The sequence below is a fragment of the Nocardioides guangzhouensis genome (assembly GCF_004519545.1).
GTDB lineage: Bacteria > Actinomycetota > Actinomycetes > Propionibacteriales > Nocardioidaceae > Nocardioides > Nocardioides guangzhouensis.
This window is the reverse complement of record NZ_SDKM01000007.1, coordinates 55,526-154,441: the sequence shown is the minus strand read 5'-3', so window position 1 is coordinate 154,441 and position 98,916 is coordinate 55,526. Positions and strand designations below refer to the sequence as shown.

Annotated in this window: 90 protein-coding genes, 3 tRNA genes and 1 other RNA gene (1 of these 94 running past the window's edge); 37 read left to right on the top strand and 57 right to left on the bottom strand. The window is 72.8% G+C overall.

The genetic code is table 11. The annotated features are described in order from the left end of the window. From EKO23_RS06820 to EKO23_RS06810, 3 genes are all read right to left on the bottom strand, one after another. Window positions 1-1,591, bottom strand: a 1,591-nt coding sequence (locus tag EKO23_RS06820; protein ID WP_217702508.1) for a hypothetical protein, incomplete at its 3' end; no start/stop codon positions are given. Then, the gene (locus EKO23_RS06815; RefSeq protein ID WP_134715508.1) at window positions 1,588-2,715 is read right to left on the bottom strand and encodes a caspase family protein; all 1,128 of its coding nucleotides are present in this window, start codon (window positions 2,713-2,715) and stop codon (window positions 1,588-1,590) included. The genes EKO23_RS06820 and EKO23_RS06815, both read right to left, overlap by 4 nt. Then, window positions 2,712-3,821 (bottom strand): alpha/beta fold hydrolase, encoded by a 1,110-nt coding sequence (locus EKO23_RS06810; protein ID WP_134715506.1) that lies wholly within the window; start codon window positions 3,819-3,821, stop codon window positions 2,712-2,714. Before EKO23_RS06810 ends, EKO23_RS06815 begins: the two co-directional genes overlap by 4 nt. 696 nt (window positions 3,822-4,517) lie before the next feature. Between EKO23_RS06810 and EKO23_RS06805 the strand changes: the two genes are divergently transcribed. From EKO23_RS06805 to EKO23_RS06785, 5 genes are all read left to right on the top strand, one after another. Continuing rightward, window positions 4,518-5,207 (top strand): SMODS-associated NUDIX domain-containing protein, encoded by a 690-nt coding sequence (locus EKO23_RS06805; RefSeq protein WP_167880353.1) that lies wholly within the window; start codon window positions 4,518-4,520, stop codon window positions 5,205-5,207. A gap of 278 nt (window positions 5,208-5,485) precedes the next feature. Then, entirely contained in the window at window positions 5,486-6,826 is a 1,341-nt protein-coding gene (locus EKO23_RS06800; protein WP_134715502.1) for an SMODS domain-containing nucleotidyltransferase, read from the top strand. Window positions 6,827-7,108: 282 nt separating this feature from the next. Beyond that, entirely contained in the window at window positions 7,109-8,731 is a 1,623-nt protein-coding gene (locus EKO23_RS06795; RefSeq protein ID WP_175582669.1) for a replication initiator, read from the top strand. Window positions 8,732-8,816: 85 nt separating this feature from the next. Continuing rightward, on the top strand, window positions 8,817-9,002 hold the full coding sequence (locus tag EKO23_RS06790) for a helix-turn-helix transcriptional regulator (RefSeq protein ID WP_134715500.1): 186 nt from the start codon (window positions 8,817-8,819) through the stop codon (window positions 9,000-9,002). Next, window positions 8,999-10,138, top strand: coding sequence for a tyrosine-type recombinase/integrase (locus EKO23_RS06785; protein ID WP_167880352.1), 1,140 nt, complete (start codon window positions 8,999-9,001; stop codon window positions 10,136-10,138). The genes EKO23_RS06790 and EKO23_RS06785 overlap by 4 nt, the downstream gene beginning before the upstream one ends. Window positions 10,139-10,152: 14 nt before the next feature. Here EKO23_RS06785 and EKO23_RS06780 read toward each other — a convergent pair. The 6 genes from EKO23_RS06780 to topA form a co-directional block, all read right to left on the bottom strand. Beyond that, window positions 10,153-10,228 (bottom strand) — tRNA-Thr (locus tag EKO23_RS06780). 55 nt (window positions 10,229-10,283) lie between these two features. After that, window positions 10,284-11,858 (bottom strand): alpha/beta hydrolase, encoded by a 1,575-nt coding sequence (locus EKO23_RS06775; RefSeq protein ID WP_246050940.1) that lies wholly within the window; start codon window positions 11,856-11,858, stop codon window positions 10,284-10,286. Further along, window positions 11,855-13,021, bottom strand: a complete 1,167-nt coding sequence (locus tag EKO23_RS06770) for a DNA polymerase III subunit delta' (protein WP_134715495.1) — start codon at window positions 13,019-13,021, stop codon at window positions 11,855-11,857. Before EKO23_RS06770 ends, EKO23_RS06775 begins: the two co-directional genes overlap by 4 nt. After that, the gene (tmk, locus tag EKO23_RS06765) at window positions 13,018-13,719 is read right to left on the bottom strand and encodes a dTMP kinase (protein ID WP_134715493.1); all 702 of its coding nucleotides are present in this window, start codon (window positions 13,717-13,719) and stop codon (window positions 13,018-13,020) included. Before tmk ends, EKO23_RS06770 begins: the two co-directional genes overlap by 4 nt. Window positions 13,720-13,770: 51 nt before the next feature. Further along, entirely contained in the window at window positions 13,771-14,181 is a 411-nt protein-coding gene (locus tag EKO23_RS06760; protein WP_134715490.1) for a hypothetical protein, read from the bottom strand. Window positions 14,182-14,279: 98 nt separating this feature from the next. Further along, window positions 14,280-16,970, bottom strand: coding sequence for a type I DNA topoisomerase (topA, locus tag EKO23_RS06755; protein WP_134715488.1), 2,691 nt, complete (start codon window positions 16,968-16,970; stop codon window positions 14,280-14,282). A 139-nt stretch (window positions 16,971-17,109) separates the two neighbouring features. On the opposite strand from topA, the gene EKO23_RS06750 reads away from it, so the two are divergent. Continuing rightward, entirely contained in the window at window positions 17,110-17,889 is a 780-nt protein-coding gene (locus EKO23_RS06750; protein WP_134715486.1) for a hypothetical protein, read from the top strand. Here the strand turns inward: EKO23_RS06750 and EKO23_RS06745 are convergent. The 4 genes from EKO23_RS06745 to EKO23_RS06730 all read right to left on the bottom strand — a co-directional run bounded on the left by EKO23_RS06745 (window position 17,874) and on the right by EKO23_RS06730 (window position 23,354). Beyond that, window positions 17,874-19,355 carry a DUF7059 domain-containing protein gene (locus EKO23_RS06745; protein ID WP_134715484.1) on the bottom strand — a complete coding sequence of 494 codons (1,482 nt, stop codon included), beginning with the start codon at window positions 19,353-19,355 and terminating at the stop codon, window positions 17,874-17,876. The genes EKO23_RS06750 and EKO23_RS06745 overlap by 16 nt on opposite strands. Continuing rightward, the gene (locus EKO23_RS06740) at window positions 19,352-20,167 is read right to left on the bottom strand and encodes a metallophosphoesterase family protein (RefSeq protein ID WP_134715482.1); all 816 of its coding nucleotides are present in this window, start codon (window positions 20,165-20,167) and stop codon (window positions 19,352-19,354) included. The genes EKO23_RS06745 and EKO23_RS06740 overlap by 4 nt, the downstream gene beginning before the upstream one ends. A gap of 304 nt (window positions 20,168-20,471) precedes the next feature. Then, the gene (locus EKO23_RS06735) at window positions 20,472-22,802 is read right to left on the bottom strand and encodes a sodium-translocating pyrophosphatase (RefSeq protein ID WP_134715480.1); all 2,331 of its coding nucleotides are present in this window, start codon (window positions 22,800-22,802) and stop codon (window positions 20,472-20,474) included. A 216-nt stretch (window positions 22,803-23,018) separates the two neighbouring features. Then, window positions 23,019-23,354 (bottom strand): anti-sigma factor antagonist, encoded by a 336-nt coding sequence (locus EKO23_RS06730; protein ID WP_134715478.1) that lies wholly within the window; start codon window positions 23,352-23,354, stop codon window positions 23,019-23,021. Window positions 23,355-23,502: 148 nt separating this feature from the next. On the opposite strand from EKO23_RS06730, the gene EKO23_RS06725 reads away from it, so the two are divergent. Together EKO23_RS06725 and EKO23_RS25115 are read left to right on the top strand one after the other, a co-directional pair. After that, window positions 23,503-25,827: a DEAD/DEAH box helicase gene (locus tag EKO23_RS06725; protein ID WP_246050939.1), complete on the top strand. Its 2,325-nt coding sequence runs from the start codon at window positions 23,503-23,505 to the stop codon at window positions 25,825-25,827. Between the two features lie 5 nt (window positions 25,828-25,832). After that, window positions 25,833-26,378, top strand: a complete 546-nt coding sequence (locus EKO23_RS25115; protein ID WP_167880351.1) for a hypothetical protein — start codon at window positions 25,833-25,835, stop codon at window positions 26,376-26,378. 111 nt (window positions 26,379-26,489) lie between these two features. Here EKO23_RS25115 and EKO23_RS06715 read toward each other — a convergent pair whose 3' ends face one another. The 11 genes from EKO23_RS06715 to EKO23_RS06665 all read right to left on the bottom strand — a co-directional run bounded on the left by EKO23_RS06715 (window position 26,490) and on the right by EKO23_RS06665 (window position 36,949). Next, on the bottom strand, window positions 26,490-26,885 hold the full coding sequence (locus tag EKO23_RS06715) for an Rv3654c family TadE-like protein (RefSeq protein WP_134715472.1): 396 nt from the start codon (window positions 26,883-26,885) through the stop codon (window positions 26,490-26,492). Then, window positions 26,882-27,334 (bottom strand): TadE family type IV pilus minor pilin, encoded by a 453-nt coding sequence (locus EKO23_RS06710; protein ID WP_246050938.1) that lies wholly within the window; start codon window positions 27,332-27,334, stop codon window positions 26,882-26,884. Before EKO23_RS06710 ends, EKO23_RS06715 begins: the two co-directional genes overlap by 4 nt. 8 nt (window positions 27,335-27,342) lie before the next feature. Then, window positions 27,343-27,522: a DUF4244 domain-containing protein gene (locus EKO23_RS06705; protein WP_175582668.1), complete on the bottom strand. Its 180-nt coding sequence runs from the start codon at window positions 27,520-27,522 to the stop codon at window positions 27,343-27,345. Between the two features lie 153 nt (window positions 27,523-27,675). Beyond that, window positions 27,676-28,392, bottom strand: a complete 717-nt coding sequence (locus EKO23_RS06700; protein WP_134715466.1) for a type II secretion system F family protein — start codon at window positions 28,390-28,392, stop codon at window positions 27,676-27,678. Beyond that, the gene (locus tag EKO23_RS06695) at window positions 28,389-29,135 is read right to left on the bottom strand and encodes a type II secretion system F family protein (protein ID WP_167880350.1); all 747 of its coding nucleotides are present in this window, start codon (window positions 29,133-29,135) and stop codon (window positions 28,389-28,391) included. Before EKO23_RS06695 ends, EKO23_RS06700 begins: the two co-directional genes overlap by 4 nt. A gap of 158 nt (window positions 29,136-29,293) precedes the next feature. Then, a complete protein-coding gene (locus EKO23_RS06690) occupies window positions 29,294-30,454 on the bottom strand; it encodes a TadA family conjugal transfer-associated ATPase (RefSeq protein WP_134715462.1) in 1,161 nt (386 codons plus the stop codon). Continuing rightward, window positions 30,451-31,512, bottom strand: coding sequence for a septum site-determining protein Ssd (ssd, locus tag EKO23_RS06685; RefSeq protein WP_134715460.1), 1,062 nt, complete (start codon window positions 31,510-31,512; stop codon window positions 30,451-30,453). The genes EKO23_RS06690 and ssd overlap by 4 nt, the downstream gene beginning before the upstream one ends. Before the next feature lie 130 nt (window positions 31,513-31,642). Beyond that, window positions 31,643-32,305, bottom strand: a complete 663-nt coding sequence (locus tag EKO23_RS06680; protein ID WP_134715458.1) for a response regulator transcription factor — start codon at window positions 32,303-32,305, stop codon at window positions 31,643-31,645. A 15-nt stretch (window positions 32,306-32,320) separates the two neighbouring features. After that, entirely contained in the window at window positions 32,321-33,046 is a 726-nt protein-coding gene (locus tag EKO23_RS06675) for a response regulator (RefSeq protein WP_134715456.1), read from the bottom strand. After that, window positions 33,043-33,663 (bottom strand): sensor histidine kinase, encoded by a 621-nt coding sequence (locus EKO23_RS06670; protein WP_134715454.1) that lies wholly within the window; start codon window positions 33,661-33,663, stop codon window positions 33,043-33,045. Before EKO23_RS06670 ends, EKO23_RS06675 begins: the two co-directional genes overlap by 4 nt. A gap of 157 nt (window positions 33,664-33,820) precedes the next feature. After that, window positions 33,821-36,949: an MDR family MFS transporter/patatin-like phospholipase family protein gene (locus tag EKO23_RS06665; RefSeq protein ID WP_217702507.1), complete on the bottom strand. Its 3,129-nt coding sequence runs from the start codon at window positions 36,947-36,949 to the stop codon at window positions 33,821-33,823. A 187-nt stretch (window positions 36,950-37,136) separates the two neighbouring features. Between EKO23_RS06665 and EKO23_RS06660 the strand changes: the two genes are divergently transcribed. Continuing rightward, window positions 37,137-38,105, top strand: coding sequence for a hypothetical protein (locus tag EKO23_RS06660; RefSeq protein WP_134715450.1), 969 nt, complete (start codon window positions 37,137-37,139; stop codon window positions 38,103-38,105). Here EKO23_RS06660 and EKO23_RS06655 read toward each other — a convergent pair. Together EKO23_RS06655 and EKO23_RS06650 are read right to left on the bottom strand one after the other, a co-directional pair. Next, window positions 38,096-41,953, bottom strand: coding sequence for an AAA family ATPase (locus EKO23_RS06655; RefSeq protein WP_134715448.1), 3,858 nt, complete (start codon window positions 41,951-41,953; stop codon window positions 38,096-38,098). The genes EKO23_RS06660 and EKO23_RS06655 overlap by 10 nt on opposite strands. 12 nt (window positions 41,954-41,965) lie before the next feature. Continuing rightward, the gene (locus EKO23_RS06650; RefSeq protein ID WP_134715446.1) at window positions 41,966-43,630 is read right to left on the bottom strand and encodes an MFS transporter; all 1,665 of its coding nucleotides are present in this window, start codon (window positions 43,628-43,630) and stop codon (window positions 41,966-41,968) included. Window positions 43,631-43,826: 196 nt separating this feature from the next. Here EKO23_RS06650 and EKO23_RS06645 point away from each other — a divergent pair, with 196 nt between their 5' ends. Beyond that, window positions 43,827-44,642, top strand: coding sequence for an HAD family hydrolase (locus EKO23_RS06645; protein WP_134715444.1), 816 nt, complete (start codon window positions 43,827-43,829; stop codon window positions 44,640-44,642). A gap of 397 nt (window positions 44,643-45,039) precedes the next feature. Here EKO23_RS06645 and EKO23_RS06640 read toward each other — a convergent pair whose 3' ends face one another. After that, entirely contained in the window at window positions 45,040-45,789 is a 750-nt protein-coding gene (locus tag EKO23_RS06640; protein WP_134715442.1) for a Fic family protein, read from the bottom strand. A 66-nt stretch (window positions 45,790-45,855) separates the two neighbouring features. On the opposite strand from EKO23_RS06640, the gene EKO23_RS06635 reads away from it, so the two are divergent. From EKO23_RS06635 to EKO23_RS06590, 10 genes are all read left to right on the top strand, one after another. Then, window positions 45,856-46,644 (top strand): class I SAM-dependent methyltransferase, encoded by a 789-nt coding sequence (locus EKO23_RS06635; protein ID WP_134715440.1) that lies wholly within the window; start codon window positions 45,856-45,858, stop codon window positions 46,642-46,644. A 95-nt stretch (window positions 46,645-46,739) separates the two neighbouring features. Further along, window positions 46,740-47,450 carry a hypothetical protein gene (locus tag EKO23_RS06630; protein ID WP_134715438.1) on the top strand — a complete coding sequence of 237 codons (711 nt, stop codon included), beginning with the start codon at window positions 46,740-46,742 and terminating at the stop codon, window positions 47,448-47,450. Window positions 47,451-47,514: 64 nt separating this feature from the next. After that, window positions 47,515-48,645, top strand: coding sequence for a sensor histidine kinase (locus EKO23_RS06625; protein ID WP_134715436.1), 1,131 nt, complete (start codon window positions 47,515-47,517; stop codon window positions 48,643-48,645). Between the two features lie 49 nt (window positions 48,646-48,694). Then, window positions 48,695-49,435, top strand: a complete 741-nt coding sequence (locus EKO23_RS06620; protein WP_134715434.1) for a LytR/AlgR family response regulator transcription factor — start codon at window positions 48,695-48,697, stop codon at window positions 49,433-49,435. 29 nt (window positions 49,436-49,464) lie between these two features. Next, complete coding sequence (locus tag EKO23_RS06615) at window positions 49,465-49,860, top strand: hypothetical protein (protein WP_167880349.1); 396 nt, start codon at window positions 49,465-49,467, stop codon at window positions 49,858-49,860. Beyond that, on the top strand, window positions 49,857-51,362 hold the full coding sequence (locus tag EKO23_RS06610) for a sodium/solute symporter (protein ID WP_167880348.1): 1,506 nt from the start codon (window positions 49,857-49,859) through the stop codon (window positions 51,360-51,362). The genes EKO23_RS06615 and EKO23_RS06610 overlap by 4 nt, the downstream gene beginning before the upstream one ends. A 177-nt stretch (window positions 51,363-51,539) precedes the next feature. Next, on the top strand, window positions 51,540-51,887 hold the full coding sequence (locus EKO23_RS06605; protein ID WP_134715430.1) for a DUF485 domain-containing protein: 348 nt from the start codon (window positions 51,540-51,542) through the stop codon (window positions 51,885-51,887). A gap of 29 nt (window positions 51,888-51,916) precedes the next feature. After that, a complete protein-coding gene (locus EKO23_RS06600; protein ID WP_134715532.1) occupies window positions 51,917-53,548 on the top strand; it encodes a solute symporter family protein in 1,632 nt (543 codons plus the stop codon). A gap of 272 nt (window positions 53,549-53,820) precedes the next feature. Next, entirely contained in the window at window positions 53,821-55,758 is a 1,938-nt protein-coding gene (gene acs / locus EKO23_RS06595; protein ID WP_134715530.1) for an acetate--CoA ligase, read from the top strand. Between the two features lie 97 nt (window positions 55,759-55,855). Continuing rightward, entirely contained in the window at window positions 55,856-56,977 is a 1,122-nt protein-coding gene (locus tag EKO23_RS06590) for a DUF559 domain-containing protein (RefSeq protein WP_134715428.1), read from the top strand. Window positions 56,978-57,206: 229 nt separating this feature from the next. Here EKO23_RS06590 and EKO23_RS06585 read toward each other — a convergent pair whose 3' ends face one another. Beyond that, the gene (locus EKO23_RS06585; RefSeq protein WP_134715426.1) at window positions 57,207-57,884 is read right to left on the bottom strand and encodes a Crp/Fnr family transcriptional regulator; all 678 of its coding nucleotides are present in this window, start codon (window positions 57,882-57,884) and stop codon (window positions 57,207-57,209) included. A 141-nt stretch (window positions 57,885-58,025) separates the two neighbouring features. Here EKO23_RS06585 and nth point away from each other — a divergent pair, with 141 nt between their 5' ends. Genes nth through EKO23_RS06565 form a run of 4 tightly spaced genes read left to right on the top strand, consistent with a single transcriptional unit; the run spans window position 58,026 to window position 61,255 of the window. Further along, a complete protein-coding gene (nth, locus tag EKO23_RS06580) occupies window positions 58,026-58,718 on the top strand; it encodes an endonuclease III (RefSeq protein WP_217702506.1) in 693 nt (230 codons plus the stop codon). Between the two features lie 10 nt (window positions 58,719-58,728). Further along, a complete protein-coding gene (locus tag EKO23_RS06575; protein WP_134715422.1) occupies window positions 58,729-59,352 on the top strand; it encodes a TlpA family protein disulfide reductase in 624 nt (207 codons plus the stop codon). Beyond that, window positions 59,349-60,083: an NUDIX hydrolase gene (locus EKO23_RS06570; protein ID WP_246050937.1), complete on the top strand. Its 735-nt coding sequence runs from the start codon at window positions 59,349-59,351 to the stop codon at window positions 60,081-60,083. Before EKO23_RS06575 ends, EKO23_RS06570 begins: the two co-directional genes overlap by 4 nt. After that, window positions 60,080-61,255, top strand: a complete 1,176-nt coding sequence (locus tag EKO23_RS06565; RefSeq protein WP_134715420.1) for a MarP family serine protease — start codon at window positions 60,080-60,082, stop codon at window positions 61,253-61,255. The genes EKO23_RS06570 and EKO23_RS06565 overlap by 4 nt, the downstream gene beginning before the upstream one ends. An 81-nt stretch (window positions 61,256-61,336) precedes the next feature. Here EKO23_RS06565 and EKO23_RS06560 read toward each other — a convergent pair whose 3' ends face one another. The 7 genes from EKO23_RS06560 to EKO23_RS06535 form a co-directional block, all read right to left on the bottom strand. Next, window positions 61,337-61,744, bottom strand: coding sequence for a phage holin family protein (locus EKO23_RS06560; protein ID WP_134715417.1), 408 nt, complete (start codon window positions 61,742-61,744; stop codon window positions 61,337-61,339). 42 nt (window positions 61,745-61,786) lie between these two features. Continuing rightward, complete coding sequence (gene nhaA, locus EKO23_RS06555) at window positions 61,787-62,995, bottom strand: Na+/H+ antiporter NhaA (RefSeq protein WP_134715414.1); 1,209 nt, start codon at window positions 62,993-62,995, stop codon at window positions 61,787-61,789. A gap of 84 nt (window positions 62,996-63,079) precedes the next feature. Next, the gene (locus tag EKO23_RS06550; protein WP_134715411.1) at window positions 63,080-63,934 is read right to left on the bottom strand and encodes an MBL fold metallo-hydrolase; all 855 of its coding nucleotides are present in this window, start codon (window positions 63,932-63,934) and stop codon (window positions 63,080-63,082) included. Beyond that, the gene (locus tag EKO23_RS06545) at window positions 63,931-64,791 is read right to left on the bottom strand and encodes an NUDIX hydrolase (RefSeq protein WP_134715408.1); all 861 of its coding nucleotides are present in this window, start codon (window positions 64,789-64,791) and stop codon (window positions 63,931-63,933) included. The genes EKO23_RS06550 and EKO23_RS06545 overlap by 4 nt, the downstream gene beginning before the upstream one ends. Then, entirely contained in the window at window positions 64,791-65,249 is a 459-nt protein-coding gene (locus EKO23_RS06540) for a RidA family protein (protein WP_134715405.1), read from the bottom strand. Before EKO23_RS06540 ends, EKO23_RS06545 begins: the two co-directional genes overlap by 1 nt. 3 nt (window positions 65,250-65,252) lie before the next feature. Next, window positions 65,253-65,411, bottom strand: a complete 159-nt coding sequence (gene sp36 / locus EKO23_RS25110) for a Sp36 family protein (protein WP_167880347.1) — start codon at window positions 65,409-65,411, stop codon at window positions 65,253-65,255. Between the two features lie 140 nt (window positions 65,412-65,551). Further along, window positions 65,552-66,160 (bottom strand): dihydrofolate reductase family protein, encoded by a 609-nt coding sequence (locus EKO23_RS06535; protein WP_134715402.1) that lies wholly within the window; start codon window positions 66,158-66,160, stop codon window positions 65,552-65,554. A gap of 126 nt (window positions 66,161-66,286) precedes the next feature. On the opposite strand from EKO23_RS06535, the gene EKO23_RS06530 reads away from it, so the two are divergent. After that, window positions 66,287-67,669, top strand: coding sequence for an MFS transporter (locus EKO23_RS06530; RefSeq protein ID WP_246050941.1), 1,383 nt, complete (start codon window positions 66,287-66,289; stop codon window positions 67,667-67,669). On the opposite strand, the gene EKO23_RS06525 is transcribed toward EKO23_RS06530, so the two are convergent. Together EKO23_RS06525 and EKO23_RS06520 are read right to left on the bottom strand one after the other, a co-directional pair. Beyond that, window positions 67,662-68,333, bottom strand: a complete 672-nt coding sequence (locus EKO23_RS06525) for a 3-oxoacid CoA-transferase subunit B (protein ID WP_134715395.1) — start codon at window positions 68,331-68,333, stop codon at window positions 67,662-67,664. The genes EKO23_RS06530 and EKO23_RS06525 overlap by 8 nt on opposite strands. A 1-nt stretch (window position 68,334) precedes the next feature. Then, the gene (locus EKO23_RS06520; RefSeq protein WP_134715392.1) at window positions 68,335-69,132 is read right to left on the bottom strand and encodes a CoA transferase subunit A; all 798 of its coding nucleotides are present in this window, start codon (window positions 69,130-69,132) and stop codon (window positions 68,335-68,337) included. Between the two features lie 122 nt (window positions 69,133-69,254). Here EKO23_RS06520 and bagA point away from each other — a divergent pair, with 122 nt between their 5' ends. Both bagA and bagB read left to right on the top strand, forming a co-directional pair. Further along, window positions 69,255-70,280: an ATPase BagA gene (gene bagA / locus EKO23_RS06515; RefSeq protein ID WP_167880346.1), complete on the top strand. Its 1,026-nt coding sequence runs from the start codon at window positions 69,255-69,257 to the stop codon at window positions 70,278-70,280. Window positions 70,281-70,329: 49 nt separating this feature from the next. After that, window positions 70,330-71,550 (top strand): ArsA family ATPase, encoded by a 1,221-nt coding sequence (gene bagB / locus EKO23_RS06510; RefSeq protein WP_134715389.1) that lies wholly within the window; start codon window positions 70,330-70,332, stop codon window positions 71,548-71,550. A gap of 67 nt (window positions 71,551-71,617) precedes the next feature. Here bagB and EKO23_RS06505 read toward each other — a convergent pair whose 3' ends face one another. After that, complete coding sequence (locus EKO23_RS06505; protein WP_425464386.1) at window positions 71,618-71,911, bottom strand: WhiB family transcriptional regulator; 294 nt, start codon at window positions 71,909-71,911, stop codon at window positions 71,618-71,620. 160 nt (window positions 71,912-72,071) lie between these two features. On the opposite strand from EKO23_RS06505, the gene EKO23_RS06500 reads away from it, so the two are divergent. Then, window positions 72,072-74,441, top strand: a complete 2,370-nt coding sequence (locus EKO23_RS06500) for a transglycosylase domain-containing protein (protein ID WP_134715383.1) — start codon at window positions 72,072-72,074, stop codon at window positions 74,439-74,441. A 42-nt stretch (window positions 74,442-74,483) separates the two neighbouring features. Here EKO23_RS06500 and EKO23_RS06495 read toward each other — a convergent pair whose 3' ends face one another. Next, complete coding sequence (locus EKO23_RS06495; protein WP_134715380.1) at window positions 74,484-74,900, bottom strand: hypothetical protein; 417 nt, start codon at window positions 74,898-74,900, stop codon at window positions 74,484-74,486. Window positions 74,901-75,011: 111 nt separating this feature from the next. Further along, on the bottom strand, window positions 75,012-75,473 hold the full coding sequence (locus EKO23_RS06490) for a GatB/YqeY domain-containing protein (RefSeq protein WP_134715376.1): 462 nt from the start codon (window positions 75,471-75,473) through the stop codon (window positions 75,012-75,014). Window positions 75,474-75,499: 26 nt separating this feature from the next. Between EKO23_RS06490 and EKO23_RS06485 the strand changes: the two genes are divergently transcribed. The 3 genes from EKO23_RS06485 to EKO23_RS06475 all read left to right on the top strand — a co-directional run bounded on the left by EKO23_RS06485 (window position 75,500) and on the right by EKO23_RS06475 (window position 77,901). Continuing rightward, a complete protein-coding gene (locus EKO23_RS06485) occupies window positions 75,500-76,408 on the top strand; it encodes a metallophosphoesterase (RefSeq protein ID WP_217702505.1) in 909 nt (302 codons plus the stop codon). 357 nt (window positions 76,409-76,765) lie between these two features. Then, window positions 76,766-76,839 (top strand) — tRNA-Pro (locus tag EKO23_RS06480). A 192-nt stretch (window positions 76,840-77,031) separates the two neighbouring features. Next, window positions 77,032-77,901 carry an MATE family efflux transporter gene (locus EKO23_RS06475; RefSeq protein ID WP_134715373.1) on the top strand — a complete coding sequence of 290 codons (870 nt, stop codon included), beginning with the start codon at window positions 77,032-77,034 and terminating at the stop codon, window positions 77,899-77,901. 18 nt (window positions 77,902-77,919) lie between these two features. Here EKO23_RS06475 and EKO23_RS06470 read toward each other — a convergent pair whose 3' ends face one another. The 7 genes from EKO23_RS06470 to ffs all read right to left on the bottom strand — a co-directional run bounded on the left by EKO23_RS06470 (window position 77,920) and on the right by ffs (window position 84,256). Next, entirely contained in the window at window positions 77,920-78,972 is a 1,053-nt protein-coding gene (locus tag EKO23_RS06470; RefSeq protein ID WP_167880345.1) for an aspartate-semialdehyde dehydrogenase, read from the bottom strand. Continuing rightward, window positions 78,969-80,261, bottom strand: coding sequence for an aspartate kinase (locus EKO23_RS06465; RefSeq protein ID WP_134715370.1), 1,293 nt, complete (start codon window positions 80,259-80,261; stop codon window positions 78,969-78,971). The genes EKO23_RS06470 and EKO23_RS06465 overlap by 4 nt, the downstream gene beginning before the upstream one ends. A 108-nt stretch (window positions 80,262-80,369) precedes the next feature. After that, window positions 80,370-80,963 (bottom strand): DUF5063 domain-containing protein, encoded by a 594-nt coding sequence (locus EKO23_RS06460; protein WP_134715367.1) that lies wholly within the window; start codon window positions 80,961-80,963, stop codon window positions 80,370-80,372. Next, window positions 80,956-81,555, bottom strand: a complete 600-nt coding sequence (gene recR, locus EKO23_RS06455; RefSeq protein WP_134715364.1) for a recombination mediator RecR — start codon at window positions 81,553-81,555, stop codon at window positions 80,956-80,958. Before recR ends, EKO23_RS06460 begins: the two co-directional genes overlap by 8 nt. Before the next feature lie 6 nt (window positions 81,556-81,561). Then, window positions 81,562-81,957 carry a YbaB/EbfC family nucleoid-associated protein gene (locus EKO23_RS06450; protein ID WP_134715362.1) on the bottom strand — a complete coding sequence of 132 codons (396 nt, stop codon included), beginning with the start codon at window positions 81,955-81,957 and terminating at the stop codon, window positions 81,562-81,564. Window positions 81,958-81,988: 31 nt separating this feature from the next. Further along, on the bottom strand, window positions 81,989-84,115 hold the full coding sequence (locus EKO23_RS06445) for a DNA polymerase III subunit gamma and tau (protein WP_134715359.1): 2,127 nt from the start codon (window positions 84,113-84,115) through the stop codon (window positions 81,989-81,991). Window positions 84,116-84,163: 48 nt separating this feature from the next. Further along, an RNA gene (gene ffs, locus EKO23_RS06440) (signal recognition particle sRNA small type) lies at window positions 84,164-84,256 on the bottom strand. A 118-nt stretch (window positions 84,257-84,374) separates the two neighbouring features. Between ffs and EKO23_RS06435 the strand changes: the two genes are divergently transcribed. The 4 genes from EKO23_RS06435 to EKO23_RS06420 all read left to right on the top strand — a co-directional run bounded on the left by EKO23_RS06435 (window position 84,375) and on the right by EKO23_RS06420 (window position 86,681). Beyond that, window positions 84,375-84,463, top strand: a tRNA-Ser gene (locus EKO23_RS06435). A 169-nt stretch (window positions 84,464-84,632) separates the two neighbouring features. After that, window positions 84,633-85,238 carry an RNA polymerase sigma factor gene (locus EKO23_RS06430; protein WP_217702503.1) on the top strand — a complete coding sequence of 202 codons (606 nt, stop codon included), beginning with the start codon at window positions 84,633-84,635 and terminating at the stop codon, window positions 85,236-85,238. Beyond that, the gene (locus tag EKO23_RS06425) at window positions 85,235-86,005 is read left to right on the top strand and encodes a hypothetical protein (RefSeq protein WP_134715353.1); all 771 of its coding nucleotides are present in this window, start codon (window positions 85,235-85,237) and stop codon (window positions 86,003-86,005) included. The genes EKO23_RS06430 and EKO23_RS06425 overlap by 4 nt, the downstream gene beginning before the upstream one ends. Window positions 86,006-86,129: 124 nt before the next feature. Beyond that, window positions 86,130-86,681 (top strand): maltokinase N-terminal cap-like domain-containing protein, encoded by a 552-nt coding sequence (locus EKO23_RS06420; protein ID WP_134715351.1) that lies wholly within the window; start codon window positions 86,130-86,132, stop codon window positions 86,679-86,681. A gap of 16 nt (window positions 86,682-86,697) precedes the next feature. Here EKO23_RS06420 and EKO23_RS06415 read toward each other — a convergent pair whose 3' ends face one another. The 4 genes from EKO23_RS06415 to EKO23_RS06400 all read right to left on the bottom strand — a co-directional run bounded on the left by EKO23_RS06415 (window position 86,698) and on the right by EKO23_RS06400 (window position 90,821). Further along, a complete protein-coding gene (locus EKO23_RS06415; RefSeq protein WP_134715348.1) occupies window positions 86,698-86,952 on the bottom strand; it encodes a DivIVA domain-containing protein in 255 nt (84 codons plus the stop codon). A 99-nt stretch (window positions 86,953-87,051) separates the two neighbouring features. Further along, window positions 87,052-88,434: a sensor histidine kinase gene (locus EKO23_RS06410; protein WP_134715345.1), complete on the bottom strand. Its 1,383-nt coding sequence runs from the start codon at window positions 88,432-88,434 to the stop codon at window positions 87,052-87,054. A gap of 10 nt (window positions 88,435-88,444) precedes the next feature. Continuing rightward, entirely contained in the window at window positions 88,445-90,097 is a 1,653-nt protein-coding gene (locus EKO23_RS06405) for an FAD-dependent oxidoreductase (protein WP_134715342.1), read from the bottom strand. Between the two features lie 64 nt (window positions 90,098-90,161). Then, a complete protein-coding gene (locus tag EKO23_RS06400; RefSeq protein WP_175582666.1) occupies window positions 90,162-90,821 on the bottom strand; it encodes a class I SAM-dependent methyltransferase in 660 nt (219 codons plus the stop codon). 62 nt (window positions 90,822-90,883) lie between these two features. Between EKO23_RS06400 and EKO23_RS06395 the strand changes: the two genes are divergently transcribed. Further along, window positions 90,884-91,663, top strand: coding sequence for an ABC transporter permease (locus tag EKO23_RS06395; RefSeq protein ID WP_246050936.1), 780 nt, complete (start codon window positions 90,884-90,886; stop codon window positions 91,661-91,663). Here the strand turns inward: EKO23_RS06395 and EKO23_RS06390 are convergent. Beyond that, window positions 91,652-93,334 carry a helix-turn-helix transcriptional regulator gene (locus EKO23_RS06390; RefSeq protein WP_134715339.1) on the bottom strand — a complete coding sequence of 561 codons (1,683 nt, stop codon included), beginning with the start codon at window positions 93,332-93,334 and terminating at the stop codon, window positions 91,652-91,654. The genes EKO23_RS06395 and EKO23_RS06390 overlap by 12 nt on opposite strands. A 103-nt stretch (window positions 93,335-93,437) precedes the next feature. Here EKO23_RS06390 and EKO23_RS06385 point away from each other — a divergent pair, with 103 nt between their 5' ends. Continuing rightward, entirely contained in the window at window positions 93,438-94,232 is a 795-nt protein-coding gene (locus tag EKO23_RS06385) for a class I SAM-dependent methyltransferase (protein WP_134715336.1), read from the top strand. 12 nt (window positions 94,233-94,244) lie between these two features. Here the strand turns inward: EKO23_RS06385 and EKO23_RS06380 are convergent, their stop codons facing one another. The 5 genes from EKO23_RS06380 to EKO23_RS06360 form a co-directional block, all read right to left on the bottom strand. Continuing rightward, window positions 94,245-95,498 carry a S8 family serine peptidase gene (locus EKO23_RS06380; protein ID WP_134715333.1) on the bottom strand — a complete coding sequence of 418 codons (1,254 nt, stop codon included), beginning with the start codon at window positions 95,496-95,498 and terminating at the stop codon, window positions 94,245-94,247. After that, window positions 95,486-96,865, bottom strand: a complete 1,380-nt coding sequence (gene eccB, locus EKO23_RS06375) for a type VII secretion protein EccB (RefSeq protein ID WP_167880344.1) — start codon at window positions 96,863-96,865, stop codon at window positions 95,486-95,488. Before eccB ends, EKO23_RS06380 begins: the two co-directional genes overlap by 13 nt. 6 nt (window positions 96,866-96,871) lie before the next feature. Continuing rightward, entirely contained in the window at window positions 96,872-98,230 is a 1,359-nt protein-coding gene (eccD, locus tag EKO23_RS06370) for a type VII secretion integral membrane protein EccD (RefSeq protein ID WP_134715327.1), read from the bottom strand. A gap of 95 nt (window positions 98,231-98,325) precedes the next feature. Continuing rightward, window positions 98,326-98,787 carry a hypothetical protein gene (locus EKO23_RS06365; protein WP_134715324.1) on the bottom strand — a complete coding sequence of 154 codons (462 nt, stop codon included), beginning with the start codon at window positions 98,785-98,787 and terminating at the stop codon, window positions 98,326-98,328. A 10-nt stretch (window positions 98,788-98,797) separates the two neighbouring features. Then, window positions 98,798-98,916 carry the final stretch of a hypothetical protein gene (locus tag EKO23_RS06360; RefSeq protein ID WP_134715320.1) on the bottom strand. Its footprint extends 1,225 nt past the window's final position, so only the last 119 of its 1,344 coding nucleotides appear in the window; the start codon falls outside the window, past its right edge; its stop codon occupies window positions 98,798-98,800.

The following is a 98,916-nucleotide window of genomic DNA, read 5'->3' as shown; positions in this document are numbered from 1 at the left end:
CGTGGTCGACGAACTGGCCGAGGTAGGTGTAGCCGGCGGGGATCGTGCTCTGGGTCATCGGGGCGCTCGTCATCGCGACCGCGACCTTCCTGCGGATGGGACCGCCGACCTTCTTGCCGACGGGCCCCATGCGCGAGAAGCGGAAGTCCGGCACCGGCGCCGCGGCCGCCGCGCGCGCCGTCGTACCAGGCGGTGGCGTGGTCGGGGGTGCCGGCGCGGCACCGAGGTCGGAGGCCTCGTCGCCGACCACCCCCTCCCCCTCGATGAAGAAGGTCTCGCGGCCGTGGCGCGGCTCCGGTGCCTCCGTGATCCGGATGCGCGGGCCACGTAGGGACGGGGCGGCGTCGACGAGGTCCTTGGCCTCCCTAAGCTCGAGGGAGGTCAGCTCGCTCTCAAGGAGGTCCAGGGTGTTGTCCGCGACGGCTGCGCGGGGTTGCTGTGGGCCAATGCCGAAGTAGGTCGTCTCGGACTTATCCCAGGCCAACGCCTGCGCGAAGGCCTCAACCCGACGTGCAGCTTCGTGGACGTGCCAGTCGCGCTCGTCCGTGTCGAACACGTCCAAGCCATCCTTTAGGAGCCGTACACCCTCGGTGTAGACGGGGATTCCTCGTGTCTCGGCCTCCAGTAGCAGGGCACACGCCTCCTCGTAGTCGGGTTCAGGAGAGCGCAGCCGCTGCCACGCCGCGATGACCGGGCCATCGGGGAGCCACGGCTTCCACCGCGTCAGGTTGTCGGGCCAGTTATGCAGGCGTTCCAGGTCCCCCAACCGGAGAAGTGCGTATGCCCCGAGGGCGGCGATGCGGGGGGCCGCGACCTTGGCCTGCAACAGGCGTTCGGCCAGCGCGCCCGCGGCAAGAGCTCGGGCCACTTCGATCTCCCCGCGGGCGAGGAAGCCCCGCAACGCCTCGACCTCGGGGTCGGCCGTGCGGGCATCGACCCGAATCGTGGGCGTCCCACCGTCCGAGGACCAGCGGATGCCGACGACCGACCGCTCCGACGGCAGAGAGACGAACTGGTGCACTCCCTGCCCGCCAGCCTTGATGACGTGCAGCCCTTCGCCGACCGCAAGCTCGAACTCAACTCCTGCGTCAATAGGCCGGGCCAAGGAATCCAGGGGCACCGGCACCCAGGACCGGTCGGACTCGCGACGCCAGAGTTCCAGGGTCTCGGGCAAAGAGGGTGCGTGGTCGGCGGTGGGCAACGCCTCTTGCATGCGAACGGCGAAGTCCCTGGATGGCTTGGTGGCAGGCTCGAGCCGCAACTCGAAGTCCGCGGCATCCCCAATATTCCAAGGTGCGGGTGGACGAACGGTGACCTCGATCGGATCGCCGAGCTGCAGAAGTCCTGGGATCACCGAGTCGGGTTGCTCGAGGATCCACTCTTCCGGTTCGTCTCCGACAGACATGACCTGTTGATCGGTGCGTCCGTTTGACCAATGCGTGCGCACGAGGTTTTCGCCGGGGACGACCTCGATCGACGCCGACTCCGCAGACGTGAGCCGCATCTTCCGGGTGTCGAGGTCCGGCCCCACGAGTTCGACGAATGCGTGCAGATCGGGGAGCCCTTCGAGGCGCATCTCGATGCGGGTCACGTGAGCTCCCGCTCGTAGACCGGGGGCAGGATCCAGTCCTCTCCGAGGTCGGCGATCGTCGCCGCTCCGTCCCGGGCCACGATGGTGTACGTTCCCGCCGGCACGTCGTGCCGCCACGGCGGAGGCCCGACCAGCGTGGTGCCCGATACCGTCTCGCCGCTCCGCCGGAACTCGAGGGAGGTGGTGGGCGGTGCAGTGGCCGCCCTCACATGTACGGGTATCTGCGGGTTGCCGTTGAGGCTGTGCAGGGTCACTGGCCCTGCGGACTCGCCGTCGACGACACACAGTTGTTCAGGGATACCGGGCAGGTTGCCGAGCTGGATCCTCGCGAGGACAGCTCGACCAAGGATCTCGCTCGATACCCGCCAGATTCCCCCGCGTCGCTCCGTGCCGTTGGAGGACAATGCCGCGAGCAACGCCTCCGTGAATCGGGAGACACCGTCCGTCTGAGCGAAGGCCCGTGACTCCCGCGCCGACGCGTAAAGGATGGGGGCGCTTCTTAAGTTGCTGCCTCGCAGCTTGGGTGCGACCAGGACCTGGAGGTCTCGGCCGTCGAAAGAGAGGACGTCGGCCGATACCTGGCGGCAGGCGTCGATGAAGTAAAACTGCCCGCGGGCCTTGCACTGCGCCATACCTCTGTAGGTGCGGTGGAAGTTGTACGCGAACTCCCAGGGCCTGATGGGGGCGCCACCCGGAGCCCCGAAGTCCTGTGCCAGCAAGGCCAGGTCCGCGCTCTCAAGGCCATGGCCGCAGTGGTAGAAGACGGCGACGTTCTCCGCGTGCGCGTCGGCACGGGCGAACCACCGGGATGCCGCATTGGCGATGTTGGTCATCGTGGCAGGTTCGATGGTCATGGGCCCGTTGGGCGTTGCCACGACCGCTGGCGTGGGGGCCGAGATCAGCAATTCAAGGGATGCCAGTGGCGCCGCCGGGTTGTAGAGCTCGTTGAGCAGCCATTCCGCGACGCTCAAAGCAGAGATCGAGGGCGAGCCGAGCTGGCCCAGCCCATACGGGTTGTCCAGCAACGTGTGGGAACCGCCGAGGAGATGGTCGTACGAGCCGACCCCGATCACCAGGGCGTGGGTGCCCGGCCCGGCACCCGCAACCTCATGGACGGTCGTCATGGCACCAGTGCCGCGTGCAGGCGCTCGTTGAGGCGGCGGTGGAACGAGGGCCGTTCCAGGTACGTCGTGTGGGCACCAAGGACGCTGGCGCCGGTGGAATAGTCGAGGTCCTCGATCCGATCGAAAATTGCCCGACCCGAGAAACTGAGGATGTCTTGGCGGTCGAAAATGTTGAGCCAGTGCCGAATTCCTGACCGGAGTGCCTGTTTCACGATGGTGGGCGACGGGATGCTGGCATCGCTCGATTGGAAGAGCTTGAGCTCCTCGAAGAACGGTACCTGGGAGCCGACGGTGACGAGGGCGTCGACGCTGAGGTTGGGTCGGTAGTGCGTCAGGATGTCGTAGAGGATGTTGCCCCCCATCGAGTGCCCCATGAGCACGAGGTGTGGGTCGGCGGGGGTCACCGCGTCGAGCGCCTGGTCCACGGCGTCGATGACGACCTGGGTGATCGGGCCGGGCCTGCCGGCGTTGTCATCCCGCCGGTCGAGGTAGATCAACACATCTCCAAGGAATAGTGCGACCGCGCTCTGGGCCTTGGCCCGCCCGGCGGCTACTGCCGCGGATCCCACCACCCGGGAGGGGGTCGACACCAGCCTGCTGGCGCCCTCTCGAACACGATCCCACACGTCGGCCACGCCGAAGGACTCCCATTCGGTGGCGGCGACAGGCGAGGTAGCCTGCGGCTGCCATGCATCTACCTCCACGGCGAGGCGGGTGAGGAACTGCTGATCATTGGTGACCTCGTCCAGCCAGCCGGGTCGACCTTTCGCCTCCGCGTATGTACCGGCTTTCGCGCCGAGTTCGGCGACCTCCGCGTTCGAGCGGTCGGGCGGGACGAGCACCCACAGCAGGTCGACCGCGATGATCAGGTCCCTACGTGCCAAGGTGAGCAGCGGGTTCGGTCCCTCCAGTCCTGGAGCGACCTCTTCCACGAGCGCGGCCACTTGGTCGCCGGCCCCGAACGACTCGTAGCTGCCGTCCGGCAACGAGGCGCCGCCCCACGCCGGCTTGGCTCCCTCGCCTCCCCAGTATGGGTGAAGGATCGTGGGGGTGGATGCCAGGCCCCGCAGCCCGAGTCCGGCGAGCATGTCGCGCTGCTTGTTCACCCCGCTCCGATAGGCAGGCGAGTCCCTGGTACTGACGCCATGAACCATAACGAGCGGCACTCCGAGCCCCTTCCGCCCCTCAATCGTGCCGCCAGCCAGGGCCCCTGTCCACAATCGACCTGCACGCCGAGTCGATCGTTCGGATTGTGCGACCGACGATTGACCTCGAGTCCCTCGCTTGGGCCGCCCTGTCTCTGCCATGTTTGCGAAGAATGGCCAGCCGAAGACTGACCGGCCGAGGGGTCGGCGACGCGGACGCATCTGGAGGGTGCACCAGCGACGGGTGGCGCATCACGCCCGCAGCTCAACCTCATTGCGGAGGACTCGACCTAGTCGACAGGGGGCTCTGATCGACGGGCCGGGGGCGGTCACCCATGAGACGCCGCGACAGGCGGTGGCCCAGGATTCGGTTGTGGTGCAGGACGACGACAGGCGGTCAGCTACGACACTGTGAATATGCATAGTGGGAGTCCAGTGCGGCGCCCGGTACGAGCCGATGCTTGAATACGCACGCCACGCCGCTTCATTCCTTTAGAAGCAACGGACGCTCGGCCGGCGCTCCGTAATGCGAAAACCATCGCTGAGGAAGTTATGTCCCGACTATTGGTCTACTCAACAGGGCTGCTGCTGTCGATTGTTGCGATGCTGCTATCGGACCCCGACGGCGGAGCATTTGCTGTGGCGAGCGGCCTAGCCGTGGGCTTCGCGATCCCCTTGATTGACACCGCCCTCGTGCATGGCCAGCACTTGAGGATCGCGTGGTATTCATTGCTCACCTGGCGGGCGCGGGTCCGAGTCTCGGCGTCGTACCTGTATCGGATTCGCGTCGACAACCAGTACCTGCTCGTCAAGGGGAAGCGATTCGATCAGTACCAGCCCGTGGGGGGTGTCTATAAGGCACATGCGTCGTCGTCTGGCCGTCGCAACGAACTCAAGGTGCTCGACGACGACCTTTTGGTCCCCGACGAAGTAAGCGAAGGGGACCTTCGAATCCGTGTGCCCGGCCGGAACTTGATGGCGTTCGTGCGTTGGTTCGAAGAGGGGCGCGGGCGCGAGGCTGATGGCTGGCGCGAGTTCTTCGAGGAGCTGGTCGCGACCGGGATCCTGCCTGGGAAAGCGTTCCGTTTCGTCAAGTATGACGTCGTGAGGCGCTATTACCACCCGCTCCGTTATTCTCCGTGGGCCGAGAGCAAGGAACTGCTCGTGGCGGACATCCTTGAACTGCTGCCGACGCCCGAACAGCTCACCCACTTGCGGAACCTGAAGTCCCAACCTGATCCGCGCTACCTATGGGCGACCGAGGATCAGATTCGGCGACGAGGAGCCACATCTGGCTCGGCAGACCAGCCAATTCGGATTGCAGAGACAGCAGAGTGGACGATCTAAGCCGAGTTGTGCCCCATCGTCACCTATTCGCTCGGGTCAATTGAGGACAAGCGACTCAGTGGCCGCTCCGCAATGGACGCATCCCCGCGGTCGGGTGTCGCCATTCTCTGACACGCGTTACGGGACTGATGTCAGTGGATCGACGGCGGGCGCCGATCGATCGATCTGTGTCGCGGCATCGCTAGAGTGGTAGCGGTTCGAACGCCTTCGGACCGCTACTGGAATCGAATCGGATCCAGTGGGGTCCGCAAGGAATGATGTGGGGGTTCTGACGAAAGGTGAGCCGAGCCAACGATTTCAAGGCGTTCCTGAAAGACAAGGTCAACCTCAACCAGACCCGACTGAACCTGCTCTCCCAGCGGGTCGCCGCCATCGAGAACTTCCTGATCGGCGATGAACTGTTTGGTGAGTACGTAACCGAACTGGTGCCGCAGGGTTCGTTTGCGCATGGAACGATCATCAAGCCCGTCGGCAACAAGGAGTTCGACGCGGACGTTCTCATCCCGATGGAACAGGTCGATGGGTGGGCAGCAAAGGACTACGTCCAGACGCTGTACGAGGCCTTCGGTCGCAGCGCGACATACAAGACCATGCGTAGGCGCGGGGGGCGATGCGTAACCATCGACTACTCCGGAGACTTCCATGTCGACGTGGTCCCCTTCGTCACTCGGTCTGGTTTCACGTACGTAACCCACAGGATCACCGACGAGTTTGAACTGGCTGCCCCAGACGACTTCACCGAGTGGCTGGAGGAGAAGAACCGGATCACAGGCGGGAACCTGGTCAAGGTTGTTCGGCTCCTCAAATACTTGAGAGACCACAAGACTCGCTACACGATCCCCTCAGTCACACTGACCGCCGCGATCGCGTACCACGTGAGCGAAAGTGCAAAGATTCTCGACCCTGACGCCTACAGGAACGTCGCCAATACCCTGCGAACTCTCTCGGAAGAGTTGGCAGTCCAGATCGCCGCCCACCCGTTCACGGCCCCGTACATCAAGGACCCTGGTACCGGTCGGGACCTGGCTGACCGTTGGAAGGACGAGAACTACAGGACTTTCAGGACGGTGTTCACTTCCTACGCCGCCAAGATTGGGGAGGCGTGCGACGAGACCGATTACAGCAACGCCGTGAAGCTCTGGCGCGACCTGCTTGGGGACGACTTCGGCACTCTCGCCGAGTCCGCCAGCCTGACGGCCGCATCGTCCACGAAGTCGCTTGTTCCGATGTCGGAACGCTTCCTCGATCGCGACTTCAACATTCCGGAGCGGCTCAATCCAGATTACCGGTTCAAGACCGTGGGATATGTCGCGCCGCGGAAGGGCTTCCGCGACGGTGCGTTGCCGAAACGTGGCGATCGGGTCGGCAAACACCGGAGTCTGAAGTTCAAGCTCGAGCAATCGAACATCCCTGAGCCTTACGACGTGTACTGGAAGATCCGCAACTACGGCGAGGAAGCTGAGCAGGCAAATTCACTACGCGGTGACATCCATAAGGACACTGGCTCGCGCAGCTGGGTCGAGTCCACGTCATACGTCGGCCATCATTATGTCGAAGCCATGATCGTGAAGAACGGCGTCTGCGTCGCTAGAAGTCGCCAAGACGTCATCGTCATCTGATGGCGTCATTCTGGGTATGACGCGGCGGAGAACTTCGGCCGCGACCGCCGAAGCGGGGCACCGGTGAGTCGAGCAGTCTCGGATACGAGAATTTCAGTGACTTTCTTGAATCGCTGACTGCAACGGCAATGCACGGCCTTGCACCGCGCTGCACGGGGCGCCGCTGATCCCCTTCCGGCCTGCACCGGCCTGCACCGACTTGCCCTCCATGCTTCTGACTGGCGGCGCTTGTGTCCTCTCCGTTGGAGGGTCACGGTGAATGTCATGGCGTCTCGGGAGCGGATGACGGCGGCCGGGTTGGGACGGGTTCTCACGGCCGAGGCGGTCGGTGAGGCAGCGGCCAAGCTTGGGGTGTGCGTTCGGCCGATTCTTCGCAGGGTCACAGACCGGCAGACCGGCGCGATCGAGCAGGTGACGCTGCCGTGCGGCTCGACGCGGGAGTCGGTGTGCTCGCCTTGCGCGGACAAGGCTCGGCGGTTGCGGATGCAACAGTGTGCCGAGGGTTGGCACCTCGCGGAGGATCCGCTCGACGACGACCGGGGCAGCGGCGACGATGCCGATAGCGACGACACCGACCCGGATGTTCGCGAACGCCGGGTGCGGTCGACCCGGCGTCGCCAGGATGTCGCGGACCTGCCTCGTGTGCCGGGCGAGGATCGCAGCGTGGGCCGGACGTTCACGGCTCCGGACGGGAGGACCTACCGGCCGTCGATGTTCGTCACACTGACCCTGGGTTCCTACGGTCGCATCGTCCCGGGCACCGGTACGCCGGCGCGGCCGGCTGCGTACGACTACCGGCGGGCGGCTCTGGAGGCCCTGCACTTCCCGAAGCTGTTCGACCGGTGGATGCAGAACCTGCGGCGGTGCGCCGCGTTCCGGGTGCAGTACTTCGGGGCGATCGAGCCGCAGCGTCGGCTGGCGCCGCACATGCACCTGGCGATCCGGGGCGCCATCCCGCGACGGGTGCTCCGGACGGTGACCAGGGCGACGTACCTGCAGCTGTGGTGGCCGCCGTTCGACACGCCCGTGTTCGCCGACCCAGAGTCGCTGCCGGCATGGAACCCGCGGACCAGCCGAGTCGAGGACGACGCCGGGGTGCCACTGATGTCGTGGGAGGAGGCGCTCGACCAGCTCGAGGCGGATCCCGATGCGGAGCCGGCGATGGTAATGCGGTTCGGGAGCCAGCTCGACATCAAGGGCATCGTCGCTCCGAGCCGGGACGCTGACCGGACGATCCGGTACCTCACCAAGTATCTCGCCAAGGCCGTCGCGGAGGCCTACGCAAATCCCGACCTCGAGGCGGTGAACCCCGCGTACGAGGCCCACATCGATCGGCTGCACCGCGAGGTGCGTTGGCTGCCGTGCTCTCCGGAGTGCAGCAACTGGATCCGCTACGGCATCGAGCCGAGGAATCCGGGCACGGGTCTGGTGCCGGGCATGTGCGGCAACAAGGCGCACGATCGCGAGCACCTCGGCATCGGCGGCCGCCGTGTCCAGGTCTCCCGCGCGTGGTCGGGCAAGACGCTGGCCGAGCACAAGGCCGACCGTGCCACCGTGGTCCGTGAGGTGCTGGCGGCGGCCGGCATCGAGGCTCCGTCCACGGATCGCATCGGGGCTGACGTGCTCGCTGAGGACGGGCTTCCTCGCTACGTGTGGAAGCCGGTGCCGGCCGGTGATGCGTCGTACGCGACGACGGTGCTGCTCTCGATCGCCCAGGCGAAACGGTGGCGAGCCGAGTACGAGGAGGCACGCCGGCGACTCGACGACCCGGCCCGCGCCGGGCCTGTGGACAACCGTTCGGCAACCACTCCCCCGCGGCCTCCCGATAGCCAGCCCGCATCGGTCGCCTGTCTGGCGGTCAAGGGTGAGCGAAGCGAATCACGCAGTGACACGAAGTGCCCTTGACGGGCAGGCAGGCGACCGGACCCTCGGGTGGCGGGAGGCCGCGGGCCCGGTGACAACGGCGGAAGGCACGACGGAAGGAGAAGCGATGACGAACGAGCTGATGAACCTGCAGGAGGTAGCCCGGTACCTGCGAGTGCCGGTGCCGACGATCCGCTGGCTGCGGCAGGAGGGCCGCTTCGCGCCGGCGATGAAGGTGGGCCGCCGGCTGGTGTGGGACGCCGCCGACGTCCGGGCCTGGGCGGAGGACCAGCGTGAGAGATCGCTGAGGTGAGCGTCCAGCGGTATGTCAAGGCCGGTCGGGTGCGCTACCGGGCTCGGGTGAAGCACCACGGCCGTGAGGTCGCGACCCAGGTGTTCGACCGCAAGAACGACGCGCTGATCTGGGAGCAGGAGCAGACCCGCCGATTGCGGCTCGGGGAGTGGATCGACCCGCGGCGCGGCCGGGTGCCACTGCGGACAGTGGCTGACGACTGGTTCGCCTCTCGCCACTCGGTGAAACGGAAGACCCGGGAGGCCGACCGGGCGGCGTGGGGAAGCCGCATCGAGGCCCGCTTCGGAGACGCTCCGGTCGCCTCGATCACGCCGGCCGAGATCGCGAACTGGGTTGGCGGGCTGGTCTCCGGCGGCATCTCCCCCTCGACCGCCAGCCGCTACCTCGCGACGCTCCGTTCGATCCTGGCCTATGCCGTGGCGGATGGACGGGTCAGCCAAAACGCGGCCGCGTCCGTGCGGGCTCCGACGGCTGGCCATGTGCGCCGTGAGGGGCAGTTCCTCACACGAGACGAGCTCGACGCGCTGTCCACGGCTTGTCGCGGCGTCTACGCCGACGTCGTTCGGGTGCTCGGGCTGGCCGGGCTGCGCTGGGGTGAGCTGGCGGGCCTCCAGGTCGGCGACCGGATCGCCGTGCCCGGGCCGGGCTTCCGGCTGCAACGGTCGGTGCTCGCGAGCAGCAAGGGTGGCGAGCTGTTCGTCGACACCCTGAAGGGCAAGCGGTCACGAACCGTCCCTTTGGTCGCGGAGCTCGTCCCGCTGGTCGACGCCTGGACCCATGACAAGCAGGGCAGCGACTGGCTGTTCGGCGCTCCGCGGGGCGGTCCGCTCGGCGAGGCAAACTGGAAGCGCGCGGTCGGGTGGACAGCCGCGTGCCAGGCGATCGGACGGCCGACGTTCCGAGTGCACGACCTGCGGCACACGTGCGCCTCGCTCTGGCTGGGCGCCGGCGCGGACCCGAAGGTGGTGCAGCGGATCCTGGGGCACGCCTCGGCGGCGATGACCATGGATCTCTACGGGCACCTGATCGACCACAACCTGTGGGCGGCGGCCGAGAAGCTCGGGGGCACCACGGGGGCACCGACGCCGGTGAAGGGCGAGAATGACAAGAACGCGGACGAGGCATCTGGCCTCTGACCTGCGGAAATGGGTGGAGCCGCCTGTCGGAATCGAACCGACGACCTATTCATTACGAGTGAATCGCTCTACCGACTGAGCTAAGGCGGCGCGTGCCCGTGGGCACGAGGGAAGAGTGTAGGGCCCCGGTCGGGCGGGCCGGAAATCAGGACCCGCAGTCCTTGTCGCCGGCGGGGGCGGTGCCGTCGATCAGGAAGGTCTCGATGGTGTCGTCGACGCACTGGTTGCCCATGTTGTAGCCGGTGTGGCCGTCGCCGTCGCGGGTGACGAGGACGCCGGACTTCAGCTGGGCGGCGAGCGCCTGGGCCCATTCGTACGGCGTGGCGGGGTCGCGGGTGGTGCCGACGACGAGGATCGGCGGGGCGCCGGCGGCGTCGATGGGGCCGACGCCCGTCGACTCGGGCGCCTCGGAGCCGGCGCAGCCGGCCAGGCCCCAGGCGAAGACCTTGCCGAACGTCGGCGAGGCCTTCTCGAACGCCGGGAACTGGGCCGGCACCTTCGACAGCGGGACCGAGGTGGAGTCGTCGAGGCAGCTGATCGCGTAGAACGCCTCGGAGGAGTTGTTCTCGTAGGACCCGTCGCCGCCGCGCGAGGCGTAGACGTCGGACAGCGCCAGCAGCATGGTGCCGTTGCCCTCGAAGCCCTGCTTCAGCGCCGGGGTGAGGTAGGAGTCCCAGTAGTCCTGGTTGTAGAGCGGGGTGACGATCCCGTAGAACGCGTTGCCGACGGTCAGCTCGCGCGAGCCGACCTTGATCGGCTGGCGGTCGACGTCGTCGAGGAAGCCGGAGATCCGGTCCAGCCCCTCCTGCCGGGTGTGGCCGAGGAAGCAGTCGGAGCCCTCGAGGCAGTCGTCGACGTACGCGTCGAGCGCCCGCTGGAACCCGCGGGCCTGGCCGAGGCTCGACTCGCGGCTCGACAGCGAGGGGTCCACGGCGCCGTCGAGGACCAGGCGGCCGGCACGCTTCGGGAACAGCTCGGCGTACGTCGCCCCGAGCTTCGTGCCGTACGACGCCCCGAGGTAGGTCAGCGTCTCGTCGCCCAGAGCCGCGCGCAGCACGTCCATGTCGCGGGCCGCCTCGGCGGTCGAGATGTGCGCGGCGAGCGCCCCCGACTTGTCGGTGCAGCCCTGGCCGATCGCGTCGATCCAGCCCTGGAGGTCGGAGGCCTCGGCCGGGGTGTCGGGGTCGGGGTCGACCGCGAGGTAGCCGTCGAGGTCACGGTCGCTCAGGCAGTCGACCGGGTCGCTGCCGCCGGTGCCGCGCGGGTCGAACCCGATCACGTCGAAGGCGTCGCGCAGCGGAGCGCCGAACGCGAAGCCGGCGTTCCTGGCGTAGTCGGTGCCCGGCGCGCCCGGGCCGCCCGGGTTCACCACCAGGTTGCCGGCCCGCTTGCCCTCGGCCGGGTTCTTCAGCAGGGTCAGCTCGATGGTCTTGCCACCGGGGTCGGCGTAGTCGAGCGGCACCTCGAGCGAGCCGCACTGGTTGCCGTCGTCGCACGGCTTCCAGGAGATCTTCTGGTCGTAGAAGCTCTGGAGGGCCGGGTCCGGCGCCTTCCGGGCATCACCGGTGGGCGCCTCCGAGGTCGGCGCCCCGGCGCTGGGCGTGGCAGCGGGGCCGAGCGCGGCCGAGTCGTCGCCCAGGAAGGAGCAGCCGGTGAGGGCGAGCAGCAGCGTCATCAGGGCGGCGACGAGCAGGGCGACCGGGTTGGTCGGACGCGTCACGGACGACTCCCCTCGGGCAGACGCAGGGTCACCATCATGGCTTCCAGTGCCAAAGGCGCCGGGACGTTGAACTCCAGCATCTGCTCGCGGGCGGTGAAGACCGCCTCGATCCGGCGGAGGTTCTCCTCCGGTGTGGTCACCTTGACCAAGCGCTCGAGGTCGCGCCGCAGCTCCTCGTTGACCAGGCCGGTGCCGGCGCCGGTCCCGAGCGCGATCGCGTCCCGGTAGACCGAGACCAGGTCCATCAGCCCGCGGTCGACCACGTCGAGCACCCGCCGCTTGGCGCGGATCTTCTGGCCGCGCTCGAGGGCGGCCAGGGCGGGGGCGTACTCGCGCGGGCGACGGCCCCGCTCCACCACGCCGTACGACGCGTCGAGGTCGGCCTTCTCTGCGGCGTCGAGCTCGCCGGTGATCTGCTCGGCCTCCTCCTTGGCGCCGTCGTGCAGGTTGGCGGCCGCGGTCATGCACGCCCCCAGCGAGGTCAGGCCGACCGGGATCGCCACCACGTCGCGCCTCCGGCGCAGGGTGGCCTCGTCCCGGGCCAGGGCCCGGGCCCGGCCGATGTGGCCCTGGCTGGCACGGGCGGCCAGCCAGGCCAGCGGCTCGGCCACGCCGTCGGAGCGGACCAGGAAGTCCGCCACCTCGGCCGCGGTGGGCGTGCTGAGCGTGACCAGCCGGCAGCGGGAACGGATGGTCTGGAGCACGTCCTCGACGGTGGGCGCGCAGAGGATCCAGACGGTGCGGTCGGTGGGCTCCTCGATCGCCTTGAGCAGTGCGTTGCAGGCCTGGTCGGTGAGCCGGTCGGCGTCCTCGACGATGAGGATCTGCCACTTGCGGCCGACCGGCGCCAGCGCGGCGCTGCGGACCAGGGCCCGGACCTCGTCGACGCCGATGGAGAGCTTCTCGGTGCGGACCAGGGAGACGTCGGCGTGGGATCCGGCCAGCACGGTGTGGCAGGCGTGGCAGACGCCGCAGCCGGTGCCCACCTCGCACTGCAGGGCGGCCGCGAACGCGACCGCAGCATTGGAGCGCCCCGAGCCGGGCGGCCCGGTGAACAGCCAGGCGTGGCTCATGCCGTGGCCACCGACCGCGGCCGAGAGCGCCTGCACGACCGGCTTCTGGCCGACCAGGCCGCCCCACACGCTGCTCGTCGCCGCGGTCATGCGTGCACCTCTCGCCGTGCGGCTCGCTCCAGCAGCGGGGCGACCCGCGCCCGGACGGCGTCGGCGATCTCCGCCACCGGGGCGCGGGCGTCGAGCACGAGGTAGTGGTCGGGATCGGCGCCGGCCATCTCGAGGAACTTCGCGCGCACCCGCTGGTGGAACTCCACCGACTCCCCCTCGATCCGGTCGCGCTCGTCGAAGCGGCCCAGCCCATGCTCGGGCTCGAGGTCCAGCACCACGGTCAGGTGCGGGCGCAGGTCGGCGGTGGCCCACCGGTTGACCCACACGACGTCGTCGAAGGCGAGGTCGCGGCCGGCGCCCTGGTAGGCCAGCGCGGAGTCGACGTAGCGGTCGGTCACCACGACCTCCCGGCGGTCCAGCGCCGGACGCACCACGGTCTCGACGTGCTCGGCCTTGTCGGCGGCGTAGAGCAGGGCCTCGGTGCGGTGCGCGAGGTCGCCGGTGGCCGGGTCGAGCACGATCTGCCGGACCTTGCGGCCGACCTCGGTGTCGCCCGGCTCGAAGGTGAGCAGCACGGTGTAGCCCTCGGCCTCCAGCCACTCCCGGAGCAGCCGGGACTGGGTCGACTTGCCGGCACCCTCGCCGCCCTCGAAGCAGACGAAGACCCCGTCGTCGGACCAGCGGCCGGGCCACGCGTGGTCGTGCGGGCCGGGAGGTACGTCGAGGGGCGGGGTCACGGCGTACACCCTAAGGTGCGTCACCCACGTCGGGTGTCGGCAACCGCCCGCTCACTCCTGCCCGCTGGACGCGCAGTCGCCGCCGACGCGCTGCTGGGCCGCCGCGCACTCCGTGGGTGCCGCCAGCATCACGACGAGCGCGGCCACCGGCGTGGCCACGCACAGGGCGCCCACGAGCAGCAGGCCGAGCCAGCGCCGCGAGCGCAGCAGCAGGGCCACGAGGAACGACCCGACGAGCAGCGAGACCACGGTGATCAGCACGTCCCCGGGGTTGGTGGCGCCGGTGGCCTGGGCGCAGAGCTCACGTTGCGGCGTGGCCGGGTCGGCAGCGGCACCGCCGCCGCTCGGGCAGTGCGAACCGAACTCGAAGACGCTGGCGAAGGTGAGCACCACGGTCAGCGGCACCACCACGGCGGCCGCGGACCAGCGCGCGAGGGCGGGCAGCCGCGGCCGGTCGCTCATGACCCCACCGTGCCGCACGCGACGACCGGGCAACCACGGCAGGATCCGGTGATCTGGACCGGTGCTCCGGAGCGGTTCCCCCGAACCCGACCGACGGGTCAGGACTTCTTGGCCGCCGCCTTCTTCGTGGTCTTCCTGGCGGCCGACTTCTTGGTCGTCTTCTTGGCGGTCGCCTTCTTCGCGCCACGCTTCGACGCCTTCTTGGCCGGGCCCTTGGCGCGCCGCTCGGCGAGCAGCTCGGCGGCCCGCTCGAGGGTGATGTCCTCGACGGAGTCGTCCTTGCGCAGGGTCGCGTTGTACTCGCCGTCGGTGACGTACTCGCCGAACCGGCCCGCCTTGACCACGACCGGCTGCCCGGAGACCGGGTCGTTGCCCAGCTCCTTGAGCGGCGCCGCCCCGGCCGCCCGGCCCCGCTGCTTCGGCTGCGCGTAGATCCGCTGCGCCTCCTCCAGCGTGATCGTCAGCAGCCGCTCCTCGGCGTCGATGGAGCGGGAGTCGGTGCCCTTTTTGAGGTACGGACCGTAGCGGCCGTTCTGGGCCGTGATCTCCTGGCCGTCCTCGTCGACACCGACCACGCGCGGCAGCGACAGCAGCTTCACGGCGTCGTCGAGGGTGACCGTGTCCAGCGACATCGACTTGAACAGCGAGCCGGTGCGGGGCTTCGCCGACTTCGGCGCGTCCTCGGGCAGCTGCTCCGTGACGAACGGGCCGAACCGGCCGTTCTTCGCGACCACCCGCAGCCCGGTGTCGGGATGCACGCCGAGCTCGATCTCCTCGCCAGCCGGGTTCGCGAGCAGCTCCTTCGCCTTGGCCAGGGTGAGCTCGTCGGGCGGCAGGTCGTCGGGCACGTTGGCGCGCTTGCCGGCCGGCGCGCCGTCGTCGCCGGGGCCTTCGAGGTACGGGCCGTACTTGCCGACCCGCAGCGCGATCCCGGAGTCGTCCCCGCCGATCGGGAACGTCGCGAGCTCCTTGGCGTCGATCTCCCCGAGCCCGTTGACCAGCGGGTGCAGGCCCTCGACCGTGTCGGAGCCGTAGTAGAACTCCGCGAGCTCGGTGTTGCGGTCGCGGCGGCCGCCCGCGATGTCGTCGAGCACGTCCTCCATGCCCGCGGTGAACTCGTAGGAGATCAGCCGGGTGAAGTGGTCCTCGAGCAGCCGGACCACCGAGAACGCCAGCCAGGCCGGCACCAGCGCGGTGCCCTTCTTGTAGACGTAGCCGCGGTTGAGGATGGTGCCGATGATGGAGGCGTACGTCGACGGGCGGCCGATCTCGCGGTCCTCGAGCTCCTTGATCAGCGTCGCCTCCGTGAACCGGGCGGGCGGCTTGGTCTCGTGCCCGTCGGCCGCGAGCGAGGCGGCGGTCACGCGGTCGCCCTCGGAGAGGTTCGGCAGCCGGGTCTCCTGGTCGTCACGCGCGGCGGCGGAGTCGTCGGTGCCCTCGACGTAGGCCTTGAGGAAGCCGTGGAAGGTGATCACCCGGCCGGACGCGGCGAACACGACATCCTCCCCGGCGGCCGCGGCCCCGCCGAACCGGATCGAGACCGACTGGCCCAGGGCGTCCTTCATCTGGGAGGCCACGGTGCGCATCCAGATCAGCTCGTAGAGACGGAACTGCTCGCCGGTCAGCCCGGTCTGCGCCGGGGTCCGGAAGTTGTCGCCGGCCGGCCGGATCGCCTCGTGCGCCTCCTGGGCGTTCTTCACCTTGGAGGTGTAGGTCCGCGGGCTGTCGGGGAGGTACTCCGCGCCGTACAGCTCGCGCACCTGGTCGCGCGCCGCGCCGATCGCCGCGCCGGAGAGCGTGGTCGAGTCGGTACGCATGTACGTGATGAAGCCGTTCTCGTAGAGGCGCTGCGCGACCGACATGGTCACCGACGCGCTCATGCCGAGCTTGCGGCTGGCCTCCTGCTGGAGGGTGGTGGTCCGGAACGGGGCGTACGGCGACCGCTTGTAGGGCTTCGACTCCACCGACCGGACGTCGTACGTCGTGTCGCGGAGGCCGGCGACGAGCTCCTCGGCCCGCCGGCGGTCCAGGTGGACGATGCCCCCGGTCTTCTTGAGCGCGCCGTCCTGGCCGAAGTCGGAGCCGCGGGCGACGCGGGCGCCGTCGACGGAGTGCAGCCGGGCCGGGAACATCCGCTGGTCGTGGCCGGAGCCGGCGTCGAAGGTGCCCTCGAGGTCCCAGTAGGACGCGGCCACGAACCGCATCCGCTCGCGCTCCCGGTCCACCACCAGGCGGGTGGCGACCGACTGGACGCGGCCGGCGGACAGGCCGCTCATCACCTTGCGCCACAGGACCGGGCTGACCTCGTAGCCGTAGAGGCGGTCGAGGATCCGGCGCGCCTCCTGCGCCTCGACCAGGTCCATGTCGAGCTCGCGCGGGTTCTCGACCGCGGCGGTGATCGCGGGCTTGGTGATCTCGTGGAAGACCATGCGGCGCACCGGGACCGACGGCTTCAGCTCGTCGAGCAGGTGCCAGGCGATCGCCTCCCCCTCGCGGTCCTCATCAGTGGCGAGGAAGAGCTCGTCGGCTTCCTTGAGGTGCCCCTTGAGCTTCTTGATGTGGTCACGCTTGTCGCGCGGCACCACGTAGTAGGGGGTGAACTCGTTCTCGACGTCGACCGCGAGCCGGCCCCACGGCTTGTCCTTGATCTTCGCCGGGGTGTCGGCCGCGTTGTTGGGCAGGTCGCGGATGTGGCCGATCGAGGACTCGACGACATAGCCCTGGCCGAGGTACCCCGCGATGGTGCGGGCCTTGGCGGGCGACTCGACGATGACCAGCTTGTGTGCCACTGAAACTCCTGCTCCCCTGCTCTCACCCGTCCCAGCGGGTGGTTACGGCGGCTTACGGTAGCGCGTCCCGGCAACGATCCCTGCCGGGGAAGCCTTTCCGGGCCCGGCGCAGACCCCACGGTGTGGTCCACTGGGGCCCATGATGATCCGTCCCGCGGAGCTGGCCGCGATCCGCCGCGGGGACGTGGATCTCGCCTTCAGGCGGTGGGATCGACCCCGCGTGCGGGTGGGCACGCGGATGCGCACGGGCGTCGGTCTGGTCGAGGTCACCGGTGTGGACCAGGTCGACCTCGACGGCCTCACCGAGGACGATGCGCGCCGGGCCGGGGCAGCCTCCCGGGACGCCCTGGTCGACGCGCTGGCGCACCGACCGGACACCCCGGTCTGGCGGGTCGGGCTGCGGTTCGCGGGCGCCGACCCGCGCGAGGCGCTGCGCGACGCGGTGCCCGACGACGAGGAGCTGGCCCGGCTGCGGGCGTGGCTGGACCGCCTCGACGCGGCCGCGCCGTACGGGCCGTGGACGCGGGAGACGCTGGCGGTCATCGGCGACAACCCCGGGCGCCGTGCTCCGGAGCTGGCCGCCGGGCTGGGTCGGGAGACCGCGGAGTTCAAGCGCGACGTGCGCAAGCTGAAGGAGAAGGGGCTCACCCAGTCGCTCGACATCGGCTACCTGCTGTCCGCGCGCGGCGCCGCGGTGCTCGGCGGCGAGGCGGTCGCGGGCACCCGCAGCGGTACGCCGCTCCCCCGGGTCGGCGCTCCGGCGTCGCGGGCGCTCACCGCCGCCGGGATCACGTCGCTGGAGTCGCTGCGCGGACACACCGAGACCTCGGTGGCGGCGCTGCACGGGGTGGGGCCGTTCGCGCTGGCCCGGCTGCGGGAGGCGCTCGACGCGTCCGGCCTCGACTACGCGCCGGCCTGACCGGTCTCGAGGAAGCCCTCGACGACCAGCTCGCGCACCACCGGCAGACGGGTCTCGCGGACCTCCGCCGGGTCGAGCCCGAGCAGCTCGGCGAGCGCGGCCAGGATGGCGTCCACCGACAGGTCGCCGTCGCAGGCGCCAACCAGGGCCGCCTCGACGGTGTCGGCCTTGCGGGCCCGGCGCAGTCCGCGCTGCTGGCGCAGCACGATCGTCTCCGGGTCCTCGGCGCCGGGCCGGCCGTCGGTCTCCTGGCGCACGTCGGCGCGCGCGACCAGGTGCCGGGCCGCGAGCGCGTCGTCGTCAACGTCGCGGAGGTGGGCCACGGCCGCGCCCCAGGCCGCGATCGCCGGCGCGACCGGCTGCTCCACGTCGTACGGCCACTCCTCGAGGCGGACCACCGGCTCCGCGTCGGTGCGGCGCAGGTTGACCCACCCGAAGCCGACCGCCTCGATCCGCTGGTCCTCGAACCAGGAGAGCCAGGTGTCGTAGCGGCGGAGGTAGTCGGGGCCACCGTGGTGGCCGGCATCCTTGAGCCACATCTCGACGTACGTCGCGGGGTCGACCACCTCGCGCTGCACCACCCAGGCGTCGCAGTGCTCGACCCACCCGGCCAGCCGCTCGTCCCACGGGCGGCCCTTCCCGACGACCCAGTTGCCGAGCACCTGGCACCAGCCGCCCACCGTGAGGTGGGCCGGCGCACCACGGACGATGTCCTCGACCACCCGGTCGCCGGGGAGCCCGGAGTCGCGATAGACCAGCCGCTCGCCGGTGGCCGGCGAGATCACGAACGGCGGGTTGGTGGCGATCAGGTCGAACGTCTCGCCGCGGACCGGCTCGAAGAACGACCCCTCGCGGACCTGGATGTTGTCGAGGCCGTTCAGGCGGGCGTTGAGGTCTGCGATGCGCAGCGCCCGCACGTTCACGTCGGTGGCGACCACCGCGCCGGCGTGCCCGGCGAGGTGCAGCGCCTGGACGCCGCAACCCGTGCCGAGGTCGAGCGCCCGGTGCACCGGCTCGCGGATCGTCAGCCGGGCCAGGGACGTGGACGCCGAGGAGATGCCCAGCACGTGGTCGGCGCCGACCCGGTTCGGCGCGCCGTCGAGACCCGGCGTCAGGTCGCTGACCACCCAGAGGTCGGTGTCGTCCTCGGAGTAGGGCCGACAGTCCAGGCGGGCGGCGACCTCGCCGACCGAGCGCTCGAGCAGGCCCTCTGCGCACAGCGGGTCGACCAGCCCGGGCAGCGCCGCCTCGGCCCGGTCCAGCCCGACCGGACCCTGCAGCAGGAACAGCCGGGTGAGGGTCTCCAGCGGCGACCCGCCCGACGTACGTCGCAGGCCGGGGACGGTCTCGTTGCGCGACAGCGCCGCGTGCGCCTCGGGCCCGAGCGCGGCCGCCACCCCGTCGTAGGTGTAGCCCGCCGCGACCAGCGCGTCGCGGAACCGGTCGACGACGTCCGGGGCGGTCATGCCGGCGCCCCGACCAGCTGGCGGCGGTGGTACTCCGGCTCCTCGCCGGACTCGAGGTTGCGGCGGTAGATGCCGTGCCGGAGCTCGAGCTCGTAGCCCTCCAGCTCGGGCATGCCCATCTCGCGCGCGACCGTGAGCTCGTGCTCGACGTCGTACGGGACGCGGACGAACTGGATCGTGAACGGCGCCTGGTCGCTGCTGTCGAGCAGGCCCTCGATGATCACGTAGACCGGCGTGGGGTCGCCCATGCAGTTGCCGACGCTGCCGGTGTTGAACACGGTGCGGCGGCCACGGTCGGTCTCGTAGTAGGGGTCGTGGGTGTCGGCGTACCCGACGACGTCGGGGACCGGGCCGCCTCCGGTGGCGGCGGTGTTGGTGAACAGGCCGAGGAACTCGCCCTCGTCGTGGTCGAAGCGGACCCGCCGGTGCACGGTCTCCTCGGAGGCGTGGAAGAGCCGGATCCGGCGCCCGCTCATCAGCAGGTCGTGGGAGAACGGGAGTCCGCGCAGCCACTCCCCCTGCCCGGGACCGAGCTGGTCGAGCCACCAGCGCAGGCTGTCGGTGTCGAACGACCGGGTCGGGTCGGGGAGGAAGTCGTCCCAGTTGCCGAGCATGTTGACCTCGCAGCGCTCACGGCAGAGATCGACCACCTCGCGGCCGCGCGGACCCTTGCCCACGTAGTCGCCGAGGTTGATGATCCGCTCGATGCCGCGGGCGTCGATGTCGGCGAGCACCGCCTCGAGGGCCGTGAGGTTGCCGTGCACGTCCGAGATCAGGGCGAGCCGGTCCAGCCGGCGGTTCCGAGTGGCCATGGCCGCATCCTCGCGCATGGCCCGCAGTGACCATCCGCATGGTCCGGCCCGCTGACCATCCGGGCGCATTCCGGGCGCATCGACCGCGGATCGCGCCGATCGCACCTACGCTCCCGGTGGGGGATGGAAGAGGGCGTCCCGCTCGCGGGACGCCACGGGGGTGCTCGGCCCGGGCCCACTTCACCGCCCGTGGCGATCGGGCCCGGGCCGGTACTCACCGCCTCGAGGTCCTCCCATACGCCGAATCGGCGCCCGCGGGTGACCGCGAGCGCCGATTCGGTGCAATCGGACGGGTGGGGTGCCGTCAGGCGGCGGCCTCCACCTGGGCCGGCTCGTCGTCGCCGATGACCGCGGAACGCCGCTTGGAGTTCCACACCGCGACCACGATGATCGCCGCGGCCACGACCGCGATGACGATCGACAGGGTGCGGTTGGCGTCGTCGCCCACGGTCATGCTGATCACCGCGCCCACGATGAGCAGCGAGACCAGGTTCATCACCTTGATCAGCGGGTTGATCGCCGGGCCGGCGGTGTCCTTGAACGGATCACCCACGGTGTCGCCGATGACGGTGGCGGCGTGCGCCTCCGAGCCCTTGCCGCCGTGGTGGCCGTCCTCGACCAGCTTCTTGGCGTTGTCCCAGGCACCGCCGGCGTTCGCGAGGAACACCGCCATCAGGGTGCCGGCGCCGATCGCACCGGCCAGGAAGCCGGCCAGCGGGCCGACGCCGAGGCCGAAGCCGACCGCGATCGGGGCCATGATCGCCAGGATGCCCGGCGTGGCCAGCTCGCGGAGCGAGTCGCGGGTCACGATGTCGACCACGCGGCCGTACTCCGGACGACCGGTGCCCTCCATGATCCCGGGGATGTCGCGGAACTGGCGACGTACCTCCATGACCACGGCACCCGCGGCCCGGCCGACCGCGTTGATCGCGAGGCCGGAGAAGAGGAACACCACGGAGACGCCGAGCAGCAGGCCGACCATGACGGACGGGCTGAACACGAAGAACGAGCCGAACACGTCGACGGCGTCGTTGTCGTTGAGGTCGGCGTCGGCCACCGCGACGATCGCGGAGCCGATGTAGGAGCCGAACAGCGCGCTCGCCGCGAGCACCGCGGTCGCGATCGCGATGCCCTTGGTGATCGCCTTGGTGGTGTTGCCGACCGCGTCGAGCTCGGTGAGGATCTGCGCCCCCTCCTCGCTGACGTCGCCCGACATCTCCGCGATGCCCTGGGCGTTGTCGGAGACCGGGCCGAAGGTGTCCATGGCCACGATCACGCCGACCGTGGTCAGCAGGCCGCAGCCGGTGAGGGCGACGGCGAACAGCGCGACCGACAGCGAGCCGGTGCCGAGCGCGAACGCGCCGAACACCGCCGCGCCGATGACGATCGTCGTGTAGACGGCGGACTCCAGGCCGACAGCCAGGCCCGACAGGATGACCGTCGCCGGGCCGGTGAGCGAGGTGCGGCCGACGTCCTTGACCGGGCGGTGCTCGGTGCCGGTGAAGTAGCCGGTGAGCGCGAGGATGACCGCGGCCAGCACGATGCCGATGATCACCGCGGCCGCGGCGATCAGGGCCGGGCTGCCGGAGGCCGGGTCGAAGCCGAAGGTGGTGTCGAGCTGGTTGACCACGTCGCGGCCCTCGAGGTCGGAGAAGGACCCGGGCAGGTAGGCGAAGGACAGGATCGTGCAGCCGACCGCCGCGATCGCGGCCGAGAGGTAGAACGCGCGGTTGATCGTGGTCAGGCCGTTCTCGCCGGCGCGGGGCTTGCAGAGGTAGACGCCCGCGACCGCGGTGAGAGCGCCGATGGCCGGCACCAGCAGCGGGAACACGAGGCCCTTGTCGCCGAACGCGGCGGCACCGAGGATCAGCGCGGCGACCAGGGTCACGGCGTACGACTCGAAGAGGTCGGCGGCCATGCCGGCGCAGTCGCCGACGTTGTCGCCCACGTTGTCCGCGATCGTGGCCGCGTTGCGCGGGTCGTCCTCGGGGATGTTCTGCTCGACCTTGCCGACCAGGTCGGCGCCGACGTCGGCGGCCTTGGTGAAGATGCCGCCGCCGACACGCATGAACATCGCGAGCAGCGCGGCGCCGAAGCCGAAGCCCTCGAGCACGTGCGGGGCCTCGTCCTTGAACAGCAGCACGACGACGCTGGCGCCGAGCAGGCCCAAGCCGACGGTGGCCATGCCGACGAACGCGCCGGTGCGGAAGCCGACCTTCATGGCCGGGTCGCGGCCGGTGTCGTTGGCGGCGGCCGCCACGCGGAGGTTCGCGCGGACCGCGAGGGACATGCCGAGGTAGCCGATGGCCGCCGAGAACGCGGCACCCACCAGGAAGAAGACCGACCGACCGATCCTTGTCGCGGCGTCGTCGGCGGGCAGGGCCAGCAGCAGGAAGAACGCGACCACCGCGAAGATGGCGAGCGTGCGGAACTGGCGGGTGAGGTACGCGTTCGCTCCTTCCTGGACCGCCTGGGCGATGCGCTTCATGTTGTCGGTGCCCTCGCCGGCGGCCATGACCTCGTTGCGGAACATCGCCGCCATGCCCAACGCGCCGAGCGCGATCAGGCCGACGACGAGCACCAGAACGAGATTGCCCCCGGAGACGTCCACGACGGCGGGGTGGATCCCGGTCATGTCTCTCCTCAGGAAGATGTGATGCGTCTAACAGATTGCGTGGCGGAGTCTACGCATGGCCCAGTCCCGTTCGGCAGGAGGGTGTGACCGGAACCACAGGCATGTCTCGCGGACCGGTCGGGGGCCGGGCGGGGCCGTTCGGACTCGCGTGAGCGACCGGGGAACGGGCGAGGTGGACGGGCGGGTGAGACGCCGGCGGCGGCGGCGTACGGCCGGTCAGCCGGCGGTGGCGGCGTCGGCCGACTCGTGGATCGTGAAGACCTTCGCGAGGCCGGTGATCCGGAAGATCTTGAGCAGCCGCTCCTGGTTGCAGATCAGCTGGAGCGAGCCGTCGTGGGCCCGGACCTTCTTCAGACCGCCCACGAGCACGCCGAGGCCGGTCGAGTCGAGGAACTCCACCTGCTCCATGTCGATGATGAGGTGGTAGACGCCGTCGGCCACGAGCTCGGTGATCTTGTCGCGGAGCTTGGGCGCGGTGTAGACGTCGATCTCGCCCCCGACGGCGACGATGGTGACACCGTCAGCATCGCGCGTCTCAAGAGTCAGGTCCACAAGTCTCCTCCAGGCGCCCGAGGGGCGCCTCCGTACGTCGGAGCCCCCGTTTCGCCCCGAATGCGTCACCCAATCAAACCACGGGGGGTGCGGAGTTCGCAGCGGTCCAGTCCAAACCTGTGTCGGCGCCGGTTGCGAGACTGGGGTCGTGCCCCCCGCAGCCGTGCCGTCGTCGACCCCGGTCCGCGGCGTCCTCGACCGGCTCGCGACCGCCGACCGGGTCGACCGACTGACCCACGTCGAGGTGCTCGCCCCGCGCGCCGCCGGGCATGCGCCGTGGCCGGACTGGGTGCACCCCGAGGTGCGCGACGCGCTGGCCGGGCGCGGCGCCGACCGGCTGTGGCGCCACCAGGTCGCGGCCGCCGACCTCGCGCACGCCGGGCGGCACGTCGTGGTCGCCACCGGCACCGCGTCGGGGAAGTCGCTGGCCTACCAGCTGCCCGCCCTGTCGGCGAGCCTCGCCTCGCGGGGTGCCCGCGGCGAGCGGGGAGCGACCACCCTGTACGTCGCCCCGACCAAGGCGCTCGCCCAGGACCAGCTGACCTCGTTGCAGGGGCTCGGGCTCGGCGTGCGCGCCACCACCCACGACGGCGACAGCTCGCGCGAACAGCGGGACTGGTCCCGCGACCACGGCGAGTACCTCCTCACCAACCCCGACATGCTGCACCGCTCCCTGCTGCCCGGCCACGCGCGCTGGTCGAGGTTCTTCGGAGCACTGCGCTACGTCGTCGTCGACGAGTGCCACCACTACCGCGGTGTGTTCGGCGCGCACGTCTCGCACGTGCTGCGACGCCTGCGCCGGGTGTGCGCGCTCTACGGCTCCGACCCGACGTTCGTGCTCGCCTCGGCCACCGTTGCCGAGCCCGACGTGCTGGCCGGGCGGCTGACCGGGCACGAGGTCACCGCGGTCACCGACGACGCGTCCCCGCGCGGCGAGGTGGTGCTCGGCCTGTGGGAGCCGCCGTTCACCGGGCACCTCGGCGAGAACGGCGCCCCCGTGCGCCGAGCAGCCACCTCCGAGGTCGCGGACCTGCTCGCCGACCTCGTCGTCGACGGCGTGCACACGCTGGCGTTCGTGCGCTCGCGGCGGGGGGCCGAGTCGGTGGCCGCGACCGCCTCGTCGCTGCTCGCCGAGGTGGCGCCGGAGCTGGCGTCCCGGGTCGCGCCGTACCGCGGTGGCTACCTCCCCGAGGAGCGCCGCGCCCTGGAGCAGGCGCTGCGGTCCGGGCGGCTGGTCGGGCTGGCGGCGACCAACGCGCTCGAGCTCGGCATCGACGTGAGCGGTCTCGACGCCGTCCTGCTGGCCGGGTTCCCGGGCACCCGGGCCGCGCTGTGGCAGCAGGTCGGCCGGGCCGGTCGCGGCGGCCAGGACGCCCTCGGGGTGATGGTCGCGCGCGACGACCCGCTCGACACCTACCTGGTGACCCACCCGGAGATGCTGCTCGGGCGGCCGGTCGAGGCGTCGGTGTTCGACCCGTCCAACCACTACGTCCTCGGCCCGCACCTGTGCGCCGCAGCAGAGGAGTCGCCGCTCACCGAGGCCGACCTGCCGCTGTTCGGGCCGACCGCCCGCGAGGCCGTCGACCACCTGACGACGGCCGGCCTGCTGCGCCGTCGCTCCGCCCGCTGGTTCTGGACCGACCGGCGCCGGGCCAGCGACCTGGCCGACATCCGCTCGTCCGGCGGACGCGGCATTCAGCTGGTCGAGCACGTGACCGGCCGGGTCGTGGGCACCGTGGACGCGTCGTCCGCGCACGGGACCGCGCACGAGGGAGCCGTCTACGTGCACCTCGGCGAGACGTGGCTGGTCCGCGAGCTCGACCTCGACGAGCACGTCGCGATCATCGAGCGCGCCGACCCCGACTACTCCACGTCGGCCCGCGAGGTCACCGACATCCGGATCCTCGGCGAGCGCGAGCACCGGCAGTGGGGGCCGTGCCGGTTGTCCGTCGGCGGGGTCGAGGTCGGTCACCAGGTGGTGTCCTACCTCAAGCGCCGCATCCCGTCGGGCGAGGTGTTGTCCGAGGAGCCGCTGGACCTGCCGGAGCGCACCCTGCGTACGACCGCGGTGTGGTGGACGGTCCCGGCTGCCGCGCTCGACGACGCGGGCCTGGCGACCGCCGACCTGCCGGGTGCCGCGCACGCCGCCGAGCACGCCTCGATCGGCCTGCTGCCGCTGTTCGCCACCTGCGACCGCTGGGACATCGGCGGCGTGTCCACCGCGCTGCACCCGGACACTGGTCAGCTGACCGTCTTCGTCTACGACGGCCACCCCGGCGGGGCGGGCTTCGCCGAGCGCGGCTACGCCACCGCCCGCGCCTGGCTGACCGCCACCCGGGAGGCGATCGTGGGCTGCGCGTGCACCGAGGGCTGCCCCAGCTGTGTGCAGTCCCCGAAGTGCGGCAACCAGAACCACCCGCTCGACAAGGGGGTCGCGGTCGACCTGCTCGACCTGCTGCTCGGAGTACGGTGAAGCGCATGCTGATCCTCGGACTGCTCTTCGTCGCCGCCGCCGTCGTCGCCGCTCTCGCGGCCGCCTTCCTCACCGACGGCGGGCAGAACCTCCAGATCGCGGACATCGGGATCAGTCCACTCACGCTCTACCTCCTCGGGGTCGCGAGCCTGCTCGCACTGGTGGTCGGGCTGGTGCTGATGCGCGCCGGCGCCCGCCGCTCGGTCCAGGCCCGCCGCGAGCGCAAGGAGCTGCGGCGCACCCAGGAGAAGCTGCGTGCGGTCGAGGCCGAGCGGGCCGGGGCCGCGGGTGCCGGTGGGGCCGCCGGGGCGCCTGGCCCGGACGCGGGCCCGGGCACGGCTACGGGAGCCGCGCCCGGCACTGCTCAGGAGCCCGGCGGCGGCCCGTCGACGACCCAGGCGACCACCCAGCCGACCACCCAGCCGACCACGCAAGCCTCCACCCAGCCCACGATCGAGCCGAACACCCAGCCGGCGAACACGCCACCCCCGCCGGCGGGTCACGACGCCGCGACCCCGCGCAGCGACGACGGCGGCAGCCACCGCGCCTGACCGACCACGGCCCAACCGGACTCGGACGGATCGGCGGCCGGCGACCTGCCCCCTCACGAGCCGGCAACCGCTCCCGTCGCTCGAACGCGTCGGCTTCGCCACGACCGGCCGTCACGGCGACGGGCCCGCGCGCGCCTTGCCGCGCACGGTGAACGTGTGACCGGCCAGCTCGGGGCTCGGCACCTCCACGGTCACCAGCACGTCGTCGCCCCGGAGAGCACAGGCGGCCAGGGTGGCGTCGTTGCCGGAGGCCACGGACCCGGCCCGGACGCACGCGTCCTCGCCACTCTGGTGGGCGACGGCGCCGGCCAGCGCGACCAGGTCGGCGGCCGACTGGGCGTGCCGGTGGGCGGCCGCGGTCGCGGTGACGAACGCCGCGGCGAGCCCCAGCAGCAGGAGCAGCCCGGTCAGCGCCACCACCAGCAGGCTGGCCGAGCCCGCCTCGTGCCCGCGCGTCCGGCGCGACCCGGTGCGCCCGCTCGGGCTGCGGGTCCGCCGCCCGGTCACGGCGCGGGTCCCGCGTGGGGATCGTCCTCGAGCAGCGCGGTCGCATCGGCGCGCACCACGGCGCCCGGCAGGTGACCGAGCAGGCCGGCCGGGGGCACGACCGGCTGCTCGACGTGCACCCGCACCTCGCCGTCGACCACGGCGGAGCTGACCTCGATGCCCGGCGCCGCCTGCCGCGCCAGCCCGGTCGCCGTGGCCGCGGACTCGCCCCGGGCCAGGGCCCGCGCGGCTTCGCGGGCGCCGTCGGTGGCGCGCATCTGGGCCAGGCCGATGCTGACCACCCAGACCATCACCAACGCGACAGCGACCAGCAACGGCAGCACCATCGCGGTCTCGGCGGTCACCGCCCCGACTTCGTCGCGCCGAGCCGGCCCGACCGCACGTCGGCCGCGCGCGACCCCGAGGCCGCCGGGCGGGTCGACGCGGCGCCCGGATCCGGTGCGGCTCACCCGGGACCTCATCCGATCCCGAGCATCCCCAGCACGTGGTTGAACATCGTGCGGAGCATGCGGTCGCCGAAGCCGCCGGTGACCAGCTGGTAGAGCACCCCGGCCAGGCCGGCTCCGGCGGCGGTGCCGACGGCGTACTCCGCGGTGGTGATGCCGCGCTCGTCGCGCGCGGCCCGTGCGTTCCTCATGTGTCCTCCTGTCATGGCCGCGAGGTGCGGCCGGTCGGGACCACCCTCGTCGCGGGTACCCGCGCCGGACGCGGCTCGGCCGGGCGCCTGTGGACGACGCCGCACGGCAGGCCGCCTGTGCACGAGAACCGGGCCGTCCCGCGCCGGTTGGGCTCACCAGCCGAGGGCGGAGAGCGACGCGACCACGACCGGCACGATCCCCACCAGCAGGAAGGCCGGGAGAAGGCACACCCCGAGCGAGACCGCGGCCCGCACGCCCACCGATCGAGCGAGGTCCTCGACCTCGCCCCGGTGCTCTCGGGCGAGCTCCTCGGACAGTCGGGACACGACGTCGACCACCGATGCCCCGGACTCGGCGGAGCGGGCGAGGGCCCGGCCGAGCGGGGCCAGGGCCGGATCGGTGGCGAGGTCCGCCCACACCTGGGTGGGCCCGGCGCCGACCCGTAGCCTCCCCTCAGCGGCCCGCAGCGCATCGGTGGCGGGTCCGGGCAGGGCTCGGCCGACCTGGGCCAGCGCCCGGTCGACCGAGCCGCCACCCCGCAGCACGGCGGCGAGCAGCTGGACCACGTGCGGCAGCTCCTGACGCGCGGCCTCGCGCCGCCGGCGTACGGCGCGGGGCTCGGCCCGCCCGACCACCACCCACACCGTCAGGGCGGCAGCGGCGCCGGCCAGCCAGCCGAGGGGGCCGCCGAGCAGCGTCGGCCCGGCGACCGCGGCGCACAACGCCCAGAGCACGCGGTGCCGGGCGACCACGTCCTCGCCCGGAACCGGGCGCGACACCGTGTGACGGGCGGCCCCGGGTCGCGGCGCTCCGGCCAGGGCAGCGCCCGCGGCGGCGAGCGCCACCGCGACCAGCACGCCGGGCGTCACGTGACTCTCCGCTCGACTGCCCCGGCCAGGGCCTCGATCCAGGCCAGCCCGGCCAGACCCAGGGCCAGCCCGCCGGCCAGGCAGACCCAGCCAGCCGGCTGCCCGAGCAGGAAGCCGACCGGGTCGCCGCCGATGCCGGACCCCATGAGCAGGGTGAGCACCGGCAGCGCGACCATGAGGCGGGCGGTGGCGCGGGCCGAGGACAGCTCGGAGAGCACGACCCGGCGCAGCCCCTGCCGTTCGCGCAGGGAGACGGCCACCCCGTCGAGGGCGTCGGCCAGCCCGGCGCCGCTCCGGTGCGCCACCTGCCAGGCGGCGGCCAGCAGCCGCAGGTCACCGGCACCCGGACGGCGGGCGAGGACGCGGAGCGCGTCGGGGACCGAGCCGCCGAGCCGGTGCGCCGTCAGCACCGGGTCGAGCTCGGTCCAGCTCCCCGCGGCAGCCACGAGCGCACGCCCCGGTGGCAGGCCGGCGGCCAGCTCGGAGGCCAATTGCTCGCACACCTCGAGCACCCGCCCGGCACGGACCTGGGCGGCCCGGGCGTCCGCTCGGCGTGAGCGCAGGACGAGCACGCCCGCCCCGGCGCCGGCGAGCACGACCAGGGGCACCAGTCGGGAGGGCACGACGACGGCGGTCAGGCCGAGCGCGATGGCGACGAGCAGCCGCAGCGACGGCGAACGGGCCCGCACCGCGGCCGGACGACCCGGACCGGCGGGGCGCGCGAGCGCCAGCGCAACCACCACGAACGCGGCGGCGCACAGTGCCGCGCCGCCACCCGGTGCCGAAGGGCCGAACGGCCCAGCGTCAAACGGCCCAGCGTCAAACGGCCCAGGGTCAAACGGCCCGGCGGCGGCGAAGGGCGGGAGGGGGACGGATGGCCCCGGAAGGAGCGCCGTCGCGATCACGTCCCCTCCCAACGCCGGGCGAGCCGGTCACAGCCGGGACCCTCCCGCGGTGTCCCGACTCGGTCGAAGGTCACGGCCGGCTTCATCACCACGAGGCCGGAGGAGTCCCGGTCCGGCACGGCGACCTCGCTCAGGCGTCGGCGTCCGTCGGGGTCGCGGACCAGGTGCAGCACCACCTCGATCGCCGACGCGAACTGGCTGTGCGCCGCATCGCGGCCGAGGCCCGCGCCGAGCGCCAGCGCCTCGACCCGGGCCGGGACGTCTGCGGCGGCGTTGGCGTGCAGGGTGCCGCAGCCACCTTCGTGACCGGTGTTGAGCGCGGCCATCAGGTCCACCACCTCGGCACCCCGCACCTCGCCGACCACCAGCCGGTCAGGACGCATCCGCAGGGCCTGCCGGACCAGGTCGCGCAGCACGATCGCTCCGGCGCCCTCGACGTTGGGCGGCCGTGACTCGAGGCCGACCACGTGCGGGTGCGGTGGTCGCAGCTCGGCGGAGTCCTCGACCAGCACCAGCCGGTGCGCCGGGTCGACCTCGGCGAGCATCGCGGCGAGCAGGGTGGTCTTGCCGCTGCCGGTGCCCCCCGAGACCAGGAAGGCGGTGCCCGAGGCCACCACCCGGCGGACCAGGGCCAGCCCGGCCGGGGTGAGGGCGCCCCGCGCCGCGAGGTCGTCGAGGGACAGCCCGGCGCGGTGCGGGACCCGCAGCGAGACCACGGTGCCGGGGTGGGCGACCGGGGAGAGCACCGCGTGGCAGCGGGTGCCGTCGACCAACCGCACGTCGGCGTACGGCGTGGCGTCGTCGAGGCGCCGCCCACCCGAGGCGACCAGCCGTTGCGCCAGCGCCCGGACCTCCTCCTCGTCCCGGAACCGCACCGGCGCCCGTTCCAGCCCGCCGCCGCGGTCGACCCAGACCTGGTCGGCGCCGTTGACCAGCACGTCGGTCACCCCCGGCTCGCGCAGGAGCGGATCGAGCACGCCCGCCCCCACCACGTCCCGGCGCAGTGCCTCGTGGACCGCGAGCACCGTCGTGTCGCCGACCGGGCTGCCCCGCTCGCGGAGCGCGGCCGCGACCTGCTGCGGCGTGAACGGGGCGCCGCGCGCGGCCAGCCGCTCCCGAACGTCCTCGAGGAGCGCGGCCGACACCGCACCGGTCATGCCGCCGTTCCACCGGCGGCGGCTCCGCCGTCGTGCAGCGAGGCCAGGACGCGGGCGGCGGCCCGGCCGAGCACGCTGCGGCGCGACCGCAGCGGCCCGAGCCCGAGGTCCACGGACTCGTCGAGGCCCCGCTGGTCGCCCATCGTCGTCAGCACCGCGGCGCCGAGAACCGAGGCGGCGTCGCGCTCGTCGACGCCGGCACCGCGCACCACCACGCCCACCGGGCCGGAGGCCGACACCCGTGACACCAGCCGCGCCGCCGAGGCGTAGCCGGGGATGGTCGCGCGGGCCACCACCACGAGGTGGCGACAGCGGGCCGCCAGCTCCTCGGTCACCGGGTCGGCGGCCCGGGGCAGGTCCACGACCACCACGTCGTGCCCGCGGACCGCGGCCGACATCGCCTCACGGGCCGCGAACGCCGGCAGCGGCCCGTGCGGACCGGTGGACCAGGTCAGCACGCCGAGCTGCCGTCGCCGGGGCAGCGCGTCGTGGAGCGCCCGGGCGCTCAACCGGCCTGTGGTCTGCTGCAGCGCGTCCCACCGGACCCCGTCGACCCGGTCGAACCCGAGCACCTGGTCGACGCCCGGCCCCTGCGGGTCGGCGTCGACCAGGCAGGCCGGACCGCGGCGGGCGGCGACCACCGCGAGCGCGCAGGCGAAGGTGGTGGCCCCACTGCCACCGGATCCGCCGACCACACCGATCGTCACCGCGTCCCGGACCGCCCGTTCCCCGGCGTCGGCGAGCAGCTCGAGCAGCCACTGGTCGGAGCGCGGGAGCTCGGCGACGTTCTCCGCGCCGAGCCGCACCGCGACCCGGAAGACCTCGTCGGGGACGGCGCCCAGGCCGACCACGTGCACCCCGCCACGGCGCGGCGGGCCGAGGTCGGCCAGCTCGGCGGCCACGTCGAGCCCGACCAGGACCAGCGGCGCCGCGGACCAGCTGCGCAGCGCCCCGCCGGGATCGGCGGCCACCTCCGGCGTGACGCCGGCCGCGGCGCTCAGGCGCAGCAGCTCGTCGAGCAGCGGGTCGGCACGGGTGATGATCAGCGGCGAGGTCATGCCCTCACCGTGCCCCCGCACCACGACGTACGACGGCGCCCGCGACGTCGCCTGTGGACGAACGGACGGGCGGACCGCCCTGTGGACGGAAACCGGGTCGCCCGGAGCCGGGACGGCCGGTGGGCGGGACCTACGACCGGACCACCCCGGCCCGCCGCGCGATCGCCACGGCGGTCAGCGCCGAGTGCACGCCGAACTTCCCGAGGATGCTCTGCACGTGCGTGCGCACGGTGTTCGGCGACACCCCGAGGATCTCCCCGATCTCCCGGCGGGACCGGCCGTCGACCAGGCACCGCAGCACGTCGAGCTCGCGTTGCGAGAGCCGGGCGACCACGGCCTCGTCGGCACTGCCGGCGCCGTCGGCGAGCACGGTCAGGCCGGTGAGCACGTCGCTGAGCAGGCCCGGCGGCAGGTGCGTCTCGCCCCGGGCCACGCCGCGCACCGCATCGACCAGGGTCGCCGTGCCCTCGAGCTTCGACACCCAGCCGCGCACCCCGATCCGGACCGCCTCCAGACACCGGACGTCGGCGTCGGCGCCGGTCACCACGACCATGCCGAGCCCGGGGTTGCGCTGCGCCAGCTCCCGGGCGACGTCGAGCCCGTCCTCCACTCCGAGCACCAGGTCGAGGGTGACCACGTCGACCTCCTGCTCGTCGAGCAGCGCCACCGCCTGCGCGCCCGAGGCCGCGGTGCCCTGCACCTCGAGGTCGGGCTCGGCGGCCAGCCGCTCGGCGAGGGCGTCGGCGAACACCTGGTGGTCGTCGACCACCGCCACCCTGACCCGCGGTCCCATGTGCTCGTGGTCCCGTCAGGTGCCGACGGCGGCACCTCCGGCCGGGGCGGACCCCGGCTCGTCGAGCACCGGCACCCGGCCGCTGCCCGGCTCGCGGAGGTGCGCCGGCCAGGTGTCGTCGGTGGCGTGCGCGGAGACCAGTGCGGCAGCCCGGAGCCGCGAGTGCACGCCGAGCTTGCCGAGCAGGTTCTGGACGTGGGTGCGTGCGGTGTTGCGGCGTACCCCCATCGCCTCCGCCATCTCCGCCGTGGTCAGCCCGTCCAGGATGCAGCGCATCACCTGCCACTCGCGGTCGGTCAGGAACCGCAGCTGCCACAGGGGGTCGTCGCGGTCGGTCTCGCCACCGGTGGCGGCGGTCCGCGGGGCCGGGACGTGGATGGGCGTCCCGCGCCCGGCCCGTTCCAGGTCGTCGAGGACCTCGGCCAGCGGCTGCTCCTTGCTGACGAACCCGGTGGCGCCCTCGACGCGGGCACGCTCGACCGTGTGGGCCTCGCGCCAGCCCGAGAACATCACCACGCGGGTCCGCGCACTGGCCTCGAGGATCGGACGGATCGCGGCCAGGCCGCTGCCGCCGGGGAAGTGCACGTCGAGCAGGCAGAGGTCGGGGGCGAACCGGCGCACCAGCCGTACGGCGTGCTCGGGCGTGGTCGCCCGGCCGACGACGTCGTGCCCGCGGGCGGTGAGGGCCAGCGCGAGCGCCTCCAGCAGCATGAGGTGGTCGTCCGCGAGCACGAGCCTCATGCGACGACGCCCTCCTCGTCCCGGGCCGCGCTCAGCCAGATCGCCGCCTCGGCTCCCCCGTCGGGTCCGGGGGCGAGCCGGAAGGTGCCGGTGCAGCTGGCGACGAGCGCCCGGGTGGTGGCCAGCCCGAGCGAGGTCTGCGGGGCCAGGCCGCCGGGACCGGGGCCGTCGTCGCGCACCGCGACCTCGACCACGGCGTCGCCGGCGGTGACCGCCACGTCCACCCGGCCGCCCGGCCCGGCGGCGCGGACGGCGTTGTCGACCAGGCACGCGATCGCCCGGGTGAGCGCCACCGGGCGGGCCGTCGCGGCAGCGCCCTCGACCGGGGCGTGCAGGTGCAGCGCGCAGTGGGCCGCGGGCTCGGCCGACGCGAGCGCCCGGCGCACGCACGCCACCACGTCGACCACGACGAGGTCGTCGTCGGCGGCGTCGGTGAGCACCGACTCGACCATGCGGCCCATCCACGCCACCTCGTCAGCGATCAGCGCCAGCCGCCGCTCCGGGTCGACGCCGTCGGCCTCGGCGAGCACCCGGATCGCGCCCAGCGGCTGCCGGAGGTCGTGGTACAGCGCACGAACCGGGTCGCTCCCGGCGTACGCCGGCGCCAGCTCCAGCATGGGGGTCCTCCGTTCGACCGACCCGGGAACCCCACGGCGCGCCCGGCCTCGACGGTCAGAATGCGTGGTCATGCCAACGTAGGTTGAGCGCGCAAAGCCGGACAATAGTCACAATTGCCCATGCAGCCCGAGGGCTCGGCAGCGCCCGGCGTGACGTTCAGACCGGCAGCAGGCCGTCCTCGATCAGTCGCCGTCCGGCCTGCAGCCCGGCCTGGTGGAGCACGTCGAACTGGTGGAACTCCAGGAGCCCGACGCCCAGCGAGGGCGGGGTCACCACCACCGCGCCGAGGGCCCGCGCCTCCGCGGCGGCACCACCGCTGCCGATGAGCATGGTGCGCAGCAGCGTCTCCCCGAGCAGCGGCACCCGCGGCGGCCTTGCCGGCCGGTCGGGCGGTGGGACGCGGGAGGGCGACCCGCCGGACCCGCCCATGCCGATGTTCACCGCCACCACCGGACCCTCGTCGCGCTCGGTGAGGGCGCTCGTCGGCAGGTTCGCGAGGACTCCGCCGTCGACGAGCACGCGCCCGTCGAGGACGACCGGGGGGAACAGCCCGGGCAGTGCGACCGTGGCCATGAGCGCGTCGAGCAGCCGACCGCGGCGGTGGACCACGACCTCCCGCGCGTTCAGGTCGGTGCTGACGCAGCGGAACTGGTGCGGCAGCGCCTCGATCGGCGTGTCCCCGAAGGCCCGGACCAGCCCGGCACGCACCCGGGCGCCGCGGGCCAGGGCGTGCCGCGGGAGCGTGTAGTCGGAGAACGGCTTGCGGCGCACGAACTCGGCGTACGCCACGTCCCGCACCTCCTCGCTGGACCGCCCGGAGGCATGCAGGCCGGCCACCATCCCGCCGACGCTGCAGCCGGCCACCCGGTCGACGGGTACGCCGGCCTCCTCCAGCGCCGCCAGCACACCGACGTGGGCGAGCGCCCGGGCCCCGCCGCCGGCCAGCACCAGCCCGAGCGACCGGCCCGCCAACCGGTCCGCGAGCGTCCGCAGCCCGGTCGGGTCGACCCGTTCGACGACGGTCACCTGCCACGCGTCCAGCGCCGCGCTCCAGCGCGCGGGGTCGGCCGCGAGCGGGGCCCCGACGAGCACGAGGTCGGCGCCGGGCGGCACCGTGGGCAGCGGACCCGAGGGGGCGTGGCCGGCGTCCGCGACCGCGACCACCCGGTCGGCCTGGCGTACGGCGCTCGCCCACCAGCGCGCGTCGCCGTCCGGGTCGGCGGCCTCCAGCAGCACCCGGTCGTGGTCCAGCTCGGCCCGGGCCAGCCCGTCGGCGTCGACCACGCCCGGGCGCACGACGGTGCAGTGGCGGGCCAGTCGCCCGGCCAGCACGTCGGCCACGGCGGGGACCGGCGCCCCCGGGTGCAGCGCGACCACCGCCACGGTCCGCGGGGCGGAGCCGCGCGGCGCCGGCCGGTGGGGCGAGGCCAGCTGCTCCGCGAGCACGGAGACCAGCGCCCGGGCCGAGTCGGGGTGGTCGACGAGCACCCGGTCGAGAGCGTCGGGCCGCAGCCGGCGGAGGACGGAGTCGCGGTGCGCGCGCACGGTGGCGCTGCGACTCCCGGCCGCGAGCACGGCCAGCTCGCCGAGCACCGAGCCCGGTCCGAGCAGCCGTAGCGGGGCGTCGTCGAGGACGACCTCGAGCCGTCCGGAGACGACGAGGTACGCCGTGTCGGCGGAGTCGCCGGCCCGGAACAGCTCGTCCCCGGCGGCCAGGTGGACGGTCTCGGCCGCGTGCAGGAGCGCGGTCCGCGCCTCGTCGTCGAGCCGGGCCAGCCAGGGCGCCCCCACGGCCGCCCCGGCCCCGACCTCCGGCGCGTCCTCGGGAGCCGCGACCCGCACGTCCCGGGCGACCGCCGCCGGGTCGCGGTCGGCCGACTCCGGGGCTCCGCGCTCGCGCACCCCGACCAGGCCCAGCGCCACCACGGCCGTGGCGGCGAAGCAGCAGGCCGCGAAGACCCAGCCGTCCCGGAACACGCCCTCGGCCTCGAGGGGCGTCGGGTCGCCGATGATGACCACCAGCAGGGCCACGCCGAGCACGCCGCCGAGCTGTCGCACGCTGGAGTTGATCGCGGAGGCCGTCGCGTAGCCGCCGCCGGGGACCGCGGCCAGGGACGCGCTGCCGAGGATCGGCAGGGTGGCGCCGACCCCGATCCCGCTGAGCACCTGGCCCGGCAGCCACTCGGTGAGGAAGGCCGGCTCGACGCCGGTGGCCGTGGCGTACCAGACGTAGGCGGCGGCCCACACCAGCGCTCCGGGCACGACCACGACGAGGTAGCCGTGCCGCTGGGCCACCGGGCCGAGCAGACCGGCCACGACCGCGGCCACCAGCGCGGCCGGCACCAGCGCGAGGCCGGCCCGGAGCACGTCGTACCCCCAGATGTACTGCAGCCACAGCACGTTCGTGAGCAGGTAGGCGTAGAAGCCCATCCCGGCGACCGTGGAGGCGACGTTGGCGACGGTGAAGCCGCGCTCGCGCAGCAGCGGCCGGTCGACCAGCGGCACCGGGTGCACGCGGGAGCTGACCGCGAAGCCGGCCGCGGTGACGGCGGCGCCGGCGAAGCAGAGCAGCACCCCGGCGCTGGTCCAGCCCCAGTCGTTGCCGGTGGTGATCGCGGTCGTGAGCAGGCCGAGGGCCAGGGCCAGCAGCACGGCCCCGCGTACGTCGGGCAGCCGGCGCCGCCCCGGGCTGCGGCTCTCCACGAGGCTGCGCCGGGCCAGCAGGACGGCCACCAGCCCGACCGGCACGTTGACCAGGAAGGCCCAGCGCCAGCTGCCCCACTCGACCAGTGCGCCACCGATCGGGGGCCCGAGGCCGGCCGCGACCGCGGCGGTCGCTCCCCACAGCCCGACCGCGTGCGCGCGCCGGCTGGACGGGAACGCCTCGATCACCAGGGCGAGCGAGGCCGGCACCAGCATCGCGGCGCCCAGCGCCTGCACCGCGCGGGCGACGACCAGCATCCCGACCGAGCCCGAGACCGCGCACCAGAGCGAGGCGAGCGCGAACAGCACGATCCCGCCGACGTACAGCCGGCGCCGCCCGAGGAGGTCGGCGAGCCGCCCGCAGAGCACCATCGTCGCGGCCAGCACGATGTTGTAGGCGTTGAGCACCCAGGACAGCTCGGCGATCGTGGTCCCCGGGAACGACTCGCGGATGCTGGGGAACGCGACGTTGACGATGGTCACGTCGAGGAAGGCGAGGAACGCGCCGAACGCGGCAACCAGCAGCACCCGCGACTCCGGCACCCGGCTCGACGCCGGTGCCGCGGTGGTCCCCTGCAGCACCCTCCCGACGGTAGGGACGCAGGGCCGCGCCGGGACCCCGCAGCGGTACCAGGACAAATGCCGTAGGCCGAAAGGACGAGGCGGGACTACGCCATTGCCCGCATGTGCCGGTCCGGTCCGGACGCGAGCATGGAGCGACCGTCGACCAGACATCCGACCAGACATCCGACCAGACCGGGGACCGCCGATGCCACGACCCGCCCACCGCCGACTTCTCTCGGTCCTCGCCGCCGTCGTGGTGGCCGTCGTGCCCCTCGCCGTCGCGGCATCGAACCCGGCCCGGGCCGATGCCGTCAAGGGCTCCCTCGCGATCATCTCGGTCAGCGACGCGGGGACCGGCCTCACGGGCCTGACGGGCGCAGCGGTCCAGGGACGGTCGACCTCGGTCGTGGTCGAGGCGCGGGACGAGACCGGTGCCCCGATGGCGGTCACCCGCGCCACCACCGTCCGGCTGACCGCGTCGGGCCCGGGCACGCTCGGCGGCACCACGACCGGCACCATCGCGAAGAACGCCTCGCGGGTGACGATCACGGGCGCGACGTACTCCACGTTCGCGAACGGCGTCGTGCTCACCGCCTCGGTCACCGGCGGCGTCAGCCTCGACCAGGGCTCGGCCACGATCAACGTGGCCTCGACCGCGGTCAAGGCGACCGCGAGGGAGGGCACACCCCTGAACGTGACCGACCCCGGGTGCGCCGCCCCGACCGCCGCGAACCCGGTCTGCGGTTTCCTCCGGCTGCCCAACGGCGGCACCGGCACCGTGCTGATGTACGTCGAGTCGTGCGTGGGCGTGTTCAAGCTCGGGGAGGTCGCCTGCTTCACGGGCTCCAGCCAGCAGCCCGCGGGACTGGTCACCGCAGTGGCATCGCTGAAGGACGCCGACGGCAACAAGCTCTACAGCAAGACCGACCCGGCCACGTTCGTGGTCGCCTGCGACAAGACCCTGTGCTCCAACGGCGGCGTGCCGAAGTTCCCGGTGGTGGCCGACCTCACCAACTCCGGCGACTTGATGCCGGTCTTCGACTGCCCGGCCAAGGGACTCCTCGGAGACGACCAGCAGGCTTGCCTGGACACCGTCCAGAGCAAGCGGGACAACGCGGGCGACCTCTACTCGGTGATCCTGTTCGACCACGACATCCGGGCGAGTCACCCGTGACCGGCTGAGTCCCCTCCGACCGGCCAGGGCAGCGGAACCCGGACCACCCCGAGCGCCTCGAGCTCTCCTGCGATCCGGTCCCCCGGGTCGCCGTCCGCGACGGCGCCCGACAGGACTCCGAGCCGCGCCTCGACCAGCTCGAGGAACACCCGCTCGTGCGCGAGGTCGGGCGACTCGCTGAGTCGCCGCCCCTCGGACAGCGCGTCGCCGGCCTCGGCGAGTCTCCCGAGCTCGACCAGGGCCGCCGCCCGAACCCGGAGCCCCGACGGCAACAGGGTGGCCGCGCCGATCGACCGCGCCGCCTCCACCGCGGACGAGGCGGTGCCGAGCGCCACGTCGGCCCGACCGGCCAGCAGGTGGGCCTCGCCGAGGGCGATGTCGGTCTCGGTGACCTCGTGCGGCTCGCCCAGGTCGACCAGCAGCGTGCGCGCCTCGGCCAGCAGGTCGGGGCCCTCCGCCCGGCCGTCGCGGGCCAGGGCGCGGCCCTGCTCCCGGAGCACCAGGGCGACCAGCTCCTCGTCGCCCACGGCCCGGGCCACCCGGAGCGTGCCCTCGAGCAGCGCCAGCGCCTCGGCGTACCGGCCCTGCCTGTTGAGCAGGTCGGCCTGGTTGTACGACGCGTTGGCCTCGTCGGCGGAGTCGCCCACCCGCCGGAACGTCTCGGCCGCCCGACCGAACATCTCCAGGGACTCCGTCCACCGCCCTTCCAGCAGGCGGCGGAGCGCCAGGTTGTTGAGGCTGTGCGCCTGCCCGCCGAGGTCGCCGAGCTCCTCGTAGAGCCGGAGCGCGGCCTCACCGTGGTGCTCGTCGTCCGGGGTACCGGAGAAGATGTGGACCGTGTGCAGGACGAGGTGGGCCTGGGCACGGGCGTCGAGCTCGCCGGCGGCGGTCGCCTCCGTCAGCGCAGACCGGGCGGCGTCGCCTGCCGCCGGGTACCGCCCCTGGCTGATCAGGACGGCGGCCCGCCGCGCCAGCAGGCGGGCGCGGTACGCCGCGGCCTCGTCGTCCTGCTCCTCCAGCCCGGACAGGCCGATGCTCAGCCGGCGCAGCGCGAGCGAGTGCCGGCCGAGCCGCTGCGCGACCTTGGCGCGCTTGAGCATGAGTTCCGCCCCACCCGTGCGCTGGGGGCGGGCCACGACGTACGCCTCGTGGTACGCCTCGTCGGCCGCCTCCGGCCGCCCGCACAGGAACAGCGCGTCCCCGAGCGACTCGAGGTCCTGCCCGCGCTCGGTGACGCCCACGACCGGCGACGCCCGTCGGGCCGCCTCGGCGGCGCGGGCGAAGGCCTCGGCGGCGGCGGCCGGGGCGTAGCGCTCGTTGGCGTGGTGGCCGGCGTGGCGGGCGTGCCGCCAGGCCGGTTCGTACCGGCCGCTGGCGAAGTAGTGCAGCGCCAGAAGCTCGGGACGCTCGCGGGCAGTGGTCCCGTCCTCCTCGAGCATCTCGGCCACCCGGCCGTGCAACGAGGCCCGGGTCCGGAACGACAGCCCGGCGTACGCGACCTCGCGGTGCACGGCGTGCCGGAAGGACAGCCGCTCCGGGCCTTCCTCGATGAGGAACGGGCGGAGCGCGCCGAGCGCCTCGCGGAGGGCCTCGTCGGTCACGCCGGGGTCGGTGCGGTTCGCCAGCCGGGCCAGCAGCGCCACCGGGAAGCTGGTGCCGAGCACGGCCGCGCGGCGCAGCAGGGCCCGGTCGTGTCCGGGCAGCGCGTCGAGCTGCACGGCGACCAGCTCCTCGACCGACTCCGGCGGCTCCTCGACGTCGGCCCCCCGGGCCGCGGCGTGCGCCAGCTCGCGGAGGAAGAGCGGGTGCCCGCCGGCCCGGCGTACCGCCACCTCGACGACGGCGGGCGGCAACGGCCGGCCAGGGGTGGCCGCCTCGACCAGGCGGCGGGCGGCGTCGGCATCGAGGGCGGCCAGGTCGATCCGCTCGCCCGGCGACGACCAGCCGTCGGAGCCGTCCCGACGGGTGCTCAGCACCAGCCAGGGGCGGGCCGCGGTCTCGCGCACGATCCGGTCGAGCAGACCGGCGCTCGCGGGGTCGACCAGGTGGGAGTCCTCGACCACGATCAGCGCGGGTCCGGGCAGCGTGGCGCCGAGCAGCTCGACCACCGCCTGCTGCGCGAGCTCGACCCGGAACTGCTCGTCGAGCAGGTCGACGGTGTCCCCCTCGTCGGCCAGCTCGACGCCGAGAACAGCACCGAGGAGCGACAGCCGCTCGACCAGGTCCGGCGCCACCCGGCGTACGTGCTCCCGCAGCCGGTCAGCGGGGTCGGCCGGGTCGTCCGGGCCGGGCGGGCCGGCGGCGCCGGCCAGCACCTGCCGGGCCGTGCCGTACGGCGCCAGGGCACCGCTGCGGCTGCCCCCGGCGGTCACCACGACCACCCCGGACGGGAGCTCCCCCGCCCGGGTCACCACCTCCTCGACCAGGCGGGTCTTGCCGATGCCGGGCTCGCCGACCAGCTCGACCGCACCCCCGGCCTTCCCCGCGGTCAGGCCGGCCACCGCCGCGGTGAGTCGGGCCAGCTCGTCGTCGCGGCCCTCCAGCGGCGCGACGGCATGCGCTGCGGACCGCTCCTCCGCGCCGACCACGGCCACGGTCTCGACCGGGTGCCGCAGCCCCTTGAGCCGCTGCGGCTCCCGTGGTTCGGTGCGGTAGGAGTGCCGGACCCGGGCCAGCACCTCGGCCGGGGCCAGCAGCTCGCCCGGTGTCGCGCGGGACGCCAGGCGGGCGGCGAGGTTCACCGCGTTGCCCTTGACCGAGTACGTGCGTCGGCTCGGCGGCCCGAGGTCACCGGTGAAGACCCGGCCGCGGGCGAGGCCGGCCCGGGCCGCGATCTCGCCGGGGTGGTCGAGCGCCGAGCGGACCGCGGCCAGCAGGTGGTCGGTGTCGTCGCCGGTGCTGAGCGGGGCGCCGGCGACCAGCATGATCTTGCCGCCGTCGACGTCGACGTCGCTCTCGTGGAACGACGCGCCGTGCGTCCCGACGGCCTCCTGGACGGTGCGCACCAGGGCGTCGACCGCCTCCGCGACGGCCGCGGGGCCGCGCTCCGACAGCAGCTCGTCGGTGCCGTCGAAGCGGAGGAACGCGGCGGCGACCGCCCGGTGCTCGGGCTCGTGCACGCGGTCGGCGAGGTGGGTCCGCAGCTGCGGCGGCAGCAGCACCTCAACCACGTCCGGGTCCGCGCGGGGCACCATCGCGGGCAGCGGGTCGGCCAGCAGCTGCGGCGGGACCCCGGTGACCAGACGGCCGGGGCCGGCGCGACGACCGCTCGCTCCCGGCGGCAGCAGGGCGGCGCAGGCCTCGCCGACGACCACCTGCCCCGCCCGGGCCGAGCCGTCGAGCCGGCAGACGTTGCTGGCGACCGGGCCGAGCACGATCAGCTCCCGGTGCCGGCCGGGGTCGCCGGCGAGGACGAGGTGGACGGTGCCGGAGTCGACCCCGCTCGACGCCCGCAGGACCACCTCGCCGACCGACGTACGCAGGCGTCCGGCGCGGCCCAGCACCCGCTGCATCCCCAGGGCGGCCCGGACCGCGCGCAGCGGGTGGTCGCGGCCTTCGAACAGCATCAGCACCGCGTCGCCGCCCCACTTGAGCAGGTCCGCACCCTCGGCCTCGGCGGCGCCGACCAGCACGCCGTACACCGCGTCGAGGACGCCGCTGAGCTCCTCGGCGCCGGCCCGGCCCTGGCGTGACAGCCGCTCGGTCAGCCGGGTGAAGCCGCTGATGTCGAACAGCACCAGCGTGCCGTCGACCTCCCGGTGCGCGAGCCCTGGCTCGGCCTCCGCCCAGGGCGGCAGCATCCGGGGCAGGTATGCCGCGTGGCCGTTCGAGCGCGCCGCCGAGTCCATGTGCACCGTCCGTCAGGCCGCGAGGAGGCGCCTCGAGACGATGGCCTCGGCCGCGCTCTCCGAGTCCCGGTTGCCGGTGACGGCCTCCAGGAAGACGTCCTGGTCGAGGGCGAGGAGCACCGTGTCGACCCGTGCCGCTGCCGACGCGGTCCGGGGGATGTCGCGCAGCAGCGCGATCTCGCCGAAGTGGTCCCCGGCGAGCTCGACGCGCAGCAGCGCCCCGGCCTGGCTGATCTCGACCTCGCCGGACTGGATCAGGTAGAAGGTGTCGCCGACGTCGCCCTCGCTGAAGACAGTCCCGCCGGCCGGCACCGCGACTTCCCGCACCTGCCGGGCCAGCCGTTCGAGGACGGTGCTCGGCAGCGGGCTGAACATCGGGATGCCGCGCAGGATCGCCAGGGCCGCCGGGGCCCGGAGCCGGGTGTCCAGGCTGATGAGGCGGGCCCGGGCCGGCAGCACGCAAGCCCCGACCGCGAGGCCGAGCCCAGCCAGCGCCCAGCGGAGCCCGACCAGAGACATGAGCAGCGGCATCAGGGCAGCGCCCAGCGCCATGGTCCCGATCGCCGCGGACTCCAGCGCCCCGAACACCCGGCCGAGCAGCCGGTCCGGGGTGAGCCGCTGGAGGAGGGTGTCGAGGTTGACGTCGACCAGCGGGTTGGCGAGGCCCAGGATCGCCATCACCAGCACCGCGGTGGCGAACGAGGGCACCAGCGCCACGATCACCAGCGGGACCGACCAGAGCACGACGCCCCAGGCGAAGTCGGTGGCCAGCCGCTGACGCGACGCCCGCGACAACGCGAGGAATCCGCCGGCGAGGGCGCCGAGGCCGAGCACGGACTCGAGGTAGCCGACGCCGGGCGCCCCGAGGTCGAGCAGGTCGAAGGCGATCGTGACCACGAACACCGCGTGCGCGCCCGCGACCACGGTCTGGGCGCAGCAGAGCAGCACCACCATGCGCAGGTCGGCGTGCCGGGCGATGAAGGAGATGCCCTCGGCGGTCTCGCGAAGGAATCCGGGCTCGGCGACGTCCGGCCCCGCCTCCTCCTCGTCGGCGGCGCTCGTCACTGGGACGTGCGGCCGGATGCCGGCGATCAACAGCGCCGACCACAGGAAGGTCGCCGCGTCGAACAGCAGCACGACCTCCACGTCGGTGGTGGCCAGCAGCAGGCCGGCCAGCGCGGGACCGACGAAGAAGGCGAGGCTCTCCAGCGTGCTGGTGGTGCCGTTGGCCGCAGTCAGCTCCTCGGGACGGGAGACCAGCGAGGGCAGGAGCGCGCGCATGGCCGGCCGGAACGGCGTCCCCATGATCGAGGCGAGGGCGGCCAGCACGAACACGACCGCGGTCAGGTCCTGGGTCATCGCGCCGGCGGCCAGCACCAGCAGCACCAGCCGGACCAGGTCGCTGGCCACCAGGATCACCTTGCGGCTCATCCGGTCGACCAGCGTGGCGGCGAACGGCGTGAACAGCGCCACCAGCAGCATCCGGACCACGGCCCACGCGGCGACCACCGTCGCCCCGCCGACGCCGTACGCCCAGACCGCGATGGCGGTGATGTAGGCCCAGTCCCCGATCAGCGAGCCGGCGAAGGCGAGGTTGACCCGGCGCAGGGCGGTGTTCGTGAACACCGTGCGCAGCGAGACCCCGGTCTCCTTGACCGCGGTGCCGACGACGCTCACGGTGCTCCCGACGCAGTGAGGGACCGGGGCATGCCACCTCCCGGCCTCAGGGTGGCACCCGGACCGGACCAGTGGCTCACACCGAAGACGCAGTGCGGACTAGGACGGATGACGTAGGAGCGCCCGCCCGGCCGACCTGCGCCCCGCGGCCCGTCGCAGCGGCCCGACAACGTCCCGCCAACCTAGGATGGGGCCCATGGCGACGCCCATCACCGCGCGGCAGCGGACGGCGGCGTTCTTCGACCTCGACAAGACCATCATCGCGAAGTCGAGCACGCTCGCGTTCAGCAAGCCGTTCCAGGCCGGGGGACTCATCTCCCGGCGTGCGGTGCTGCGCAGCGCCTACGCCCAGTTCGTCTACCTCGTCGGTGGTGCGGACCACGACCAGATGGAGAAGATGCGGGCGTTCATGTCGCAGCTGTGCGCCGGCTGGGACGTCGCGACGGTCAAGGACATCGTCGCCGACACGCTGCACAACATCGTCGACCCGATCGTCTACGACGAGGCGGTCAGCCTGATCGAGGAGCACCACCTGGCCGGCCGCGACGTGGTCATCGTGTCCACGTCCGGGGCCGAGGTGGTCGGGCCGATCGGCGAGATGCTCGGCGCCGACCGGGTGGTGGCGACGCGCATGGAGATCAGCGACGGGAAGTACACCGGCGAGATCGAGTACTACGCGTACGCCGAGGCGAAGGCCGACGCGATCCTCGAGCTCGCCGAGGAGCACGGCTACGACCTGAGCCGCAGCTACGCCTACTCCGACTCCATCACCGACCTGCACATGCTCGAGGTGGTCGGGCACCCGCACGCGGTCAACCCCGACAAGGAGCTGCGCAGGGTCGCGACCACGAACGGCTGGCCGGTGCTGGTCTTCGCGCGGCCGGTGACCCTCGGCTCGCGGATGCGCCTGCCACCCGCGAAACCCACGCTCGCCGCACTGGCCGTCGGCGGGGTCGTGGTCGTCGGCGGAGCGATCCTGGTCAACATCCGGCGACGCAACCAGGCCGTCTGACCGCCCTCCGGACGGACACGCCGGACCCATGGACACGCCGGGAAGTCAAGCCTTGAGTTGCCTGTCCATCCGGCGTAGAAACGGAGTCAACAACTCCAGAACCCGCACGTGAACCGGGTACCCACGCGGCGATCCACCCTTCCTACAGGGCGCCTGTCAGATCGGGATCCTCCCGAGGCAGCAATCGAGAGTGCACGCCTGGTAGCCGTCAGGTTTCACGTGTCAGCGGCGGCACCCGAGCCACACATCCGTTTGATCGGGTGCCGTTCGCATGTCCGGGTGGTGTCGGGAGGCTCGGGTCTGGTTTCGAGACGCTCGCTGGCGCTCGCTCCTCAACCACCGAAGACCCGGTGGTTGAGGAGGAACGAGGCCCGTCTCGAACCGCCTCACGACACCGTCACGAAGGCCGCGCCGGACTCGCCTCCGCCGCCAGCGTGTACGCCTCGGCGGTGTAGAGCAGCCAGGCCTGCACCCCGCTCGTGCCGGCCGCGGACGCGTAGGCCCGCAGGTTCGACTCGTACGCCGACCGGAGCCGGCGGTGCCCCTCCTCGGGCACCAGCAGCGACTTCTCGTCGACACCGCGGGCCACCAGCACCAGGCGCTCGGCGGCCCGGGCCACGATCCCGTTGTGCGAGGCGAACGGCGCGCCCGCGGCGAGCTCGGCGTGCACCACCGCGGCGACCAGCATCGCCGGGGCCGCGGTGTCGTCGAGGAGCCGGGTGGCAAGCATGCGCAGTCGCTCGGCGGCGGCCGCGGAACGGGGCCGGCCCAGCTCGTCATCGGGCACCGTCCCGGTGCCGGCCAGCGCGTGCAGCCGGGCGAAGGCCTGGAGCGGCGATCGCGACAGTGCCGGCACCAGCGCGAGCATCTCGGTGGAGACCCGGACCGCGGCCTGGGCGGTCTCGTCCCCGCCCCGCTCCCGGACCTCCTCGAGCGTCGAGGCGGACCCCTCGAGCTGCGCGGACGCCCACGCGCCGAGCAGCAGGGACTCCGCGGTCTGCTCGGGCGACGTACGCCGCAGGCCCCGGTCGCGCAGCAGCGCGTCGACCCCGTCGCGCGCCGCGGCGTACGCCGACGGGACGCCCTCGAGCGCGGCCAGCCGGCCGAGCGGGTCGGTGCTCTGGTCGGCGCGGGAGTCGGGGCTCATGGGAGGGAAGGATGGCACGCGCGGATGGCCGCGGATCGCGCGACCCCAGCAGGTAGCCTCGACGCAATGGACACCCCGCTGGCACCGCAGGACCGGCCCACGTTCCCCGCCGAGGCCGTGGCCTGGCTGGTCGGCGCCAGTGCACGCACCGTGGTGTCCCTCGGCAGCCCGGAGGTGACCGCCGCCCTGGTCGTGGCCGGCCACGACGTGGCCACCCCGCAGGCCACGCGCGGGCGGCTCCCCTACCCCGACCGGTCCGTCGACGTGGTGGTCGCCAGCCGCGGCCTCCCCGACGACCTCGACGACGTGGCCCGGGTGCTCCGCCCCGGTGGCCACCTCGCCCTGGTGTGGAACGACCGCGACCAGCGCATCCCCTGGGCCCGCAAGCTCGACCGCTGCCTCGGCACCGAGGTGGCCGGCGACGAGCCGGCCTCCCCGCTGGTCCTCTGCCCGCACTTCGGCTTCGTCAGCGAGCAGTCGTGGCGGTGGTGGGAGCCGGTCAACCACGAGTCGCTGGAGACGCTGGTCCGCGCCGAGCTCTCCGGCCTCGCCCTGGAGGAGTGTGACCGCCGGGTGGCCGCGGCCCTCGCGCTGTACGCCGACTACGGCCGCGGGGCGGACGGCATGCAGATGCCGTGGGTCGCCCGCTGCTACAAGGCGACCGTCGTCGAGCGCCCGTGGCAGGCCCCGCACTCCATCGACGAGCACCCCGGCGAGCAGGGCGTCGACGGCCGCGCCCACCACGGGAAGCCGGTCGCCGACGAGAAGCCGGTCGACCTCCTCGAGCCGGTCGTGGTCGACCCGGAGGTGCAGGACGCCTCCGACTCCGACCTGCTGCTGATCGACTTCCGCTGACGCGCGCACGCTGACGCACGCACCCGCGCCTTGACACGCCCGCCGCGGCCGGATGATCCTGCGTGCACCAGCCACGCACTCTCGGGGGAACCACCATGCGCTTCCGCGTCGCCGCGACCGTCCTCGCCACCACCGTCCTGCTCGCCGCCGGCACCGTCTCGGTCGCCGAGGCCGCGGCCCCGGAACAGGCGCAACCCGCGGCCCTGGGCGGACAGTCCTACACCAAGAGCCGCGCGTACTCGTCGTACCGCATGGCCTGGGTGCCGCAGTTCAAGGCGTGCCTCGGCGTCTACGTCACCGCCACGGTGCGCGCCACGCTGACCGTCACCCCGATCGAGGGCGGCGCCTACCACCAGCTGCACTCGCCGCGGATCGTGAACCCGAAGATGCAGGTGACGATCAAGAAGTCCTGCGACGACGGCGCGGCAGTGAAGAAGTACCACCGGGCGAACACCGTCAACTACCGCAGCTACTTCTACGGCTACAAGTGCTCCTACAACCCGACGTTCAGCGTCGCCGTGCCGTGGTCGGTCGGCGTGGGGATCACGCCGGACTGCGGCTCGAAGAAGGTCGCGAAGCTCGGCGACACCCAGAAGCAGGCCCGCCGGGCCTATCGGTTCAAGCTGGCCACCGACGGCTACGCGTTCGGGTGGGACCAGCGCAAGACCGACACGTACCCGACCACGCTCTCCCTGTGCAGCAGCGTCTCCAGCTACTTCGTGCTGCGTGACACGGAGGGCGCCGACCGTGAGAAGGCGATGAAGAAGGTCGGCTTCGCGGACGCCTGCGTGTCCAACAAGGACTGACCGACAAGGACAGACGATGCGTCAGGTCCTGACCAGGGAGTGCCCGACTGCCTAGTCTGTGCGCATGGCGACAGGCTGGCGCCGCCGCAGGCGGCACCTCGGCACGGAGGCCGACCGCGCCACCTTCCGCACGCTGCACACCGCGTCGCTCGCCTCCCCCGCGCTCCGCGAGGGCCTGACCGCGGGCAGCGCCGAGCGCAGCAGCAAGCACCTGCGCCAGCTGCTCGGGGCGCCCGCGATCGCGCTCACCGACACCGCCGGGCTGCTGGCCTGGGACGGCAGCGGCCGGCACCATGCCGAGCAGACCTTCGCGCTGGCCAAGGCCACCGTCGAGGGCGGCGCGACCCGGGTCGCGGACCGCGACGAGCTCGCCTGCATCGTGGCCAGCTGCCAGGTCCGCAACGCGGTGGTCAGCCCGCTGGTGGTCGACGACCGGATCGTCGGCACCCTGCAGGTCTTCACCGACGGCGCCACCGCGGGCCTGGTCCGCGCCGCCGACGAGGTCGCCCAGTGGGTGTCGGGGCAGCTCGAGCTGGCCGAGCTGGACGCCTCCCGGACCCGGCTGATGGAGGCCGAGGTGCGGGCGTTGCGGGCGCAGATCAGCCCCCACTTCATCTACAACTCGCTCGGCGCGATCGCGTCGTTCGTCCGCACGGATCCCGACCGGGCCCGCGACCTGCTGCTGGAGTTCGCGGACTTCACCCGCTACTCCTTCCGCCGGCACGGCGAGTTCACGACGCTCGCCGAGGAGCTCCGGTCGGTCGAGCGCTACCTCCTTCTGGAGCAGGCCCGGTTCGGTGACCGGCTGGCGGTGACGCTGCGGATCGCGCCGGAGGTGCTCCCGGTCGCCGTACCGTTCCTGTGCATCCAGCCCCTCGTCGAGAACGCCGTGCGCCACGGCCTGGCAGGCCAGGGATCCGGGCACATCACCATCGTGGCCCGCGACTCCGACCAGTCCTGTGTCATCGAGGTCGAGGACGACGGCGCCGGCGAGGACCCCGAGAAGGTACGCCGCGCGCTGGCCGGCGAGCGGGCCTCGGACGGCTCCGACGACTCGATCGGGCTCGGCAACGTCGACGCCCGGCTGCGCGCCACGTTCGGCGACGAGTACGGCCTCGTCGTCGAGACCGCCCCCGGCGCGGGCACGAAGGTGATCGTGCGGGTGCCCAAGTTCGCCCCCGGAGTCCACGCATGACCGCCCCACGACCCCACTCGCTCCGCTCGCGCCGTCGCAGGGACCCCGCATGAGCACCTCCACCGGCAGCGGCCAGCAGGGACTGCGCGTCCTCGTCATCGACGACGAGCGGCCGGCCCTCGACGAGCTGTCCTGGCTGCTGTCGCGGGACCCGCGGGTGCAGGGCGTGCTCACCTGCGACTCGGCCACCGAGGCGCTGCGGCTCCTGCAGGACCTCGAGGTGGACGCGATCTTCCTCGACGTGCAGATGCCCGGGCTGAGCGGCTTGGAGCTGGCGCAGGTGCTGGCCCGGTTCCGGACCCCGCCGCCGGTCGTCTTCGTCACCGCGCACGAGGAGCACGCGGTCGACGCGTTCGAGCTGCGGGCGGTCGACTACGTCCTCAAGCCGGTCCGGGCCGAGCGCCTGGCCGAGGCGGTACGCCGCGTGGTCGAGGGCGCCGGACAGGGCGTCAGCGGCGAGGACGAGCAGGTGCCCGTGGAGCGCGGCGGCGTGACCCGGTTCCTCAACCGCTCCGACATCACCTACGTCGAGGCGCACGGCGACTACGCGCGCCTGCACACCGCGGAGGGGTCGCACCTGCTGCGCACCCCGCTCAGCCAGCTCGAGCAGGACTGGGGACCGGCCGGGTTCGTCCGGATCCACCGCTCCCTGCTGGTCGCGCTCGCGCACATCGACGAGGTGCGGATGGAGTCCGGCCGCTGCACGGTCGTCGTCGGGGGCACCGACCTGACGGTGAGCCGCCGGCACACCCCGGAGCTGCGCGAGCTGCTGACCCGGAGCCGGCGGTGAGCCCGCCATGACCCCGCCATGACCCCGCCATGACCGAGGGCCCACCGGAGCGGGTCCGGGTCACCGGGCCGGCCCGGCGCGCGGCCCCCCGCCGTCCCCGCACCAGCGAGATCGACGAGCAGACCCTGCTCGGGTCGGTGCTGCTCGGGTCGCTGCTGCGCAGCCAGCTCCGCCTCGCCTTCGTGACGCTGCTGCCGCTGGCCGCCTTCGCCGCCGGCGTACCCCTCGCCTTCCACCTGGCGCCCGGGCTGGCCGACGTGCGGGTGCTCGGGCTGCCGCTGGCCTGGCTGGTGCTCGGCGGGCTGGTCTACCCGTTCCTGGTGGGTCTCGGCGTCTTCTACGTGCGCCGGGCCGAGCGCAACGAGGGCGACTTCGCCGAGCTGGTGGAGATCGCGGAGCGGCCGGGCGGGGGCCTCGAGCCGTGAACGGCTCGGCGCCGAGCGTCGTCGCGGTGGTCCTGGTGACCGTCGCGACGCTGGCGATCGGCACCTGGGGGCTGCGGTTCAGCCGCACCACCAGCGACTTCTTCGTCGCCTCCCGCACGGTCCGGCCAGCGCTGAACGCCTCCGCGATCGGCGGGGAGTACCTCTCGGCCGCGTCGTTCCTCGGCGTCGCCGGACTGGTGCTGGTCTTCGGCGCCGACATGCTCTGGTACCCCGTCGGCTGGACCGCCGGCTACCTGGTGCTGCTGGTGCTGGTGGCCGCCCCGCTGCGCCGCTCCGGCGCCTACACGCTGCCCGACTTCGCCGAGGCCCGGCTCGCGTCGCCTCGGGTCCGGGCGGCGTCGTCGCTGCTGGTGGTCGCGATCGGCTGGCTGTACCTCCTCCCCCAGTTCCAGGGCGCGGGCCTGGTGATGGAGGCGGCGATCGGCGCGCCCCAGTGGCTCGGCGCGGTCGTGGTCGCCGTCGTGGTGCTGGTCAACGTGATCTCCGGCGGGATGCGGAGCATCACCTTCGTGCAGGCCTTCCAGTACTGGCTGAAGCTGACCGCACTGCTGATCCCGGCGATCGTGCTGCTCGGGGTCTGGGTCGGCGACGGCGCCCCCAACCCGGCGGACGCGGCCGGCGGCGGGGACGAGGGCTCGCTGTGGTCGCTGCCGCTGGGCAGCGGCGGCGCCGAGGGCCTCTACCTGACCTACTCGCTGATCGTCGCGACGTTCCTGGGCACCATGGGCCTCCCGCACGTGGTGGTCCGCTTCTACACGAACCCCGACGGCCGGGCCGCCCGCCGGACCACGATGGTGGTGCTCGGGCTGCTCGGGATCTTCTACCTGCTGCCGCCTGTGTACGGCGCCCTCGGCCGTGTGTACGGCGGCGACGCGCGGCCCGACGTCCTGGTGCTGGAGCTGCCGCAGCTGATGGTGCCCGGCACCGGCGGCGACCTGCTTGCGGCGCTGGTCACCGCCGGCGCCTTCGCGGCGTTCCTCTCCACCTCCTCCGGCCTGTCGATCGCGGTGGCCGGCGTGGTCTCCCAGGACGTGTTCGGCCGGGCCCGGCTCCCCGGCATCACCGCGTTCCGGCTGGGCGCGGTGGTCGCGGTCGCGGTCCCCGGGCTGCTCGCGCTGGCCGCGCCGAACGTCGGCGTTGCCCGGGCGGTGGGCCTGGCGTTCGCGGTGGCCGCGTCGACGTTCTGCCCGCTGCTGGTGCTCGGCATCTGGTGGCGCGGCCTGACCGACGTGGGCGCGCTGGCGGGGATGGCGGTCGGGTTCCTCGGCTCCGGCACCGGGGTGGTCTACGCGCTCGGCAACGAGCAGACCCTCGGCTGGGGCGCCGCGCTGCTCGGCCAGCCCGCCGCCTGGTCGGTGCCGCTGGCGTTCGCCACCATGGTCGTCGTCTCCCGCGCCACCCGCGGCCGGGTGCCGCCGCACGTGCTGCGGTTCATGGTGCGCCTGCACACGCCCGAGGCGGTCGCGCTCGACCGCGGCTGACCGGTCCCGGGGCGCCTTGCCCGACCGTTCGTCGTACGAATCGTGCCGTTCACCGACCCGCCCGCCCCGCCGGGCGACGTACCCGCCCGCACCCCTGCAATCGGGGTACGTACGCCTGTCAGCGTGAGCGCGATCACACCCGCTCCAGCACCCGAGGCGACCGAAGGGACGGCCCCCGTGACCACACACGACCAGGCCCAACGACACGATCCTGTCTACGACCGGCTGCACGAGACCGCCGAGTTCACCGAGCTGCGGCGCCGCTACCGCGGCTTCGCGTTCCCCGCCACCGTGGCATTCCTGAGCTGGTACCTGCTGTACGTCGTGATGTCGATGTGGGCGCCGGACTTCATGAGCACGAAGCTGTGGGGCAACGTCAACGTCGCCCTGGTCTTCGGCCTGCTGCAGTTCGTCACGACGTTCCTCATCGCGTGGATGTACAGCAAGTACTCCACCAAGAACCTCGACCCGCTGGCCCGCCAGCTCGACGAGGAGTACCGCGAGGGACGGGGGGAGGCGTCGTGACCGGCCAGATCACCAGCCAGCTGTCCGTGATGGCGGCGGGCACCGACCACCAGGGCCTGACCGCCATCCTCTTCCTCGCCGTGGTCGGCCTGACCATCGGCATCACCGTCTGGGCCAGCCGCCAGACCAAGGGGGCGGCCGACTACTACGCCGGCGGCCGCTCGTTCTCCGGCTTCCAGAACGGCCTGGCCATCGGCGGCGACTACATGTCCGCCGCGTCGTTCCTCGGCATCTCGGGCGCGATCGCGCTCTCGGGGTACGACGGGTTCCTCTACTCGATCGGCTTCCTCGTGGCCTGGCTGGTCGCGCTGCTGCTGGTCGCCGAGATGCTGCGCAACTCCGGCCGCTACACCATGGCCGACCAGCTGGCCTACCGGATGAAGCAGCGCCCGGTCCGCACCGCGGCCGCCACCTCCACCGTGGTCGTGTCGATCTTCTACCTGCTCGCGCAGATGGTCGGTGCCGGCGCCCTGGTCGCGCTGCTGCTGGGCATCGACAGCCAGGCGATGATCAACGTGACGATCTTCGCGGTCGGCATCCTCATGGTGTTCTACGTGACCGTCGGTGGCATGAAGGGCACCACCTGGGTGCAGATCGTCAAGGCCGTCCTGCTCATGGCCGGCTCGGCGCTGATCGTCGTCCTCGTGCTCGCGAAGTTCGACTTCAACCTCTCCGACCTGCTCGGCACCGCGGCCAGCAACAGCGGCCACGGCAGTGCGTTCCTCGAGCCCGGCCTGAAGTACGGCGCCACCACGACGTCGAAGATCGACTTCCTGTCGCTCGGCATCGCGCTGGTGCTCGGCACCGCCGGCCTGCCGCACATCCTGATCCGCTTCTACACCGTGCCGACCTCGCGGGACGCGCGGAAGTCGGTGCTGTGGGCGATCGGGCTGATCGGCACCTTCTACCTGTTCACGCTGGTGCTCGGCTTCGGTGCCGCGGCGCTGCTCGACACCGGCAGCCTGGACGCGGCCGGCAACCTGGCCTCGCCGAAGCTGGCCGAGGAGGTCGGCGGCGGTGCCGGCTCGACCGGCGGTGCGATCCTGCTCGCGGTGATCGCCGCGGTGGCGTTCGCAACGATCCTGGCGGTGGTCGCCGGACTGACGCTTACGTCGAGCGCGAGCGTGGCGCACGACCTCTACAACAGCGTCTGGAAGAAGGGGAAGGCCAGCGAGCGCGACGAGATCCGGGTGGCCCGGATCGCGGCCGGCGTGATCGGACTGATCGCGATCCTGCTGGCGATCCCGGCACAGAAGCTCAACATCGCCTTCCTCGTGGCGCTCGCGTTCGCGGTCGCGGCCTCGGCGAACCTGCCGGCGATCGTCTACAACATGTTCTGGCGGCGCTTCAACACCCGCGGCGCGGTCTGGAGCATCTACGGCGGCCTGATCTCGGCGGTCGGCCTGGTGTTCTTCTCGCCGGTGGTCTCCGGCAAGGGCATCGACCCGGTCACCGGGAAGAACCTGTCCCTGCTGCCGGCCGACATCGACATCTCGTGGTTCCCGCTGGAGAACCCGGGCATCGTGTCGATCCCGCTCGGCTTCCTGCTCGGCTACCTCGGCACGATCACGTCCCGGGAGCCGGACGCCGAGGAGCGCTACACCGAGCTGGAGGTGCGTGCGCTGACCGGCGCCGGCGCCGAGAGCGCGGTCCAGCACTGATCCCCACCACGGTGACCCGGCACATCCTGTGCCGGGTCACCGAGCCTCACCCGAGGCGAGTCGGCACATCCTGTGCCGGCCACCGAGCCCATCCGTGGCGAGCGGCAACGCGGTCGCAACGGCGCGCCGCACAGACTTCCCCCGGCGGCGTCCGCACCCTCGTCGCCGGGGGATTTCCACCCTAGGCTGGCGAGTGTTCCCGGAGGCGGGACCGCCAGCCATCGAGTTCAGGAGAGATCGTGACGGAGCAGAACGAGACCCTGTCGAACCTCATGCACGAGAACCGCCGGTTCGAGCCCCCGGCCGACATCGCGGCGAACGCGAACCTGAAGGAGGACGCGTACTCCCGGGCCGCGGCGGACCGCGAGGCGTTCTGGGCCGAGCAGGCCGAGCGGCTGGACTGGGACACGAAGTGGGACCGGGTCCTCGACTGGGACAACCCTCCGTTCGCGAAGTGGTTCGTCGGCGGCCGCATCAACGCGTCGTACAACTGCGTGGACCGGCACGTCGAGGCCGGCCGCGGCGACAAGGTCGCGATCCACTGGGTGGGCGAGCCCGAGGACGACACCCGCTCGATCACGTACGCCGAGCTGAAGGACGAGGTCTCCCGCGCCGCCAACGCGCTCACCGACCTCGGCGTCCGCACCGGCGACCGGGTCGCGATCTACATGCCCATGATCCCGGAGGCCGTGGTCGCGATGCTGGCCTGCGCCCGGATCGGCGCCCCGCACACGGTCGTGTTCGGCGGCTTCTCCTCCGACGCCCTCGCCTCCCGGCTCGACGACTGCCAGGCCAGGGTCGTGGTCACCTCCGACGGCGGCTACCGCAGGGGCGCGCCGTCCGCGCTCAAGCCGGCCGTCGACGAGGCCCGCAAGAAGGCCCCCGTCGTCGAGAAGGTGCTGGTGGTCAAGCGCACCGGACAGGACGTCGACTGGGACGACTCCGTCGACGTGTGGTGGGACGACGCCGTCGGGCAGGCGTCGAACGAGCACACCCCGGAGGCGTTCGACGCCGAGCACCCGCTCTACGTCATGTACACCTCGGGCACCACCGGGAAGCCCAAGGGCATCCTGCACACCACCGGCGGCTACCTCACCGGCGCGTCGTACACGCACTGGGCGGTCTTCGACCTCAAGGACGACGACGTCTACTGGTGCACCGCCGACATCGGCTGGGTGACCGGCCACAGCTACCTCGTCTACGGGCCGCTCGCGAACGGCGTCACGCAGGTGCTGTACGAGGGCACGCCGGACAGCCCGGAGCGCGGCCGCTGGTGGAAGATCGTCGAGCAGCACAAGGTGACGATCCTCTACACCGCGCCGACCGCGATCCGCTCGTTCATGAAGCAGGGCCGCGAGATCCCCGACAAGCACGACATGTCGTCGCTGCGGATCCTCGGCTCGGTCGGTGAGCCGATCAACCCGGAGGCCTACGTCTGGTACCGCCAGGTCATCGGCGGCGACCGCACCCCCGTGGTCGACACCTGGTGGCAGACCGAGACCGGGATGATCATGATCAGCCCGCTGCCCGGCGTCACCGCCGGCAAGCCCGGCTCGGCGATGATCCCGATCCCCGGCATCTCCGCCGACGTGGTCACCGAGGAGGGCGAGTCGGTGCCCAACGGCTCCGGCGGGTACCTCGTGCTCACCGCGCCGTGGCCGTCGATGCTGCGCACGATCTGGGGCGACGACGACCGGTTCGTCGACACCTACTGGGCGAAGTACCAGGACCAGGGCTTCTACTTCGCCGGCGACGGCGCCAAGAAGGACGAGGACGGCGACCTCTGGGTGCTCGGCCGCGTCGACGACGTCATGAACGTCTCCGGCCACCGGCTCTCCACCACCGAGATCGAGTCGGCACTCGTGTCCCACCCGAAGGTCGCGGAGGCCGCGGTCGTCGGCGCCAAGGACGAGGACACCGGCCAGGCGGTCTGCGCGTTCGTGATCCTTCGCGACGAGGCCGGCGACGGCGGCGACGACATCGTCGCCGAGCTGCGCAAGCACGTCCGCAAGGAGATCGGCCCGATCGCCACCCCGCGCCAGATCATGATCGTGCCCGAGCTCCCCAAGACCCGCTCCGGCAAGATCATGCGCCGCCTGCTCCGCGACGTCGCCGAGAACCGCGAGGTCGGCGACGTCACCACCCTCGCCGACGGTTCCGTGATGGACCTGATCAGCAAGGGCCTCTCGAGCGGCAAGTCGGAGGACTGACTCGATCGGCCAGGGCCGCGACTGCCCCGTGCGGTCGCGGCCCTGCTGTCTTTCCTGCGACTGCCATGCGGCTGCAATTGCAGCCGTATTGCATGGCGTGCTCACCCCGGAACTGTCATGGGGCCGCAATTGCCGCCGCATGACATGTTTCCACGCCCAGGAACTGTCATACCGGGGCAATTGCGGCCGTACGACGGATCGCCCGCTCTCCCCGGATGCAACGCGGCTGCAATTGCGGGCGAACGACGGGCCTGTGGATGAGTCAAGCAAGGTGGCCCCACCGTGGCGCACCCTTGCCGGCATGACAGACGACGCTTTCGACGAGAAGCGCCCGTTCACGCGTGCCGACGCGGTGCGTGCGGGCGTGGACCCACGCATCCTCCGCACATCGCTCTACCGGCGCATCTTCCGCGACGTGTGGATCCACCGTGATGCGTGGACTGACGAGACGCCGATCCGAGGCGCCCTCCACATCCATCCGCCGACGGCGTGCGCGAGCCACTTCAGTGCCGCCCGACTGTTCGGCCTGTCAGTCCCGGAGCACCCTTTCGAGCACGTGACAGTTCTGGCTCCCGACGAGCGCCGATACCGGTCGGGGATCAAGTCCCACGTCACCGAACGCCCACTCCCTGTCGTGCGTCACCGTGGCCTCCGGGTCACCCACCCACTCCGCACGTTCGTCGACCTCGCTGGCTGGCTGTCACTCGTCGACCTGGTCGTCCTCGGCGACGCCATGGTCAGGGTCCTGGGCGTGACGGCGGCCGAGATGGAGGCGTACTGCCGCGAGAGCACCGACTACTACGCCGGCCTCGCACGCCTGGGTGCTTCCTACGTCCGCGACGGTGTCGACTCCCCGATGGAGTCGCGGCTGCGGATGCTGATCGTGCTGGCCGGACTCCCCGAGCCGAAGGTCAACCACCAGCTCCTGGACAGCAGGGGCAGGGTGCGTCGCCGGTTCGACCTCAGCTATCCCCACATCAAGCTCGTCATCGAGTACGACGGCCGCCATCACATCGAGCGCGAGAAGCAGTGGACCTCCGATCTTGCCCGGCGCGAGGAGCTCGACGACGGCGAGTGGAAGATCCTCATCGTGACCTCCGACGGGATCTACCGGGAGCCTGACCGGACCTTGGCGCGGGTCCGACGAAACCTCATCCTGCGTGGCTACGGTCACGTGCCGCCGGTCGACCCGGCCTGGACGGCGCACTTCACGGCCTGACCCGACTGGGCGGTTCCGTCGCACCCAGTCAGACCGTTGGCTGCTCGCCGTACGAACGCAATTGCAGCCGCATGACAGATTTCGGCCACCTGGATGTGTCGCAAGGCTGCAATTGCAGGCGCATGACAGTTCCGAGTCGGCCAGCCCCGTCGCAAGGCTGCAGTTGCAGCCCCGCAACAGGACGGCCCGCCACCCAACCGGGCAGCGGGCCGAACCAGACCAGAAACGGTCAGCGGGCGCGGCGGGAGAGCCGGTCGATCTCCATGATCACGACCGAGCGGGGCTCGAGGCGCAGCCAGCCGCGGGAGGCGAAGTCGGCGAGCGCCTTGTTGACGGTCTCGCGAGAGGCGCCGACCAGCTGGGCGAGCTCCTCCTGAGTGAGGTCGTGGTGCACGTGGACGCCGTCGTCGGCGGTGCGGCCGAACCGGTCGGCGAGGTCGAGCAGCGCCTTGGCGACCCGGCCGGGCACGTCGGAGAAGACCAGGTCGGCGACCACGTCGTTGGCCTTGCGCAGCCGCCCGGCGAGCTGGGCGAGCAGCCCGTGCGCGACCTGCGGTCGCCCGTCGAGCCAGCGCAGGAGGTCCTCGTGCGACAGCGAGGCGAACGACGCGTCGGTCACGGTGGTGACGGTGGCGGAGCGCGGGCCCGGGTCGAACAGCGACAGCTCGCCGAACATCTGGCCGGGACCGAGGATCGCGAGGAGGTTCTCGCGGCCGTCGGAGGAGGTACGGCCGAGCTTCACCTTGCCGTCCAGCACCACGTAGAGGCGGTCACCGGAGTCACCCTCGTGGAACAGCACTTCGCCCCGGCGCAGCTTGGTCTCGCTCATCGAAGCGCGCAGGGCAGTCGCCGCCTCGTCGTCGAGCGCCGAGAAGAGCGGCGCCTGACGCAGCACGTCGTTGTCCACGAGTTCCTCCAAGGTGGTTCGTCACGGGTCCGGGGGTGATCCTATCCGTGCTCCATCTCACATGATGTCCCATGTCACGCGCCGACCCCGGCAGCCCGCGACGAAGCGGCCGCTGTCCCCACCGGGACGTAGGCTGTGCTGGTGCCCGACACCTCACTCGTACGCCGCGCGCGCAAGATCGACCGCGTGCTCGCGGAGACCTACCCCGACGCGAGGTGCGAGCTCGACTTCGACAACCCCTTCGAGCTGCTCGTGGTCACGGTGCTCAGCGCCCAGACCACCGACAAGCGGGTCAACGCGGTCCGCCCGACGCTGTTCGCCGCCTACCCCGACGCCCGGGCGATGGCCGGCGCCGAGCGCGAGAAGGTCGAGCAGATCATCCAGCCGACCGGCTTCTTCCGCGCCAAGACCGAGTCCCTGCTCAAGCTGTCGCAGGCGCTGGTCGAGCGTCATGACGGCGAGGTCCCGCCGCGCCTCGACGACCTGGTCAAGCTGCCCGGCGTCGGCCGCAAGACCGCCAACGTGGTCCTCGGCAACGCGTTCGGCATCCCGGGCGTCACGGTCGACACCCACGTCGGCCGCCTCGCCCGCCGGTTCGCCTGGACCGAAGAGAGCGACCCGGTCAAGGTCGAGCACGAGATCGGCGCGCTGTTCCCCAAGCGCGACTGGACGATGCTCAGCCACCACCTGATCTGGCACGGCCGCCGGGTCTGCCACGCCCGCAACCCCGCCTGCGGAGCCTGCCCCGTGGCGCGCTGGTGCCCGGCGTACGGCGAAGGCCCGACCGACCCCGCCAAGGCGGCCACGCTGGTTCGCACCGAGGGTCGGGCATGAGGCAGCAAGCATGATCCGAAGGACCCTGGTGGCCGTGCTCGCGGCCGCCCTGCTCGCAGGCTGCGCCCCCGCGGCCGAGAAGGACCCGACCGACCTGGCCCGCGAGATCGGCTCGAAGGTCGACGTCGACACCCCCCAGCTGCGCGAGATCAAGGCCGAGGCCGGCATCGCCGACTGCGCCCCGGGCGATGCGAGCCACGTCGACGGCGGCCTGCCGGACCTGACCCTGCCCTGCCTCGGCGGCGGCCCCGACGTCGACCTGTCCACCCTCCGCGGCCCGATGGTCGTCAACCTCTGGGCGGTCTGGTGCACCCCGTGCCGCCGCGAGCTGCCGATCCTCCAGGAGTTCCACGAGAAGTACGGCGAGAAGGTCGCGATGCTGGGCGTCAACTACAACGACACCCAGCCCAAGCAGGCGCTCCAGCTGGCCGAGAAGTCGGGCGTGACCTACGAGCAGCTTGCCGATCCCGCGATCCACCTCGACGACAACCCCCCGTTCCCGACGCTCCGGGGCCTGCCGTTCCTGGCGCTGGTCGACGCGGACGGCAGAGTCGTCCACCAGGAGTTCGTGGTCATCGAGTCGCTCCACCAGCTCGAGGGGCTCGTCGAGGAGCACCTGGGGGTGACCCTGTGAGCGCCGGGCGACCTGTGCTGCCCGACTGGCTGGAGCCGGTCCGGAAGGCCGCGGAGACGATCACCGCCGACGAGCTCTCCCGCTTCGTCCCGCCGGAGGACGCGGAGACCCGGGACGGCGCCGTCCTCATGCTGTTCGGCGAGGGCCCGGCCGGCCCCGACCTGCTGCTCACCGAGCGTGCCCACCACATGCGCTCCCACCCGGGACAGGTGTCGTTCCCCGGCGGCTCGATCGACCCGACCGACGTCGACCCGGTCGCCGCCGCGCTGCGCGAGGCGGAGGAGGAGACCGGTCTGGACCCGGCCGGTGTCGAGGTCTTCGGCACCCTCCCCGAGCTGTGGCTGCCGCCCAGCAACTTCGCGGTGACCACCGTGCTCGGCTGGTGGCGCGAGCAGACACCGGTCAGCGTCGTCGACCCCGACGAGGTGCACCAGGTGCTGCGGGTGCCGATCGAGGAGCTCCTCGACCCGGCGCACCGGATGACCACCGTGCACCCGCTCGGCCGGGTCGGCCCGGGATTCCTGATCGGACCCGGCCGTGACGTCGTCCTCTGGGGGTTCACCGCGGGTATCATCTCCCGCCTGTTCGAGTACGTCGGCTGGGCCAGGGACTGGGACCCGGAGGTCACCTTCGAGCTCGAGGACCGCATGATCTTCGGCAGCAACAAGCCCACCCCCCTACCGCCGATGCCGCCCCCGAACACGAGCTTCCAGGAGGGTCCCGGGCAATGAACCTCCTCGACTGGCTGCTGGTGCTGCTCGTCATCACCTACGCCCTGTCGGGCTACTGGCAGGGGTTCGTCACCGGCGCGTTCGCGACGATCGGTCTCCTGCTCGGTGGCTTCTTCGGCATCTGGCTGGCACCGCGGGCGCTCGGCGACGCCGACCCGTCCCTGTGGGTCTCGCTCGGGGCGCTGTTCATCGTGATCCTGAGCGCGACCCTCGGCCAGGCCCTCTTCCAGTACGCCGGCGCGAAGGTGCGCGACCAGATCACCTGGCAACCCGCCCGCGCGCTCGACGCGGTCGGGGGCGCGGTGCTGTCCGGGCTCGCGGTGCTGATCGTGGCGTGGGCCCTGGGCGTCGCCGTGTCGGGCTCCCGCATCGGCCCACTCACCCCGCAGGTGCGCAGCTCGACGGTGCTGGCCAAGGTCAACCAGTCGATGCCCGACAGCGCGGCGCAGGCACTGCAGGCGTTCAACAACGTCGTCGGCACGACGTTCTTCCCGCGCTACCTCGAGCCGTTCGCCCCCGAGCGGATCGTCTCGGTCGCCCCGCCGGACGCGAAGATCCTCCGCGACCCCGACGTCGTCGACGCACAGGCCAGCGTCCTCAAGATCCACGGCGACAACAAGTGCGGGCGTGGCGTCGAGGGCACCGGCTTCCTCTACGCCGACGGCCGGCTGATGACCAATGCCCACGTGGTCGCGGGCGTCTCCGACCCCGAGGTGGTCGTGGGCGACGACGAGCTCGACGCGACGGTCGTCTACTACAACGAGGACCTCGACGTGGCGGTGCTCGCGGTCAACGGCATCGAGCGGCCGCACCTGTCCTTCGACCTGAACGCCAAGCCGGGTGACAACGCCGCCGCACTGGGCTACCCGCAGGACGGCCCGTACGACGCGCAGGCGGTCCGGATCCGGGCCCAGCAGCGGCTCCGCTCCCCCGACATCTACGGCAACGGCTCGGTGATCCGCGAGGTGTTCTCGTTGCGCGGCCTGATCCGTCCCGGCAACTCCGGCGGCCCGCTGGTCTCCTCGGCCGGCGACGTCACAGGGGTGGTGTTCGCGGCGTCGGTGACCGACAGCGAGACCGGCTACGCGCTCACCGCCGACCAGGTCCGGCAGGCCGCGGCGGACGGGCTGCAGTCGACACGGGGCGTGGGCACCGGCGACTGCGCCAGCTGACCCACGAGCCGTCCGGCATGGCGGGCCGACCCGTGCGACCTGGCCGGGCCCGGACGCCGTACGGCGACGCCAGCAGCCGGGTCAGCGCGGCGAGCGTCGACCGATCGCGGCCTTGGCCTCCTGCGCCTGGGCGATCGCCCGCTCCGGGCCGCGCACCCTCTTCACCGAGCGCACCCCGAGCAGCGCCAGGATGACGGCGACGAGCACGTAGAAGCCGAACACGATCAGGTAGGCCCACTGCAGCGCCAGCCCGTCGCCGTTCCAGTGGATGAGGTAGGCGAGGAAGAACGAGAACATCACGATCGACAGCAGCACCAGGAACGCCGCCACCGCGAACAGCCCGATGCCGGTGCCGCCCGCCTGGAAGCTGACCTTGAGCTCGGACTTGGCGAGCTCGATCTCCTTCTTGACCAGGGCCGAGATGTCACGGCTGGCATCGTGGACCAGCCGGCCGATGGTCGGCTCGTCAGGCTGCGGCAGGTCGGACATGCGGCTCGCTCCCACTGGTCGTTCGGACGGGCGATCCGGACTCTACCCGGCGTAGGGACCGGTCTGCGGCGACCGTCCCCTGTGCAGCCGGTTGCGGCGGCCGAGCAGTGCCGCGGCGAGCAGCGCCGCGATCAGGGACGCCAGCAGCACGGCGGTCTTCGCGGCCTCGAGCTCGGCGCCCTCGAACGACAGCTCCGAGACCAGCAGCGAGACCGTGAACCCGACGCCGGCCAGCACGGCCACCCCGAACACGTCCTTCCAGTGCACGTCGGGGTCGATCTCGGCGCGGGTCAGCCGGCACAGCAGCCAGGACCCGCCGAACACGCCGAGCGGCTTGCCGATCACCAGACCGAGCACCACCCCGATGACCACGGGATCGGTGAGCAGGCCCCCGGTGCCACCGAACACGACCCCGGCCGACATCAGCGCGAAGAACGGCACCGCCACGCCGGCGGAGATCGGCACCAGCCGGTGCTCGAGCACCTCCGCGGGGCTGCGGTCCTCGTCCGGGTCCTGGCGTACCCGGGTGAGCAGGCCGAGTGCCACGCCGGCGATGGTCGCGTGGATGCCGCTCTCGTGGGTGAACCACCACGCCGCGACCACGACCGGCAGGTAGACCACCAGCCGGTCCACGCGGAGGTGCTGCAGGGCGGCGTACGCCGCGCAGCAGAGGACGGCGACCGCGAGCGAGCCCCAGTGCAGCTCGGTGGAGTAGAACGCCGCGATGATCACGATGACGATGAGGTCGTCGACGACCGCCAGGGTCAGCAGGAACGCCCGCAGCTGGGCCGGCAGTGCGGAGCCCACCACGGCCAGCACCGCGAGTGCGAACGCGATGTCGGTGGCGGACGGGATCGCCCAGCCCTTCAGCGGCCCGCCGCCGAGCAGGTTGACGACGGCGTAGATCACCGCCGGTACGGCGACGCCGCAGGCCGCCGCGACCACCGGCACCACCGCGTCCGACGGCTTGCTGAGGGAGCCGACCAGGAACTCGCGCTTCAGCTCCAGCCCGGCCACGAAGAAGAACAGCGTCAGCGCGCCGTCGGCGGCCCAGTGCTCGACGTCCAGCGGTCCGATCTCGAAGTGCGCGAGCGCCTCGTAGGAGTCCACGGCCGGGGAGTTCGCCCAGAGCACGGCGACGGCCGCGGCCAGCAGCGCGATCGCGCCGCCGACGGTCTCGCGACGGAGGTACTCCGCGACGAAGGTGCCCTCGAGCCGGGTCGGGTCGGGCAGGAACCGGAGGCGGGGCATGGGATCAGGGTCCTCGTCTGGGGTCGCGGAGCGGACTGCCGCCGGAGCGGGCCGACCAGACTTCCCGGCACACCGCGGCCGATCCTACCGAGCGGCGTCGCGGTCCCGCTGGGCGAGGTGCGCCAGCTGGGCCCGGACGGACAGCTCCGCGGCACCCCACAGCACCGGATCCACGTCGGCGTACACCCGCTCCACCACGGTGCGGGGCGTGAGCGACGCACCCGTGCCGGCCTCGAGGTCGAGGTGGCGCATCGCGGCAGCCAGGGTGTCCTCGCCGGCGAGCGCCAGCACGGCCTGCTCGACCTGGGCGAGCCGCTCGGCGCGGTGGGCGAGGTAGAAGTCGAGCGCCGGCAGCGCCTCGTCGATCACCGGCCCGTGGCCGGGCCAGATGGTCCCGATCTCGTGCGCCTCGGCCAGCCGGTGCAGCCGGTCCAGGGAGTGGAGGTAGGCGCCGAGCTGTCCGTCGGGGTGCGCGACCACGGTGGTGCCGCGGCCGAGCACGGTGTCGCCGGTGAGGACCGCACGGTCGGCGGGCACCAGGAAGGACAGGGAGTCGGAGGTGTGCCCGGGGGTCGCGATCACGTGCACCTCGAGGTCCCCGACCGCGACCACGTCGCCCTCGCCGAGGCCCTCGTCGCCGAGCCGGTACGCCGGGTCCAGCGCGCGCACGCCGCACCCGACCCGCTCGGCGAACGCCCGGGACGCCTCGGAGTGGTCGAGGTGGTGGTGGGTCAGCAGCACCGCCTGCACGTCGCCGGCCACGTCCGCCACCGCGGCGAGGTGCCCGTCGTCCAGGGGGCCCGGGTCGACCACCACCGAGCGGTCGGAGGCGGGGTCGCGCAGCACCCAGGTGTTGGTGCCGTCGAGTGTCATCAGGTTGGCGTTCGGGGCGAGCACGCACTCCGCCCCGGTGCCGAACCGGCCCCCCGCCCAGGTCATCCGAGGTGCCTCGCGAGGAGGGGCTCGAGGTGCGGCGGTCGCGACAGCGTGAACTGGTCGCCGTCGCCGACCACCTCGGGCGTGAACATCTCCACCGTGCGTGCAGCCGCGGACTCGAGCACCTCGCCCGGGCCCGTGTGCTCGCTGAGCTCGAGGCAGGTGAGGTAGGTCGGCGGCAGCATGAGCATCCGCTCCTCGTCGACCGCGGCGACGGCGTCCGCCGCGGGCAGCCAGGTGACCCGCGAGGACTCCGACGAGACGTCGCGCGCGCGCTGCCCCTCGGGCAGGTCCGCGACGAAGAACCAGGTGCGGTAGCGGCGTGGCTCGAAGACCGGGGTGAGCCAGCCGGCCCACGCACCGAGCAGGTCGGTGCGCAGCACGAGCCCGCGCCGGTTGAGGAACTCGGTCAGCGAGAGCTCGCGGCCCTCGAGCGCCACCCGGTCGGCCTCCCAGTCTTCCCCGGTGGTGTCGGCGACGACGTCGTCGGCGTGCTCACCGGCCAGGAGCACCCCGGACTCCTCGAAGGTCTCGCGAACCGCGGCGCACACGAGCGCCCGTGCTGTCGCCTCGTCGGTGCCCAGCCGGTACGCCCAGGTCGCCGCGTCCGGGCCGGCCCAGGCCACCTCGGTGTCGAAGTCCCGCGGGTCGACGCCGCCGCCCGGGAAGACGCACATGCCGCCGGCGAAGGCCATCGAGGTCTGCCGCTGGAGCAGGTAGACCTGCGGGCCACGCCCCGCGGGACCCGGCCGGAGCAGCACCACGGTCGCCGCGTTGCGCGGCTCGGCCGGGGTGGCCGACCCGGCGGCGTACGCCCGGGCCTGCTCGACGAGCGCGGCCGGGAGCGGCAGCGAGCGCATCAGACCTCGACGACGATCTCGACCTCGACCGGCGAGTCCAGCGGCAGGACGGGTACGCCGACCGCGGACCGGGCGTGCACGCCCGCGTCGCCGAAGGCCTGGCCGAACAGCTCGGAGGCGCCGTTGGCGACCCGAGGCTGGCCGGTGAAGTCCGGCGTGGAGGCCACGAACGCGACCACCTTGACCACGCGCTTGACCAGGTCGAGGTCACCGATCTCGGCCTTGACCGCGGCGATCGCGTTGAGGGCGCACTGCCGGGCACAGGCGACGGCCTCCTCCTCGCTGACCTCGCCGCCGACCTTGCCGGTCACCATCAGCTCTCCCGAGCGCATGGGCAGCTGACCGGAGGTGAAGATGTGGTTGCCGCTTCGCACGGCGGGGATGTAGACCGCGACCGGCTTGGCGACCTCGGGGACCTGCAGTCCCAGCTCGGCCAGGGCATCCTCGACCTTGCTCATGGATCAGCCCTCCAGGGGACGCTTGAAGTAGCCGACGAGGTTCTCGGGGTTCATCCCCGGCGCGATCTGCACGAGCTCCCAGCCGTCGGAGCCGAAGTTGTCCAGGATCTGCTTCGCGGCGTGCGTCAGGATCGGCGCGGTCAGGTATTCCCACTTGGTCATGGCCGCGACTCTACTGCGCGCCGTACCCCCGCTCGCCACCCCGACAGTCCGCACTCATTTCCGGATAGTCCCAAACGTTCGAGGGGTGCCGTACGGCGTGTCGGCAACCGTTTCGTTTGGGACTATCCGGGCGGGGGGGCTCAGGGCTCGAGGACGTCGTAGACCGTGTGGACGGCGTACGTCGAGTGGTGGACCGCGGTGATCGCGAGTTCCAGATCGTCGGTGAACCCGTCGAAGAGGCGCTTGCCGGCGCCGAGCACGACCGGGGCGGTCGAGACCGCCAGGGTGTCCACGACCCCGGCGCGCAGCGCCTGCCTGATGGTGTCCGCGCCACCGGAGATCGCGACGTCCTTGTCGCCGGCCGCCTCGCGGGCCGCCGCGAGCGCGGCGTCGAACCCGTCGACGAACGTGAATCCCGCGGAGGGGTCGGGCTGGTCCGCGATCCGGTGGGTGAGCACGAACAGCGGGCCGTCGAACGGATTCGTGCCGCCCCAGGCACCCGCGGACTCGTACATCCCGCGACCGCAGATCCCGGCGCCGAGGCTGCCGGTCAGGCTGGCGAAGAAGGCCTTGTCGGCCGCCTCCATGTCGGTCCCCGGCTCGTGCTCGTTGTCGTAGGTCCACGGGCCGCCCATCACCCAGTAGTGGAGCCGTTCGCCACCGACGCCGAGGCCACAGCCCGGGCCGTCGTCCGGCCCGGTGACGTAACCGTCGACCGACATCGTGATCGTTGCGATGACCTTGCTCATGCTGTCCTCCAGATGGTTCGTCGTCGGAGGTGCAGACCCGGGACACGCCGGCGAGTCATCGGCGCACGAGATTTTCCGTTGACTTCAAGTCCGGTTGAGGTCCTACCGTCATGACTCGTGACCACCATGATGACCCGCCCCGAGGCGACAACGCCGACCGAACGCCCGCGCCTGCTCGCCCCGGCGTACGCCGCGACCACGATCGGCATGTTCGCCCTGATCGCGTTCGTCGCCTTCGAGGCGCTGGCCGTCACCACCGTGATGCCGACCGTGGCCCAGCGGCTCGACGGCGTCGCGCTCTACGCGCTCGCCTTCGCCGCCCCGCTCGCCAGCGGCGTGGTCGGGATGGTCGCGGCCGGCGCGTGGAGCGACCGCCGCGGCCCGGTGGTCCCGATGCTCGCCTCGCTCGCGTTGTTCTCGCTCGGCCTGGTCGTCTGCGGCACCGCGCCGTCGATGGAGGCCCTGGTCGCCGGGCGGGTCCTGCAGGGGTTGGGCGGCGGCGCCCTCACCGTGGTCCTCTACGTCCTGGTCGGGCTGGTGTTCCCTCCCGCTCTCCAGCCCGCCCTGTTCGCGAGCTTCGCCGCCGCCTGGGTGCTGCCGGCCCTGTTCGGCCCGGCGCTGGCCGCCTTCGTCGCGCACGCCGCCGGCTGGCGCTGGGTCTTCCTCGGCACCGTCGCGCTGGTCGGCGTGGCCACGCTCCTCGTCCTCCCGGCCCTGCGCGGCCTCGAGCCCCGCGCGTCCGGGGACACCGCGCCCCGCTCCCGTCTCGCCTGGGCGGGCATCGCCGCGGTGTCCGTGCTCGCGCTCGAGCTGCTCGGCTCGGGCCGGGGCGCGGCCGGGCTGCTGGCCGGTGCGCTCGCCCTGGCCGTGGTCGTCGCGGCGCTGCGGCGCCTGGTCCCGGCCGGCACCCTGGTCGCCGCGCGCGGCCTGCCCGCGGTCATCGGCACCCGCGGGCTGATGAGCGCCACGTTCTTCGTCGCGGAGGCCTACATCGTCTTCGTCCTCCAGGACCGCTGGGGCCTGACCCCGGGCACCGCCGGCCTCGCCCTCACCGGCGTCGGCCTGACCTGGGCCGCCGCCAGCCAGGTGCAGGCCCGCCTCGGCGGCCGGATCTCCCACGTGACCGCGATGCGCGTCGGCACCGGCCTGCTGCTGGCCGGCGCCGGCTCGCTCGTCGTCGTCGTGTGGACGTACGCGCACCCGTCCCTGGCCATGGCGTCGTACGTCGTCGCCGGCGCCGGCATGGGCCTCGGCTACCCGCGGACCAGCGTCGCGATGCTGGACGCGTCGACCGACCGGGACCGCGGTTTCAACTCCTCCGCGATCTCGATCGCCGACTCGCTCGGTGCCGCGCTCGCGCTCTCGGTCTCCGGCGTCGTGTTCGGCACCGCGGAGCGGCTCGGCCTCGACCCGTTCGTGTCCGTGCTCGTGCTGGCCGTGGCCACCGGCGTGCTCGGCGTCGCCGCCGCCGCACGGACGGCGGCCGGCACCGGGTCGTCCGCTAGCTGAGGAGCTCGGGCTCGGTCTTCTCGCGGATCTCGTCCTCGGTGACACCCGGCGCGAGCTCGACCAGCTTGAGGACCCGGTCGCCGAGCGTGCCGGACGGCGCCACCTCGCCGGTGCTCGGGTCGACCACGTCGATGACGCCGAGGTCGGTGATGATCCGCTGCACGACGCGCAGGCCGGTGTAGGGCAGCGAGCACTCGTCGACGATCTTGTAGGAGCCGTCCTTCGAGACGTGCTCCATCAGCACCACGACCTTGCGGGCGCCGTGGACCAGGTCCATCGCGCCGCCCATGCCCTTGACCATCTTGCCGGGGATCATCCAGTTGGCGATGTCGCCGTGGGCGGAGACCTGCATGGCACCGAGGATCGCGGCGTCGATCTTGCCGCCGCGGATCATGCCGAAGGACGTCGCGGAGTCGAAGAACGAGGCCCCCTTGCGCAGGGTGACGGTCTCCTTGCCGGCGTTGATCAGGTCGGGGTCCTCCTCGCCGTCGACCGGGTAGGGCCCGACCCCGAGGATGCCGTTCTCGGACTGGAGCACCAGCTCCACGTCATCGGCGACGTAGTTGGGCACCAGCGTCGGCAGGCCGATGCCGAGGTTGACGTAGGAGCCGTCGGCCAGCTCCGAGGCGGCACGGGCTGCCATCTCCTCACGTGTCCACCCCATGTCAGGCCTCCCCACCGTTGTCGGCGTCCGGCCGGGGCCGGACGGTGCGCTTCTCGATCCGCTTGTCCTCGGCCTGCTCCGGGGTCAGCGCGACCACGCGCTGCACGAAGACACCGGGGGTGTGGATCTCGTTCGGGTCCAGGTCGCCGGGCTCCGCCAGCTCCTCGACCTCCGCGATCGTGACCCGCCCACACATCGCGGCCAGCGGGTTGAAGTTGCGCGCGGACTCGCGGTAGACGAGGTTGCCGTGGCGGTCGCCCTTCCAGGCCCGCACCAGCCCGAAGTCGGCCACGATCGCCGGCTCCAGGACGTACTCCCGGTCGCCCTCGGCCGTGCTGAACACCCGCACCTCCTTGGCCGGTGAGGCGACCGCGACGTTGCCGTCGGCGTCGTACTTCCACGGCAGGCCGCCCTCGGCCACCTGGGTGCCGACGCCGGTCGCGGTGTAGAACGCCGGGATGCCCGAGCCGCCGGCCCGCATCCGCTCCGCGAGGGTGCCCTGCGGGGTCAGCTCCACCTCGAGCTCACCGGCGAGGTACTGCCGGGCGAATTCCTTGTTCTCTCCGACGTACGACGAGACCATCCGGCGCAGCCGCTTCTCCATCAGCAGCCGGCCGAGCCCCCAGTCGTCCACGCCGCAGTTGTTCGAGACCGCCTCGAGCTCGGTCGCGCCCTGGGCCAGCAACGCGTCGATCAGCACCGACGGGACACCGCACAGGCCGAACCCACCGACGGCCAGCGTCGCCCCGTCCCCGATGTCGGCGACCGCGGCTGCGGCGCTCCCCACCACCTTGTCCACTCGGCACGCTCCCTGTTCACGACGGTTCACGGACTGGCCTGTGATCCTAGCCACGAGGGCGGGGGCTGCCGACTGCCCCGGGGTGGGCCCCGGTCTCGGACACGTGCCCTAGGCTCGGCAGGGTGAGCGCCACGAGCACCAGCGACTGGCCCGAGGTCGACCTCCACGTGGTCACCGGCAAGGGCGGCACCGGCAAGACCACGGTCGCCGCTGCCCTCGCCCTGGCGCTCGCGAGCACCGGGAAGAACGTCCTGATCTGCGAGGTCGAGGGCCGCCAGGGCATCTCCCAGCTGTTCGACGTGCCCGAGCTGCCCTACGAGGAGCGCCGGATCGCGGCCGGGCTGGCCGGCGACGGCGGCCGGGCCGGCAACGTGTTCGCGCTGCACATCGACGCGGAGTCGGCGCTGCTGGAGTACCTCGCGATGTACTACAAGCTCGGCCGCGCGGGCCGGGCGCTCGACCGCTTCGGCGTCATCGACTTCGCGACCACGATCGCCCCCGGCGTCCGCGACGTGCTGCTGACCGGCAAGGTCTACGAGGCAGCCCGCCGCGGCCGGCGCAAGGGCTCCTCCAGCCGGCAGGGTGTGGTGTACGACGCGATCGTGCTCGACGCTCCGCCGACCGGGCGGATCGCGCAGTTCCTCAACGTCAACAGCGAGCTCGCCGGAGTGGCGAAGGTCGGCCCGATCAAAACCCAGGCGGACACCGTGATGACGCTGTTCCGCTCGCCGCGCACGGCGGTGCACCTGGTCACCGTCCTGGAGGAGATGCCCGTGCAGGAGACGGCGGACGGGATCGTCGAGCTGCACAAGGACCGGCTGCCCGTGGGCGGCGTGGTGGTCAACCTGATGCGGCCGCGCGACCTCGACAGCGAGGACCTCGCCGCCGCCCGGGCCGGGCGCCTGGAACGCGACCGGATCGGCAAGGAGCTCGAGGGGGCCGGCCTCGACGTGGACGACGACCTCCTCGACGGACTGCTCGCCGAGGCGCACGACCACGCCGAGCGGCGGGCGCTCGAGGACGCCCAGCGACGGCTGGTCGCCGACCTCGGGGTCCCCACGTACGAGCTGCCCCGACTGCCCGGCGGCGTCGACCTCGGCGGGCTCTACGAGCTCGCCGCCCTCCTCAAGGCGGAGGGCATGGCATGACCACCCCCCGAGCCCGCTCGCTCCGCTGCGATTCCCACGGAGGTCCCGCATGAGCCGCGAGATCCCCCGCGCCCGGGTCGGCCCGCTCGCCGCCACCGACCGACGCGCCGACCCGCTCGACGTGGACGCGCTCCTCGACGACCCGCAGACCCGGATCATCGTGTGCTGCGGCTCCGGCGGCGTCGGCAAGACCACCACCTCCGCGGCGCTGGCGCTGCGCGCGGCCGAGCGCGGCCGCAGCGTCTGCGTGCTCACCATCGACCCGGCCCGCAGGCTGGCGCAGTCGATGGGCATCGAGGCGCTCGACAACACCCCGCGACCCGTCCCGGACGTGCACGGCGACGGCTCGCTCGACGCGATGATGCTCGACATGAAGCGGACCTTCGACGAGGTCGTGGAGTCCCAGGCCAGCCCGGAGAAGGCGAAGCAGATCCTGGAGAACCCCTTCTACATCGCGCTGTCGAGCTCGTTCGCGGGCACGCAGGAGTACATGGCGATGGAGAAGCTCGGCCAGCTGCACCGGGACGCGGTCGCCGAGGGCACGTGGGACCTGATCGTCGTGGACACCCCGCCGTCGCGGTCCGCGCTCGACTTCCTCGACGCCCCCGAGCGGCTGTCCAGCTTCCTCGACGGGCGGTTCATCAGGCTGCTGCTCGCGCCGGCCCGCGGCCCGGCCCGGCTGATGTCGGCCGGCATGGGCATGATCACCAACGCCCTGACCAAGATCCTCGGCGCCAGCGTGCTCAAGGACATGCAGACCTTCGTCGCCGCGTTCGACACCCTCTTCGGCGGGTTCCGGGCGCGTGCGCAGAAGACCTTCGAGCTGCTGCAGACCGACGGCACCGCGTTCCTGGTGGTCGCGGCACCGGAGCCCGACGCGCTGCGGGAGGCGGCGTACTTCGTCGAGCGGCTGAGCGGCGACGACATGCCGCTGGCCGGCCTGGTCGTCAACCGTGCGGCCAGCGCGCCTGACAGCACCCTGTCAGCCGAGGAGGCGATGGCGGCCGCGGCCCGGTTGCGTCGGTCGGGTGACTCGGACCTGACCGCAGGCCTGCTGCGGCTGCACGCGGACCGGGTCCGGATGGTCGAGCGGGAGGCGCGCCTGCGGGCGCGGTTCGCGGCGGCCCACCCCGCCGTACCGACGGCGGTCGTGCCGGCCCTCGCGACCGACGTGCACGACCTGGACGGCCTGCGCCGGATCGGCGACCTGCTGGCCGGCAGCCCGGACGACCGCGCGGCGTCCGACGCCCCGCGACGGCGGGCCCGCTGAGCGCGAGCCCGGCGGTCACGCCGGGCCGACCCTGCGGTCCGACCCGGTCACCGTGACGTGCCGTGGCTCAGACCGCTGCCTTGGACTCGGCGTTCTTCGCAGCCTCCAGGACGCTGCGCCAGGAGGCACCCGGTCGGCGGCGGAGGAGAGCGCGACGCTCACGCTCGGTCATGCCGCCCCAGACACCCCACTCGATCTGGTTGTCCAGCGCCTCGGCCAGGCACTCGGTGCGCACCGGGCACCCGCTGCACACCAGCTTGGCCTTGTTCTGCTCGGCACCTCGCACGAACAGCTGGTCCGGCTCCGTCTTGCGGCACGCAGCCGCCGGCGCCCAATCCTCAACCCACATGTCTGACTCCATTTCCACTCCGAGATGGAAAGTTCCAATCCCCACAACAGAAGGTAGGTAATTGCCGCACCTTGAAACAGACGGAGTTTGGTCAATCCCACTAGTCACATGTGACTAGTTCAGGACCACGAGAAATCGGGTCCGGAATGGTCCCTCCCGTACCCTTGCTCCCATGTCCGACGTGAACGAGGGTCGACCGCCATCCCGGCGCGTGGCGATCCACCTCGCCTCGATGGTCGCCGTGAGCGCGATCCTGGGCGTCGTGGTCGCCGGCTTGGCGATCCCCTTCGCCGGCGTGCTCGGCATCGGCACCCGCAACATGGCCGACTCGATGAACAAGCTCCCGGAGGAGCTCGAGACCAAGCCGCTGGCCCAGCGCACGCGCATCCTCGCGGCCGACGGCAGCACCATCGCCACGCTGTACGACGAGAACCGCGTCAACGTGCCACTGCGGCAGGTGTCGAAGGTGATGCGCCAGGCGATCGTCTCGATCGAGGACTACCGCTTCTACCAGCACGGTGCGCTCGACGTGAAGGGCACGATGCGTGCGTTCATCACCAACCGCGCCGCGGGCGGCGTGGTCCAGGGTGGCTCGTCGATCACCCAGCAGATGGTGAAGCTGACCCTGCTCGGCCAGGCCAAGACCGAGGAGGAGCGCAAGGCGGCGATGGAGGACACCGTCGCCCGCAAGCTCCGCGAGCTGCGCTACGCCATCGCGTTCGAGCAGGAGCACTCCAAGGACTGGATCCTCGAGCGCTACCTCAACATCGCCTACTTCGGTGACGGCGTCTACGGCATCCAGGCCGCCGCGCGCCACTACTTCTCCACCGACGCCCGCGACCTCAACCTCCGCCAGGCGAGCGTGCTGGCCGGGCTCGTGAAGAACCCGGTCGGCCTCGATCCGACGGTCTACCCGGACAAGGCGCTGGCCCGGCGCAACGTCGTGCTCGACCGCATGGCGCAGCTCAACGTCATCACCGACGCCAAGGCCGAGAAGCTCAAGCAGAAGGACATCGGCCTCAAGATCACGCCGAACCGCAACGGCTGCATGTTCTCCACCGCGCCGTTCTTCTGCGACTACGTCGTCAACTACCTCAAGCAGGACCCGTCGCTGGGCAAGACCTCGGCGGCCCGCGAGGACCTCCTGCTCTCCGGCGGCCTCACCGTGCAGACCACGCTCGACCCGCGCTTCCAGAAGGCGGCCGAGGAGTCGGTCAAGCGGCACGTCTTCCCCAAGGAGCAGGCGGTCGGCGGCCTGGCGCTGCTGCAGCCCGGCACCGGCGACGTACGCGCCCTCGCCCAGTCCCGCCCGATGGGCCGGGACAAGAAGGACGGCGAGACCTTCATCAACTACACCGTGCCCAAGGAGGCCGGCGGCGCCCGCGGCTTCCAGGCCGGGTCGACGTTCAAGGCGTTCGTGCTCGCGGCCGCGATCAAGCAGGGCATCGCGCTGAACACCACGATCAACGCACCGAAGCTGAAGACCTTCCAGGAGCGCGACTACAAGGACTGCGACGGCCAGCCCTACGGCTACGGCTCGTTCGAGATCCCGAACTCCACGACCTCCGGCAACAAGAACCTCTACACCGGCACCCGCGAGTCCGTGAACACCTTCTTCATGGCGCTCGAGCAGATGACGGGACTGTGCGAGCCGTTCAACCTGGCCCGCAAGATGGGCATCCACCTCACCAGCCCGACCGGTGGCCCCGACGGCCTGCCGGAGCGGGTGCCGACGTTCACGCTCGGCGTCTCCGACGTGACCCCGCTCGAGATGGCCGAGGCGTACGCCACCTTCCCGGGCCGCGGCCTGCACTGCGACTCGCGACCCGTGACCCAGATCCTCGACACCCGCAAGAACGTCGTGAAGAAGTACGCCAAGCAGTGCCAGCAGGTGCTGCCGAGCGCCGTCGCCGACGCGGTCAACGACGTGCTTCGCGGCGTGATGGAGCCGGGCGGCTTCGGCAACAACGCCGGCATCAACACCGTCCAGCCCTCGGCCGGCAAGACCGGTACGACCAACAGCCAGAAGTCGGTGTGGTTCGTCGGCTACACCGCCAACCTGGTCGGCGCCTCGATGATCGCCGGTGCGAACTTCGACGGCATCCCGGACACCATCATCGGCAAGTCGATCGGTGGCCAGATCCTCTACGAGGCCTCGGGTTCCGGCACTGCCGGACCGATGTGGGGCGACGCCATGAAGGTCATCGAGCAGTGGCTGCCCGACGACGACTTCGCACCGCCGCCGGCCGACGAGATCTCCGGCCTGCTGATGACCATCCCGTCGACGTACGGCATGAGCGTCGAGAAGGCCACCTCGGTGCTCGAGGGCGCCGGCTTCCAGGTCTCGGTGGGCGGCCAGATCGACTCCGAGCTCGCCCAGGGCCTCGTCGCCGGATCGTTCCCGCGGGCCGGCGAGAGCACCTCGAGCGGCGACACGGTCACGATCTACCCGTCCGACGGGTCGCCGTACAAGCCGCCGAAGAAGAAGCGGGGCGGCGGCGGTCGCGGCGGGAACGGCAACGGCGGTGGCGGCCGGCGCTGAGCCGGCCCGCCTCCGGTCCCGGGCCCCGGGACCCGGGGCGCTTCAGCGGCGTGCGCCGGGGTGCGTGAGCCGGTGCTGCACGCGGTGGTGCGCCAGCGCGAGCTTCGTGTAGCCGAACGCGACGACGGCCGCGAGCAGCGGCATGGGCAAGGACACCGGGTCGTCCACGCCGTACCCCGGGTCGGAGCCGAAGCGCATCAGCAGGTAGAGCGAGCCGGCGATGAGCGCGCTGCCGAGCAGGGCGGTCTCGAGGCCGAGCGGGCGCAACGCCCAGGTGGTCGCGATGAGCATGATCGTGACCCCGATCCCGACGACGGTCACCATGTTGGCCTCGCAGGCCGTGCGCGACCCGGCGACCACGTCACAGCCGGGACTCGAGGCCACCGTGAAGAAGGCGAGCTGCAACGAGGCCACCGCACCTCCGGCGATCACCGCCGAACGCAACGCCTTGCTCCACATCGCGCCACCCCCCAGACGGCCATGGTCCCGCCCGGGTCCGGACGCGGAGAAGGGCCCGAGACCCCAGTAACCAGATGCCGGGGTTCGTGAACGTCAGGTGACGGATCCGGTTCAGGCGCCGAGCTGGCGGCGTACCTCCGCGGCGACCGCCGCGCCGTCCGCGCGCCCCTTCACCTGCGGCTGCACGACACCCATGACCTTGCCCATGGCCCGCATGCCCTCGCCGGCAGCACCGGTCTGCTCGACGGCGGCGCGCACGATGTCGCTGATCTCGTCCGCGCCGAGCTGCTCGGGCAGGTAGCCCACGAGCACCTCGAGCTCGGCCCGCTCCTTGTCGGCCATCTCCGCACGCCCCGCGTCGTCGAAGGCCGTCGCCGCTTCGCGGCGCTTCTTCGCCTCGGTCGACAGGACGCCGACGATCTGGTCGTCGCTCAGCTCGACCTGCTCCTTGCCGGCCACCTCGGCGTTCGTGATCGCGGTCAGCAGCATCCGGAGCGTGGAGGAACGCACCTCGTCACGGCTCTTCATCGCGGCGGTGAGGTCGGAGCGGAGGCGGTCCTTGAGAGCACTCATGTGGGCCATTGTGGCAGCCTTGCGACGTGGCACTCCTGCGGATCCTCGGCCTCGGCACGCTCGCCGGCGCGGCCACCGTCGCGTACGCCGCCGGCGAGGCACGGGCCTACACCCTGCGCCGGGTCGAGGTGCCGCTGCTGCCGGCCGGGCACCCGCCGCTGCGGGTTCTGCACCTCTCGGACCTGCACCTCACCCCCGGTCAGCGTGCGAAGCAGGCGTGGGTGGCCGGGCTGGCCGACCTCGAGCCCGACCTGGTCGTCGGGACCGGCGACTTCCTTGCCCACCGCGACGCGGTGCCGCCGGTGCTGGACTCGCTCGGGTCGCTGCTGGACCGGCCCGGGGTGTTCGTGTTCGGGTCCAACGACTACTACGAGCCGGCGATGCGCAACCCGCTGCGCTACCTGCTGCCCGACGACGGCCGGCGGCACATCGACACGCCCCCGCTGCCGTGGCGGACGCTGCGCGACACGTTCACCGACTCCGGGTGGCTGGACCTATCCAACGCCTCCGGCCGGCTCAAGGTCGGCGACCTGGTCTTCGCGTTCGCCGGCGTCGACGACCCGCACCTCGGGTACGACGACCTCGCGGCCGTCGCCGGCCCGGCCCCGGACGACGCCGACGTGCGGCTCGGCGTCGCCCACGCGCCGTACCTCCGCGTGCTGGACCAGTACGCCCGCGACGGGTACGACGCGATCCTCGCCGGGCACACGCACGGCGGCCAGGTCTGCGTGCCGTTCGTCGGGGCGCTCACCACCAACTGCGACCTCGACGCTGCACGCGCCAGGGGTCTGCACCGGCACCCGGCGGACTCCCGGCCCGGCGACCCCGGCTCGGCCTGGCTCCACGTGTCCGCCGGGCTCGGCACCAGCCCGTTCGTCCGGCTCCGCGTCGCCTGCCGCCCCGAGGCCACCCTGCTCACCCTGGTCCCCCGCTGACCCCGTTGAGTCGCGCCTCCCTGGGGTCGAGCCGCGCCTCGCTGATCGTTGAGTCGCGCCTCGCTGGGTCGAGTTGCGCCTCCCTGGGGTCGAGTTGCGCCTCGCTGATCGTTGAGTCGCGCCTCGCTGGGGTCGAGTTGCGCCTCGCTGATCGTTGAGTCGCGCCTGCCTGGGGTCGAGTCGCGCCTCCCTGGGGGTGAGTTGCGCCTCGCTGATCGTTGAGTCGCGCCTTCCTGGCAATCGGAGGACCGTCCATCCTTCGGTCGGACCGGGCCGATTTCTGACCCGCGATCCGGCTCGGGTATGCTCGCGTCTGCTCGTCCCGGGGTCGCCGAGTGCGGTCCCACGGAGCACATTCGGGCTGTGGCGCAGCTTGGTAGCGCGCCTCGTTCGGGACGAGGAGGCCGCAGGTTCAAATCCTGTCAGCCCGACATCTGGCGCCCCGGATCCGCAAGGGTCCGGGGCGCTGCTGTTGCCCAGTCAGGCGCAACTCAACGATCAGTCAGGCGCAACTCAACCCCCCAGCGAGGCGCTACCCAACCCACAGCGAGGCGCGACTCAACCCACAGCGAGGCGCGACTCGACGGGTGGGGGACGTCACCGGGCGTGGCAGACTGCCGGGCATGGCAGACCAGGAGCGCGAGGACAGCGGGCCGTCGCTCGAGATGCCGTCGCTCGGCACCATGTTCCGGCGGCGCCGGGGCCGTGAGCAGTCTGCCGCGGCCGGCGATGCACCCGACCCGACGGCACCCGACCCGACGGCACCCGACCCGACGGCACCCGACCCGACGGCAGCCGCGCCGACGGCAGCCCCGCCGGCCGACCCCGGACCGGGCGGCGAGGTGAGCGACCCCGGGCCGACGGCGGTCGAGTCTTCCGCCCCAGGACGGCGCGCCGAGGGAAGCGACACCGAGCCGCAGGTGCCGCCACTGTTCGCCGACGAGGTCGCCACCGACGACGAGGTGACCGCCGAGACCCCGGCGGCCGCGGAGGCGGCCCCGACCCGGGTCCAGACCGCCGTGGCCGAGGCACCGTCGGAGGAGGACGCGGACGACCGTGCCGAGGGCGGTTCCCGTCGGGCGCGACGGTCGGGCGGCCCCATCCTGGCCGGGATGCCGTCCCGCCTGGCCGCGCTCGTCACCGGCGCCCTGGTCGGCCTGCTGGCGGTCGGCCTGACGTACGCCGGCCTGGTCGGCTGCGACGCCTGGCGCGGCACCCAGACCTGCGGCGGTCCCGGGCTGCTGTTCCTGGCCCTGATCCTGGTTGCGATGGTCGCGGTCGGCGCGCTCCTCCTCCGGGCTGCCGGGGTGGCCGACGCCACCAGCACCAGCGTGCTCGCGGTCGGCCTGTTCGCGGTCGTGTGCCTGCTGGTGCTGATCGACGCGCTGTTCTCGACGTGGATGGTGGTCGTGCTGCCGGTCGTGGGCGCGCTCGCCTACGCCCTGGCGCACTGGGTCACCGCGACGTACGGCGACTCCGCGAGCCGGGCCTGACGGCAGCGACCGACCTGCTCAGAGGCGGGCAGCCACCAGCTCCGCGATCTGCACGGCGTTGAGCGCCGCGCCCTTGCGGAGGTTGTCGTTGCTGATGAACAGCGCGATGCCCCGCTCGTCGTCGACGCCGGGGTCGTGCCGCAGCCGGCCGACGTACGACGGGTCCCTGCCGGCCGCCTGCAGCGGCGTCGGGATGTCGCTGAGCTCGACGCCGGGGGCCTCCGCGAGCAGCTCCTCGGCGCGCTTGACCGTCAGTGGCCGCGCGAACTCGGCGTTCACCGCGAGCGAGTGGCCGGAGAACACCGGCACCCGGACGCAGATGCCCGAGACCTTGAGCTCGGGGATGCCGAGGATCTTGCGGGACTCGTTGCGGAGCTTCTGCTCCTCGTCGGTCTCGTTCAGCCCGTCGTCGACGATCGAGCCGGCCAGCGGCAGCACGTTGTAGGCGATGGTCCGGGCGTACTTCACCGGCTCCGGGAAGTCGACCGACTCCCCGTCCACCGCCAGCGAGCGCGCGTCGCCGGCGGCCTCGACCTGGCTCGCGAGCTCCTCGACGCCGGCCAGGCCGGACCCCGAGACCGCCTGGTACGTCGCGACCACGAGACGCAGGAGCCCGGCCTCGTCGTGCAGCGGCTTGAGCACCGGCATCGCGGCCATCGTGGTGCAGTTGGGGTTGGCGATGATCCCCTTGCGGGCGTCGGCCACCGCCTCCGGGTTGACCTCGGAGACCACCAGCGGCACGTCGGGGTCCATGCGCCAGGCCGACGAGTTGTCGACCACGATGGCACCGGCCCCGGCGAACGTCGGGGCCAGTGCCTTCGACGTCGAGCCGCCGGCGCTGAAGATCGCGATGTCGAGCCCGGACACGTCGGCGGTGGAGGCGTCCTCGACCGTGATCTCCCCGTCGCCCCACGGCAGCGTGGTGCCGGCCGAGCGGGCGGAGGCGAAGAAGCGGATCGAGGCGATCGGGAAGTCACGCTCGGCGAGGATGCGGCGCATCGCGTCGCCGACCTGGCCGGTGGCGCCGACGATGCCGAGGTGGACGGGGCGGCTGATCGAGGGGGCGCTCATCGGCCGGTCCCGCCGTAGACGACGGCCTCGACCTCGGTGGCGTCGAGGTCGAACGCGGTGTGCGCGGCCGCGACCGCGGCGTCGACGAGGCCTTCGTCGACGATCACCGAGATCCGGATCTCGGAGGTGGAGATCATCTGGATGTTCACACCGGCGGCGGCGATCGCGGAGAAGAACTTCGCGCTGACGCCGGGGTGGGACCGCATGCCGGCCCCGATCAGCGAGATCTTGCCGATCTTGTCGTCGTAGAGGAGCGAGGCAAAGCCGACCTCGTCGCGCAGCGCCGCGAGCGCCTTCATCGCGGTCTGGCCGTCGGCGCGGGGCAGCGTGAACGAGATGTCGGTCAGGCTGGTAGCTGCCGCGGAGATGTTCTGCACGATCATGTCGAGGTTGATCTGCGCGTCGGCGAGGGCCTCGAAGATGCGCGCTGCCTCGCCCACCTTGTCGGGGACCCCGACCACGGTGATCTTGGCCTCGCTGCGGTCGTGGGCGACGCCGGCGATGATCGCCTGCTCCATGGTTTCTCCCTCCGGGGAGTCGGGTGCGGTGAAGGACGGGTCCGGGACCACCCACGTGCCCTCGAGGTGGCTGAACGACGAGCGCACGTGGATCGGGATGTCGTAGCGGCGGGCGTACTCGACGCACCGCAGGTGGAGGATCTTGGCGCCGCACGCGGCCAGCTCGAGCATCTCCTCGTAGGAGACCCGGTCGAGCTTGCGGGCGGTGGGCACGATCCGCGGGTCGGCGGTGAAGACCCCGTCGACGTCGGTGTAGATCTCGCAGTAGTCCGCCTCCAGCGCCGCGGCCAGCGCCACCGCGGTGGTGTCGGTGCCGCCACGACCGAGCGTGGTGATCTCCTTGGTGTCCTGGCTGACCCCTTGGAAGCCCGCCACGATCACGATGTGGCCGTCCTCGAGGGCGCTGGAGATGCGGCCGGGGGTGACGTCGATGATCTTCGCCTTGCCGTGCACCGAGTCGGTGATCACGCCGGCCTGGGAGCCGGTGAACGACCGGGCGGTGAATCCGAGGTCGGAGATCGCCATCGCGACCAGGGCCATCGAGATCCGCTCGCCCGCGGTGAGCAGCATGTCCATCTCGCGGGCCGGCGGCAGCGGGCTCACCTCGTTGGCGAGGTCGAGCAGCTCGTCGGTCGAGTCGCCCATCGCGGACACCGCGACGACCACGTCGTGGCCGGCCCGCTTGCTCTCGACGATGCGGCGGGCCACGCGCTTGATGGCGGCGGCGTCGGCCAGGGAGGAGCCGCCGTACTTCTGCACGACAATGCCCACTTCGGTCCCTCCGGGAGTACGACGACACGACAGGCCGGGCTCCCCCGGCCACGGGCGTCGAGTCTACCGGGGCGGCCGGAGCCGCCCGCCGGTCATCTCACCGCGGCCTCAGGGGGCCTCGGCGCCCTGTTCCTCGAGCATCTCCGTCGCCGCGGCCACCTGGTCCTCGTCGCCGGAGAACTCCGTGTCGAGCCGGTCGTGGGCGACGATCGACTGCAGCGCTCGCAGCGCGGCGCTGGCGCAGTTGCCCCACGACGAGACGTAGGAGAACTGCCACCACCACAGCGCCTCGGGGACGTTGCCGGCGCGGTAGTGACGCAGGCCGTTGGCCAGCTCGGTGGCCGTGGTGGTCAGGTCGTCGGAGAGCTGCGAGGTGACCAGGTCGGGGTCGTAGGGGTCGAAGTTGTAGGTGTAGGTGTCGACCGGCCCCAGCATCTCCGCCAGGCGCATGCGCATCGCGTCGAGGTCAGGGTCGGGACCGGAGTCGGGTTGGTACTCCTGCTCGGGCGTGAAGTCCGCCTGCGCACCCAGCCGGGCACCGGCGAGAAGCACCTGGCTGACCTCGAGCAGCAGCAGCGAGATCGCCCGCCCGCTGTCCTCGTCGTGCACCAGCGCCTGGAGCGCCACCAGGAAGCTCTCCACCTGGTCGGCGATCTGTCCCGCGAACTCCTCGAGCTCCGGGTCGATCCGGGTCTCAGTCATCGGCCGACCTCCTTCCCGCGAATGCTCGGCCCAGGGTGACCTCGTCGGCGTACTCGAGATCCCCTCCGACCGGCAGTCCACTAGCAAGTCGTGTCACGCGCAACCCCAACGGCCGCAGGTTGCGGGTGAGGAAGGTCGCAGTGGCCTCTCCCTCGAGGTTGGGATCGGTCGCCAGGATGACCTCCGTGACCTGCCCGTCGGCCAGCCGGACCATCAGCTCGCGGATCCGCAGCTGCTCGGGCCCGATGCCGTCGATCGGCGAGATCGCGCCGCCGAGCACGTGGTAGCGACCCCGGAACTCACGGGTGCGCTCGATGGCGACGACGTCCTTGTACTCCTCGACCACGCACAGCACGGACGGGTCGCGCCGCGGGTCGCGGCAGATCCGGCACTGCTCGTCCTCGGAGACGTTGAAGCAGGTGGAGCAGAACTTGACCTTCTCCTTGACCCGGACCAGCACCTCGGCCAGACGGCGTACGTCGGCGGGGTCGGCCGCGAGCAGGTGGAAGGCGATGCGCTGGGCGCTCTTGGGCCCGACGCCGGGAAGCTGACCGAGCTCGTCGATCAGGTCCTGGACGATCCCTTCGTACAACGCGGGCTACCCTCCGAAGCCGAACGGGTTGCCGCCGGGCGCACCGCCGCCGGGGAGCTCGCCGCCCTGGCCGCCCATGCCGCCGGCGAGCGGGCCGAGCTGCTCGCTGGCCAGGGCGTCGGCGCGTGCCTTGGCGTCGCGCCAGGCGGCCACGATCATGTCGCCGAGGTCGGACAGGTCGTCGGCGTCGTTGGAGTCGAACCCGCCGGCCCGGATCTCCACGGCCAGCAGGTCGCCGGTGCCGCTGAGCCTGACGGTGACCGCCCCGCCCGCGACGGTGCCCTCGACCTCGGTCTGCTCGAGCTGGGCCTGGGCGTCCATGATCTGCTGCTGCATCTGCTGCGCCTGCTGGAGCAGGGCGTTCATGTCGAAACCGCCCTCGCCGAAGGGGTTCTGGGTCATCGCGGTACCTCTCGTTGGGGTCGGTCCGACATCAGTCGTGCTTGATCTCGTGGATGATCTGGGCACCGAGCTCGCGCTGGAGGAGCTCCGCGCCGGCGAGGCCCGAGGTCTCGATGTCGGGGTCGTCGCGGTGCGCGTCCGCGTCGACGTCGACTCGCGGTGCGGCCTCGGCGGGCGTGCCGGCGGTGCGCGTGGGCACGATCGCCTCGCGGGCGGCCCGGGTGACCTCGGGGGACGCGGTGGCGGTCGGCGCCGGCGGCGCGTCGTCGCGGGGCGTCGGCGCCTCCGGCGGGGCGGCGGGAGGAGGGTCCGCGGGCGCCGGTGCCTCGTCGTGCGGAGCGGTGTCGGCGGGCGCGTCGCCGGCGACGCCGGACGGGGCCGCGGCCTGCTGGGGCGGCGGCGCCCCGGGCGTGGCTCCGGGATCGACGATGGCCTCGACCCGCCAGTCGGCGCCGACCACGTCGATCGCCGCCTGACGGACGATCTCGGGGCTGCCGCCGTTGACGAACGACTCGCGGGCGCCCGCGTTGCCGAAGCCGAGGGTCAGGGTCTTGTCGTCGACCGCGACCACCTGGGCGTGCTGGGTCAGGTGGATCCAGGTCACGCGCCGCTTGAGCTTCGTCGCGTCGACGATGTCGGGCCAGAGGCGGCGTACGTCGACCAGGCTGAGGTTGTTGCCCGTGCCCCGCTGGGCCGGCGCACTGGCCGCGGCCGGCGGCTGCACCGGTGACACAGCGGGAGACACCTCCTCCGGGCCGGCCTCGTCGGCCTCGTCGGCCACGGCGGGGGCGGCGGGAGCGTCGGGGCGAGGAGCCGGGGCTTCCGCCCGGCTCACGGCCGCAGACGGCTCGGCCGGGAACGGCTGGGGCTGCTCCCGCTCGGCGGCCGCGGCCTCCGGGGGCCTGGTCGGCGCGGGCGCCGGGGTGGCGCGGTCCGTCCTGGTCTGCGTCGTGATCGGCTCGCTGGTCGGGGTGATGGTCAGTCGCCGCTCGAGCCGGTCGAGACGGGCGACCAGGCCGTCGGTCGAGTCGTCGGCGCCGGGCAGCAGCACCCGGGCGCAGATCAGCTCCAGCAGCAGCCGCGGCGCGGTCGCACCGCGCATCTCGGTGAGTCCGGCGGCAACCAGGTCGGCGGCGCGGGAGAGGTCGTGCACGCCGAACCGGGCGGCCTGGGCGACCAGCCGCTCGCCCGCGTCCTCGGCGACGTCGATCAGGCCGGATGCCGGGGCGTCGGGCACCGCGGCCACGATCACCAGGTCGCGCAGCCGCCGGAGTAGGTCCTCGGTGAAGCGGCGCGGGTCCTGACCGGTCTCCACCACCTTGTCGACCACGCCGAAGACCGCGGCCCCGTCGGAGGCGGCGAACGCCTCGACCACCTCGTCCAGCAGCGAGTCGGGCGTGTAGCCGAGCAGCCCGGTCGCGAGTGCGTGGGTCACCCCCTCGGCCCCGGCGCCGCCGAGCAGCTGGTCGAGCACCGAGAGCGTGTCGCGGGCGGACCCGCCGCCGGCCCGGACCACCAGCGGCAGCGCGGCCTGCTCGATCGTCACGCCCTCGCGGTCGCAGAGCTCCGCCAGGTAGGAGGAGAGCAGCCGCGGCGGAATCAGCCGGAACGGGTAGTGGTGGGTGCGCGAGCGGATGGTCGGGATGACCTTCTCGGGCTCCGTGGTGGCGAAGATGAAGCGCAGGTGCGGCGGCGGCTCCTCGACCAGCTTGAGCAGGGCGTTGAAGCCCTGCGTGGTCACCATGTGCGCCTCGTCGATGATGTAGACCTTGTAACGGCTCTTCACCGGGGCGAAGAACGCCTTCTCACGCAGGTCGCGGGCGTCGTCGACGCCGCCGTGCGAGGCCGCGTCGATCTCGATCACGTCGATGGAGCCGGGGCCGCCCCGGGCCAGGTCGCGGCACGAGTCGCACTCGCCGCACGGGTCGGCGACCGGCGCCTTCTCGCAGTTCAGCGACCGGGCGAGGATCCGCGCCGAGGTGGTCTTGCCGCAGCCGCGCGGCCCGGAGAAGAGGTAGGCGTGGTTGACCCGGTTGTTCGCCAGCGCGGCCCGAAGCGGCTCCGTGACGTGGTCCTGGCCGATGACCTCGGCGAACGTCTCGGGCCGGTAGCGGCGGTAGAGGGCGAGGGGTGCTTCCACGCTGTGAACCCTAACCATCCGCGCTGACAGCCGGTAGCGAGGTCACAACGTTCCGGGCACGAAATGACGAGGCCCCCCGTGCACCCGGCAGAGCTCACCTGCCCTTGCTGCCTTCCGGCCCTGGGGGAGTTCAGCGAGATGCCGCCGCACGGGGGGTTGGCAGGGAGTCTAGGTCAGCCCCCGGACCGGCACCAAAGCGGCGTACGACGCGCGGCGGGGACGAGTGCCCGGCCGCCTCGATTTCACCGCCCTCATGCCGACCGGTAATCTCCTCCGCGGAGGATTCGCCTAGTGGCCTATGGCGCTCGCTTGGAAAGCGGGTTGGGTTAACAGCCCTCAGGGGTTCGAATCCCCTATCCTCCGCCACCCTGGCCCACCGACGGTCGGCCACGTCGCCGACCGAGGTGGGCGCGAGCGGGACGAAGGCTCCGCCGGACCCGGATCTCCGGGCCCGGCGGAGCCTTCGTCGTCGGCGCTCCGACCCGTCATGTGGCACCCTGTGGCGGACGACCGAGCTCGGGAGGTGATGACCCCGGTGGACACCGACGAGTTCGCGAGCCTGCTCGCGCGAGCCCAGGCAGGCGACGAGGGGGCCTTCACGGCGCTGTTCCGGGCCGTGCAGCCGGCGCTCCTCCGCTACCTGCGCACCCTGACCCACAACCTCGCCGACGGGACGGCGGACGACGTGGCCGCCGAGACCTGGGTCCAGGTGGTGCGGGGCCTCGTCCGGTTCCGCGGGGACGAGCAGGGCTTCCGTGCCTGGGTCTTCACGATCGCCCGGGCACGACTGACCGACGCCCGGCGGCGGTCCGACCGGTTGCCCGTCCCGCAGGACGTCGAGCCCGCCCTGGCCGAGGTGGCGGTCCCGTCCGCCGCGGACACCGTCGAGGTCCTGTTCACGACCGAGCGGGCCCTCGCCCTGATCGGCACGCTGCCGCGCACGCAGGCGGAGGTGGTCCTCCTGAGGTACGTCGCGGGGTTCGACGTGGCCGAGACCGCCCGCATCCTCGGGCAGCGTGCGGGAACGGTCCGGGTGATCGCGCACCGGGCCCTCCGACGGCTGGAAGCGGTCCTCGACGGAAGTCGGCCCGATCCGGCTGTAACGGAATCGGGCCCCGACTCGGTCCGGGAGGTGACATGACGACCAACGAGCGGCACGAGACCGGCACCGACGAGCCCACCGGACGGGTGACGTCGCTGCTGGCAGCAGCGGGAGCGCCGACGGAGCCGGGTCCCCAGCCCGGTGAGTCCCTGGCGCTGGCTGCGTTCCGGGTCGCCCACCCCCAGGAGAGGACCCGCATGCTGTCCAGGATCAACCCCGTACGCGCGGCTCTGACCACGAGCGCCGCCGCCCTCCTCCTCACCGGCTCCTTCGCCGCCGCTGCGGCGGGCGCCCTCCCGGGCGCAGCGCAGGACACCGCCCACGACGTGCTCGCCAAGATCGGCGTCACCGTGCCGGGGCCGAACGAGGCGTCCGACGGCCACCCCGACGGTCGCGGGTCGTCGGACGACGCCGACGAGACCTCCACCGAGGACACCACGTCCTCGGAGGAGTCCACGGACGACACGACGACCGGCGACGAGGAGTCCCAGGGCAAGGGCACGGAGGTCTCCGAGCTCGCGAAGAGCCCGGACCTCACCGGCATCGACAAGGGCGCGGCGGTCTCCACCCTCGCCTCCGGCGGGAAGAGCCAGGCCGGCCAGCACGGGTCCGCCGCCGACGCCGGCAAGCCCGACACCGCCGGCAAGCCGGACACCGCGGGCAAGCCCGATACCGCTGGCAAGCCGGACACGGCAGGCAAGCCCGACACCGCTGGCAAGCCCGACACGGCAGGCAAGCCCGACAGCGCGGGCAGGCCCGACGGCACCGGCACGCCCACGACCCCGGGTGACCGGCCGACCGACTGACCCGGCGCAGGCTGCGCCCGAACCCCGGTGCGTCTGCACACCTACGGCTCGGCGCGCGCGTCACCCAACTACCCCTGCGGGTGACGCGCGCCGACATGTCGGGGCCGGCCGCTAGGTTCCCCTCATGGCGATCCTGCACCGAGCGACCCTGACCCCCAGCAAGCCCGCGCTCGTCGAGGCGTGGCTCGACCGGCAGCCCTGGGGCGGCTCCGGAGAGCTGGAGGTGATCGGCAGCTACCGCTTCGACGACCCCGAGGGGGCCGTCGGCGTGGAGGGAATCCTCGTACGCCGGGCGGGTCAGGTGCTGCACGCGCCCCTGACCTACCGCGGCGCGCCGCTGGAGGGCGCGGAGGCGAGCCTGGTCGGGACGACGTCACACTCGGCGCTGGGGACCCGCTGGGTCTACGAGGCGGCGAGCGACCCGGTGGCCGTCGCCTGCTTCACGCGGGCCCTGGCGGGCGAGCAGGACCAGGTGACCCTCGAGCTCTACGAGGGTGAGGAGCTCATCGCCCGGCCGGAGCCGGCGGTGCGCCTCCAGCGTCGGCCCGGCTCCGCCGCCACCACGGGCGACCTCCGGCTGGCCCGGGTGCTGACCGACCCGCCCGAGGCGCTGGACGGCGCCGAGCAGCTGGTGGCGACGTGGTCGGACGGCGAAGCGGTCGTCGCGGTCCGCTGAACGCGGTTCAGGTCGGTCAGCCGCCCTGCTCGCGCAAGCGGAGCAGGTGCTCGGCGCGGTCGAGGTAGTCGTCCACGTCGTCCATCCGGTAGCCGTGCCGCAGCACCACTGGGCTGAACGTCTTCCGCGCCACCTCCCCCGCCCCCAGCCGCGGCTCGGGTGACCGCAGGTCGCCCTCGACGGCCTCGACGAACGGCTCGACCTCCTCCGCGGCGTAACCGGGTCGGATCCGCGTGTGGCGGAGTCCGGTGCTCTTCTCGGGCTGGCTCATCAGCGCTCCCTCATCGCTGGACTGCACGGCCTCCGTACGTCGATACCCGAGCGACGAGGAGCCTTCAACCCCTACCCGCCGGTCAGCACCGGATCAGGCTCAGCCGACGGGCAGCCGCACCCGTAGCACCGTCTCTCCGTTCCCGGCGTCGACCTCGATGGTGCCGCCGTGCCGCTCGACGACGATGCGGCGCGCGATGTCGAGGCCCAGGCCGGTGCCCTCGCCCACCTCCTTGGTGGTGAAGAACGCCTCGAACGCCCGGGCCGAGGCCTCGGAGGTGAACCCCGGGCCGGTGTCGCCGATCTCGACCACCACGGCGTCCTCCTCGGACCGCGCGGTCACCCGGAGCGTGCCGGCTCCGTCCATCGCGTCGACGGCGTTGTCGACGAGGTTGGTCCACACCTGGTTGAGCTCGCCGGGGTTCGCCTCGACCCGCGGAAGGTCCTCGTCGTACTCCCGCACCACCCGTACCCCGCCGCGCAGCTTGTGCCCGAGCATCACCAGCGTGCTCTCGAGCCCCTCCCGGACGTCGGTGTCCTGGCGCGACGCCCGGTCCATCTGGGTGTAGGACCGCACCGCCGACACCAGGTCACTGACCCGGCGCGTGGACTCGCGCACCTCGGCCACGAGCGTCTCCATCGCCACCGTGCTGGCCACCCAGCCCAAGCCGCTCTCGAGGCGCTCGCCGTCCCCGAGCACGTCCGCGGCGCGGCGACACCAGGCGACGTCGACGCCGGCGGCGGCCAGCCCCGCCGCCAGCTCCCAGTCGCGGGCGACCCCGTGCCGGGACAGCCACGCGGAGAGCTCGTCGGTCGCGTCGGCGAGCGCGAGCGGGTCGTCGGGACCGGTTCGCGGGTCGACCTCGCGGCGGAGCCCGTCGAGGGCGACGAACTGCTCCGCCGCCAGGCCGCCCCGGGCGAGCTCGGTCAGCGCCTGCAGCAACGAGCTGCCGGCGGCGTCGAGCGCGTCGACGGCGCGTACGGCGGCCGACGCCGGGTTGTTGATCTCGTGTGCGAGGCCGGCGGCGAGCCGGCCCAGGGTGACCAGCGAGTCCCGCTGCCGGGCGGTGGACTCGATGCTGCGCGCGGTCCGGTAGAGCCCGCTCACGAGGTGCACGCCGAACGGGAACCAGCCGTCCATCAGGTCGCGCAGCGCCCCGGCCGGCACGCGCAGCACCCGGGCGGCGGTGGTGCCGCGTCCGGTGGCGAGGTAGACCCCCTGCTCGTCCCAGGCACGGAAGCCGCCGGCCCACCGGCCCGGGGCGTCCATGCGGCCGACGACCACGTCCTCGCGGCCGACGTGCCGGACCAGGTCGAGGGTGCCGTCGACCAGCACCCACCAGAAGTCGGCGTGCTCGCCCTCGACGAACAGCTCGACGCCCGGCTCGACCGCCACCTCCTCACCGGCCGCCAGCAGCTCCCCGAGCTGCTCGTCGGTCAACCCCGCGAACAGCCCGATCGGGCGGAGGTCCTCGACGCGCATCTGCTCCCCCTCAGGTCGTGGCCAGGTAGCGGTGGACCAGGTGCACCGACATCGCACCCTCCCCGACGGCGGACGCGACCCGCTTCATCGAGTCCAGCCGCACGTCGCCGGCCGCGAACACGCCCGGCACGCTGGTCTCGAGCGCGTACGGCGGTCGCGGCAGCGTCCAGCGCGCGTCGTACGCCGCCCCGAGCAGGTCCGGCCCGGTGACGACGTACCCGTGCCCGTCGCGGACCACCTCCCCGCCGAGCCAGTCCGTGCGCGGCGAGGCACCGATGAACACGAACAGCCAGCCGGCCGCCAGCTCCTCGGTGGCGCCGGTGTCGCGCTGGCAGATGGTCAGCCCCTCAAGGTGACGCTCGCCGGCGGCGCCGACGACCTCGCTGCGGGCACGGACCTCGATGTTGGGAGCGTCGCCGATCCGCTCGACGAGGTACGACGACATGGTCGCGTCGAGGGACGGCCCGCGGACCACCATGGTCACCCGCTTGGCGTACCGCGCGAGGTTGAGCGCCGCCTGTCCCGCGGAGTTGGCCGCGCCGACGACGTACACCTCGTCGCCCCGGACCTGCGAGGCCTCGCTCGCGTCGGCGCCGTAGTAGACGCCGCGACCGGTCAGGTCGTCCACCCCGGACGCGCCGAGCCGCCGGTAGGAGACGCCGGTCGCGACGATCACCGATCGGGCCTCGATCTCGGTGTCGCCGAACAGCACCGCCCGCACCGGCCCTCGGGTCTCGAGACCGACCACGTCGTTGGCGAGCACCATCTCGGCGCCGAACCGGGCCGCCTGCGCGATCGCCCGGGCGGCCAGGTCGGCGCCGCTGAGGCCCTTGGGGAAGCCGAGGTAGTTCTCGATCGCCGCGCTCCGGCCGGCCTGCCCGCCCGGCGCCTCGCGTTCGACGACCACGGTGCTGAGCCCCTCCGAGGCGGCGTACACGGCGGCCGCCAGGCCGGCGGGCCCGCCGCCGACGATGCACACGTCGTACAGCGGCTGCTCGGCGCGGACCCGCAGCCCCAGCGCGCCGGCGAGGTCGCGCGTGGTCGGGGCGCGCAACGTCTCGCCGTCCGGCACCAGTACCAGGGGCAGGTCCCCGGGCTCGGCCCCGGCCAACGTGGCCAGCCGGCGGGCCTCGTCGTCACGCTCGACGTCGTACCACTGGTAGGGGACGTGGTTGCGGGCCAGGAACGTCTTGACCTCGTAGCTGCGGTCCGACCACCGGTGCCCGACCACGCGCAGGTCGGAGGTGTGGTCGGGGTGGGCGCGGACCCAGTCGTCGAGGAGGTCGTCGACGACGGGGTAGAGCCGCTCCTCCGGCGGGTCCCAGGGCTTGAGCAGGTAGTAGTCGAGCCCGATGTCGTTGATCGCGCGGATCGCGACGTCGGTGTCGGCGTACGCCGTGAGCAGGAGGTACTTCGCGCCGGCGACGTGCTCGCGCGCCCGCTCCAGCACCTCGATGCCGGTCATCCCCGGCATCCGCTGGTCGGCCACCACCAGCGCCACCGGCTGGTCGCGGAGGGCGAGCTCGGCGAGCACGCCCAGCGCCTGCTCGCCGGAGGTGGTGCCGACGATGCGGTAGTCGGCGCCGTACCGGGCGCGCAGGTCGCGCGCGATCGCGGCCGAGACCATCGGGTCGTCGTCGACGGTCAGGATCGTCGGTCTCATGCGGCCCCCGGGCGCGTCGTCGTGCGCGGTCCGCCCGAGCGGTGTCCCCGCCGAGGATACGGCGCTACACGGCGGCCCGCACCGGGTCGGTCAGGCCGACCACGTGCCAGGTCAGCCCGCGGTGCCGGAAGGTGGCACGGAGCCGGCCCTGCTCGGCCGAGACGGTGAGCGCGCCGGGGTCGTGCAGGTAGGTCCGGAAGGCGATCCGCCGGATCCGGAAGCCGAGGTTCTCGGCTGCGAAGAGCAGCCGGCTGACCGCGTTGCGCGGCGGGTGGCTGAACACCAGGAGCCTGGTGGCGTGCCGGGCGGCGGCGCCCAGCAGGCGCTGGTGGTCGGGGTAGCAGCAGACCACGCGGTGCAGGACCACGATGTCGTGCGGCTCGACCGCGTCCGGGTCGGTGACCAGGTCGAGCCGGCGCCGGGTCACCCGGTCGGCCACGCCCGCCTCGGTGGCGAGCGCCGCGGCGTCGTCCTCGTAGGAGTCGACGAGCTCCAGGTTGGTCGCCCGGGCGGCGCCACGGCGCAGCAGCTCGAGGTGCAGGTCGCCGACCCCGCCCCCGATCTCCAGCACCGTTGCCCCCTCGACCCCCTGGGCCGCGAGGAACTCGACGATCCGGCTCGCCGTCCGGTCGAGTCCGCGCCTGCGGTATCGCTTGGCGAGGTGGCGCGAGAACCGCGCGCCGAACAGGTCGTCGTACCCGGACGGTTCGCAGCAGCCTCCCATGCGCCGAGTATCCCGCCGCGCGGGACGGTGGAGGAACCCCGGTCCCGTGGCAGTCTCGACCCGTGCTGCCCCTCGTCACCGCCGCGCCCACGCCCGACTGGCGGCTGGCCGTGGTGCTCGTGGTGCTGGTCGGCGTGGCCGTGACGGCGTCCGCGCTGGGCGGTCTCGGGGTCGGTCGCGGCCAGGTCACCGCCGCCGTCCGGGCCGTGGTCCAGCTCGCGGTCGTGTCCACCGTGATCGCGGCGACCCTGCGGTCGCTGTGGTGGTCGCTGCTCTTCGTCCTCGTCATGTACGTCGTGGCCACCGCGACGTCGGCGCGGCGGATCGACGTCGCGCGCCGGCAGGTGCCGCTGGTCGGGGCGGCGGTGGCCGCGGGCGCCGTACCCGTGCTCGCGCTGAGCCTGGGCTCCGGCGTGATCCCGTTCAACGGCGCCGGCATCATCCCGATCGCCGGCATCGTCATCGGCAACACCATGACCGCCGCGACGCTGACCGGCCGCCGGGCCTGCGCCGAGCTCGGCGCGCAGCGCGGCGCCTACGAGGCGGCCCTGGCGCTGGGGTTCCAGGCCCCCGACGCGGCGCTGCTGGTGGTCCAGCCGTCCGCCCGCGAGTCCCTGCTCCCGGGGCTCGACCAGACCCGGACCGTCGGCCTGGTCACGCTGCCCGGCGCCTTCGTCGGCGTGCTGCTCGGCGGTGGCACCCCGCTCGAGGCCGGAGCCGCCCAGGTGCTGGTGCTGATCGGGCTGATGGCTGGGCAGGCGATCACCTGTGCGGTGCTGCTGCGCCTGGTGGCCCACGGGCACGTGCTCCGCCGCGACCTGGCGGGGACGCTACCCCGCTGAGTCCGGGATGCCGCGCACCGGCGTCCCCTCCTCCACCCGCGCGACGCCTACCCGTGCGGCGTACGCCGCGGCCTCGACCCGGGACCTCATCCCGAGCTTGGCGAGGACGCTGCTGACGTGGTGCGCCACGGTCTTGCGGCTGAGGAACAGCCGTGCAGCGATCTCGGGGTTCGACAAGCCCTGCCCGAGCAGGGCGAGCACCTCCCGCTCGCGCGCCGTCAGGACCCCGGGGACGCGACGTGCGACCGACGGGGTCACGCCGAGCGAACGCAGGAACGCCGCCGCCCGGGCGGCCTCCGACGCTGCTCCCAGCGTGGTGAGGCACTCCAGCGCTTCGCCACCGTGGACCGCGGCGAGGTCGGGGTCGCGCTGCGCCGTGACCTCGGCCAGGGCCAGCATCGCCTGCCCGAGCTCGAACGGCAGGGCGCCCTCGCGGAACGCGTCGCACGCCGCGGCCAGCAGGCGCGCGGCCGCTTCGGCGTCGCCCCGTGCCGCCGCGACCGACCCGGCCGCACGCACCAGCACGGCCCTGGCGCGCGCGTGCGCGGACACCTGCCACACCCCGGCCTCCTCCCGCACCAGGTCGGCCGCGGTCTCGGTGTCGCCACAGGCCAGGCAGGCATCGGCGAGTGCTGCGGTCACCGCGGCGACCTCGGGGTCCCCCGACGCCATCCGGTCCAGCCGATCGCGGAGCACCGCCGCGGCGCGGCTCGCGAACCCCCGAGCCAGGTCGACCGCCGCGACCGTCACCGCCGCCCGGGACGTGTGCCCGAGGCCCGTGAGGAGCTCGGCCGCCTCCTCCAGGCGCCCCTGTCGGCAGCGCAGGTCGGCGAGCGCGAGCCGGGCCTCCTCCGCGGGACCGGCCCCGACCTCCGACGACATCGCCAGGGCTCGGCGCAGCTCGTCCTCTGCCTGTTGCCACTCGCCGGCGGCCAGCAGCACGCTGCCGAAGTGGGCCCGGCACCGGGCCTGGAGGAACGGGCACCCGTACCTCGCCATGAACCGGTCTGCCTCGCGACACCAGAGGCGGGCCCGGACGAGGTCGTCCACCAGGCTGCAGGCCGCGAGCATGTTGCAGGACGACCACACCACCACCTGCAGGTCGTCCAGCCCACCGAACGCGCTCGTCATCGCCTCGTCGAGGTGGACCAGCCCGGTTTCCTCCTGCCCACGCTGCACCAGCACGAGGCCCAGGTCGGAGAGCGCCATGGTCTCGAGGGCTGTGTCCTTGCCCGTCACGGCCAAGGCCCGGGCCCGTTCGAGGCCGGTCAGCTGTCGATCGGGGTCGTCGTCGAGCAGCGCCTGGAGGAGCACCACCCAGCCGCGGGCGACGTCGCTCCCGGCACGGGCTGCGGCGCGGTCCGCCCGCGCCAGCCAGCCACGCGCGGCGACCACGTTGTCGAGGTTCGTGAGGTACCAGACGCACAGGTCCACTGCCGCCCGCGCCGCCTCTTCGTCTGCGTCGGCGTCGACCAGGAGGCGGAACGCGTGCTGCCGGTGCTCGATCGCGGCGCGCACGTCGCCGAGCCACCAGCAGACCCGGCCGAGACCGTCCAGGGCCCCGGCCGTCTCGCGCTCGGCCACCGCTCCGGCGTACGCCGCCCGGGCCTGCTCCCATCGGCCGGCGGCTGCCGCGGAACGCGCCTCGGCCACGAGGTCGTCGTACCGCACACCGCCATGATCGCGCGGAGTCCGCGCCTCCGAATAGGTCAGCTGTCCGATGTGCCGCCACCGCGTCCGGCCCACGCTGGGGATCGGATCGAGGAGGTGCCGCATGACCGAGACCTTCCACCTGTCCTCCGAGCAGGCCAGGACGTACGACGAGGTGTTCGTGCCCGCGCTGTTCGCCCAGTGGGCGCCCCAGCTCGTGAGCTGTGCACGGATCAGGGCCGGCGACGACGTCCTCGACGTGGCCTGCGGCACCGGGGTCGTCGCCCGAGCGGTTGCGGACGTCGTCGGGGCCGGCGGTCGCGTCGTCGGTGTCGACCTGAACCCCGCGATGCTGGAGGTGGCCGGGGCGCGCAGCCCCGACCTCGAGTGGCGGATCGGCGACGCCGAGGACCTCCCGTACCGCGAGGGGGAGTTCGCGCACGCCCTGTGCCAGTCGGCGCTGTTCTTCTTCCCCGACCCGCGACGCGCGGTCGCCGAGATGGCACGGGTGGTCCGGCGTGGCGGCACCGTGGCCCTCCAGACCTATGCCGGGCTCGACCGGCAACCCGCGTACGGACCCTTCGTCGACGCGGTCGCCCGGCTGGCGGGTCCGGAGGTTCGGGTCCTGCTCGGAACCTACTGGTCGCAGGGCCAGCTGGCCGGGCTCTGCGACCTGCTCGTCGAGGCAGGGCTGGAGGTCGTCGAGACCAGGAGCAGCCTCGGCACGGTGTCGTTCCCGTCCGCGGACACGCTGGTACGCACCGAGATCGCGGCCACCCCGCTCGTCGAGCGGATCGACCCGCGAGCGATGGACGCCGTCCTGGTCGAGTGCCGGGCCGTCCTGGCGCCGTTCGTCCGGCTGGACGGAGGGGTCGACGCGCCGATCCGGGCGCTCATGGTGGCCGCCCGCAAGCCCTGACGTCCCGCTCGTTCAGGGGCGCCGGGCGGTGAGCGGCCGCAGCAACAGCCCGAGCAGGACCAGCCCGCCGGCCCCGAGCCCCCACCACATCATGGTGCGCCGGGACTCCGCGGCCACGTCCTGCGGCCGCTCGGGCGGGCTCAGCTCGCCCCGCGCCTCGACGTACGCCGGGGCGCGCTGGAGGGTCCCGTCCTTCGCGATCTGCAGCTGCGCGGTCAGCGCCTCGAGCGGCTGGACCATGCCGTGCCCGTCGAGCGCGTCGTCGGCGTACGCCCCCCGCGCGGTGGCCTCGATCCGGGTCGCGACCTGGGCCGGGCTGCGGTTCGGGTTCTGGGCGAACAGCAGGGCCGCCAGCCCGCTCACCTGCGCGGTCGCCCAGCTCGAGGCGACATCCCCGATCGCGCAGGTGGAGCCGCCGACGGTGACGCTGATCGCGCCGACGGCGGGCGCGGACACGTCGGTCTCCGGACCGGTCCACACCCAGGTCGGGTCGAGGTCGAGGTCCGGGTCGAGGGCGGTGACCGCCAGCACCTCGTCGTCGTACGACGCCGGGAAGCGCACCTCGTCCTCCCCCGGCCGGTAGCGGTCGGGGTCGTCCTCGTCGTCGGGGTCGGCGGTCCGGTTGCCGACCGCGGCGACGACGAGGATCCCGCGCCGCGTGGCCCGGTCGATCGCCTCCTGCACGGCCGGGCTGGCGTCGTCGAGCTCCAGCGACAGGTTGATGACCCGGATGTTCTCGGTGCGTGCCAAGGCGACCGCCTTGTCGATGCCGGCTGCGAGCGCGCGGTCGGTCAGCTCCGGCGGCTCCCCGGAAGAGCCGAAGCCCTCCGGGCGGGGCGCGGTCACCCGGACCGGAACCACGTGGGCGCCCGGGGCCACGCCCAGCACCCCGCGCTCCCGGTCGTTGCCCGCCACCAGGCCCGCGACGATGGTGCCGTGGGCGTCGGCGATCGCACCCGGGCCGGCCACCGTGGCGGCGCCGCGGACGTCGACCATGCCGGTCGCGGGGTCGACCCCGGAGTCGACGACCGCCACGCCCACGCCCCGGCCGTTGCTGATCCGGTGCGCCTCGGGCAGCCGCAGCGCGGTGGCCACCCGGTCGTTCGGCTTCTCGTAGGTGACCGGCTCGCCGGCGTCCGGGACGTCACGCACGCACGCCCCCTCGGCGTACGCCGGCGCGGTCGGGCCGGCGACGGACGCGGCGAGCCCTGCGCCGAGCAGGCCGGCAGCCAGCAGCCGAGCGGCGGGCGGCCTCAGGCCTGGCACGAGCTCGTCGCCCTCTCGGCGTCCGGCGACCCGAGCGCGGCCCGCGCCGAGAGCTCCGGCCCGCAGGCGAACTGCTCGATCCAGGCGTCGGGGATGGTCGGCGGGTCGTAGGACGAGTAACCGAGCAGGCCGGCGGTCTCGGTGCCCTTGCCGCCGAGGCGGTAGCGGGTGCCGCCGGAGTCGACGACCCACTGCTGGCCGCCGGCGGCGTCGCCGTGCCCGGCGGTGCGCACGTAGGCGCCCTGGCCCGGCGCCACGCTGAACCGGATCGCGTCCCCGACGTCGTCGGCGCCGGCGTCGCCCGTCGGCGTGGTGGCCAGCAGCGTGCGCGAGGCGCGACCGGAATCGGCGTCCAGCACGGCGCACGGCTCCGCCGTCAGCGCGACCGGCTCGGCGGCCGGCCACACCGAGAGGTCGGCGGCGGCCCGGGGCCGGGCCTCGAAGGTGTCGATCTCGACCGGCCGGCGGTCCGCCACGATCTCGTAGACCGCCGCCGCGAACGGGGAGACCTCGACCGGCTCGTCGGTGTCGAGCACGTAGCTCTTGCCGGCGTAGGTCACCAGGCTGCCCACCTGCAGGCCCGGGTCGCCCAGGCTCCCGGCGTACGACGCGGCGCCGCTGCCGGAGACCCCGAACGACCCCGCGCTCAGCGACGGGCCGACCGGGAACAGGTTGAGCCACTCGTCGGGAACGACGTACTCCGGTGCGGAGCCGAGTCCGAGCCGGGCCAGGATGCCGTTGGCGACCGGACCCGAGCCGAGGTCGAGCCGGAAGCCGCCGGAGCCGTCGCCGGCCGAGGCGACCAGCCAGCGCTTGCCTTCCCTGCCCTCGACGGTGACCGCGGCGGACGGCGCCGGGGTGGTCGCCGCCGTGCGGTCGATCCGGAACTGCGCGCCGCCGTCGTCGTTGAGGCAGGCGCTCCAGCCGCTGTCGACCAGCAGTCCGGACGAGGGGAGGTTGTCGGGGGCCCCGTAGATGCCGACGTCGTCGCCGATCTGGACCTTGTTGATCTCGTCCTGCGAGACCGACGAGATCACCTCCGAGTCCGAGCCGTAGATCAGCCGGGCCGAGATCGGGTCGGTCGGCAGCAGCGCGCCGTCGTCGTCGAGCACGACGTAGTTGTTGCCGGTCTCCTGGGCGATCACGATGCCCTGGTCACGCCAGCCCTCCGGGGTGCGCGGGGAGAAGACGCCGGCGATCGCGGCGCCGGCGACCAGCAGCACGGCGAGCGCGACACCGCCGACGATCGCCCGGCCGGGGCGGGCCGGCTCGACCTCACGACCTCCCGGGGCGCCGCTGACGAAGGCGGTGACGAGGCGCCGCCGGCTGAACGCGTGCGCCTCGACCAGGTCACGCTTGGTCGACACCCGCAGTCACCCCCGGACCCGGTCGTACAGCCCGACCGCGAGCACCAGCAGGGGCACCAGCGCGACCAGGGCGGTGACCTCGGCGACGTCGGCGAGCCGCCCGCGGCGCACGGACGCGGAGCCCGGGACGAAGGTGCCGGTCAGCAGCAGGGCACCGGCCGCGGCCAGCACCACGGCCACGGTGGCCCGCCAGTCGGGGTGCACGACGAGGACGGCGCCGGCGGTCGTGACCAGGCCGAGGATGCCGGAGGCGAGGCCGACCATGACCTCGGAACCGGTGCGGTACTGGCGGGTGCGGAGCATGACCACCGCCGACGAGGCCACCGCGATCAGGGTGCCGGCCAGGCCCAGGGTCACCGCCAGCGGCGCGGTGAGCACCAGCAGCGCACCGACCGTCGCCGAGACCGCGAGCAGGATCTCGTGGCCGACCAGCGCGTCCTCGCGGACCACGCCCGGGTCGACCGCGGTCGGCTCGCGGGTGATGTCGGCGTGGCTGTAGATCTGCTCGACGTTGGTGCCGGTGACACCGAGCGCCAGCCAGGGCAGCACGCTGCCGACGACCACGACCAGCACCAGCACGGTCGTGAACACGACCGCCGCGTCGACCGTCGTCCGGGTCATCACGAGCCCGACGGCGGCGCAGATGCTGCCGACGACGACGGCGGGGATGACCAGCGCCCGGCCGGACCGCAGGCCCACGACGCACACGATCCCCGCGAGCATGGCGCCGACTCCGGCGGCGGCCACCGGGTAGCCGAACAGGTCGCCGTCGGGGACCAGCATGCGACCGGCCACGGCGGCGTACCCGGCGCCCGTCCAGGCCAGGCAGATCGCGGCCTCCCGCTCGCGCTGGGCGTGGCTGAGCACGACCGCACCGACCACGAGCAACGCCGCGATGATCGCGGACGCGACGGCCGCGACGGTCGAGCCGCGCTGGAGGTGGAGCGCGAACGCTCCGAGACCGAGCAGCAGCACCGCGGCGGTGAGCGCGGTACGCCGCCCGGCGGCCGGCTCCCACGGCTTCAGGTCGCGCTCGACGGCATCGGCCATCGCCTCGACCACGTCGTCGTAGACCCGCGGCGGAGCGTCGTCGACGCCGGCCGCGACGGTCAGCAGGCCGCCGTCCCGCACCCCCTGCATGGTCAGGCCGGCGTCCCCGGCGAGCGGGCGCCCGTCCTGGGTGATGACGCGGTAGCCGCCGTGGACGGTGGCGGCGTCGAGGAGGCCGACGCTGCGGGCGAGCTCGGGGACCAGCTCGGCGACGGGGACCGAGCCCGGCAGCACCAGGTCCACCCGGCGGGTGCCGGAGGCGACCGTGACCCGGACCAGGCCCGAGGTGCTGGTGGGTGTCGCGGCGTGGGACATCCTCTCCCCGTTCGTGTGTGGTGGCCTTGTCAGAACGTCGTACCTGCGCGAACGAGGGTCGCGGCCCGGTCCGCGCAGGTCACCCTACCCGCGGCTCAGCCGTCCGCCGGGGCGGTCGTGTCGTCGGGCTCCGGCCGGTCGACGTGCCGGGTACGGGCGTCGCGGTTGGCGTCCTCGGCGGCGGTGCCGACCCGGATCCGGGCGAGCCGGTCGAGAGCGCCTGCCGAGAGCTGGTCGGCTGCCTCGAGCCCGGCGACCGCTTCGGTGAGGTAGCCGCTGAACTGCTCGAGGTCGGCCCGCACCCCGTCGATCGTCTCGGCGACCACCGCGTGCGCGGACCGGTGCGCGGCCACCACGTCGGCGGCCGAGGCGTAGCCGCCGAGCATGCCGCCGCTGAGCGACAGCTTCCGGAAGGTCCGGTCGCCCGCGACGTCGTCGGCGGTCTGACGCGTCTGCCGGGCCAGGCCGAGCACGGCAGCCGAGTCGAGGACGATCCCCGTCGTGCCGGACGCAGCGGTGCGCGTGGGCCCACCCTCGGGGCCAGTGGCGAGAACCATCTCCCCGCCCTCAGTCGATCACCGAGTCGGTGGCGCCCTCGTCGTCGAGCCAGCTCTCCTCGTCGGCGAACGCGAGGTGCTCCCGGGCGACGTCCTTCTCGTCCTTCTTGCCGGCCCGGCCGCCCTGGC

Bases quoted from the DNA above. Each gene is read 5' to 3' on its own strand.
- EKO23_RS06690 (WP_134715462.1), bottom strand. From the start codon at position 30,454: ATGACCGGTGCGGTGTCGGCCGCGCTCCTCGAGGACGTTCGGGAGCGG.
- EKO23_RS06405 (WP_134715342.1), bottom strand. From the start codon at position 90,097: ATGAGACCGACGATCCTGACCGTCGACGACGACCCGATGGTCTCGGCC.
- EKO23_RS06790 (WP_134715500.1), top strand. From the start codon at position 8,817: ATGACGAACGAGCTGATGAACCTGCAGGAGGTAGCCCGGTACCTGCGA.
- nhaA (WP_134715414.1), bottom strand. From the start codon at position 62,995: ATGCCCCGCCTCCGGTTCCTGCCCGACCCGACCCGGCTCGAGGGCACC.
- EKO23_RS06545 (WP_134715408.1), bottom strand. From the start codon at position 64,791: ATGCGCTCGCTGCCGCTCCCGGCCGCGCTCGTCGAGCAGGCCCGGGCG.
- EKO23_RS06760 (WP_134715490.1), bottom strand. From the start codon at position 14,181: ATGAGCGACCGGCCGCGGCTGCCCGCCCTCGCGCGCTGGTCCGCGGCC.
- EKO23_RS06630 (WP_134715438.1), top strand. From the start codon at position 46,740: ATGCGCTTCCGCGTCGCCGCGACCGTCCTCGCCACCACCGTCCTGCTC.
- EKO23_RS06770 (WP_134715495.1), bottom strand. From the start codon at position 13,021: ATGACCGCGGCGACGAGCAGCGTGTGGGGCGGCCTGGTCGGCCAGAAG.
- EKO23_RS06670 (WP_134715454.1), bottom strand. From the start codon at position 33,663: ATGCTGGAGCTGGCGCCGGCGTACGCCGGGAGCGACCCGGTTCGTGCG.
- EKO23_RS06660 (WP_134715450.1), top strand. From the start codon at position 37,137: ATGCCACGACCCGCCCACCGCCGACTTCTCTCGGTCCTCGCCGCCGTC.
- EKO23_RS06600 (WP_134715532.1), top strand. From the start codon at position 51,917: ATGGCGGCGGGCACCGACCACCAGGGCCTGACCGCCATCCTCTTCCTC.
- EKO23_RS06450 (WP_134715362.1), bottom strand. From the start codon at position 81,957: ATGACCCAGAACCCCTTCGGCGAGGGCGGTTTCGACATGAACGCCCTG.
- EKO23_RS06530 (WP_246050941.1), top strand. From the start codon at position 66,287: ATGATGACCCGCCCCGAGGCGACAACGCCGACCGAACGCCCGCGCCTG.
- EKO23_RS06620 (WP_134715434.1), top strand. From the start codon at position 48,695: ATGAGCACCTCCACCGGCAGCGGCCAGCAGGGACTGCGCGTCCTCGTC.
- EKO23_RS06500 (WP_134715383.1), top strand. From the start codon at position 72,072: ATGTCCGACGTGAACGAGGGTCGACCGCCATCCCGGCGCGTGGCGATC.
- EKO23_RS06635 (WP_134715440.1), top strand. From the start codon at position 45,856: ATGGACACCCCGCTGGCACCGCAGGACCGGCCCACGTTCCCCGCCGAG.
- EKO23_RS06565 (WP_134715420.1), top strand. From the start codon at position 60,080: ATGAACCTCCTCGACTGGCTGCTGGTGCTGCTCGTCATCACCTACGCC.
- EKO23_RS06680 (WP_134715458.1), bottom strand. From the start codon at position 32,305: ATGGGACCGCGGGTCAGGGTGGCGGTGGTCGACGACCACCAGGTGTTC.
- EKO23_RS06735 (WP_134715480.1), bottom strand. From the start codon at position 22,802: ATGACCGGGATCCACCCCGCCGTCGTGGACGTCTCCGGGGGCAATCTC.
- EKO23_RS06745 (WP_134715484.1), bottom strand. From the start codon at position 19,355: ATGACCGCCCCGGACGTCGTCGACCGGTTCCGCGACGCGCTGGTCGCG.
- EKO23_RS06640 (WP_134715442.1), bottom strand. From the start codon at position 45,789: ATGAGCCCCGACTCCCGCGCCGACCAGAGCACCGACCCGCTCGGCCGG.
- EKO23_RS06540 (WP_134715405.1), bottom strand. From the start codon at position 65,249: ATGAGCAAGGTCGAGGATGCCCTGGCCGAGCTGGGACTGCAGGTCCCC.
- EKO23_RS06535 (WP_134715402.1), bottom strand. From the start codon at position 66,160: ATGAGCAAGGTCATCGCAACGATCACGATGTCGGTCGACGGTTACGTC.
- EKO23_RS06420 (WP_134715351.1), top strand. From the start codon at position 86,130: ATGGCGATCCTGCACCGAGCGACCCTGACCCCCAGCAAGCCCGCGCTC.
- bagB (WP_134715389.1), top strand. From the start codon at position 70,330: ATGAGCCGCGAGATCCCCCGCGCCCGGGTCGGCCCGCTCGCCGCCACC.
- EKO23_RS06705 (WP_175582668.1), bottom strand. From the start codon at position 27,522: ATGAGGAACGCACGGGCCGCGCGCGACGAGCGCGGCATCACCACCGCG.
- EKO23_RS06490 (WP_134715376.1), bottom strand. From the start codon at position 75,473: ATGAGTGCTCTCAAGGACCGCCTCCGCTCCGACCTCACCGCCGCGATG.
- EKO23_RS06385 (WP_134715336.1), top strand. From the start codon at position 93,438: ATGACCGAGACCTTCCACCTGTCCTCCGAGCAGGCCAGGACGTACGAC.
- EKO23_RS06525 (WP_134715395.1), bottom strand. From the start codon at position 68,333: ATGGGGTGGACACGTGAGGAGATGGCAGCCCGTGCCGCCTCGGAGCTG.
- EKO23_RS06410 (WP_134715345.1), bottom strand. From the start codon at position 88,434: ATGCGCGTCGAGGACCTCCGCCCGATCGGGCTGTTCGCGGGGTTGACC.
- EKO23_RS06475 (WP_134715373.1), top strand. From the start codon at position 77,032: ATGGCAGACCAGGAGCGCGAGGACAGCGGGCCGTCGCTCGAGATGCCG.
- sp36 (WP_167880347.1), bottom strand. From the start codon at position 65,411: ATGACCAAGTGGGAATACCTGACCGCGCCGATCCTGACGCACGCCGCG.
- EKO23_RS06560 (WP_134715417.1), bottom strand. From the start codon at position 61,744: ATGTCCGACCTGCCGCAGCCTGACGAGCCGACCATCGGCCGGCTGGTC.
- EKO23_RS06460 (WP_134715367.1), bottom strand. From the start codon at position 80,963: ATGACTGAGACCCGGATCGACCCGGAGCTCGAGGAGTTCGCGGGACAG.
- EKO23_RS06750 (WP_134715486.1), top strand. From the start codon at position 17,110: ATGATGATCCGTCCCGCGGAGCTGGCCGCGATCCGCCGCGGGGACGTG.
- EKO23_RS06575 (WP_134715422.1), top strand. From the start codon at position 58,729: ATGATCCGAAGGACCCTGGTGGCCGTGCTCGCGGCCGCCCTGCTCGCA.
- EKO23_RS25115 (WP_167880351.1), top strand. From the start codon at position 25,833: ATGCTGATCCTCGGACTGCTCTTCGTCGCCGCCGCCGTCGTCGCCGCT.
- EKO23_RS06655 (WP_134715448.1), bottom strand. From the start codon at position 41,953: ATGGACTCGGCGGCGCGCTCGAACGGCCACGCGGCATACCTGCCCCGG.
- EKO23_RS06470 (WP_167880345.1), bottom strand. From the start codon at position 78,972: ATGAGCGCCCCCTCGATCAGCCGCCCCGTCCACCTCGGCATCGTCGGC.
- EKO23_RS06815 (WP_134715508.1), bottom strand. From the start codon at position 2,715: ATGACGACCGTCCATGAGGTTGCGGGTGCCGGGCCGGGCACCCACGCC.
- EKO23_RS06365 (WP_134715324.1), bottom strand. From the start codon at position 98,787: ATGGTTCTCGCCACTGGCCCCGAGGGTGGGCCCACGCGCACCGCTGCG.
- EKO23_RS06445 (WP_134715359.1), bottom strand. From the start codon at position 84,115: ATGGTTAGGGTTCACAGCGTGGAAGCACCCCTCGCCCTCTACCGCCGC.
- ssd (WP_134715460.1), bottom strand. From the start codon at position 31,512: ATGACCTCGCCGCTGATCATCACCCGTGCCGACCCGCTGCTCGACGAG.
- EKO23_RS06550 (WP_134715411.1), bottom strand. From the start codon at position 63,934: ATGACCTGGGCGGGGGGCCGGTTCGGCACCGGGGCGGAGTGCGTGCTC.
- EKO23_RS06415 (WP_134715348.1), bottom strand. From the start codon at position 86,952: ATGAGCCAGCCCGAGAAGAGCACCGGACTCCGCCACACGCGGATCCGA.
- EKO23_RS06645 (WP_134715444.1), top strand. From the start codon at position 43,827: ATGGCGACGCCCATCACCGCGCGGCAGCGGACGGCGGCGTTCTTCGAC.
- EKO23_RS06795 (WP_175582669.1), top strand. From the start codon at position 7,109: ATGACGGCGGCCGGGTTGGGACGGGTTCTCACGGCCGAGGCGGTCGGT.
- EKO23_RS06615 (WP_167880349.1), top strand. From the start codon at position 49,465: ATGACCGAGGGCCCACCGGAGCGGGTCCGGGTCACCGGGCCGGCCCGG.
- eccD (WP_134715327.1), bottom strand. From the start codon at position 98,230: ATGTCCCACGCCGCGACACCCACCAGCACCTCGGGCCTGGTCCGGGTC.
- EKO23_RS06400 (WP_175582666.1), bottom strand. From the start codon at position 90,821: ATGGGAGGCTGCTGCGAACCGTCCGGGTACGACGACCTGTTCGGCGCG.
- EKO23_RS06495 (WP_134715380.1), bottom strand. From the start codon at position 74,900: ATGTGGAGCAAGGCGTTGCGTTCGGCGGTGATCGCCGGAGGTGCGGTG.
- EKO23_RS06505 (WP_425464386.1), bottom strand. From the start codon at position 71,911: ATGGAGTCAGACATGTGGGTTGAGGATTGGGCGCCGGCGGCTGCGTGC.
- acs (WP_134715530.1), top strand. From the start codon at position 53,821: ATGCACGAGAACCGCCGGTTCGAGCCCCCGGCCGACATCGCGGCGAAC.
- EKO23_RS06425 (WP_134715353.1), top strand. From the start codon at position 85,235: ATGACGACCAACGAGCGGCACGAGACCGGCACCGACGAGCCCACCGGA.
- EKO23_RS06675 (WP_134715456.1), bottom strand. From the start codon at position 33,046: ATGAGGCTCGTGCTCGCGGACGACCACCTCATGCTGCTGGAGGCGCTC.
- EKO23_RS06740 (WP_134715482.1), bottom strand. From the start codon at position 20,167: ATGGCCACTCGGAACCGCCGGCTGGACCGGCTCGCCCTGATCTCGGAC.
- EKO23_RS06625 (WP_134715436.1), top strand. From the start codon at position 47,515: ATGGCGACAGGCTGGCGCCGCCGCAGGCGGCACCTCGGCACGGAGGCC.